The sequence below is a fragment of the Trinickia sp. genome (assembly GCF_051953405.1).
Classification (GTDB): Bacteria; Pseudomonadota; Gammaproteobacteria; order Burkholderiales; family Burkholderiaceae; genus Trinickia.
This window is the reverse complement of the sequence record NZ_JBQCIV010000119.1, coordinates 1-98,192: the sequence shown is the minus strand read 5'-3', so window position 1 is coordinate 98,192 and position 98,192 is coordinate 1. Positions and strand designations below refer to the sequence as shown.

Genomic DNA, 98,192 nt, shown 5'->3' with positions numbered 1-98,192 from the left:
GGGGTAGGTTGTTGTGATCTAAACGGGGTGACCCGATGGGGGAACGCGCGGACGGGTTGCGCCCGCGTTTGCCGCCTCGCTTTTGGGCGACGAGCGGATCCGCGGCTCGGCCATCCCCCGAACTAAACCGCGCGCGGCCGGTAAGCGTCGGCTAGCATGCGCGCCTCGTCGGCGAACTCCGCACGCAAGTCAGCCGGCTCCATCACTTCGACGTGAGGCCCGAAAGAGCGGATCCACCAACGCAGGCGGTGGCTCGATGTGACAGTGCCCGTCACTTCGAGCCCCCCAACCAGCCGCTGCACAGTTTGATCGTCCGATATCCGGGATTCGAGCAAGTGGTCCCCCGCCCTGCCGCGAAAACGCAGTCGCAACTTGACCCGACCATCCGGAAAGAAATCGAACTGGCGTTGGCGCTTCACATAGTCATCGAGCGAGAACGTACCAGGATAGGCAAACGACTCTTCCTGCAATACGGCAGCGGTCATTCGATCAAGCCGGTATAGCGTTGGTTCTTGCTTTCCCTCCGCGCCACTGACGAGATAAACGAGGCCGCCCACTTCCACGAGACCCAGCGGCAACAACGCCCTGTCACTGTCCGACTCGTCGCCGCGCTTGCGATACCGGATATGCAGCTTGCGCTCATAAAACAATGCCTGCGAGACCGCTGCAAACACTTCGGGGTCAATCGACGGATGCTGGAGCGGAAAGGCAGCGGGCTCGACCGCCACTTTAGACAACCATCTTCCGTGATGCTGCGGACCACCCGCATGAGTCCGAGTGAGTTTATCTTCCGCGACATCGAACATGGCTGAGAGCGACTGTGCGATTAGGACAGGTAGCTGCCGCGACGAAAAACGTCGGAGCACCTGCAAGGCCAGCGCTTCGTCGAAGCGCATCATCGCACCGGCTTTCGCCGCCATTCCGCTGGCGCCGGCCCGCTTCTTCCAATAGAGCATCTTGCCGCGAGGCTCGCAGTAGATGAAGCCCTGCGCCTCGAGCGCTTGCAAACCTCTGAGCGCGGCCTTGTTGTAGCCGAACGGCAGGCCCGCCCGCGCAAGCACCTCACGAACCTCAGACGTCGTGATGCCCTCCACGCCCGGGCCTTCGGTCGGTATCACCGCAATGATTTCCGTGTCGTACTTCCCCAATTCCCTCACCCCGTTTGCCGTAATTTCGGCGAGTCTGGCATGAGAAGGACCTTGTTTCAAGCGACGAGCATTCGGACGCAAGTTGTCTCGGTCATCGGCGACGATCTCCCGTGCACTAGGCGCATGGGCTGCAAATAGCAAAGCCCATCCAAAAACTCACTCGTGTCGAGGCAAACTTGAAGAACGTAGGCAATGCGGGGATTTTTAAGCTGACGCTCTGCGCGTCGGCAGCAATATGGCTGGCCGCCTGTGGTGGCGGTGGATCGAGCTCGAGCAGTTCCACCGGCTCGTCCGCAACGACCGCCGCCGCAGGTTCGATGACGGGTACCGTTGCCGTGGGCACGGCGCTCGCTAAAGCGACCGTCACAGTCGTTGACGCTAACGGCAATACAGCGACAGCGACATCGGGCAGCAACGGCACATACAGTGTGTCGCTGTCGGGGCTCACCGCGCCGTTCCTGATTACCGCAACCGACCCGTCGGGCGCGTCGATTACCCTTTATTCGGTAGTTGGCAGTGCGAACACCCCGAGCGGCGCACCGCTGAATGCGAACGTGACGCCTTTGACCACGGCGGTCGCGGCCCTCATAACGGCGTCGGGCAACCCAGCCGACCTTTCCGGAAATCAAAGTTCCATTACGCCGTCCGCCATTTCGGCGGCAGAGGCGACGCTCGATACCGCTATCGCGCCCATCCTGACGGCGAACGGTATGCCGGCGAACTTCGATCCAATCGGCACGACCTTCACGCCCGATCAGACGGGCGCCGACGCAGTCATCGATTCAATCGCCGTCACACCCTCCGCCAGTGGCGCTGGATTACAAATTACCAGCCTCGCGAATGGGAACACGCCGATTGCACTCAACAGTACGACGACCGTTTCAAAGCCGCTCGCGGCACCTAGCGAAGCTGCCAACTACCTAGCAAAGTTGCAAGCGTCGTTGGGCGCCTGCGTGGCGGGTACGGCCTCGGCTTGTTCCATCGCTATCGACGCGAGTTATTTGAACAATGGCGACACCACGGTTCAAACCAGCCATGCTAACTTGTTTGCGCCAGGCACGACGCTCGCCGGCATTAAGACGCTTGCCTTCCTGCCTGCAGGAACCCTGCCCGCCATAGCGAACCCCGCAGCGTTAGTGAATCTCATCTACACCGATGCCAGTGGGAATCAAAACTTCGCGACCGATGTTGTACAGAAAACCGCAGCCGGCTGGGATCTGATCGGCGACCAAGTTCAGTACAACATGTCGATCGCATCTTTCGTCGGGCGTTTGCAATATACGGATTCCGTCGAGGCCGCGAACAGTCGCTACGAATCCGGATTGAACATCCAGATCCCGCGCGGTATCGCGATCGATGGCGACGATGTGATTTCGGCGGTTGTGACGGGGCCGGGGCTACCCGCCTCGGGCGTTATTCTGATGAGCGGGCTGACCGGCACCGTTGGCAACAATCTGTTGTTCACATCGGGCGAGGCCTCTGAGCCCATCTATAACTGCTCGAACAATCCATGTTCCGCTACAGGGCAGACTGTTGCGCCGAACGGCGGGATTACATCGCAGTACAAGTGGGATTGGATCGGTCTATCCGGCAACAGTGTCACGTCGCCCGGCACGCCAGACTATGCCGCTCAACCGGAAAAACTTTCGTCGATTCCCGAATACGCCGCCTATACGGTCACGTTCTACGACGGCAAGGGAACGCAAATCGGTACGCCTCAAGTTATCGTGAACACCGCGCCAATCGCCGCTGCCGCATCGGGCAAGTACGCGCCATGGCAGACGCTCGGCAGCGACATCATCTCAGATTTCCTCACGGCAAGCGGCACGGACACTGCCGTGACCAGTCTCGTGACGGCGACAATCGATTGGACGGTTCCGCAGGGAGCGAGCTACCCCAATCCCTCACTAGTATTTCGTACGTTGTCCACCGAGCAGTTCATTAACGGCGTCGAGAGCTATCGCGCGCAACCCAACACGGCGATCAGCGCGGCCCAGCCGACTGTGAACGGGACAAGCTACGCCCAAAAGCTGTCGAGCATGGTCGACGAAATTTCTAGGCCCATCCATCCGGACTCGACGGCTTACCTGCAACTGGGATGGCAAACGGCAAGCGGCTTTTACAGCAACGCCTGGCAGTATGGGCACCCGTGAGCAAGCTTTTTCAGGATCGTAGCGACTAACTTATCGATTGGAAAGAAAAAGGGATTCGTGACCGATTACGAATCCCTTTTTCTGTGATTAGCTACATTTTGGTTCGACAGCAGTTCCGTTAAGCGTCGCCAAAGACGTATTGGGCGATGAAGGGCTCCAAGCCCGCGCCGACGACCTTGACTACGCCACCGTTCGGCGTCGCCCACTGGACGACGTGCGCGGCGCTGTTGTCGTACAGGTAGTACTGTCCATCGCCTATCTCCATCAGCGGGACGTTGCGAGCTGGGTAAGCCGGATCGCGGCTCAGATCGGCGTACGCTTTGAAGACATTCAGGTAATAGTCGTCGGGCACGCCGAGCCCATACAACTCATGGGCGCCGTGGATGATTACGCCGAACGTAGACAGGTACTCGCGATACTCATCCGACACGGAAAAACCGAGTCTCTTTTCCAACAGGGCGATGCTGGCCGCGTCAGCCGGACGCGTCTTTGCATGCGCGCCCGCCACCAGTCGTTCGATATCTTTCATGGGATTCTCGCAGTCAAGCCTGATTATGGATCTGTCCGGCTCTCGCCTTCCAGTACTCTTGCCGTTCCTTGCCGAAATCGCTGCGATCGATCTCCGATTCCTTCAGCTTGTTGTGCAGCACGTTGTCGTTGCCACCCTCCCGGTGCTCGGTGCGCGTGAGTTCGGCGAGCGGCGAATCCGGCTTTTGGCCGACATGGTGCAACTCGATCGGGTTGCCCTGCGCGTCGAGCGGAGCGCGCCCCTGCTCCATCCGTTCGAGATTCGTATCGCCGAATAAATCCTTCTGATCGAGGTCGATGTCCGTACGAACCAGCGCGTCCTTGCCGTTCACCTGCTGCGGTTCGAGTTCAGCCTCGAGGTAAATGTTCGCTTCCGCATCGGAGCCGATTGCCTCGATGACGGAGTCGGGAAACCCGGCCTCTTCCATTTTCTCTTTCGTTTCGGCGCTCACCGGCGCAAGCTCATGGCGATTTTCTTGCGTAAGAAAAAACGGCTTGTCGAGATCCTCCGGCGCCAACCATTGGCTCTCCGTGTTCTCGGCCAGCTCGCTCAACTTGCACGGTAAATCCGTTCCCTCCAGGGGAAAGCTTTCGATATTCAACTTGCGGCTCCCTTGTCAGCGTCCGTGCGCCATGCGGCGTAAATGGGGTAATGACTTTCCTTCTGAAGACGGAAATCTTGCATCATGCAGTGCTGCACGGCCCACGACACCGCGGGCGTCAAACCCTGCACATGGTCTGCAATCCATGCTTCGAACCGGCCACGCAGCGCCGCGAAATGGTCCGCTTCGCGAATCGCTTCCGTCACCTCGCCACGGCATCCGAGAACGTCGACGACAAGCCGGGCAAGCACGCTGAACGATTCCTGCCGCCACAACGTCAGCGGCATCCCCTTCCGCGCTTCGTTCAATGCAGCGTGAAACGCGAGTTTCGTTCGTGTCGGTAGCGTCAGGCGGCGCAATCCTCTTTCGATCTCGCTCAGGTCCGACGCAGCCGGCGTCCGTACGCGGCTCGCCAACAATAGGTTCAGCAAATGGCCGTTAAACGCCATGGCGCTCGATGCGTCTTCGCCGGACGGCCGATAAACGTAACGTGAAGCTCGCCCCTCGAATCGATCGATCTGGCACAGCACGGGCTCGAGCCAGTCGTTCTGATAGACAATTGCTACACCGCTCGGCAGACGCGCGATCTCATCGAGCTGATCGTCGCGCAGTCCGGCCGATTTGCCAAGAAGCCGCCTATCCGCCTCCTCAGGCAGACGCATGATGATCTTCGTGTTCGTGTTGCGAATAGCGGCGATATCGACTGCGTTCGGCGACTGATCGACGATGATGAAGCCTTCGCCATAGGTTCGCATCTCGGCAATACCATTGACCAGCATCTCGACTGCTTTACCAACGACGTTACCGCCTTCTACGCCCCCCTCCGACGACGAGCGCTTGAGAATGTTGTGTGCCTCCTCGAGCACGGTCACATGACGCAGCGGCCTGTTCATGCCGTCGCCCGTCATTCGGTGTTCGTTCAGGCGCATAACGAGCAGGCCCATGATCAGCGCTTTCGTTTCGGCCGAGCCAATACGGCTCAGATCCACAATCACGTTACTGTCGAACAGCAATTCGCTGTCGATTTCGTCGGTGCAAAAAATCTGGCCGTTCAGCCCGTTCGTCAGCGAGCGGATCCGCGTCGACAAAGATCCGGCGTAGTTGCCTTTCAACTCCTGAGACCAGGCGGAATTGGCGATCACTTGATCGAGTGCGTCGAGCAAATCGGCGAAGGTCGGGAACAGCATGTCATCGTACCGGTTCATGGATGACGACAAATCCCACCCGCACTGCTCGTATGCACGCAGCACTGCGTCCTTCAGTACCGCCGGCATGGCGGCGTACATGGGCCAGCAAACGTTGAATATCTCGACCAGCCGATCCACATGCTCGAGCACATGGATTGCGGGGGGAAACCGGAACGGGTTGATCCGCAACAACCTACTATGGGCTGGATGCGTACCGAGCACCGTTACGTCGTCGCGATGGCCGAACACGTGTCGATACTCGCCCTTGACAGGCTCGATCACGAGGAACGGCACACCGGCTGCATTGATTTGTTCGAGCATGCCGTACAGCGTATTGCTCTTGCCGGCCCCGGTCGATCCGCTAACGAATACGTGGCTCGAAAGCTGGTCGAGATCCAGCGCGATCGCTTGCGGCAGCGTTTCCCAGAGATGCCGAACCTTGCCGAGCGTCACCGCACGTCGGCTACCGCTCTCCCCTAAAGAGCCATTGATACGCTGCACGCGTCGCCCGAACGCCTGTGTTTCGACGATAGCGACCGTCGACGTCGAGCGGCGCGGCAAGCTCAGTTGAATCGCCATTTCCTTCCCCGACACGAGCGTCGCAGGTGTCAGGCTGTCCACTGGAATGCGTTGAGCGAAGTCGGGGCGCAGTTGTGGATGGCTCAACGCTCCCAGCCAGTCGATCACCGCTTTCTTACGTTCCGATTGCCAGGTCGTTACGGCAAAGTCTTCCTGACTGGACTTGCTGCCGCGAATCAGCCCCAAGAAAAGACTGGCGAGCGATTCGGAAGTCGCAGCGCCATCGCCGATGAAATAGGCAGCAGAATGCCAACCGCCGTAGGTTTTTGCCTCGTCGATGCGGTCTAGATGAGAATCGATCTTCGCCAACAGTTGAGCGATACCCTTGTCGGTTGTCTCGATCGATATCTGATGGCTCGAACCGGTCACTCGACTCAGTGTGCTGTTGTCGGTCACGCTCGATGCGTCGGTGACGGATCGCGTCTGCGATACGGCTTCGCTCGCCGAATGGGTGTAACTCTCGTTCTGGCTCTGGGCGACCGAATAGCTGGTGCTCTCACTGCGTTGTTCGCTGAACTGAGCAGCTGCCAGCGATCCGATCTGCATCCCGACCATCGCCCCAGCGGGGCCGCCTAAAAGGGCGCCAAGCGCTGCGCCACCGCCAACCGCCCCAAGCGCGATGGCTTTCGACGTCGCGCTCTGCGAGGTCGATGTCTCAGACGTTCCGTGCGTTTCCGTCTTCGACGTGCCGACGGTGTCCGACGTGCCGCGCGTCTCGGTCATGCCGAGGCTTTCGCCCAGCGATCGGCTGATCGACCGGCTAATGCCGATGGCGACGCTGTCGCTCTCCTGCGAACCGAACGCAATCTGCTGCTTGTGCAGCGGCGACAACTGCGTGGCAGCAAGCTCGTAGCCGGTACGAATTCGGTCCAGCGTTCCTGGGCTGACAGGCTCCGCCAGAATGATGGCTTGGTAGACCCGATTTTCCGCAGCATCGATAAACCGTTCGAGTCCCTGCATGAAATGCTCGCGGTTCTCCGTCGAGAGTGCCGGCACACCCGTCACCGCAGTCACGCTGGTTCCGCTGCGGCCCCCTTCGACATGCATGGCGTCGAGTATTGCATCGACTTGCTTTCCATCGAGCGGCACCAGCGAACTGCCTGCGAAGTGGCCGCGGAATGTCTCGCGCAACAATGCACCCGCGTTGCGTCCAAGTGCGCGGCCCGGTTCGCTGCGTGTGCCGATGAAAAGTTCGGTTTCGACACCGTTCGAGCGCAGGAACAGAAATACCGCGTGCCCAGCGGCACCCAACGCCGCATAAGCAGCCGTGGCGCTTTCCAACACGGATTGCACGTTGCTGTGAACAAGACGCTCGATCCGGAAAATCCGGACGTCGGTTGCAGGATTGAGTGCGATTCCGCTCTGCTCGAAAACATGCACCGGATAGCGCCCGAGTTCCGATAGATAGCTGCGATTGATCAGTGCGCTGGCCGCGGCCAGCGTCTGCACGGCAGTCGCGGCAGCTTGCGAATCCGACTCGAGATGAGGTTGCGAGGTAGTCGACATACGCATTACCTCGTCCACGTCAGCAGGATGAGCGCGGCCGCCAGCGCCCCCCCGACTATCAGTGCAATCTTCAGCAGCGACCGGGATACTCGATGCGGTGGCTGCTGTTGCTGCGTCCGAGACCCCGATGTCTGTGACTCACGCTGTCGTTGCGTGAGCGGCGGCACATTGGAGCTTGCCACGGAGACAACCGGTGCGGCCGTGAGCGTCGTGTCATCGATGACGTCGTCCGTCGGCACAAAACCGGGGGTATTGCGCTCGCGCAAAAACATGCGCACCTGGACCAGATGCCGGTAGCGGTCGGCTGCGAAATTCGTCTTCAGATAGACCGTTTGCCTGTCGTAATAGTCTGGTGTCCAGTGACTGCTGTCTGCGTCCAGCGGGCCTGCGAAGGCTTTTTCCCCGTATGGCTCGCACAGGCCCGGAAGACGCTCCATCGCCCATGCCAGCGCATCCAGCATGTGCTGGCCGCTCAGCCGGTTGTCGTTTAGTTCGAAACCGAGGGCGCTGCGGGCCGTCGACAGTTCGCCACCATCAACGAATTTGCGGAGATTGGCGGACGGTTGGTAGGGAGCGCTGCTTTCAGACAATTCGCTCTGAACGTTCATGCTGATATCGCTCGCTCGATGGACGGGCTCGCATGGCGTGAATCCGCGGTACTGCCGCGCTCGAAAATACTCCCTTACTTCGATCAAGTGGTCAAGACGCCGCCGAGAGAAATTGAATTCCGCAAACCGCTTCTGAGTACTGTAGTAACGGGGGTTCCAATGCAGCGTATTGCTGTCGATTTCCGGGCACACCTCGTCTGCACGATGCGCGATCAACAAATCGGGCCGCTCCAGCTGCGCATGCGCGATAAACTGCCGCAGCTTCTGCCCGTCGATGTGCATGTCATCGAAAGCCGCAAGTATTTCCCGGCGCGCCCGGTCCATGAGATCGGCGCTCATACAGCCAACGTCTCGTCAAGCTGCATCTTGAAACGAGCAATCGTCGCCTGCAGCCTCTTCGCCCGCGCGATGGACTGCTCGCGCTCCTCGCGCTCGGCCACCTTCTTAGACAGCGACGACAGCATTTCGTCAAGGCGCGGATCCAGTTCTTCGCTCATGAGCGCAACGAAACGATCGATCAAACTTTCCTGTTTCGAACGAATCTGGCCGCGCGCGTCTCCGATCAGCTTCACGAATTCCGCTTCGATTAAGGTGTGACGCTCCCCCCACACCTTGTTCAATTCGATGTAGCTCTCGTTGCCATGCACGGCCACGCTCTTTTTCCGGAACCAAGAGAGCGGGTTGTACCAGATGCTGTCGCTTTCTTCGCGCATGCCTACCACGACGCTACGACTGCCGACCTCGGCGTCGCGGATCGACAGGTCGACGGAAATGCCGCCAGCGCTTTGCAAGACCATCTCAAATATCGGTAGATCGAGCGCGCCGCAGTCCTTGAACAACGCTGCCATCCTCGCCTGGTATTCACGGTTAAGTTCTTCGCTAGCCCATGCTTGGCATTTCGCGAACGCCGCCTCGTAGTCGTTAACAAGCGCCTTGAATTCGAACCGAATCCGCGCTTCCGCCTCCTCGATCAATTTCCGCCCACGGTCGACGGGAACGTCGCCGTTGCGGAACTGTTCGGCCAGTTGTCGAAGGATCCTGGTCGGACGCATCTCCAATTCCGTCAGGTGCTCCAGCACGTCATCCGGGAGGATCAAGCCACTTCGCTTGATCTCCTCGCGAAATGTGTTGGCGTCCAGCGCCCTTTCCTTGTGCTCCTGCAACCGGCGAATGTGCTCGTTGATGCTCTGCAACGCTTGCTCGTCGAGATCCAGCGTCTCGTCCAACCGCGCCTGCATCGATCCTATCTCGATCGCTTTCGTCAGCGCGTCGTACGCTCGTTTTACTCGGTGAGGAAAAAAGTACTTGTCGATATATTCATCGATCATCGACTCGACGGCTGGTAGCCCGCTGCTTTGCATCAGCGGCGACAAGCCTCTGTCAGCGAGATTGCGGCGAACACGGGAAGTGATCGGCATGTACTGCAGCATGTTCATCGCCGGTTCTTCGCGGAACAAATCGGTTTTCTCGCGCAGAAAGGCGCCCTCGGCACGCGTGTGCTTGTCCGCGGCTTTGCGAAGCAAGCGGGTGAGATTCGCCGATATCGGGTAGACAAGCGGATTATGGATCCCGTTCTCGCTCAGATATGAGCGAACCCGATTCAGCACCGACGGGATGTCTTCCTTCTCTGGATCGAAATCGTCCATCTTGTTGACGACGAAGACAAACCGGTCCTTGCTCTGCTTACCCCCTCTTGCCATGACGTCCGCGACGAGTCCCAGCAGATGCCGGTCGTCATTGGTCCCAAGCTGAGTTCCGTTCAGCACATACAAGATCAGCGGGTTGCGCACCGAATCCTGGATGAAGCTCATTGTCCGGATCTGGTGCCTATCGTCTTGGCTGTTGTTCGGCCCAGGCGTGTCGGTAAGGACGAGACGAACGTGATCGCGCTCGCGCACGCCCTTGATGTTTCCCGCGATCTCGATCTGATGCGTGTCCTTTTCCTTGTTCCATCGCTCGATGTCGTCGTACGTCGCGTTTTCGAGCCGTTCCAGGATCTGTGCCCCGTCTCCCCTGCGGACAGCCTCGAAACGTTCGCCGATCGACTCGTCGTCCGCGATCCTGACGATCGTCGCGGTCGTAGCCTCATTGGCGGCAGGCAACAGGTCGCGGCCGAGCATCGCGTTGATCAGCGTCGACTTGCCCGATGACATCGTCGCCACGACATAAACGTCGAAATCGCGATCGAATGACTCATCGAGGGCGAGCTTGATCGCGTCGTTTCTACCTATGTAATGCGCGAATTCCTCGTGCGCGCGCACTTCCTGGATCAGCGCGAGAATCGCAGCCTGGCGTGCTTCGCTCGATGCGGCTTGGCGCCAATCCAACTTAACTCTCGCGCCGCGTGCCTCGGCTGCTTGCACCGCTTCAGCGATATCGAGAAAGTCAGACTCGACACCGGTGAAGACAATTTCGTAATCCTCGTCGCCGTTGAACAATTCAGCCAGCTCGTCGAACAGCATTTCGACCCACGCCTGCAAGCGTCGCTCTTTGTAACTGGACAGCTCGCATCCGGGGGCGGGAAGCTGACCATTGATCAAGAATTGCGTATCGACCGTAAAGGGATTGTGGATGATTTCAATTCGATTCATGTCTGGCAAGCAAGCTTCGTTTGTGTTGCACGAGCGTTTCCACCGTGCGGATCCCGCTGAGCGTGACCAGCCGCTTCAGCGCGCTGCGTTCAGCCGATTGGGGGCGATGCCGATGCGCAGCGATGGATTCATCGAGGCGATCCACTTCGCGAAACAGTCGTGCGCGGACGATGTCAGGCACCATCGCCGCCTCGATCACCCGCCGATCTTGGGCGTCTGTCGCCTCCAGCGCGCGTCGCAGCCTTAAACGCTGCACGCGGGTCAATTCATCGCCGTTCAATGTTTTTCTCGCATACAGCGCCACGTCGGCAACGGTCGGAATCACGACTGCGTTGTCAAAACCCGCATCGACCGCATAGCGATGCGCGCTGCGCACATAAGCATCGACTGTCTCTCCTTTGTCCGAATCGAGCAGATCGACCTTGTTCAGCAGAAAATAAATCGGCACTTCGGGCCGGCTCTCTCGACGCAACATATCGAGGTACGCACGGTCATCAGTCGTGCCGATTTGGCCCGCGTTCAATATGTAAAACAAGGCGTCGAACGACGCTTGTCTCAGTGCGGTTTGCGCGATCAGTCCATGCCGTTTATCACGGCTGTTGTTTGGCCCAGGGGTATCGTAGAGAAACAGTCCGGACGCCACTCGCGTGGCGCTAGGAAAGCACCCTGTCACAGCAATGCTTGCGATACGCGGATCCGCGTTCCACTCGCGCATGAGTTCCGTCGACGCTTTTCGTCGCCCGTGAAGAAGATCGCCCGACTCCGCATAACAAGCGGCCGAAAACGACCTACTCTCCTTGCGATGCTCGACGCGGGTCACGGTCGCTGTCGTTGCCTCATTAGCCGCGTGCAACAGTTCGCGCCCGATCATCGCATTGATCACCGACGACTTGCCGGCGCTCACCGTCGCCATCACCATGATTCCGAATGGGGACACACGTGAGCGACAGCGCCCGCCGCCTCGTCGCGCACACTTTATGGCTGGCATGACGGCCGGCTCGATTGCGGCCGAAAAAGCTTGCCGTTGCATATGCTCGGAATGCCCTTTCGTGGTGAATGCGCGGATTGCGCCGTGTGGCACCGAACGAACTCCCGTAACGTCGGCCCAGCTAAGGACGGCTCCCGGTTGGGAACGGCCAGGCCGCCGCGGGGTTCAACGCGGTCTTGACCGTCGATGCCAGCGCCGTTGATGCCGCCGCCGCTTGCGGCGCCAATGGCACTTTGTGCGCACCCTCATCGTTCGCTTGATTGCTTTGCGCGGCTAACTCGGCACCAAAGACCTGCTCCGGCGTCAACTCGTACTCACGAACCAGTTTCTGAACCTGGGCAATCACCTCGTCCAGTTCTGCAAGCCGGGCTTGTTCGGCCTGGGCGGCCATTGCTTCGGCCTGTGCCTTCAACTCCTGATATGTCGCCACGCTTCCTCCATCGGTATGCAACGTTAAGCAATCACTTGCTCACTGCTTGTTCACGAATTCTGTCGATATATTTGCCGACCACCGCCGTGCCCACCACTGCGGTGACAAACACGATCGCAAACGCGGCAAGATGCTCGAGAGGCGATGCATTGTTATTGACGATCATCTGGGTACCTTTCAGGAAGTCGGTCGGCGTAAGCTGAGGAACGTGCCTACCACGATAGCCCGCGTTCGGGACAAATGCTGTCCAGATCATCGCGGCCGCTCGATATGCTTTCGACTCGCACCTTTCAAATGCGCGCAACACTGCCTGACCGGAAGATCATGGGACGCAGCACTCCCGGCACCAGTTCTGCCCGGTCGCCTTCAAAATGAATCGCCCCGTTCTTCTTACTGGTCGCGGCAACTGCATGAGGTAACGGCACCGACCCGATTTTCTTTAGGGTAGCGCTAAGAGGATGTCGAAGTGTCCGCCTCGCGGCGCGACGGTAGCCTTCCAAGTGCTGCGGCACCGATTTGGAGATGTCGCCCCCAGCATCCTTGACGACAATTAGGAATAGCCGTGGCGGCGATTTGTTCGAGCTTGGCGCATTCTCGATGCGCTTATCGACGCTCGTTGCCCGGTGGAGTACCATACTTCGCCGTTGCGGACCAAAGGGTACCGGCACGGCGGTGGTTCAATGAACTCGGGGGTCGAGACTGTGTGCTCGGCGCCGCAGCTAAGCACGGATAAGTCGGAATGGGACAAGCAAAACAGCGGGGCACGAAGGAGCAACGCGTCGCACAAGCACAGGCCAAGGTAGACGCGCTGCGTCCCGAAAAGCTGACCTGTGGTTCGTGTAAAACGGGGTTCACGGATTTTCAGGCGCTGGATACGAGACGAATGAGCGGAATTCACGCCGCGTTCGGCGGCATATGTCCGTCGTGCGGGGAAACCGTGCTCGCGTTTAGCGGGGAACAAGAGGCCGTGGCGAATGCCATGATCGCTTGGCAAGATGCCATGGAAAGCGAAGGCAAGCTCGGCAGGCAATCTCGAGACGGCGGGCACGTACCGTTCGAAGAATAGAATTCCGAGGATGACAGCTCGCTTTCGGCACTGAAAAAGTCGCGTGAGTTAGGGAAGGATTGATCGAATGGTAAAACGCATTATCCCAGCCGTCCGTCTGTGCTTGACGCTTGCTATTAGCGCCGCGCTGCCCACCTTGGCGTCCGCCGCGAGCTTCGACTGCGCTGCGGCGCGAACGCCGATCGAACACGCGATTTGCGACGACGCACAACTGTCGGCGCTCGACAGCGAGTTGGCGGCCGCTTATCAGAGCGCAATGAAAGGACAAGGCGATGCCGCCGAGCAACTGCGCGCCCAGCAACGGGCCTGGCTCCGTTCGCGCTCCCCCTCCGGAACGGTCGATCTTGCGGCGTTGAAGGCGGCCTACCGTGCCCGCATCGATGAATTGAAGGCGTTGCCGGTCTTTCCGGGCCCCGACGCACGCGTTGCCGGCCCCACGTTTCGTTTGACGAAAGCCGCGAAGCAGCACGATTTCATCCTGCGCATGCTCCAAGCCTGTCCGGCGCCGGATCATTCCGGCGACTCGACGTGCGAGGGTCCCGCGCAATTGCTGATCTACGCGAAAGGGCAGTCGAAGTTGGCGCAGACGATCAACCTGGCCAACGTTTTTGTCACGCTGCCGCGCAACGGCGACGGGCCGCTCGTCAACTCGGCACAGCTCTACGATTATCAAGGCGTGCTGAACGTCGGCGACTTCAACTTCGACGGCAACGAGGATTTCGGCATCCAAACGGGCAACGAAGGCAGCTACGGTGGCCCGAGCTATGACGTCTATGTGTTCGATCCGAAAACCGCTCGTTTCGTCTACAACGATGCGATGAGCGAACTGATCCTCGAGACGCTTGGTTTTTTCGACGTCGATCCCGTGCATAAGCGGATCCATACCTGGGCCAAAAGCGGGTGCTGCTATCACGAAGCCACAACCTACCGTGTCGAGCGCGACGCGCCGGTCGCCGTTGCGCGGCATATCGAGGACGCGCAAGGCAGTGGCGACAAAATGAAAGTGACCGACGAAGCACTCGTGAACGGCAAATGGCGTAGCAAGGTTCACTACGAACCGATGCCAAATTGACGACTGGATCGGCGAACCGACTGCTCGATGGTCTTGGGCTTACCGCCCAACATAACCCGGCCTAGCCGCGCGCATAGATGCTGTCGAACACGCCGCCGTCGGCAAAGTGCCGCTCTTGCGCCGCGCGCCAACCGCCGAACTCGCCATCGATCGTATAAAGCTTCAGGCTCGGGAAATTGCGTGTGAGTTCGGTCGGCACGGTTTTCGAGCGTGGGCGATAGAAGTGCTGCGCGGCGATCCGCTGCCCCTCGTCGCCGTATAAAGACTCGAGATAGGCCTTGGCCAGCTTCTGCGTCCCGTGCCGCTCGACGATTTTGTCGACCCATGCCACGGGTGGCTCGCACAGAATGCTGGATGACGGCACGACGATCTCGAATTGATCGGCGCCGAATTCCTTGATCGATAAGAACGCTTCGTTTTCCCACGCGATGAGAACGTCGCCCTGGCCGCGCTGCACGAACGTCAGCGTCGCGCCGCGCGAGCCCGAGTTCAGGATCGAGACGTTCTTGAACAGCGCTTCGACGAACGCCTTTGCCTTCGCGTCGCCGCCCCCCGGCTGGTGCACCGCGTGACTCCATGCGGCGAGATAGTTCCAGCGCGCCCCGCCCGAACTCTTCGGATTCGGTGTAATCACGTTGATTCCAGAGCGAGTGAGATCGTCCCAATCGCGAATTCGCTTCGGGTTCCCCTTGCGCACGAGAAACACGATGGTCGACGTATAGGGGCTCGAATTATCCGGCAGCCGCTTTTGCCAGTTCGGCGCAATCAGCCCACGGTCGGCGATCGCATCGATGTCGTAGGCGAGCGCGAGCGTCACGACATCGGCTTGCAGCCCGTCGATGACCGAGCGGGCTTGACTACCCGAACCGCCATGAGACTGCTCGAAGCGCGCGACCGTGCCTGTCTGCGCTTGCCACTTTTTGCCGAATGCGGCGTTGTAGTCTTGATAGAGTTCGCGAGTCGGATCGTAGGAGACGTTCAGCAGCGAGGGGCCCGAGCTTGCATGCGCAGCGCGCGCGAAGCCCAGCGACGAAGCCGCCGCAACCGTCAATCCAGCGAGAAATGTACGCCGGGACGGCGAGGGAAGCCGAGTATCGAATGGCATTGGCACTCCGTAGTGTGGTTGTTTCGTGAATGAGTTTTTAATGAGCGATCGGCATGAGCCGAGTACATCGCTAGCACGCACGCTCAGCGCGTCGGATGCCATACGGCCGATTCGACGTCGATTTGCTTTGGAACGAGTTTTAGATTGAAGAAGGTATCGGCGATGCGCTGTTGACTGCGTACCGCTTCGGTATCGAGCGCCTTGACGCCGTACGACGTATGGCTCAGCGAACGCTGCGCCACCGCAACTGGCAGGCCGATTTGCGGCGCGACGATCTCTGCCGCTTCTCGTTGGTGCCCGCCGATCCAAAGGCTTTCCTCGTTGATGCGCGCGAGCGCGAACTGCAATGCATCGGCGTGCGCATCAGCGTAATCGCGCGCTGCGATATAGAACTGGTGATTGTCGGCCACGCCGCCCTGTCCATCCGCCAACACGCGAGCGCCCGACTGAGCGATGGCCGCTGCCGCATAGGGGTCCCAGATCACCCATGCATCGACATCGCCCTTCTCGAATGCCGCATAGGCGTCCGACGGTTTGAGGTAAGAAACCTTCACGTCGTCATAGCTCAGATGCGCCTTTTGCAGCAGGCGCACGAGCAGATAGTGCACGTTCGAGCCGCGATTCAATACGATGAGCTTGCCCTTGAGCTGCGCCAGCGTTTCGATCGGCGAGGACTTCGGCACCAAGAGCGCCTCGCCCTCCGGTGCAGCGGGCTCGACGCCCACATAGGCCAGCTTGGCGTTCGCCGCCTGTGCGAACACCGGCGGTGTTTCGCCGACGGCCCCCAGGTCGATGCTGCCGACGTTCAGCGCCTCCAGCATTTGCGGTCCGGCGGGAAACTCGAGCCAGCGAACGGCAATGCCGTGTCGATTGAGCGCGTGTTCGAACACGCCCCGGGCCTTGACGATGGAAAGCACACTGCCCTTTTGCCAGCCGATCCGTATGTCGGTGTCGGCTGCATGAGCGGGCGTTCGTATGAAGGCGAAAAGTAAGGCGGCAAGGGCCGCGAGCGCGCGTACCGCGCGATTGCGTTTGAATGAATGCATCATCGAAAGGACTCGGGAAACGATATGAAACGCTTCATGCGCCGGATAGCCGGCGCATGAAGCGGAAGCGGACCGCTCTTGTTCAGGCGGTGAGCAAACGCGACAACACCGAGCCCTCGAGTTCGGCGAAGCGCGTCGACGTGCGCACACGCGGTCGAGTTAGATCGATCTCTTGGTCCATCGCGACCCGTCCCGCTTCGAGCAGCACGACACGGTCGCCCAAGGCAACCGCTTCCTGTACGTCGTGCGTGACCAGTACCGCGGTAAACCGATACTCGTGCCAGAGCCGGCCAATCAGCGCGTGCATGTCCATCCGAGTCAGCGCGTCGAGAGCCCCGAGCGGCTCGTCGAGCAATAAAAGTTGCGGCCGGTGCACGAGTGCGCGAGCCAAGGCGACGCGCTGCCGTTGGCCGCCGGACAGTTGCGCGGGCCAATCGTGCTCGCGCGCTAGCAAGCCGACGTCGTTCAGGACCGCACGCGCATCGTCGCGGCCGTGCCGGCCCAAACCGAGCATGACGTTCTGCAAGACGCTCTTCCACGGCAACAAGCGCGCATCCTGGTACATGATCCGCGTATCGAGCGCGCCGCCCGTTGCGCTGGCTTTGATGAGCGCGCCGTCGCTGGGTTGCTCCAGCCCCGCGACGAGGCGCAGCAGCGTAGACTTGCCGCAGCCGCTGCGCCCCACGATCGACACGAAGCTGCCCTGCGCGATGGCGAGGTCGATGCGATCGAGCACGATACGCTTGCCATAGCGCTTGCTCACGCCGCGTAGCAAGACGACAGACGATGCGTCGGCACGGCTCGACGGTGCACGCGCCGGTTCGCCCGATACGCGGTCCGCAGCCGCGGCGCCATGGCGGCGATACGTGGACGTCAGTTCCGTTTCCAGATCGGCGCCCGCGATCGTGCCGAACGAAGAAGCACTTAGGATCGTCCCGGTCATGCTTGCTCTCCTGATCGATAAGCGGGATGCCAAGGCAACAAGGCACGCTCGAGCGCCTTTGCGAACAAATCCGCCAGCTTGCCGAGCAATGCATAGAGCAAGATGCCAACCACTACGACATCGGTCTGTAGGAATTCGCGGGCATTCATCGTCATATAGCCGATGCCCGCTTGGGCGGAGACCGTCTCCGCCACGATCAGCATGACCCACGTGAGCCCAAGCGCGAAGCGCACGCCTACCAGAATCGACGGCAATGCGCCGGGCGCAATGACATCGCGATACAGCGCGAAGCCGGTGACGCCGTAACTACGCGCCATCTCGACGAGTCCCGCATCGACCGAGCGGATGCCGTGGTACGTGTTGGTGTAGACGGGGAAGAACACGCCCAGCGCGACGAGAAAGAGCTTCGCGCTTTCATCGATACCGAACCAGAGAATGACGAGCGGAATCAAGGCAAGCGCCGGGATATTGCGGATCATCTGGATCGTCGAATCGAGCGCGACATCGGCGCGCCTCGACAGTCCGGTCGTCAAGCCAAGCGCAAGCCCAATTGCGCCGCCGACGGCAAAGCCGCTCAGTGCGCGCCAGGCACTGATTTTCACATCCGCCCACATTTCACCGGATTGCATGAGGCCCCAGGCTGCGCGCACTACAGCCAGCGGCTCGGGCAGCACGCGAGCCGACAGCTCGCCGGTGCGTCCCGCGATTTCCCATACGAGGACGAGGGCGATGGGCACGAGCCACGGGGCCAACGCACGAAGCACGGTGCGGCCGTCGAACCATCCAAGATGCCCAAGAGGCGATCGGGTCGAAGTCATGAACGCGGCCTCCTTCAGCTCTGACTGGCTTGCGGAAGATAGTGGTTGGCGACGACCTCGCCGAAGGGGCCCGAGATCGGTCCGATCCGAGCGGACGGGTTGCGCCCTCGATCGATAAGCGGAAACACGAGTTCGGCGAAGCGATAGGACTCTTCCAGATGCGGATAGCCCGACAGGATGAACGTCTCGATCCCGAGTTCTGCGTACTCGCGCATCCGATCGGCCACCTGCTGTGCGCTCCCTACGAGCGCGGTGCCCGCCCCTCCGCGCACGAGACCGACGCCGGCCCACAGATTCGGATAGACCTCGAGCGTTGCGCGCGTCCCGCGCCGGCCGCCGTGCAGCGCGGCCATGCGGCGCTGTCCTTCCGAATCCATGGCCCCAAGCGCCTGTTGCGCACGCGCGATAGTCTCGTCGTCAAGGCGGCTGATGAGGCGCTCCGCATCGCGCCAGGCTTCGTCTTCGGTTTCGCGCACGATGACGTGCAAGCGAATGCCGAACTTCACCCGTCGGCCTCGAGCAGCGGCTCTTGCTTTCACATCGGCGATCTTTTTCGCGACATCGGCCGGCGGCTCGCCCCACGTGAGGTACGTTTCAATGTGCTCGGCCGCGATCTGGTGAGCGGCCGGCGACGAACCACCGAACCAAAGCGGCGGATGCGGACGCTGTACGCTCGGATAGAGCAGCTTGCCGCCCTTCGTACTGAGGTGTTGCCCGTCGCGGTCGATACTGCCGCCTTCATGCGCCGCGGTGAGCAACTCGCGCCAGATGTGCAGGAATTCGTCGGTGATTTCATAGCGCGTATCGTGATCGGCGAATACGCCGTCGCCCGCGAATTCGGCCGCGTCGCCGCCCGTGACGACGTTGATCAGCAAGCGGCCGCCGGAGAGCCGGTCGAACGTCGCGGCCATGCGCGCCGACAAGGCAGGAGACGAAAGCCCAGGGCGAATCGCGACGAGAAACTTCAGGCGCTCCGTCACCGGAATGAGGCTCGAAGCGACAACCCACGCGTCCTCGCAGGAACGGCCGGTCGGGAGTAACACGCCCTCGTATCCGAGGGTATCCGCGGCCACGGCAATCTGCCGAAAATAGTCGTAAGTGGCAGCGCGCGCGCCTTCGGCCGTGCCGAGATAGCGGCTATCGCCATGCGTGGGAATAAACCAAAACACTTGCATCGCTGCTCCTACGAGTCGGGCTTGGGACGTCGGGCCAGTCTAAGTTCCGCATGACGGATTTCGAACCAACGCTTTCTGCTTTGATTTCCACAATTTTCGAAAAGCGGCCTCGGTTGATCGCGCAGGGGCATGCAGTCGCTCGTCGCGATGCAGACAGGGGCGCTTATCGAAATTGCATATATAGGAATGAGCAACCGTTGGTTTTGCATATCACGCGTTCTCGATAGACTCGGCCCGGTGTTGATAAAACGGGGTTGAGTGACGAGCATGGCCACGTATCTGTTTCGCAAGCCAAGCGCGCTGCCCGGCTTCCGGCTGACGCTCTCGATCGCATTGGGTTATCTGAGCCTTGTGGTGCTGATTCCTCTGGCCTTTGCGTTCTTCAAGGTCTCGACGCTCTCTTTGCCGCAGTTCGTCGCGGCCGTCGCATCGCCTCGCGTGGTGGCGTCGTACCGGCTAACATTCACTGCAGCGCTGCTCGGCGCACTGATCAATGCGGTTTTCGGTTTCATCATCGCCTGGGTGCTCGTGCGCTACGCGTTTCCGTTCAAACGTCTTGTCGACGCGGCCGTCGATCTGCCATTCGCACTGCCTACCGCAGTAGCCGGCATCGCGCTGGCAGCGTTGTATTCGCCCAATGGGTGGATCGGTGCACTGCTGGCGCCGCTCGGCGTGCGTGTCGCCTATACCCCGCTCGGCGTATTCGTCGCATTGACGTTCATCGGCTTGCCGTTCGTGGTGCGTACGGTGCAGCCGGTGCTCGCGGAATTCGAACGCGAGCAAGAAGAGGCCGCCGCGTGTCTTGGTGCGTCGCGTTGGCGAACGTTTTCGCGAGTCGTTCTGCCGGCCATCGTGCCTGCCTTGATGACGGGCTTTGCGCTTGCGTTTGCGCGCGCACTCGGCGAATACGGCTCCGTGATCTTCATAGCCGGTAACGTACCGATGGCATCGGAAATCACCTCGCTCGTCATCGTGACCAAGCTCGAACAATACGACTATGCAGGCGCGACCGCTGTGGCCGCCGTGATGCTCGCTGCTTCCTTTGCCGTCCTCTTGCTCGTCAATACGTTGCAATGGTGGCTGCAACGACGCATCAGTCGGGCGTCTCGTGCCGTGCAAGCGCGCTTCCCGTCCGCGATGGCCGTGGAGGCAAGCGCCCAATGAACGAGCGTACCTATACCGTCCCCTTCGTCGAAGATCGGCGCCGCGCGACTGGCCGAGTGGACCCGGTCGGCGAGCCGCTCGCCGCACGCATACTGCTCATCGGCGTGGCGCTAACGTTTCTTGCACTGTTCCTTGGATTGCCGCTCGTGGCCGTGTTTGCCCAGGCGTTGAGCAAGGGGCTGGGCGTCTACTTCGCAGCGTTGGCCGACCCCGATGCCCGGGCCGCGATTCGGCTGACGTTAACCGTCGCCGCGATCGCCGTTCCGCTCAATCTAGCGTTCGGCATCTGCGCATCCTGGGCCATCGCGAAGTTCGAGTTTCGCGGCAAGGCGCTGCTCACGACGTTGATCGATTTGCCGTTCTCGGTGTCGCCCGTCATTTCGGGGATGCTCTACGTACTCTTGTTCGGCGCTCAGGGGCGATTCGGTCCATGGCTCGACGCACACGGCGTCCAAATCGTGTTCGCGGTGCCGGGCATCGTGCTGGCCACGATATTCGTGACGTTTCCGCTCGTCGCCCGAGAATTGGTTCCCCTCATGCAAGCGCAAGGCAACGAAGAAGAGGAGGCCGCGCGCGTGCTTGGCGCGACCGGCTGGCAGATTTTTCGCAGAGTCACGCTGCCGAACGTCAAGTGGGGCGTGCTGTATGGCGTGATTCTCTGCAACGCGCGAGCGATGGGCGAGTTCGGGGCCGTGTCGGTCGTCTCGGGCCACATTCGCGGGCGAACCGACACGATGCCGCTACACGTCGAGGCGCTCTATAACGACTACAACATTGCGGCGGCGTTCGCAGTCGCGTCGCTGCTCGCGATGCTCGCACTGGTCACGCTTGCCGTGAAATTGATCGCCGAGCGGCGTGTCGCCGCCGAGGTGGCAGCCGCGCACGACACGCGCGCGCTACCGGGCACGCAACCTTGACGAGGCACCGCACTCATGAGCATTACCGTACGTCATCTGCAAAAGCGTTTCGGGCACTTCAGCGCGCTCGACGATGTGTCGCTCGATTTTCCGGCGGGGGAACTCGTTGCGCTCGTCGGTCCCTCCGGTTGCGGCAAGACGACCTTGCTGCGCGTGATCGCCGGTCTCGAACAGGCGGACGCGGGGCATGTCCTGTTGCATGGAGAGGACGTTGCGGCCGTCGGGGCGCGCGAACGCGAGGTGGGTTTCGTGTTTCAGCACTACGCGCTCTTTCGCCATATGACGGTGTTCGAGAACGTCGCGTTCGGGCTGCGGGCTCGCGCGCGACGAGTACGTCCCAGCGAGGCCGCGATTAGGGAGAAGGTGCACGCATTGCTCGGCCTCGTTCAGCTCGACTGGCTAGCGCAATCGTATCCGACGGCGCTATCGGGCGGGCAACGGCAACGGATCGCCCTCGCGCGTGCGCTGGCGGTCGAACCGAAAGTCCTGCTCCTCGACGAGCCGTTCGGCGCGCTCGATGCGAAAGTGCGCAAAGAGTTGCGCGCTTGGCTGCGCCGGCTCCACGACGAATTACGCATTTCGACGATTTTTGTCACGCACGACCAAGAGGAAGCGCTCGATGTGGCCGATCGGATCGTCGTGATGAATCGCGGCCGAGTCGAGCAGGCCGGCAGCCCGCAGGCGGTCTACGATCACCCCGCCAATGCGTTCGTGTGCTCGTTTCTCGGGGCTGCGAATCGGTTGGGCGGTGCGGTGCTCGCCGATGGCTTCGTCGCCGAGGGCGCCACGCTACCCGTTCGGGTGGCGGCCGATTTCACGGGGCCGGCGCACGCGTATGTGCGCCCGCACGATCTGTTACTCACGGCGGCGATCGACGAGCGGCATGCGGGCATTGCCGTCGATGTGAAGCGAGTCGTTTCGCTCGGTGCGGTCGTGCGCGTGGAACTGGCCACGCGCGGTGGGCAGCCGCTCGAAGCGCAGGTCGAGCGAGACGCGTGGGGCGCGCTGGCATTGAAAGCCGGCGACCGCGCGGTGGCCGTGCCGCGGGCTGCGCGGGTCTTTCCGATACGTTAGGGGATGCCTTAAACGAAACCCCTATGCCGTTTTCCGTACCCTGCCGACGAAATAAAGCGAAATGTGTCCGCGCAGGCTGGTGGCATCGAATCCCCATGGAGTAGGATGCTATCGGATGCTCAAGGATCGGGGGACGCGATGGGGACGACTTCTGGCCATCAGGTCGCATTATGTGTCGAAGCCATGGCAACATTGTCCGAGTACATGGAGCTTGCGCTGGACAAAGGCGGTCACTTGGTCATGGTGAAAAGCCGGGATACCGGCACCTGCACGCTATATGTCGGCGACGAAACGATGCCGGACGAGAACTTGCCTAAGTGCGGCGTGATACGTAACGACCTCGCCGACGCCATTCTCGAATTCACGGAGTCGGGCCTGAACGAACTGAGCATGAACGGCGAAGCGTATCGATTCATGCGATTCTTCACCGACGTAGACCGACAAGGCGCGGTCGTGTTTGCGGCCGTCTAGTGAGATTGGCGGGACTGGACCTCTGCGTTCTAATCCACCTCGATCTGTGCCCCGATCTCACGCATTTTCGCGAGCACTCTCTCGAATTCATCATTCGACAACACGAGCCGCGCCGCACCGAAGAACAGCATTTGCGGGCTCATTTCTCGGGGGGTGATTCCACCAGTGTACTTGCGCCACTGCTGGCCGCTAGCGACCGCAAAAAGCTCGGCCATCTGTTCGCCGGTGCGGCCGAGTTCGTTCTTGAGACGCTGGAAGTCTTCGGCTGTGGGGGCCGTGTATTTCATATGAGAAAGCCGCCTAGTGGCGGCCCCTGGAACTACTCGAAGAGGAATTTCGTTATCGTCATAACCGCAAGAATCAAGCCGCTGGCCCACACGAAGGGCATCCATCGCGACTCCAAATTCAGCTTCGCAGTCTCAGCCATCAACTTGGCGATTTCCGCTTCCGTTTTGACGATGTCCAAGGTTCTGTCCATTTCGATCTTCCTTGCGGGTGCGGGCTGCGCAGCGTGCGCTACCTCTGGGAAGCAGATTAGCACCAAAGGGGCTAATATCAAAGAACTTTCAGTGTGACGGCAGAAGCTTCTTTCGGCTAGATGGAGCGCTACGACCCTTGGTGGCGCCGGTGGGATTCACATGGCGACTGGCTTCGAGGAGTGCCCCCGCGAGAGCGACGATCGATTCGTCCAATGCTCCTCCGTTAGTCCGATTTTTTCCGCTGTGGCACGGTTCAACCGTGCGACGCAGTCAAAATGCAAGCCCCGGGCTTCCATCGCAAGCCGGCAATTCGAAACTGGCTAAGTGAGCCTGGCGCCGCTCCCGACGATCGCTTTGCGGATTTAATCGATGTGGAAATTCGAGAATATCGAATTCGATGGTTTTCGCGCACCGGAATGCCGCCTGCAGGAAGCGAAGGCCCGCTACGATCAGTTTTTCGACAAACAAACCGGCCGACCCAAACGCTTTTTCGAAATCTTCGGCGTGGAACGTATGCTCAATCAAGCTCGAACACAAAATCGCGTAGTAATAGATAATCCGCCATCAAGATTGACCTGGTATTTCATGCAACCCATTTCTCATCGATATTTCTCGCGAATCTTCATCGACGAAAAACTTGCAATTGAATCATTACTCCATCCGTGACATGGTCATCTTCCTAACCTTCCAGCATCAACAAGCTACCCTACCTTCGCGAGAGGAACATCTCCGCACTCTATGGAGAATCGCCAAACTGTTCGAACCGTACGGCCTGCCAGTTGAAAATTGGTACCCGCCTGCGGCTACACGGAAGAAGTCCCTTGCGCATGCAGCATTTGATCAAAACGGTCCAACGCCAGCGGCGCTGGAGTTGCTTCGCTTACACGACGATAAGGACGCGACAACCACATACCGGAGAACCGGTGTCTGGAGCGGAAAAGAGAAAGGCAGAGGCGGCTCGTTCTCTGTCTCGTTCTCATGTGATCCCTGCAACCGTACCGGTCTACTCTACGTGCAATTCGACGAAGTCGAAGCACTCAATGACTGTAGGGCGATGCAGAGATTCGTGCTCGGCTTGCTCGCCATCTGGCCCGTCGCCTCCAGCATTCGAGTTGGGCCACTGATGTACTACACCACGCATCAAGTCTTTCCGAAACGACCGGGCGCCGGCTGGATGCTCTATCTTCCGACGGCAATTACGCGCGAGGAGTTACCCGAGGCGGCGGAGCTGGCGCCAGTCCTGGACGGCAGTACGCATAAGGGCACCATCATCGTCAGTGTCGCCGAAGGTCCCTTTTCCATCGACGATCCAGAGCACCTGCGGACCGCAAACGCGATAGAAGTGAGATTGGCTGATCTGGACCTGTTGCCTCGATAGCAAAACCGACGTCATCGCCCGTCTAGTCATTGATTCCGCATCGTCTGCAAGGTACTATGTGTATAAACCCATCTAATTATACACATCATGCGGACCAACATCGACATCGACGATCGCCTCATGTCGGACGCCCTAGCCGCATCCGGCTTGAAAACTAAACGGGAAGTGGTGGAACTCGGCTTGCAGAAGATCATCCAGCTGAAGCGGCAGGAAGAGCTTCGCCGGCTCCGCGGCAAGATCGACTGGCAAGGGGACCTTGACGAAATGAGAAGGGATTAATGATATTGGTCGATTCGAGCGTTTGGATTGACTACTTCAAGGACGTGCGCTCCGCAGAGACAACGAAGCTTGACGCTTTGCTCGGTGCCGAGGAGATCGTCTCGGGAGATCTCATCGTTGCGGAGGTCTTACAGGGAGTGCGCTCCGAGCGGGAATTCAATCTCGTCCGGCAAACGATGACGGGCACTATGCGCGTGCTCACGCTGGCTGGTGAAAATGTCGCTATTCAAGCCGCCAGAAATTATCGATACCTTAGGACACAAGGCGTGACGATCCGTAAAACGATTGACTCGATCATTGCGACCTATTGCATCGAAAATCGCGTTCCGTTGCTGTTTAGCGATCGGGACTTCGAGCCGTTCGTGGAACATCTTGGTCTGTGGTCAGCACTGCACGACGCCTGAGTACGCCGCCCGGCCGCCTCGCTCCGATGCCCTTCTACCGAATGCAACCCTGCTTGAAAAGCGCCGAGAAGCCCATCGATATGCGCCTTGCGCTCGTCAGGATGCCTTAAACGAAACTCTCTGGACTCCCCTGCAATACGTCGAATGGTGGGCCGGGTGGGAGTCGAACCCACGGTGTCCTTTCGGAGGCGGATTATGAGTCCTGGGAAAAATACAATAAAATCAGCGCATTAGCTCGTTTTTTATTCCGCAAACCAGTAAAAATAGCGCCCATCTGCGCCACACCCAGCCAACCTCCGCAACGAATTGCGGAAGGGAATTTCAACGCGTCGGACCGACCTTATCACCCCTGCGCTTTCGCACGTAGTGCTCTGTCATCGTAACGGACCCGTGCCCGAGTTGCTGCTGTGCCTGACGAATGTCAGTCGCATCCGTCTTGTCCGTGCCGGCCTTAGCGCGAAGATCCCTGAACTGGAAATCCTTGGCGGGTATCCCGGCCTCCGTGCGCGCGGTGCGAAACCGATACTGCAACGTGCGAAGCGTCATACGTTGCCCGGTCTCCGTTACCACGAGTGCGGTGCTGACGACCTTGTATGCCACCTTGCGCGCCCGGATCCGATCGATCACCGACTTCAACTCCCCCACCACTTCCATGCGGAGCTTTTTACCGGTCTTTCCCTGATCGATAAATAGGTAACCTTCTCGGATATCGCGCTCGTCGTAGTTGAGCGTGTCCTGTGGCCGCTGACCGGCTAGATAGGCAAGATCCATTGCGTCGCGCGTGGGATCGTCGGCATGCGCATACACGCGCGAGTACAGATCGTCCTCCACGTAGACATCGCGGCCGTCCTCGCTGTTCTTCTTCACGCCGAGACACGGATTCGCCGCCTTCGTGAGGCCGATCTCGCGCGCGTTGTTGAAGATATGGCTGAACAGCGCGATCTCGCGATTGGCCCGCACGTGCCCCGCGTCAGCCGGTACGGTGCGCTTCTTTTCTTCGTACCAGCAGACGGCCCTCTGGTGGCGCCAGCGGAGGTACTGTTTGATGTGCACCGGCTCGATTTCGTCGAGCGGCCCCTCGCCAAAAAACTCGCGTAGGAATGCAAGTTCCTTGAGGTTGTCGCTCTGCGTGCGCGGTGCCTTCGTCGGAATGATTTCCCGCAGGTAGATGTCGGCCGCATCCTTGAACGTTGGTACAGCCGTTCGCGGCACTTGCGCTTGCTCGATCTCCGCCCAGCGCTGCACCGCCAGCACGAAATCCGTGCCGAGCGGTTCCTCACGGCGTGGCTTGCCGCCCCAGTCGTAGTAGTAGTAGGTCACCTTCCCGCGCGGCCGCGGGCGCATGCGCGGCGGGCAGTTCAGGTTGACCGTCGGCTTCCGGCCCATGCTTTCACCTCAACGCAAGAACCTTCGGTTGCCACTTCGGGCGTGGCGCATCTTCGGAGCGCGAGCGCCCGTCAATCGCCGAACGAGCGATGACGGGCCGCCCGCGCGCATTCGTCCAGAACGGAAGCCCCGAGGTGCGAAGCCATTCTATCTGCAACTGCTCCCTGGTCTTTCCGCCTCGGCCGCAGAGAATGCCGGTCAGCTCTCCAACTTCTTCCGGGGTTAGAAACGTGTCGCTCATGCGCTACTCCAGCGTGAAAGGCTTCGGCCGCGTGCTCGCGGCGATATAAAGCGGATGCTTCGGACTTCCGTCCTTGTTGAGTCCAAGGTGGTAAAGCCGATTGCGCCAGCCGACCATGGCGAAGATGCTCATCAGATCGGATGCGCGCGCCGCGGCGGCCGAATGAGTACCCCATGCGCAGATGACCATCGATGCCCCATCGAGCGCATCCATCACGGCGCCGTCGGCTGTGTTCCGCGGGCCGAGCGGATCGGCGTGCGTCAATAATTCGTCCGGGTTCGTCGCACGCAGCGGGAACAGGTTAGCAACCTCAAGGCGGCCGTAGCCGTCCTTCATTGCACGCGACATGCACCGGGTGATCGTTTGGTCGTCGGCCGTATGATCAGCAGTACTCGGATTGAGCATCAGGAATCCGAGCGTGGGCCGGCAGCGGTCCCATTCGCGCCAAAGGCGATATCGATACGCGCCGCAGTCGCTGATCTGCGCGCCGCGTTGCATCACCAAATCGCTCGCATCAGTCAGGTATTGCATCAGAAGAGCGCTCCTTGCGCGATTTTGTCGTTGGCGTCGCTTTGCTTGAGCGCGGCGGCCGGCACGGTTGGGGTGGTCGTATCTTCATTGGCGGCCGATGGCCGATATACGGTACCGCCCGCTTGCAAGCTCGCAACGAGCCCCCTGATCGCGTCATATGCGCTCGCGCAAGCCATAGGCTTGCCCGGCACAAACCAGCCCGCGTTATGGGGGATCGAAACGTCGTAGACGCAACCGAGTTCGTGCGCGAGCACGCCGAGCGCTGCCTCCGTGCTTTCGAGCAGGCGCGCCGAGGGCGGCGCCGTGAGAGCGGGTCGCGCGGGTGTCTGAGGTGCTGCCGCTGGCGGTGCGACCGAGATCGGCGCCGGCGATTCGTCGAGCGGCCATCCTTCGTGCGGAACGCCAGGGCCATCGGGATATTTCTTCCAGCCCATCATGTTCTGGAACTCGTCTTCGTTCGGGAACCATCGCACCTCTGCGCCGACCACGATCGCCCGCTTTGCAAGGAAATGGTGTTGCATGACATAGCCCACCACTACATGGCTACAGCGCTCTTCGACGCGCGCGGCACGCGCGTTTGTGGTTGCGGTCACGGTGTCGAGGCGTGGTTTCGGTTCGGATGCCGGGAAGATCGGACAACCAGGGGCGCTGCACGCAGCCACTAGACTGTCGGGTGCTGCACCACAGGTAGAGCAACTATCGGGCTTCATCGGGCACCTCTTCGGCTTCCTTGAATATTTCGAGCGCCTCATCGCAATGCTTCAGGAGCCGCTCGACTTGAACGCGCAGATCCTTTACTCCGCCGTACGTTTGGCAGACGCCCATCTGCATGACTGCCCGCACGGCGCGGCCGATATGCTCGTCGTTCCACGAGTTGATCTTCACGCCCGAGATGCGCTCGATCTCCTCGACGGATTTTTTCAACTCAGCGTAATGGCGCGTACGGTGCTCGATCTCGCGTGCGATACGAGATTCATCGCCCTCGCGCTGTCGTGCTACTTCCGCCGCGACTGCGGCGCCCACCTCACCGGCGTCGAGTTCACTAGCTCGCCGGAGCATGGCCGCGACGAATTCACGCGTTACGGGCTTCGAAGGCAGTTTCGGCGCAGCAACGACCTGCCGGATCTTCCCGCCCGACTGCGCTTCGAAGTGCCCCCAGGTTGGTGGCAGTTCGCCAGGCGCGATCGTGGCGGCCGGCGCGACAATCCACCATCGATCGCAGTACTGCTGCACAGGCGCGGACTTCTCGGGGTTCTTTAGCTCGCGGAGCCAGTCGGAGCGGCTAACCTTGATCTCGAAGCCATGGATCTCGAGCCCGCGCGATGGGAAGAGATTGATAGCGACGGCATCCGCCCAGCGTCGATGGCGCGCGCCGGTGGCGTCGGCCACCTCGAAAAAGAGCGCCCATTCGGGCCCACAGAACCTCGCACGAAGCGCGGCTTTTACGTCGCTTGTCTTCACGTAATTCTCCGAAATTCGACGACCCAAACCCAAGGATTCGTGTCCCAGCCGTGGCCGCGCGCGGCATTGAGACCGTCCCAAAGCTCGCGATATTTCGCAACGCACCCCTCGACTGGATCGACGCGCCAAGCGGCGCGGCGAGGGTCACGAATACCCTCGGCGATCGCATCCTCCCAATCGATCGCCCGCAACCGCTCGACGCGGACGCCCATCACCTCGAGCTTCATACGCGAAGCTCGGCGCGGCATATGGATTGCAGGCCGCTTCCACCATCCGGGCGTCACGCCGCCCCGATTCTTCGTCAACGGAATGTCCGGATCATCGACCGCGTACTGATATGCACGATCGCACTCGACCGTCATGTCGATGAAGTGCCACTCGTCGCGTCCTTTCTTGGCGCTATAGCGCGTTTCCCAACGGCCGTAGGCGAAGAACGTCTCGCGCACGGCCAGCGTGTCGCCCGATTGCCCATAGGGGCAATGGACCGCGATGTCCTGAACCTTGGGTAGAAGAAGACCCCCAAGCGGGCGGCTGAGCCATTCTCCGATTAGATTTCCCTGATCGCTGGCTTGAGGCTGCGGCAGCACGACGCGGCGCGTCTGCGTCTTTCGGTCGTCTTGGATGGCGCGGATCATGGCGCCGCTGAAAAGGATAGGGAGTTCCCTCACGATTGACGTTCCTTTTCAGCGCTGACTGCAGCGGCCAACTTCGGCTGAAGTGCTTCGATGTCATCTCGAAGACCGTCCCACCAATCCTCTGTAGTTGGATAGATGTAATAGACGTTTTTATCGCAGTCTCGATGACGCTCTTTCGGCGCAGTGAACGGGGCAGCGGCATAGCACGTCAACTCGTATGATTCTCGGAGCAAACTCTCCCTCGCCGCGATCTGCGATTCGAGGACGGCGACCTTATCTTCTGCCTCGCATCGCGCTGTCGATTCCTTCGTCAGCCCGTCGAGCATGGAGGCATTGTCGGCCTTCAGCGTCTCCACCTCCCCATGCAACTCGTCGCACGTTGCCGAGCAGCATAGATACTTCTTGCGCATCTCATCCCAATCGTCGACGCGCTGCGAGCACTGATCGCGCCATGAGTCGCGATCGGCTTCGAGGGCGGCTAGCTGCGATTCGAGGGCGGCGATGCGGGCGTCAGCGTCAATCTTCTGCTGCACCCACGCCGCATTTTTAGCCTCTAGTTCGGCAATCCGCGCCACATTCTCATCGCACTGCGCCGACAGAGAGACGTATTCGAGCGCCTGCCGTTGGACTCGTTGCGATAGGTGCGTTAGGGCGTCAGCCGCTTTTTCGATCTCGTCTCCAATTGGAGAACTGAACTCGCAGCCAACTAGGGGCGCATTTTTGTATAACTGTGCGATCAGGTCGGAGTAGTCGTCAGTCATGGTTGCTCCGTGCGCGCTTTGCGCTCTGCGGCGCATTTCCGCGCGTGCTCGTTGCATTTCCTACGCGATTCCTTCTCGGCCTCGGCAGCCGCAAACAATTCCCGCCATGCTTTCTTGCCCACAAAGGCGTAATGCAGTTCGCAAAGCTGGAAAACCTCGTCATCGCCGCGGAACCAGTTGACCTGGATCTCGACCTTGCGAATAGCGGTCTGCCGGCAACAGTGACATTGCTTGTTTCCCTTGATTACTCGATCCACGCCGATGTACGGATATTCTCGTCGACTCACGTTCCCTCCTTCTTAGCAAGAAAGCGTCGTAGTGCATCGGCTACGCCATCTAGGCCGAGTTCACTGCGCACGACGGTGATGCACCGCTCTATCGTCGCGGCTTCGATGGCGGCCGCGAAGCGTTCGTACTGCGCAAGTCCGAAGTGAAATTTGTTTTCGCGCGAGAACGCCATGTCTATCAGGGGTATCAGTTCTTCCGGCGCCATTTCCCTTCTCCCTCTTCGTTGGCTCTAAGAAGCATCTTTATCCTGCGACGTGTGCGCTTCGCTTCGACGTAAAGCCACACACTTCCGACCAGAAGCGCCCCGCAAAGAGCGTCGAAAACACCTGATACCATATCAATCCTTTTTCTCTGCGTTGGCGCGGTCGATTTCGGCGATCTCTTCGAGGCACTCATTCCAGCCGTTCGCATAGCCGCATTCGTAGTTACCGCCTTCGTCATACCCCCACGGGTCCGTTACTTCTTTGCGATCCGGTAACGTCCGCACCGCCTCGCTCATCGTCGGGGCGGTGGCTAGCCTCGTCTCTAATTCCGCAATACGCTTAGCCTGTTGTCGATTGATCTCGGTGGGATAAGCGCACGGCATATCGGGGCCTGACGAATTGCAAAGCTTGCATTGCGTAGTGGGCGCAGTAGCGAGTGCGGTGCGGGAGTCGAGCCAATCCTCAATGACTTTCGCGCGTCGCTGGTAATCCGACGACCGCCAATTGCCCTCGTAATCATCGTGTGTGGTGCATGCCGCTCCCCGCCATCTTCCGGCCGCGTGAGTCAGCGCATCTTTAACCTCATCGGGCAGCGCCGCCCGCTCGCCCACCGCCTCCCGCCCCTCAGCAGGCGCAGCGCTGGCGAGCATGTTTCGCACATGACGTTGGATCGCCTTCGCTTCTTCGACTCCGGCTTCGTCAAACGCGCAGAGCGATTGGATTGCCGATTCCCACACGTCCTCGTGAAGTCGCGCGAGCAATACATCGAGTTCAAGCAACGGGCCGTCTGTCGCCTTCAGATTGTCATCGACATTGGTCGGCGCAGGCGCAGCGCTTGCGGCTCGGCGGTTCCATGCGGCGATGGTTTCCTCCTGTAGGTTGCCTGCATAATGGGCGCTCTTGACACCACAGCCTTTGCAGACAATTAGATGCAGCACGCCGGCTGTTTGCACTTCTGCCTCACCGCCGCACATTGGGCACCGCTTCAATTCAACGCTCATTTCGATTCCCCCGTCTGTGCCGCGCTGGATTCTCGGCACTTCCCATAATTCGCGAACTCTCCGAAGTGCTCCTTGGCTGCAGCCTTGTAGGCTTCGTGAGCTTCTTCCGGCGACTTAAATGTTCCGAGATATATGCGCTCCCGCTTAACGCTTATGAAGGCGCACCACCGGTCACAATGGGTCGATTTTTTTACGCCCTTATATCCAGTTCTGTTATTTGTGAAGAACTTATTCCTGTTGTTGCCAAGAACATCAGTAATTCTAAGATTGCTTTTGCAGTTGTTCAGCGTGTTCCCGTCGATGTGGTCAACGATTCTCTTGTCGCCCTTCTTCAGCCCAACGATCAGTCGGTGCATGCGCTCGCTTTTGTCTCCGGCCGCGTATCCGGGCTGATTGGATCGGGCGACCGCGTAATGCCACTTACGCTTTGATAGCCATTCGAAGTCTTCATCATCAACCAACGCCGTCATGCCTTTTGTCAGCGGTATCTGTTTCATTTGATCGCCTCGGCGAGAATGGCGCGGGCGAATGTATCAGCCACAGAGCCTTTATAGAGGGGTCGACCAGAAACCTGCGTCCATAAATTCGCGATCTGCTCATCGCTCAACTCCACGCGCGCCGAGGGCTGCTCGATGACGAGAGGAATGCGCAGCCAGTCGGCCGAGAATTTAGGATCGTCCGACTTCCACGCAAAAGCTATATCGGCGCCTGTTTTGTGCTTCATCATGAAACCAACAGGCTTCGTGCCGCCGTCGCGTTGCTGCTCGATTTTTCCGAACGGCTCGTACCGCATCATCGATTCGTCGAACTTGGGGCAATCGCGCGTATGACCAAGCGGCCCTTTACATACGCACTCCCCTTGCTGCTCGGCCCGTTTGAACTTGTGCGCGTAGTCGTATTCGGTCGGCGGCTCGGACTTCAAGTCGCCTTGCTCTGCGTTCGTCTTGGCTGCGTCGCGCTCGGGGAACGTTGATCCTTGCTGCTCGGATTGTGCGGCCGCGGCGTTATAGATCGACGCGCGCAGCTTCTTGGCTTGGTCCATGCGCAGCGTGACGATGCGCAAGTCGCCCCCGGCCGTCTCGGTCTCATAGGCTTCTGAAACGCCAATTGCATGATCGATGATGCGGAACGCCTCGGGCAAATCGCCCATTGCGCGGCCATATTGCAGGTAGGCGAGGATATTGGACGCTTGCTCGTCAGTGATCGGGAGCCCGTCGCATTCACCCTCTACCGCAGCAATCAGGCGTTCGCATAGGGACGACTTCGCGTCACTCTTTGGCGCTACAGCCGGTGCAGCGGGGGCACTCCGATGGTGCTCGCAATGACTAAATCCATGATTTCCTGGCCCAAATTCACCGCCGCATTGAGAGCAGAACGTATTTTGAAATCTCGGTGTTGCCTCAAGGGCTCTTCGCCAGGTTGTCAGGCTGTCGACTTTCAAGACATCGCGACAGAGAGCAATCGCATCAAGAATCTCCGGCGTCGGATCGACCGGCGCGAGCCTCCACCCCTCCGGCGCTCGCGCAACGTCCTGCGCGCGGCTGTTCCAAGCTTCGGTAGGGCTTTCTAAATCGCAGAACGGCCCATGCGCGCAACAGTTCGCGCAATACATGCGCTGGTGATCGTATGCGCCAATCTCACGACTACCACAAAACGGGCAATGGATCGGCTTCAATTCTTCTCGGCTCATCTCTATCCTCATTTGAAAAAGTCGCGCTGCCGCTCGCCGCCCGTTTCTGCGAGGTGCGTAGGGCAAAAATGCATGTCGTCGCCGACTTGATGCGCATGCGCCGCGCACAGGTGCCGGTCGCATGTCTTGCCGCTCTTCACGCGGTGATCGCACTGAAAGCCACTCGGCGCGTTGCAGCCGGGTACCGAGCAGCGCGGCCGGCGGCGGCTTGTGCAAACTATTCCGGTGGTACCGTCTGGCGTGCGAAACGGCGTGCATGGCATAGCGTCGACTCTTAGATGACTGTGCGTCGGTACGTTTTGGTGAATGCCGCTTCTACGATGTGCCCGCGATCACGCACAACATTCGCGAGCCGCGCGCGGTCGTGATGACTAGCTGGTGCTTGACGGAGCAAGCCGAAATAGCTGTTGGCCAGCACATGGACGTCAGCGGCCGGCGCTTGCGCGACGCGGCGCAGTGCTTCGTGATAGGTTCGGCGTCGCGTCGTGCGATGCCATGGCTTGATCACGTGTCCGACGAAGTCGATGCCGCGCTCGATGGGTTGCAGGATGGTCTTGCGATCGTTCAGCTTCGCGCCGAGGCGTGCCGGCAGGAATTCCGCGATGTCGTCGCGCGCCGCGTTGAGCCATTTCGCCGATTCATGCAACAGGATGAAATCGTCCACATATCGAACGTAGTGCCGGCAGCGCAAACGATGCTTCACATGCTGGTCGAGCACGTTGAGATAGACGTTGGCGAAAAACTGGCTGGACAGATTGCCGATCGGCAGACCCAGGTGCGCGGGTTGCTCCATGAGCCGCTTGTGCGGCGGCACCCGATCCATGAGCTTCGGATCGCCGCGGAATTCAAAATCGGAACGCGGATCGTGAAAAAGGATCAACGCCGCCAACTCGCGCCAGAACGGCTCTGGAATCTTGGCCGCAAGCTGCTCGAAGAGCACCCTTTTGTCGATGCTCACGAAGAAGTTCGCCAGATCCAGTTTCAGGTAGTACGCCGGACGGCTCCAGTTTTGCGTAATACTGCGCACTTTCGCTTCGAGCCGCTCGGCGCCACGCATCGTGCCGCGGTCTTTGATGCATGCGAACGTATCCGCAATGAATGCGTTTTCGAATCGCGCTGCGATGCGGTTGTAGAGCAGGTGGTGGACCACGCGATCGCGAAAGTCCGCCGCCCATACCTCCCTCGGCTTCGGCCGAGTCACCACAAAGCAGATTGAGCGGCCCGGACGATACGAGCCGTCGATCAGTTCGCCGTAAAGGCGATCGAGATTGCGCTCGAGCCGTTGTTCGAACTTGAGCGCGTTTTTGCTGTTTCGCTTCGTGCGCCGGCAATCGAAATAGGCGGCGACGAGTTCTTCGAAAGACACGGCATCGCTTCTTTCTGCGGACGGCCCGAGCGCGACCGGTGTTGTTCTTGTTCGCGTTGTTCTGGTTGCCATCATCGAAGTTCTGGTTCCAGGCGTTGTTGGCCGAGTACTGCGTCGTATCGTGCTATCTACGTCGCTTTGATGAAGGCCCTCACCGATCATCAAAGAAACTGCGCTGGACCTGCACAGCATCCGCTGCCGGTATCCTCATTGCGCATGTCGGTGCCCTCTTGAGGCAGCGGCACGACCAGATAGAAAATCGCACAGGCATCACCACCGTGACGGTGATGCATCGGGCGACGATGCCGATTTCTTTCGCCACCCACCGGCCTGCCGACCTACCGACGCCGTGAGTTCGATCGCGCTCGCGTAATGCGGTGTCGCGATGAACTTCATGTCGTGCGCGAGGCGCAACAAGAGATTGATCACATCGACGCGCTCGAGCAGATCGCTCAAATACGGCACCTTGTCGATCGCAGCATTCGCCCGAAAAATTAACGTCACGATTTCGAGCGCTTCATCGCGGATCCGGCCGCCGAGGGACAACTTGAAATCCCTCGGCATATGCCGTGTCGATTCGGTGACCTCTTTGAAAAGGTCATACGCGACCTTGTAAATCGGCAGTTCTTTGGCGGCGGCCATAGCTAAATTTCAAAGTTCAAAATTGCAATCTGCGGACGGCCCGAGCGCGACCGGTGATGCCCTTGCCCGCGCGGTCCTGGCCGCCATCAGCGAAGGTCTGGTACCAGGCGCTGTCGGCCGAGTACTGCATAGATGACCAGTACCAGCCCTTCACGAAGTGATCTGCGAGATTGACCTCGGCGAGCGCGAGTTCACGGCGCGCAGGAAGATAGAAATCGCGATGGCCCTCGATCTCCAACTTCGTCGCCCACATCGCCGCTTGATGCTCGTCGCCAAGCAACGCCAGCGCCTTCGTATTAGCCATCCCGTCGGTGTGACTCTTCGCCCCCGTATCTACGTTGTAAGGCCCCCACTTGATGCCGTCGTTCGTCGCGCTGGGATGCGTCGGCACGATGAGGTGCCAGCCAAGCGCGCCGCCCTCGCCACGGACGAATCCCGCGTAGACACCACCCTGACCTTCCCAGTACTCGCCGACGGCCGGAACGTCCGATGCAGCCCTCTCGGTTGCGCGCCCAAGCGCCGAATCGAGCCAAGCCTTGACGGCGGCTTCTTTGGGCACACTCAAGCGAGCGCCGTGGAACGGAATTTCGATTTCTGCTGTGCTGCTCATTCGCAATACCTCCATTGGTTTAACGCGATACGCACTTAATGCGCAGTCGAAATTGCTGAATTACGAAATTTTGATTCTGCGGACGGCCCGAGCGCGACCGGTGCGGTTCTTGCTCGCGCTGTCCTGGCCGCCATCACCGAAGAGCTGGACCCAGGCGTAGCTGGCCGAGTACTGCGTTGAGGTCCAATACCATGTTGGTTCCAGGGCCTCCGCGCCGTCGCCTCGGAACAATTCGACTGGCGTCTGCCCAGGCAAATGGATCGTGTAGGGATACCCAGGCGGCAAAGAACTCGGGTTCTCGCCATGGCGATAGACGTAGTTCTCGTCGTCCGTCGGCTTCAAGTGCCGATACAGCAGTTCGAGTTCGTCTCGAGCCGGCAAATACCAGTCGCTCTCGCCATTGATGTTCAGAGCTAGCGCCCACCGCGCGACTTCGCTGCCAGCCTCGGCCATCGCTTTCGTGTTCCCGAATCCGTCGAAGAAACTATCGGCACCGACGATCTCGGTGTAGGTCGGAAGCCAGATCGCGCGATCCTTTTCGCCCGTTGCTTTGGGTGCGACGACCGATGCGTACACGTCGCCGTTCACTACAAGCCGGCCGACGTAATACCCGCCGCCGAACGGGACCCCGGCTTCGGTGGGGACATCGAGATTCGTTACGATTGCATTCATACTGATCCTTTGAAAAAGTAGGCTCCTGCGCAAGCGAGCCATCTAAATTCGTCGCGTCCGAGGCAGTCAGCGCGACGTACTTCTAAAGCCTTCCGCTGAAACTATCTGGGCTGCCATTCTGTTCCGCGAACGACGCGGCCGATGGGCTCCAGCACGAGCACTTCCGATTCCTTCTCGCCACGCACGAGTCGTTGGCCGCGCTTTTGGGCCTTCTCGAGCGAATCGTGGCGCTGAGGCTTTGCGTATCGCCCGACCGTGACAAACAATGGTGACTTTGATCCGACCGGGCCGAGAGTGAGTTCATCGATACGCGCTTCCAGCTCAGCGCAGTTCTGGCGCCACTTGGCAAGCGATCGCTTATTGGATTCGTTCTCGACGTCCAACTCGTCGCACCGCAAGCGCAGAGCATCTCGGTCCGATGCAGTCGCCTTCGCGATTTCGACCATCGCTCGGGCTGTGTCGAGTGCTTCCGTCATCGTGGGCGGCAAGCCGAAGATTTCGATTAGTTCACGTGTCTGAGCGGCCAACTTCGAAAAGGCCTTTTCCACCTCGGTTAGCATCGGCTCGGGTTCCCGCTTCGATGCCGCCGACGAGGCGCCCGCGCCCGGAGGAATCGTTGGCGCAGCGATAGCCGCCTGAGCCGGTTCGGGTTTCTCCACAGCAGGACGGTTTCGACGCGCGAGCCAGTACACGTACTCATTTCCGCCGCCCTTGCGCTTCTCGCGCTCGATCACGCCATCGGCGTGCATCCGATTCAACTCTTTGGCTACGTCGAGGTGCGGCAACCCGATACGCTCGGATATGCGCTTAGCGCTGGCCTCTGAAACTCCGCCTAGGTACTTCTCGATTTCGTCTCTCACGACAACTCCATGAGGGGCCCCGGCCGCCGGCCAGGTCGGAGATCAACGCCAATGGGCTTCATCCTGTCGGCCGGCGGCGATGCCCGTTCGGTTATGCTGCGTGTTCGAGTTCGAATGGCAGCGCGCCGCCGTCCTGCTTTTGCATCACCTCGGTGATGTGCCGAATCAGCGCTTCGCAGATCTGCGGGAACTGCGATTCGTGATAAAGCTTCGACGACTTTTCCGTTTCCGCAGTGAAGCCGAGCGATGCGAGCCCGTCTGCGGTCAGCGTGACCGGTGCGAGCCGTTCGTTGATCTGGCCGAGGCGCAATGTCGGGCCGCCGGTGGGCGCCGGGCGCGACGAAGACGAGATGGGCGCCTGTGCAACCCACGGTGCAGGTTGCGTCTGCGCAGCCTGTGCGCCGACAGGCGTTACAGACGCGACTGCGGGTACTTCTACCATCTTCGCCTTCTCCTTCGCATCCTCGGCGCGCTTATGCTCGTCAATGCGAGCCATCACGGCCAACTGGAAGTCGTCGGCCGGCTTCTGGATGATTTGCTGGAGATCGCGGAACAGAAACCCATATGCCTCGGCATGCGGCTTGTACCAATCCAACTTCGCGCGCAAATCCTTCGCGGCAGCGTCGGCGACAATCTTGCCGTTCGCCAGCGCCGTATCGAGCGCGTTGTGCAGGCTCGCGATCGTTTTGATCCCCTTAACCGCGCCGGCGAAGTCCGGCGACGGTACCGCGATGCTCACGCCGCCTAGTTCCGCGTTCAGGGCGGCCACATGCGCGGTGTATTTCTGACGGCGTTCGCTGACGGCCAATTCCTTGATCTGCTCCTTGCGGTTCTTGACAAGAGCGCTCAGCGCGAGTCGTTTCGTGCGTAACTGCTCGCGGATGTGGTCGACCGTCCGCATCAGTTCGTCGATGCTAGATGTCTGCGCGATAGCGGCGTTCTTAGCCACCTCGAGATTATCTTCGGCCTCCTTGCAGAACTTCACCGTCGCATCAGCCTGGACGAAATCCTCGTCGGTCTTGAGATCGGTCTTGATGCCGGCGATGAACTTCTCGGCCGCCGACTTGAACGCAGGCAGGTTGCTGGTTATCACCTCGCCGCGGATCTGGACGGCAAGCATCGGCAATGCCATGATGGCCTCGGCCTTCGGCGTCTCAGGGATTTCGCGCGGCTGGTATTCGGCGAGGTCGCGCTCGAATTGAGCCCAGCCGTCTTGTAGGTGACGGAACCACAAATCGCTCGGTTCGATTTCGATAGATTCAAAGTTGTCCCGTGTGCCATCAGAGACGACGAAGATGACCTTGCTCGCGCCGGTGACCAGCATGACCTGTTGGCATTGCGGCCAGTATTCTTCCGGCAACTCGCCGCCCCGGACCGCCTCGGCAAGCGCTGTATTCCATTGCTTGTGCTCGAAGGCGATCGCTCCGTCCATCGTCAAGCCGTCGCACGACGCCGAGATTTTTCCAAGGGAGTAAGTCACGGGATAGAGATCGTCGCCGATCATTTCTTCGACGATCGGGCGGCCGAGCGCTTCGACCTCATGGCCGTAATCCAGGATGTTTTTCTGGACCCACTCGCTGAACTCCTGCGGCAAGCACGTATGCTTCATGTGCAGCAGTTCGTTTCGCTTCACATTCGAGGACAACCCGAGCATTGCGGCCGCCTCGCTGGCGCCGAACTTATCAAGCCGGAATTGCAACCACTCCGGCGAGCCCTGCTGCAACTTGTGGAGTTTGCGTTCCATTTTCAATCCTGTTCGTGCGACCAGCTATCGATGGTCAACTTTTGATCGTCGGTCAGGCGCATCTTTGTCTCGATCGTTGCGACGAGTTCGTCTACCGTCTTATTCTTCTCGATGATCTGCTTGCGCCAACCAGTCTTCTTCTTCTCGAACTCTTCGTCGGTGCAGACGGGGATCGTCTTTCCGGAGCCCGCGCCGGTATCGCCTGCCGGCTTTCCTGCCCCGTTCTGGTCGACACCACCCTGCTGCTCTGCCTTGTTCTCCATGACCGATTTCCACGTTGCTTCGCCGTCCTTGATTGCACCGTAGATGCCACGCAGATCGACGAGTTCGTGCGGCGAACAGGTGTCGAGCGTGTGACCGAGGTATTCGGTCAGGTCGGCCGCTTTGACGCCGATCTCGCCGAATGCATCGGCGATGCGCTTGCGCTCGGCTGCCGGATCGCGCGCGGCTTCGTCCATACGGACCGCCTTGATGATCGCCTCGGCTTCGTCCTGCAGGTCGCCGGGTATGATCCGCAGGCCAAGCGTCCGGATTGCCTTCGAGATCTGCGCGGCGCGCTTGTTGAGAAGATCATCATCGTTGGCCGGGACCGTGTAAGTTATCTTGCCGTAGCTGTTCTTTCGGACCGAGATATAGGAACCATCGTCCATCGGCTTCGATCGCTCAACCGTTTTCGATACGCGCACGTCAAGCGGATACGTTAGGTTCGATTCGAGATCCGTCACACTGACGCGATGCACTTCTTTGGCCTCGTCCTCGAAGATCATGGTCGTCTCGACCAGGACGTTCGTCATACAGCGCAGCGCGACTTCGACGAAGCGAATGCCGAGGCCCTCCACGCCGTTACCAATCGGCTTGCGGTAGTACGCGCTCTTGTTGTGAGCAAACGACGGCCGCCTGCATTCGGCGATGAGATCCTGCCGCACCTGATCCCACATGCGCGGCCGCCGCATCGCCATGATGTAACGTGCTTCGACCATCGCTTTCGATTGCGCTGCCACTGCGGCCGACGCCGTCTCGACAACGCCGGTTGTCTGTTGTTGCGCGCCGAACTCGTTCCGCGTGCTCAATGCCGTGCTCATGCTTGCTCCGATTTCGACACCGATTCCACCTTCACGTACGGATACTTCTCGGCGAACGGTTTGATGCCCTTGTAGAAATGCGAGCCGATCGATTCGGCGCCCTTGAACGCCGCATAGTCTTCTGCGGACACATTCGCGTAGTGATACAGCGACGACGGCTCGCCGGCCTTGTTCTTGAAGCGGATCGCGAGGGTATTGGAGGCTGCATCGTGGCCGATGCTATGGATCTGAGAGGACTCGACCGACTCCATGGTGATTTGAGGCATTACGTCATGCTCCTTTGGTTAGTCACCAACATCTGCATGCGCAGCGCGGTGTCATTGTTTGAATCGAAGTCGTGCGCGATGTAGAGCACGACGGCACAGATCACCAACATCACAGCAAAGGCGATGTTCGGGTGCTCCCGGTAGTACCTGTCGAAACGGCGGATCAGCTTCATGCGAGTCTCGCACCGGTAATCGGGTTGTACGTTCCGCGCTGCGGGGCGTGCCGGGGATGAAGTAGGTAACGCTCTCCAAGCTTTTCCTTTTGACGAGCGCGCGCAACATCTTGCGCAACCTGCTTCTTTTCGGCTTCGGTCAAGCCGCTATCGACATGACGCAAATCGGTGTTTCGCTTCGGTGTTTGGAACATTTCAGCCTCCGATCAGAACGAGGAGCCAGTGACCGCCTTTGAGGAAGGCGACGCCGAACAGAAAAAGAAACGCCGAAGCGGAGACGATGGCGGACGTTGCGTACGCTTGATCGATTCGCTCGATTTCTTCGGGTGTGAGAGTGGGCATCTGGACCCCCAGGTTGAATCTTCAACGGATCGCGCTATGGCACAGCCCTATCGGTGCAGCCGACGCGAGCTTGGGCATTGCCCGCGCCGCTCGCCAACCACTCGCTAACGCGATCCGCTCAAGATGCCCGGATAAGGCCCCGGGCCAGCCCTCTTAGAACACGCGTGATTCGCGCGTGGCGAACTGCAAAATTTCGAAAGTTTTAAATTTCGATTCTGCGGACGGCCCGAGCGCGACCGGGGAAGTCCTTGCCCGCGTAGTACTGGAAGCCATCATCGAAGTACTGGCCCCAGGCGCTGCCGGCCGAGCACTGCGTAGATGACCAGTACCAATCGTCCGTTTCGAACTGGTCGGGGATCGTCGCGAAGCAGAGATTCTGTTCGCGCTGCGCCGGCAAATAGAAATCGGAGTGACCGTCCCTCGTATATTTGACGGCCCATTCGGCGGCAGGATGTTCGCCGTCGGCGGCGAGGATGGCCTTCGTGTTGGCCATGCCGTCGATGCGGCTATCGGCGCCGTCGACCCGATGTCCATAGCCCCCCCATTCGAGGCCGTCGCCGCTCTCTTCCGAGACGATCAGGTGGTACGGACGCTGATCGTTTTCACCGGGCATGATGCCGGCGTAGATGCCGCCCTGACCTTCCCAATACTGGCCGAGTTGCGGCACTTTCAGCGTCGAGCTTGCGATCACTTCCGACATTGCGAACTCCTTTAGTTGTCCTAAACGGTTTTGCCGGTAGCCCGGCGATGGGATAGCTTCAATTCAGCAGTAGATGACGCCGTTGTATTCCTCGCGGATCGCCTCGGCGCAAGGCGCACAGCACGTCTCTTCGATCTTCGTTCCGAAACCGGTGTAGACCGTGCGTTTCGAAACGCCCTCGACCAACTTGTTACAGCGCGGGCAAAGCTCCTGCACGATCACATTCACCGGCCGCTTATTCCAGGCCTCGCGCTGCTTTTCCGACATCACAACGTTCCACCTCGGTATCGTCGACATCGCCATCCTCCCCGTCGTTCTGTTCGCGCTCGTGATACCGAGCCAGATCTCGATCGATGATCCAGTCGCCCATCGACTCGACTTGCTGCGGGGTGGCCATTACAACCCCGCATGCATACTGGCTACGCCCGGCGCAATGATGTTCAGGGCCAGCGTGCGCAGCAGATGTTCGGTGAGTGCGCCGCGCGGCATTGCGCGCAACTCCAACAGGTCTTTTGCGAAGATGCTCATGTTCATCTCCAACCGATTGAATCAGTCAGCCGCCTAACGGGCGGCATTCCCAGCAACGCGTGCTACAGAAAATGCCCCTTCTATCCTCAGGGGCGACGGAATTCGTTGTGGGTTACTCGCGTCCCGCAGCCGAGTGTGTTCACCATCTTCGGCAGGTGGCCGACGACCCGTCCGTCGGCTAGACGCCCACGTCTGCAACGTCTACGTGGGTGCTACGGCGCATCGCCTATGGGTTCGTGCCGGCCCTTCCCCGGCTCGCCGCAGTGCCTTCGGATCTCGGCATGCGCTCAGCGTTTCGGATACCTAGAGGTTTCGCGCTACCGGGCCTACTCTTGCGAGAGCCTTCGCACTACTTTGTCGTCACCGTACTTTGCGTCGGCATTCTTGGATGCGTCCGGCATCTCACCGGAGCGGCGTTATAGCGGCCGTCGCTCTCTTACTCTGGCTTTCCGCTTACGGCTGAGGGGCGCCAACTTGCCCACCTCTTACAGCAGGTACTCGTCCGTCCGTGGACATTTAATGGGACCGTCTTGGACGAAGAGGTCATCCAGTCCCGGTAAATGCACTCGTCGAATGCGCTTACCGCGATGGATGTTGCTTGCATGCGGCGCTGGCTACACCCGGCCGAGCCGGCTCCAGCTACCGCATGTTTTTGCCGATTACCTCGCGATCGACTTACGCGCCTTTCGGAACCCAATCATCTGTCGGGCATTTCGCGACTTTTACTTCTGCCGTCGCGGCCAGGGGCAGGGCTTTCGCCTATTCATCCGCCATTGCATCGATCGAATGCTCCATCAGCGCTAGCGCTTCGCCTCGACCGTCTTTGAGCGTGCGACGCAGACAGGTTTAAGGGAACAGCAGGCCAAGGAAGCGCCAGCGCTGATGCGACTCGATCGATACGTTGTTAAAGAACCCGTTCCGCTGTCACCGGATCGGCGCGCCGTTGCGCAAAGTGCTTCGTGCTATTCGCACTGCTCAACCCTCAAGCTGAGCGCTACGAACAGAGTTATGCGGCAATCGCTTTCAGGCGTGCGCAAACAGATGCATTCGCCGACACTCGAGCAACCTGCGCTTGGGCGCGCGCCGCACGCGCAGCCGAGATGCGCTTCGATTCTTCGCACATCTCGACGGCCTGTTCGTCGGTGATCTTGCTCACGCCGTTGTGCGGCACGAACGAATAGAGCTGCGTGCCGCTCGTCAGGATGTAAGCGCCCGGGTTGCCGTCCCCGGTCGCTTCGAGCCCCGCCACCACAACCAAGCTCATGAAGCCGACACGGACGGTTTGGCCTACGGTCCAGTCTTGTTTGCTGTTGCGGTTCATGGTGGTCTCCGGGGGGGGTGTTCGGTGCTGCGATGGAGGCAATTAAACACCATGTTTATGCGAATGTCAAACACCGTGTTTATATTTTTGTTGAGCGCGTCGCTGGATGTTCGCGGACGCAAAAAAGCCCGCTCGAGGCGGGCACATTGGTCGGCTATTGGGGAATGATCGCTAATGCGAGAACGATCGAGCTGAAGTCCACATCAACCCGCCGCTCGGAGAACTATCTAGCTGGAACTGGACAATAGTGGAGTCGGCAGTGGCGATGCGTACTTTGATGCCAGGTGGCATCATGAAGCACGAACCTCCGTTCGATACGAGCGCTGCGGCGCCGTCACTGGCTGCGTGATCTAGAAGATCGCGGGTGGGACACGCGTATCCGGCGGTTGTCGTTACCTGCAAAGAGCCAACCGGAAGATCGGCGGATCGCTGACGACTACTGTCGTGGAGTTGGAGATAGAGCAATATTGGCGTGCCGATAATGGCTATCGCGAGCGCTTTGGTAAAGATCGTCGATTTGGTTGCCTCTGCCATCTCTGCCCCTCTAGTTGCCGCCCGCCAGCCCAGACCCGGAGCGATAGATCACCTCGCCGGCAACGTGAAGCGCTTCGAGTTGCTCACCCATTAATATGCGGTCTGGGAACTCAGGATTGTATGAGTGCAGGCGCAACCCCCCATTCGGTTCTTTGAATATTTGCTTGACGAGTTGCTCATCCTCAAAGTAGACCGCGTAGATCAAGCCATCGCGGATCTGCGCCTTGGTCGTGCAGATCATCATCATGTCGCGGTGAAACAGGTACGGCTCCATGCTACGGCCGTGCACTTGCGCGAGGCGGCAGTCCTGCGGGCGGACGCCGAGTGCCTTGAAGAAGCCCGCGTCGAAGGGGAGCGCCTTCTTTTGCCTTACTTCCCACTGCATCAAACCGGACCCCGCCGAAAAACGATAGTCGTAGCGGTCGATCCAGACTCTGTCCTCGTCCTCCTCCAGGTCTTCTGGCCGCTCCCACGTCAGGACGTTACCTTGTCCATCTGGAAGCAAACGCTTAATAAGAGACTCGTCAGGGCCTGTAATTGATGCATCACTTGCGCGTGTTTTGTGCTCAGCGGTAAGCATCTCGCCAATGCCGTCCTCTATCCATGTGGCACTGATCCCTAATTCCTTCTGAGCAAGCAGGCGCCCCTGCTTCGAAACGCCATTTCCGCGGTATGCCCAGTTGTTGATGGTCTGTTCGCTCTGATTGAGCGCGCGCGCTAGGTCTGCGGGCGTCTTGATGTCCGACCGCACTTTTTTGGCGCCATCGAAAAGTCGCCGGGCTGTTTCGTGCATCACTTTTTCCATGCCGCGATTCTCTCGCGAGTAAACGCCTTGTTGATACACGTCGTGTTTGCATTCCATCTAAACATGGTGTTTAATTACGCCATGGACACGAACGACACCACCCCACACCAGGACTGGCAACTGATCGAACGCCTTGGCGGCGCATCCGAAGTTGCACGACTCCTCGGCTACCCAGAAAAGGGCGGCGCACAACGCGTCCACAACTGGAAATTTCGCGGCATCCCGGCAGACGTGAAGCTCCTGCGCCCTGATCTCTTCCTTGCGGATCTTATAGATCGAGTGAGGGCATCGGACGATGCACAAGCCCCTGTTGGTTCGGTTGAAGACGAATCGAAGCGAAAAGGTGGAGGTGGTCCCGCACGGAAGACGAAGGAAGCTCGGGCTCGATGAGCGTCCAGCGGTGAAGTAGGCAGGCATAGCGGTTCTCGTAGTTGTTCGATCGGCGTCCTTCTGGACGCTTTATTTGGCCCCCTTTTCAACTGGGGATTCTAGGTGGGACTCATACGGGGTTCGATCATTTTTCACTATCGCGACAGCCATGAAACAACAAGAAATCAGGATCTTCGCGCCTTACGTCGAGGCGGCGCGCTTACCCAAGGCCGACATTGAGGCCATGACCTTTGAGCAGTGTTTGGGGAAGGCGCTCGAGTTCGGCCTTCGTCGCTTCGATCGCAAGACGCTCGCGCGCAACTGCGGCATCCATTACCCGCACTTCGCCGAGTACATGGCCGGCAATCGTCGACTCGATCACCACCGCCTCTTTCTCTTTTGCATGTTCGCTGGTTGCGACTACCCGCGGCAGTGGCTGGAGCTTGCAGAAGAGAAGGCGCGCGCCGAATACAAGCGCGCTAGCGCGCAGGTCATCGGCGAGTACGTGCAGCAGGCGTTCGCACAGCAAATGGCGGTGGCATGAGTTTGAGCGCGCGCGACGCAGGCAAACGATTTGTCGCGCCGTCCGGCCGCGAAGTGCAGTTCGTCGGCAAGCAGGACGAGCAGTTCCTATTCGTCTATGTCGACGACCCGTGCGATGGGCTCGCGCTGTCGGACAAAAACCTTTTCCTTCTTGAGCGGTTGAAGAAGCAGAAATCGAAAAGCGAGGTGACGGGATGAAGCTCTCTGGTATCGAAAAACTCGCGATTTGCGGGCAAGCGCTGAGACAGCGCACCTTCCGCAATCGGTATCGCTTCTGGCGCTATGTCGAGGAACGTGGGCCGATTAGCGCCGCATTCATGGCGGCGCTCCGTTCTATCCGTCGTGGGGATTGATCATGTCGGCGCAATTGGATTTCCTGGCGGCCGGCGCGCAACGCCTGCAGATGACCGAGTCGATCGAACTGACGATCCAGTCGATGCAGGCCTATGGACCATCACATGATCACTGGGGCATCGCATGGTCCGGCGGCAAGGACAGTTCGGCCACGCTCACGATGATCTGCTGGCTGATCGATAGCGGAAAAATCGCCGCGCCGCGCTCGCTAACCGTCTTTTACGCCGACACGCGCCAAGAGCTTCCGCCACTGGCCATCTCGGCACAGATGATCATCGACGAGATTCGCGAACGCGGTATCGCCGTCGAGATCGTCCGCGCGCCGCTCGACAAGCGCTTTATGGTCTACATCCTAGGCCGCGGCGTGCCGCCGCCGAACAACAACACGCTTCGTTGGTGCACGCGCCAGATCAAGATCGATCCGATGGAGGAGGCGCTCCGTCAGCGCCTCGATGGCATCGACGGAAACATTCTCATGATCACCGGCGTGCGCCAGGGCGAGAGTGCGATCCGTGATCGCCGCATCGAAATGAGCTGCGGGAAGGACGGCGCCGAATGCGGCCAGGGATGGTATCAGCAGATTTTGCCCAACGCCCGCGGCTTGCGTGGCCGCATCGCGACACTAGCTCCGTTGCTGCACTGGCGCGTCTGTCACGTGTGGGAATGGCTTCGCCATTGGGCCCCTCAAGGGGAGTTCGGCGACTGGTCGACCGCTGCGATCGCCGACGCCTACGGTGGCGATGAGGCGGAAGAAATCAATGCGCGCACTGGGTGCATCGGATGTCCGCTCGCGCAAGAAGAGAAAGCGCTCGAGACGGTACTCGCAACCCCGCAATGGGCCTACCTTGCGCCGCTGCGCGGCATCAAACCCCTATGGCGAGAACTACGCGAGCCCCAGCATCGTTTGCGCAAGCCCGGCCGTGAATTGCTGAAAGACGGCAGCTACGCCAAGAACCCACAACGCCTCGGGCCGCTGACCTTCGAAGCGCGCCTCATGGCACTCGATCGAATCCTGTCAGTCCAGGCCGAATGCAATCGTATCGGTGCCGCGCTCGGACGGGCGCCGATCGATCTGATCAACGCCGAGGAAGAGGATCGCATCCGCGAACTAATTGCGTTCGAAACCTGGCCGCAAGGCTGGGAAGGCGACGAACCGACGGGCGACGTAGTGCTCGACGTCGTTTATGCAAATGGCGCCGTTCAGCCGCGCCTTTTTTCCGAGGAAGACGCGGCATGAGCGCGCCCGACTACGCCGACTTCCTGCGCCAGAAGATCCGGATGGCGAGCTACCACGGCTTCGACGTTACGCCGGAGGAGATCAACCCACACCTGAAGCCCCATACGCGCGACATCGTCCGCTGGGCGACGCAAGGTGGGCGGCGCGCGGTCTTCGCCTCGTTCGGTCTGCACAAAACCGCGACGCAGATAGAGTTGCATCGGCTGATCGGCATTCACCGTCCGGGCCTTCGCCTGCAGGTCATGCCGCTCGGCGTCCGGCAAGAATTCTTTCAAGAGATCGAAGAGCGCTTCGCCGGCGAGTTTTGCGTCCGGGCCCGGTTCATTCGTTCGGACACCGAGATCGGCGATGAGCGTGAGATCTACTTTACGAACTACGAGTCGGTGCGCGAGGGAAAGCTCACGCCTTCACTATTCCGCGCTGCAAGCCTCGATGAAGCAGATGTGCTGCGTAGTTTCGGTTCGAAGACCTACCAGGAATTCTTGCCGTTGTTCGATGGCGTCGAGTTCAAATTCGTTTGCTCGGCCACTCCTAGCCCAAACCGCTTCAAGGAACTGATCCACTATGCCGGGTTCCTGGGCGTGATGGACACCGGCCAAGCGCTTACGCGGTTCTTTCAGCGCGATAGCGAGAAGGCCGGGAACCTCACGCTCTATCCGCACAAGGAGAAGGAATTCTGGCTGTGGGTGTCGAGCTGGGCCGTCTTCCTGCAACGCCCCAGTGACCTCGGATATTCCGACGACGGGTACGAGCTTCCCGAACTCGACATCCGCTACCACGAGATCCCGAGCGACTATGAGGCGGCCGGCGTAGAGCGCGATGGGCAAGGACTGCTGATCCCCGATCTGGCTATGGGCCTGTCCGGCGCGGCCGGCGAAAAGCGACGCAGCCTCGATGCGCGCGTCGCTAAGGTCGCCGAACTCGTCTCGGAGCGGCCGGACGATCACGTCATCGTCTGGCACGACCTCGAAGATGAGCGGCATGCAATCCAACGCGCAATTCCGGACGCCATAAGCGTGTGGGGCACGCAAGATCTCGAAATACGCGAGCAACGCATCGTCGATTTCAGTCACGGGCGCTCCCAACGTCTTTCGACCAAGCCGATTCTGGCCGGTGCCGGCTGTAACTTCCAGCGGTATTGCCACTGGGAAATCTTCGCCGGCATCGGATTCAAATTCCGCGACTTCATCCAGGCGATCCACCGCGTGCAACGTTTTCTGCAAAAGCACCGCGTGCGGATCGACATCGTCTACACCGAGGCCGAGCAGGAAACGTTGCGCACGCTGCTCGCCAAGTGGCAACAGCACAACCAGATGACCGAAAAGATGAGCCAGATCATTCGAGAGTACGGCCTCAACCAGCTCGCTATGCAGCAGACGCTCGCGCGCTCGATCGGTGTCGAACGCATCGAGGTGTCGAGCGATCGCTTCAGTGTGGCGAACAACGATTGCGTCGAAGAGGCTCGTCGGCTGCCAGACAACCACGTCGACTTGATCGTCACGTCGATACCGTTCGCGAACCATTACGAATACTCGCCGAGCTACAACGACTTCGGGCATACGGAAAACAACGATCACTTCTGGCAGCAGATGGATTTCCTGACGCCGCAACTGCTGCGAATCCTGAAGCCAGGTCGCATCTACGCATGCCACGTCAAGGATCGGATCCTGTTCGGCAACGTCACCGGTGCCGGCATCCCGACTGTTAGCCCGTTTCACGCCGAAGCACTCTTTCACGGCATGAAACACGGCTTCGACTACTGCGGAATGATCACGATCAACACAGACGTCGTCCGCGAGAACAACCAGACCTACCGCCTTTCGTACAGCGAGATGTGCAAGGACGGTTCGAAGATGGGGGTCGGGTCGCCGGAATACGTCCTTCTCTTCCACAAGCCGCAGTCCGATCGATCCAAGGGCTACGCCGATGTCCCAGTGCGGAAATCGAAGGATGAATACAGTCTTGCGAAGTGGCAAATCGATGCGCATGCGTTCTGGCGCTCGAGCGGGAATCGGCTCGTGACGGCAGAGGAACTCGCCGCCCTCGGCCCGGACAACCTGGCCAGCCTCTTCACGAAGTTTAGTCTCGAAAACGTCTACGACTACGAGTTCCACGTTCGCATTGGCGAGGAACTTCAGGCGTCCGGCCGGCTGCCTACGAAGTTCATGAGCCTTTCGCCTGGCTCGCATGACGCGAACATCTGGCACGACATCACGCGCATGCTGACGCTCAACGGCGATCAAGCGAAACGTGCCGTCGAGAAGCACGTATGCCCGCTCCAATTCGACATCGTTGACCGGCTGATTGAGCGCTACAGCAACCCCGACGAGCTTGTCTATGACCCGTTCTGTGGCATCGGCACGGTCCCATACCGCGCGATCTTGAAGAAGCGCTGCGGCGCCGGATCCGAACTCAACCCCGGCTACTTCATGGACTCCGTGCATTACCTGCGCTCGGCCGAGCGCGAGTACAGCATGCCGTCGCTCTTTGACACACTGGAGGCGGCTTGAGCGAACTGCCGTCACCGCTGACTCCCGCAGATTGCGATCTGCGGGATTTTCCATTCATGCCACTCGACGTCCAGCGTCTGCGTCGCAGTAAGGCGTGGCTGAAGGCAAAGCGAACCCCTGCGCTCGCCTTCTACATGATCAATCTATGGACGGCCTCGTGGCATGACGTTCCCACCGGCTCGCTCGAGGACGACGATGACGTTCTCGCCGATCTCGCCATGTGCGATCCGGTCAAGTGGGACAAACTCCGCAAGGACGTGCTGCATGGCTGGATCAAATGCTCCGATGGCCGGCTTTATAACCCCACTGTGGCCGAGAAAGCCATGCAAGCGTGGGATTCAAAGCTCGATCAAAAGTGGCGCACGGAATGCGCGCGCATCAAAAAGCACAACGACCGGAACGGGACAACCATCCCACGTCCCACCTTCGAAGAATGGATGTCCCAAGGTTGTCCCTCGGGACAAAGGCTACCTGTCCCTAGGGACAACTCAGGGACTGGAAATGGACAAGGCGGGGAAACGGGCTCCAATAGAGAGGGAGAGGGAGAGGGACATAGAGAGGGAGAGGGAGATTCTATAAACCATTCCGTACCTGACGGTACGGACGCTGGCGCGTCTGGCAATTCGTCGGCTGAGAAGAGCGCCGAGCAACTCACCAAGGACGAGCTATGGGCTGCCGGCAAGTCCCTGCTCATGCAGGCAGGCATGCCCAAAGCGCAATGCGGAAGCTACGTGGGCAAGCTCGTGAAGGACTACGGCGACCAGATCGTCATCGATGCCGTGCGCACCGCCGTCGTTGAACGCCCGGCTGATGCCGCCTCATTTCTCAAAGCCACGTGCCAGACCCTAGCCGGCCAGCGCACGCGCCCGAACAAGCAGGAGCAACTCGAGGCTAAGAACCGCCAAATCGCCGAACGACTCGCCCGGGAGGGATCGTGATTGCATCCGACAGACCTGAGTTTTTCGCGCTGATCGCCGACGTGTACGCGTTCTACAAAAGCGATTTTTCGGAATTCGCCGGGCGTGTTTGGTGGGAGGCCATGCTGCCCTACGACTTCGCCGCGGTCGCCGACGCACTCAACCGGCACTGCGTCAACCCGGACAGCGGGCAATACCTGCCCAAGCCGGCCGACGTCGTGCGGATGCTCGCCGGCTCAACGCAGGACGCGGCACTCGTCGCATGGTCGAAGGTCGATCGCGCGGTGCGCGAGGTGGGCACCTATCGCAGTGTGGTCTTCGACGATCCGGTCATCCATCGGGTCGTAACGGACATGGGCGGATGGGTTCCCCTCGGCGCGAAGGACGAGAACGAATGGCCTTTTGTCCGCAATGAGTTCGTCAACCGGTACCGTGGCTATCGGATGCGCAGCGAGACGCCGGATTACTTGCCGGTGTTGATCGGCATCGCCGAGGCGGCAAACAGCAAAGAGGGATTCGGCTGTGCGGCACCGATGCTGATCGGCGACGCTACCACGGCGCGGGCGGTCCTCGCCGGTGGCTCAAACAAACCTCTTCTCGGTGTCACGTCGATGCGCGCGGATCCGGCGCGTCTTCTCGGAGGTGCCGCATGACCTGGATCGCGGACCAAAGCCCCGAAGAGTTGCGCGCCTTCATGTGCAAGCGCGAGGCTCAATGGATCGCGAGCATGACCGACGCGCTCGCGCTGCGCCTATGGACCGAAGTTAAAGCGCAGGACGAGCGGATCGCTCAGCTCGAAAAGGAACTTGCTACAGCGCGCGGCGCGCGCTCGGAGGCAGCGTAATGCAGATCGTATTCACGGTACCGGGAGATCCAGTTGCAAAGGGACGAGCCAAGTTCGCGCGCCAGGGCGGCTTCGTGCGCGCCTACACGCTAAAGGAGACGGTCCGCTACGAGAATCTCGTGCGGCTCGCCGCGCAGGAGGCAATGGCCGGCGCTGGGCTGCTCGACGGGCCCGTATCGCTGGTGGTGGCCATCTACCTGCCGATCCCGCAAAGCTGGTCGAAGAAGAAGCAGGATAAGGCTCGAACCGGCCTCGTCGGCGCAACGAAGAAGCCGGACGCCGACAACATTCTCAAGGCACTGAAGGACGGCATGAACGGCGTGGTGTACGTCGACGACGCGCGCATCACGGACATCACCCTGCAAAAGCGCTATGCGACGACGCCGCGTGTAGATGTGATCGTGCGCGCGCTCGATATGGAGGCAGCATGAACAAGAACGGTCGAACTGGACCTGCTTGGGCGCCGGCGGAGAACGAAGTTCTGCGCGCTATGTACGCGAGCGGTTCGTGGGATGAACTGCTCGCCTCATTGCCGCGACGCACCCGGCCAGCGATCCGCGCGCAAGCCAACAGCCTCGGCTTGAAGCGTGACGGCCGCCAACAGTGGGAAACCACTGAAATCCGATTGCTCTACGAGCTATACCCAACGACAACGCCAATTCGCGAGATCGTCGCTCGTCTCGCCCCTCATACGAAGGAATCCATTCACAAGCAGGCCGCCTGTCAAGGACTCAAGCGGCCGAGATGCGGCGTGGAACATCACCATCCTGGTTGGGAGAGGCTTCGATTGTTGCTTGAGAGCCGCGGCGCACTTACGCAAGCGCAGATCGCCGGCGCGCTCGGAATCAGCCAATCGGCCGTCCACAAGCTGAGACAGGCATACGGAAACAATCTGAGGACTGCCGGGTATGTGCCTCCAGTGCATCAGGGAAAGTGGACGCCGATGATTGGATTGGCCGATGGACGCCCGGATGCGCCCAAGCCGTTCCGACCGCAAGGCGCACGCTCGGGGCGGAAGATGGCAAATCGTTTCGCGACGGCCGCGGGGCTCGTGACCCCGTCTCTCACCGCTCCAACAGGTCGCGTTTTCCGCCAGCCTATGGAAATCGAAGATTGGCGTCAGACCTGCGAGGAAGCGGCATGAGCAAAGTCATCCTCCGCATCGACGAGCGCGGCAAGCTCGCGGGCCTCGACGAAAAGAACGAGCGCGCCTACGCGCGGTTCCGCAGCAAGCTCGGCAAGCTCCAGCCTGGGCAGACGTTGTCGTTCGAGTTCCGGATCCCGCGCAGCGAGCGCTTCCACCGCCTGCACTTCGTCATGCTGACGGCGTTCTTCAAGTGCCAGGAAGTCTTCACCGATCCCGAGCGCATGCGCAAATGGCTTGAAGTCGGTGCCGGCCATGTGGACTTCGTGCCGGGGCCGGGCGGCGAACTCGTTGCGCTGCCGCGCTCGATCTCCTACGAAGCGCTCGACGACGCCGAATTCCACGAGGTGCACGAAAGCGTGAAGGCGTTCTTGCGCACTCCCCAGGCATACAGGTTCCTTTGGCCGCATCTGGGCGGGGAGCGCGGCGAGCAGATGGTCGAGTCGATCCTTTGCGAGTTCGAGCAATGAAAACCCCACGTGAATTCATCATTGAAGGAATCGCCGGAGGTCTCTTGCTTGCCGTCGGCGCCTTTCTTCTGGAGCCGAAATTTAGCGTTGGTGAGGTCTTCGGCTTGTACCTAATCGTGAGGGCGGCATTGCTATGACTGCGCGCGTCGTGTTCCCGAAATCGCTCACCTATCGATCCGAAACCCTGCGGCGCGCCGTCGTCATGTTGCCCTGCATGCAGTGCGGTATCGAGGGGCACACGCAGGCGGCCCACATGAACTTCGGCAAGGGCGGTGCCCTAAAGGCGTCGGACGCGGCCTTGGCGGCCCTGTGCGCCGATCGTCCCGGCGTGCGCGGCTGCCACGCGCTGCTCGATCAGGGCGGCAAGATGCCGAAGGCCGATCGGCGCGCCTTCGAGTTCGAGATGGTCGCCAAGACCTATATCGCTCTCGCCGAACGGGGGTTGTTGGAGGTGCTCCGATGATTCGCTGGCTCAAACAACTGCTCGCGCGTTGGCGCGCGCCAATCTTTGTCCACGCCGCTGCGCCCATACAGAACGTGCCATGGGCACCCGATCCTGACTGGGCTCGGCCAAGAACCTATGCCGAAATTCGAGAGGACATGGTTCTAGGGACAACGATCGGCGGGGTATCGCGTGATCGGGCCGAGCGCTTCTGCGCGCATTTGCTGGGAGAGAAGCCGCTAACCGAAAAAGAGATGGTCAGGCTCATCATCTCGCGCGACCCGCCGCCCGTCACCGATTGGGACGTGGCGCAGGGCTTCGAGCAGCCGGAGCCCGGCTGCGTCGAATACCGGTTCCTCGGCGTCACCGGTGAGGAGGACGCTTGAGGCGCCACGTCGAACGCTACGGCGACCCGCGGCATGAGCGCAATAAAGACCCGCTCGAAATCCTGATCCAACGCGAGCGCGGCACCTGCAAGGGGTGCACGCTCCTTCTCAAATCACCGTTCGGCGGCCCGGAGGTCGCCTGCAAGAAAAGGATGCGCCCTGCTGCGCTGCGCATCGAAGAAACAAAGCGCTGCAAGCTATACACCCTCGAGGAGCCCAAGTGAACGAGATCGGATTTAAATCAGCATTTGACGCGGTTCGGTTTGCCCTGGCCTACTCGTCTCAGCAATATGGGGAAAGCCTCATGGCCAAGCGTCTACGGGGTGAATCGACAGGGAATGGAATGGGACTTATCGGAAACGACGGCGCCGGCCAGGCTGGAATCATCCGGCGGGAGCTGTGGGAACTGAAGGACCTGCAACTAGCGGTTATCGTCGCGCGCGCAGCGCTGCGTGACACAGCATGCTCATGCGGTGCGCCGTGCTGCTCCCATCGTCGGCCGAATGTCGAATGGCAGTCAGCGATTGCTTATATGACGGAGATCTCGCGCTCCTATTGCTCCGGCTTCTCTCACTACCGGGTGCGGCGCTCGATCGTCGAGAAGGTGTTCGGCGTGAAGTGCGACCTCAAGCAGATCGCGCAAGAATGCGATGCCCACATCAACACGGTTAGTGCCCATCACGTTGCGGTGCGCCGGTGGATCGAAGGAAACAAGAAGGTTGGGGAAAGCGGAATCGAGGCCCCGATCTGGTCGGTGCTCGAACAGCGTTTCGATGAGATCGGTTTGTTGAAATCCTAAGAAACCACTTGACACTGTGTGTTTCGCACCCAATAATCAGCATTATTCGATACACGTCGAAATTGTATTTAAAGCCCGCCTGGTTATGCCGCGCGGGCTTTTTGCATTCGGAGCGTCGAGATGCTGGCCGAAGACCTATCGCCGGCGGAACTCGCCAAGATCGAAGAGTGGACACGCGTAGCATTCGACTACGCCGTCGCCGACGGCTTCGTGACGCCGCCATATCGCCCGAGCGACCGGATGTACGGCTACCTACTCGACCTCTACCTATTCGGCCTGACGCCGGAAGAAGCGGCACAAGCGGCCTTCGCGACGCGTCATTGACCTAGAACCATCAGCAAACCCGCAGACTGCCGGCATGGCTGGCCAAGCGCGCCCATGCGGCGAACGGGTTGGCGGGCTCGCTGATGGTTTTCCAATAGGCGCTTCAATGCACGGAATGATCCTCAAGCCGGCCGATCTCGACTATTCGGATCTGGAGAAGTTCGGCCGCGTCACGATCGAATACACGTCGCGCGGCGTCGAAATTACCGTCGACGGATTCGAATTCAGCGAGACCGGTACCTGTCGTCAGCATGGCGCTAAGGCCATGGCGTGGGCGCGCGACGTGCTCGCCTGCGAGATCGAGGCAAATCGGCTGATTCCGGGTGGCCACATGGTTTCGTGCAGCGGACTCGATCAGGAGATGCTCGAAAACGAGAGCACCGGAAAATGATCCCAGTCAAACAGACCAAGCTTTACGCGCCGGACGGCATCCACAACGGCAACTGCCTCGCGGCCGCCTACGCGTCGCTGCTCGAACTGCCGCTCTGGATGGTGCCGCCGTTCGAGGACATGTTCGGTCGTAGCGAATGGTACGAGCGCATAGATGAGTGGCTCGCCAAGGCGCACGGGTTAGAGCGCGTCCGAATTCACGGCCACCCGGTCGAAGATCTACCCGAGTTCTACGTCGCCACGGGGCTATCACCGCGCGGCGTGCATCACGCGGTGATCTACAGCAAAGGCGCGATGGTCCATGATCCGCACTTCTCGGACGCTGGCATTGCGGCGGTCGAGCGCGTCGAATATCTGCGGCCGATCGGCTGAACAGTGTCTCCTTCACGTTTCCGATGACGTGGATTCGCCCGCCTGGCCTCAAGTCAGCGCGGGCTTTTGTTTTTCTGGCTTGGCTAGGGGGCACCCGAAGCCCGGATCGCTCGTCCGGTCGCCAAGTCCCCTACCCGAGCGGCCTTTGAGCGAGGCTTGCATGAAGCAAATTCCTGTAGGGCGGCGCGGTCAATTCGCCACTGTCGACGACATGGACTTTGAAGTGCTATCGCGCTATAGCTGGTATCTCGATAATGGGTACCCGGCTGCTTTGATCCATGGTCAAGCCAGGCGCATGCATCAATTGCTAATTGAGTGCTCGCCAGGAATGCTTCCCGACCACCGCAATCGGAACAAGTTGGACAATCGGCGTGGAAATCTTCGGCAAGCCACACCATTGCAGAATGCTGTGAATCAGTCGCTCCGCAAGGACAACGCATCTGGATTTAAGGGCGTCACATGGAACAAGCAGGTCGGCAAGTGGAAGGCGCAGATCCGCGATACCGGAAGGCGTCTATTTCTTGGCTACTTCCATGATGCTACCGACGCCGCACGCGCCTATGACGCTAAGGCTAGAGATCTATTTGGAGAGTTTGCGTTCCTGAATTTCGGGAACTGAGCGATTTTCGATTCGCCCGGCCGCGCGCCGGGCGCTTTGTATTCGCATGGGTAGGCCGTGAGAGCCCTGAAATCCACGGCAGCCGCCGACAGTCACGTGGCCACTCACGCCTTTGCCCGTGCAACGCGGGATTTTGAGCGGCGCTGGGCGGCGGCAACCTCGACCTCGAATCACCATGGCAAGACCATCGAAACTGACCGACGCTCAGTGGGAGGCGATCGGAAAGCGGTTGCTTGCCGGTGAATCAGCAGCCTCGCTCGCACGTGAGTATGGCGTCAGCAAGGCGGCGATTTCCGCCCGCTTTTCTAAACGCACAGAAACGATAAAAAGCGTTGCGAAACAAATAGTTGATACAGAACGCGCCCTTTCGTTTCTGAACGTTTCTGAACAGTTGGCGGCGCGTTCACTTGCGGATGACCTGAAAGCGATCTCCGATCATCTGGCTGGGGCTGCTCGGTTCGGCGCGGCGACGGCGCATCGACTGTCCGGTATCGCGCACAACAAGGTGGCTGAGATCGACGACGCGACGCCGCTCAATGACGAGAAGAGCGTCGCGGCCCTCAAGGGAGTCGCAGTCCTCACGCGGATGGCTAACGAATCGAGCGAAATCGCGATCAACTTGTTGCGCGCCAATAAGGACACCGTCGACGACATGAACAAGCGAGCGCGCGACGCAGCGCCGGCCTTGGGCGCGCCCTCCGACCTTTCGAACCTGAGCGACGATGAACTCTCGAACCTCGAGGCTCTCGCCGCAAAGCTTGGCTCGCCTGCCGGGGCTGGAGGCGATCCGCGCTGAGAAGGCGCGACGCAGCCTGAGTGAATTCATCCGGCAAGCGTGGCCGGTGCTAGAACCTGAGACGACCTATCGGCACGGTTGGCACGTCGACGCGATCGCCGAGCACCTGGAGGCCGTGTCGAGCGGCCAAATCAGGAAGTTGCTGATCAACGTCCCGCCGGGCCACATGAAGTCGCTGTCGGTCTGCGTGTTTTGGCCGACTTGGCACTGGATCAGGCAACCGCACTATCGCTGGCTATTCGGTAGCTACTCATCGCATCTGTCCGTGCGCGACGGCAACCGGATGCGCGCGCTGATCGACAGCCCATGGTTTCAGAGGCATTTCGGCCGCGTCTTCTCATTGATGAAGGCGACCGATCCCTACGTGGCCAACGATCGCCAGGGCTTTCGCGTCAACACGTCAGTCGGCGGCGTCGGTACGGGCGAGCGCGTGCACTGTGTCGTGAATGACGACTTGATACGTGCGAATGACGCGGAATCCCCCGCGATGCGAGCGCAGGCCCTATCGCACATGCGGGCGATGTCCACTCGCGGCGTCGATCCTGCGACGTTCGCACAAGTGCTCATCATGCAGCGCGTCCATGAGGATGACCCTGCGGGGTGGGCGATCGAACAAGGCGGGTGGGAAAAACTGATTCTCCCGGCCGAGTATGAATCGAAGCGTCGATGTGTCACCTGTATCGGCTTCGAAGACCCACGTACGCAAGAAGGCGACCTGCTGTGGCCTGAGATGTTTGGCGCGCAGGAAATCGCCGATCTCAAGACCACCCTCGGCAGCTACGACGCGGCAGCGCAGCTTCAGCAGAGCCCCGCGCCGCCCGGCGGCGGAACATTCAAGACCGAAAAGCTCGGAATTATCGAGGCACTTCCGGTTGGTGTGCGATGGGCGCGCGGATGGGACTTTGCGGCGACCGTCCCGGAGCCAGGAAAGCGACCCGACTGGACTGTTGGCGCACTGCTCGGACGCACTGAGGATGGGCGCTTCGTCATCGCAGACGTCAATCGCTTCCGAGGTTCGCCGCTCGATGTCGAACTCGCGCTGAGCAATACCGCGGCGCAGGACGGTCACGAAGTCGCCATCAGCGGCCCGAAAGATCCGGGGCAGGCTGGTGTCTCGCAAGCGCTGCGCCTTACACAGTTGCTTGCCGGCTACGACGTCGAGTTCACTCCAGAGACAGGCAGCAAAGTCGTACGTGCGAAACCATTTGCCGCGCAGGTCGAAGCTGGGAACGTTGTGATGCTACGCGCGCCATGGAACAAGGATCTGAAGGATGAAATGGCGATGTTCCCGTTCGGCATGCATGACGACCAGGTCGACGCGTTGAGCCGCGCTTTCAACAAGCTTCTCGCCGAGAAGCGAACCTATTTCGCTTAACGCATGGGACTTCTGACAGACATTCGGCTATGGGCCGCGCGGCGGCGGTATCAGCCGGAGCGCGAGTCCCTTGCGTATCCGAAGCTCATCAGTTTGATGGGCCAGAATCGGACACTGGGCACGCCGAAGCCTACGCCGACGAACCTACGGTACTTCAGCCGCACCGTCTACGCGCGCCGAGCGATCAACCGGATCAAGGATGCGATCTCGACGCTGCCATGGCAGATCGTTACCGAAAACGGCGCGCGCGCGTCGAAACAACAGGCCGAGGTCGTCGCCAAGTGCCTCGACAGCCCCAATGAATCGGACAGCTTCACCACGTTGCTTGAGCAGTGGATCGAAGATGCGCTCGTAACTGGCGCTGGCACGCTCGAGCAGGCAGTCTCTCCAGATTCCGCGCGACCGATCTGGCTATGGCCGGTCGACGCGACGACGATTCGCCCTGTAGTGAAATGGGACGGCAACCCGAAGTCAATCCGCTTCCTGCAAGCGCTCGGCTATACGGGCGGCTCGATCCTATCCGAAGTGAACGCAAAGCAACTGCGCGCCGAGGAGATCATCTACATGCGGCTGAATCCGTCGACGGAGACGCCGTACGGATACGGTCCGCTCGAAATCGCGTACGACTCGATCTCGTGGAAACTCGGCGTCGGCCGTTATGCCTCGAATGCCGCAAGTAATGCCCAACCGCAAAACCTGATCTACCCTGGCCAGGTTGCGAATCAGGACGAGATCCTGACCTTTCGCGCCTACTGGCGCAACGAAATCGAAGGCCAAGGGCAGACACCGATCATAGGCGGCCCAGTTAAGCCAGAAGTGATTCGGCTGCACGCCGGCACCGACGACGCGCTCTACTTGAAATGGCAAGAATTCCTGATCCGAGAGATCGCAACAGGCTTTCAGTTGTCGCCGCAGGGCATGGGCATCGAGCGGGACGTGAACCGCAACACCGCGGAGACGGCCGAGGACCGCGACTGGAATTCAGCCATCAAGCCGATGGCGCTGCGCGTGCAGTCGCACATCAATCGCGATGTGCTATGGGCACGGCACGGCCTCACGAACCTGCGCTTCCAGTTCGACGGGCTTGATCGCGAAGACGAACAGATGATCGCGACGATCTTCAAGACGGAATACCAGAACAATGCCTGCACGCCGAATGAGTACCGAGCACAAAAGGGCCTTGAGCCGCTGAAGTCGCGCTGGGCCGACCTGACCTACGCCGACATGCAGATTGCGATGAAGGCCGCGCAGGGCGCGAAGGAAGTCGACGATCCCGACATCAAATCCTCCACCGGAGAAACCGAATGAGCATCCTTCAGCACACCATCGAATCGCCGGATGGCGCGACGCCCGCGCATCAGGATCGCGCAATTCTCGGCTCGATTCCAGGCATCGCAAACGTAGCCGGCGGCGGCGCTGGCGCGGCCGTCACGACGACGGTTCAATTGCCGACCTCGGCGAACCTGCCGGCGAATTACGGCGTCTTGATCAACCCGGGCCAGGATGCCACGTGGTTCGTCTCGAACAAGACGTTCGACAGCTTCCAAGTCACGCTGACTCCGCGGCTCGCCGCGAATACGCTGGCGGCCGGCTCATTCGACGCGGTCATCGTCGCCTGATCATGGCGCGCTCCGCAAAAGAAGCGCGTGATTCGGCCGCGCAGGAAGAAGTTGCCGAAACGAACCTCGAGCCCTCGTTGAGCGCTGCGCTAGCGCAGATCCTCGTCGATGTACCGCCGGGCCCCGCTCACGGCGCGCTGATCGCGATCGAGACATCGCTGGTCGAACTCAAACGCCGCGCCATGTCGGTCAGCGAGCACCTGAGCGACGACGAATACGCATCCATCCTCGAGCGCATCAACGCGCTCTAATCGGAGATCCCCATGAGCGGACAAGCCACCTTGACGACTGAGCGGATCGCGCAAGAGAAGGTGCAGACAGCCGCCGCCCTTCGCATTGCTGGCGCGCTCGCGGAAGTCGAACAAAAGGCAGCCGAGATGAAGAATGCGATCGCCCGGCTGCAAGCAACCCTCGGTAGCACCACGACGAACGCGGATGCGGTTCTCAACGCCCTGAAGGCTCAACTCTGATCATGGCGCTCACCAAAGAACAGCGCGACGCGCTCGGCGCTGACGATTTCGCGGTCCCGGGAAAGCGCGCGTTGCCCATTCGCAATACGCCGAACGACGTCGACCATACCCGCATGGCATGGTCGATGGTCGATCACACGAAAGGGCTGAGCGACACAGAGCGCGCCGAGGCGCGGCGCAAGATCCTTCACCGCGCGAAGGAACTGGGACTTGACACGTCGAAGTGGGAGGCTCACCAGTCCGCTCGCATGGACATGCAGCCGGCCGGCGCCAACGACGGCGGCTTGCGCGCGATGCGCTTTGAAGCAATGGCGCTCGACGTTCCCGAAACGCCGGGCCACCCGAACAAGGTCCCCTTCTCCGGGATCATGACGCGCATCGATCAGCCGAGTGATCAGCCGGTTGGCGGCGCGAACGGCAAGTGCGTACTGATCCCGCGCGCAGTCGCCGAAGAAGCATTGGGATCGCTGCTGGGCATGGGTGTCGATTACCAGCCGAATCTAAGCGGCCACGACCCGACGAAAAAGATCGGCGTGATCACCGCTGCGACCATCGAAGGCGACGGCATCCAAATCGCAGGCTTTCTGTACGGCGCGGACTTTCCGGCCGTGGTGGCTGAGATTCAGTCGAAGAAACGGCTCCTGGGCTTCTCCTACGAAGCGCAGACCGGCATCAAGGACTGGAACGGCGACCCGATCGAGGTGACGAGCTGTGTTTTCACTGGCGCCGCCATTCTGTTCAAGGACAAGGCAGCCTACACCACAACTTCACTGGAGGCGTCCGCCTCTACGGAGATTCCAGACATGGACATCAATGAACTGTTGGCCGCGGTCAAGACCGCTGTCAAGGAAGAGACCGCGTCGCTCGTCAAGGACGTCGCGGAGTTGAAGGCGAGCGCCGGCAAGCTCGAAGCGGCCAACGTGCTGCACAAAGTCAAAGAGCATTCGGACCGCCTGCGCGCGGCAGCCGATTGCATGGAAGCGGCCGGCATGGGTGGCCACGAGCGCCACGGCCACGTCGCCGTGCTGCGCCGCATGGCCGACAAGATGGAAGCCGAGGCGGTGCTCGGCAAGCTGCCTCATATTTGGAATGACCATTCCTGGATGGACGCGGCTGCTGCGACCGGCGAAAGCGAAGCGCTGAAGACGGCGAACGCGCAGATCACCGACTTGACGGCGAAGGTCAAGGAACTCGAGGGCAAAGCGTTCAGCGCATCGGCTGCGCCGGCTCGCCCGACGGAAGCGGCTCCGGCCGCCAAGCCGGGGTTGCATGCCGCGCATACCGAGATCGGCGCGAAAGACGCTGAATTGAAGGCTGCCGGCGCAACCCCGACGCAACGTCTGGCCGCGATCACCATGGCCCGCATGCAGCCGAGCGCCTAAGCGCCGACTCTCCACCACATCAGCACAAGCCGCCTTCGGGCGGCTTTTTTATTGCCCAGAGGATTACGACCATGTCGCAAGCCAAAATGATGACCCTTCAGGCCGCAGCCGATTACCTCGGCACTGGCGCGATCGAGGTCAATGAATACGAGCCGGTCATCACCGATCTCGTGCGCCGCCGCTCGGTGGCGCTCCAACGCTTCAAGCAGGTCCCGGCCACCGGGCAGCCGCACCGCTACTTCGAGCAAACTGCGATCTCGACCGCCGGCTTCCAGAGCACCGGTGGCCAAGGCGGCACGGCCATCAGCCCGTCGCCCTCGAGCCCGACTCGTGTCGAGCGCTCGGCCTTCATCAAGGCGTGCGTGAACCAATCGAACATCGCACTGTTCGACAAGATGGTCACGCAGCAGCAAAAGAAGTTCGCCGAGGTGATCGCGCGCGACATCGAGGACATCATCAGCGGGATCAACGTCGCCCGCGCCGCCGGCGTGTGGGCTGGTAACGATACGAGTCTTTCCGCCCCGACGACGGTCCAGTACATGGGCTTGTTGTCGCAGATCACCACGCAGGCGACGATCGCCCCCGGCGCCTCGATCATCGATGGTCTGAAGGCGGAAGTTGCCGCGCTGTTCGCGAACGAGACGTACATCGTCAAGCCGACCGCGATCTATCTCAACCCGATCCTGGGCGATTACATCGATCGTGAAGCGCGCGCCGGCCAAATCACACTGACCGAAGTCGAAGTGACGTCGGGCGTCGTGGTGAAGGCTCTCGCTACGCAAGCCGGCAACTTGCCGCTCATCGGCGATCAGTTCTTGCAGGCAGCCACCGGCTCCGCATACGGCTTCTCTGCGCCCCCTGCAGGCAACAAGAACTACTTCGCCGTGATCCTCACCGAGGACATGGTCGAAATGCCGTACGTCAGCGGCGAAACGGACAACCCGAATCCGCTGCTGTTCCAACTCGGGCTGACGGGCAACCTGTCGGGACAGTTCGTCGGCGTGATGTTCGACGCGATCATCGGCAAGGCGGCGAGCTACGCGCACGCAGTCGTGGCCGTGCAACGTCCGTAATGCGCGTCTACCGACCGCAAGACCGGGAGGTGCCACAGCATGCCGTCCTCGTTCAACCCGGCCGAGAATATCCGGTGTCGGAATGGATGGGCGAGGACGGCATGCCGCAGCTCTTCCGCGTCGTGTTTCAGGCAGGGTGTGCCGAGGTGCCCGATAACCTCGGCAAATACATGATCGACCACGAGATAGCGCAGCGCTCGCCGCTGATTCTGCCTCGTGGCGCCGGATTGAGAGACAGCCATGCTGGAAACGTCGCAAGTACTGACGCACACGCCGGTTGACGCCGGCCCCCTGGTCCAGGCGTTCCTGACAGGTGCGCAGATGGGCCTGTCCGCGCCTGGAACTTCGCCACTGATTCTGGCTGGTGGCTACCCGAAGATCGCGATCGGCGCGCAAAGCTCGGCCACTGGCTCGATCACCGTGCAGCGCTATCTCGATCAGGGCGGCGCCATTCCGCAAGGCGCCGCGTTGACGCAGGCGCTCACCGCGGCGACGCCCGGTGTGCTCAACATCACCGATGGGCTGCCCTTCCAGTCGTTCACCGTTGCGATCGCCGGCGGCACGCTGTCGAACGTGGGCGCCCTCTTCTCGAGCCGCTGATGCCGTCTGCATACCTCCAGAGCGCCGATTACACCTCGTATGGGGTGCCTAATGCCACGCCTGCTCAGGTTCAGCAAGCCAGCGCACAGATCGACGCATATCTCGCGCGCCGAGAGGGACTGATCTGGGCGCCGGACGGCACCGGCAACCCCTGCTACATGGCCGGAATGAGCCCGAGTCTCACGCTCGCGCTAGCGAGTACCATCTCGCCCGGCCAGTCGGTCGTGGTGAATTTGACCGGGCCGACTGGCATGCTGAAGGTCGGCTCCGTTTTGATCGCCGACATCGGGACGCCCGCAATCACGGAGGCGCTTGTAGTGCAGGCCGTCGTTGGCCAGCAGGTGACGTTCACCAACGTGCAGTTTGCGCACGCACAGGGCGCCGCCCTGGCAGCAGGGCTGACAATCGTCGAGCAGCGCACGATGCCGGAAGATCGGCCGATCACGATGGTCGCGCAAACGCCGGTCATGTCGATTCTGTCTGGCGTTGGACGGTACGGCTACATGCGCCGCGGCATGGATGCGGTGGGATCGATCGACACCTACAACCTGCTTGCGGTTATGTCGAAGTTCGGCGGTCCGCCGGCGTGGGAGGTATGGACACCGCAGGCGAATAGCTGCGAGCCTGAGACAGGAACGGTGTGGGTGCCGGCGGGCGTGTTGCTCGCCTACTACACCGAGGTCCGCATGCATTACGTTGCGGGCTGGACTTACGCGACGCTCCCCGCTCAGGTTAAGCAGGCCTGCGCCAACATCGTGAACAACATCGCGGTCGTGGCCGGGATGCCGGGGACCATGCAGCGGTTACAAGCGGGCGATACTGCAATGCAGCGCTTCGCGAATCAGCCGGGCATCTTGAACAGCTTCGTGATGGATGACGATACGAAGGCACTTCTCGCGCCCTATCGCGCACGGTTGCTGGCATGAGTTTTCTGTACCCGCGAAAGATCGCCATCACGCGCCCGAACTCCGACGTCACGCCTGGATTCTCACCGAACTATAGCGGCGTCGAGCCTTCGGCAGAAACGCCCGTCGCCAGCGGGGTGCCGGCGTCGATCCAGCTCAAAAAGGAGCGCGGCAAGCAGGATGCAGGATTGCCAGCCGACGCCGCGGCGAAGTCGTTTTGGACGGTGATGATTCCGCTGGGCGCCGCGGCCAATGGCCTGATCGCGACGAACGATATCGTCACAGATGACGGGAACGTGCGCTATCAAGTGCTCGCACCGTACTGGAATTCGCTAGGATATGCGCTCTTGGTCGAACGTCTGGAGCCGTAATGGCCGATATTTCGGATGTACTTAACACGTTGGGGAGCCTCGTCGGCGCGGCGATGTATCCCAACGGGACCGGCCAGCCGAGCGTCGCGAATGCGACTATCGTCGTGCGCTCCGGGTGGCCGGTGCCGCAGCAACTGAAGGCGCTGATGGCCGCCGGCAACGTGATGGTCAGCATCTACGGCATGCCGGGCATGGGCAAGAACACGACGCGCTTCCTTGGCGACGACGATGCGCAGGCGTCGATTCCGGCACCGAATATCACCATCGCGATCTCGGGTAACCAGGTTACGATCGGTGGCACGATCAAGGCTGGCGAGGCCGCGACGGTCAAGGTCAACTACCAGCCGTATAGCTACGCCATTCAGGCGACGGACACGGTCAATACGATCGCGGCGGCGCTGGCGGCGCTAATTCCGAATTCGTCGGTGAATGGCACTGCGATCACCATCTCCGAAGTCTTTGACATCGAAGCATCGATCTCTGTGCCCGTGACCGTGCAGCAGGAGATCGGCCGCCAGGCGCAGGTCTTCATGATCGTCATCTGGGCGCCGACGGAGCTATTGCGCGATGCCGCTGGCAGGGCGCTCGAGTTGGCGTTCAAGCAACAGCCCCGTATCACGATGCCGGACAACACGTGGGCGCGCATGCTGTATCGCGGCGTCACGCAGACCGATGGCGCCGAAAAGCAGCAGATCTACCGGCGCAACCTGCTATACGAGGTGGAATATGCGCTCACCGCGCCGGTCACCGAGAACACCGTGACGAATCTGGGCGTCAACATCACGCCGGCGAACGGCTCGTCCTTCAACGTCAATATCTGAGGCCACCATGGCAAAGACGCAATCCGATGCGGTCGAGCAGGCCGCACAGCCCGAAGCTGCGCTCGATTACTACCTTGTGGTCCGGCACGCCTTCGAGGACTACCGTAAGGGCGATGCTATCCGCGGGCCCGGCGAAGTCGCGCGCGTCCTCGCTGGCAACCCGCACAACGTGCATAAGGTGGCCGCGTGAACCCGGCCCGTCATCGCGCCGCAGGCGCTGCGATCAAACTCGCCGTCGATCGATTCGTCGGCCAAGAGGCAACGCCGCAAGTGTGCGTGCGCATCAAAAAGGCGTTCGTCCAGATCATGCGTGATCGGTTCGGCGTCGATTGGACTCGGGATGCGTGGCAGATCCAAGTCTGGTTCGCCGACGGCAAAACGCCGAACGTGAAGATCCCGCCGCGCTTGCTGAACGGCTGATCCACCCTCCCCGTCGCAACTAAGCCGCTTTCGAGCGGCTTTTTTTATTTCTAGGCCCGCCGAGAGCGGGCTTTTTGCTTTCTGGAGCAAACATGCCCGTCTATCAAGCTGGCAGCGTCAACGTTACCGCATTGCAGGCCCCTGACCTGTACGTGATCATTCAGCCGCCCAGCGTCGCGTACATCAACGGCGTTGCGACCGACGGCCTCGGCGTGGTCGGCGTCGGCTCTTGGGGGCCTGTCAACGCGCCCATGATGGGCATCGGCGATAGTGCCCAAGCCCAGCAGATGGTCGGCCCCGTCACGTTCCGGCCGCACGATATTGCGACGGCCGTCGCGATCGGCGATCAGAACAGCGTCCAGAACTACATTCTCGTGCGCGTCACCGACGGCACCGATACGGCGGCGAGCGCAAACCTCGTCGATACGCAGGGTTCGCCCGTCACGGGAATGACGCTCACCGGCCTGTACACCGGCGTCGTCGGCAATGGCATCACGGCGTCGATCGTGGCAGGCACCGCGGCGAGCACCTACAAGCTGTCGATTCAGCGCGCCGGCCTCACGCCGGAAGTGTTCGATAACGTCGGCATGGGCGTAAGTGGTGGAACGGTCACCCCAGGTACCGCATTCACGTCCGTGCCGAGCTTGAGCATTTCTGCTCCGCAGGCGACCAACGGCGTGCAGGCGACGGGTGCGATCAGCCTAAAGGTGCTGTCGGGCACTATCGCCGCGGGCGGCACGGGCTACGTGACTGGCGACACGATCACACTGCCCAATGGCGTCATCCTGACGGTCACGGCGAGTGCGGGCGTCATCACGGCGCTTGCCGTCACGAATGCAGGTTCGCTCACTGCCGGCGCGGTCCCGACCAACCCCGTCGCCCCTTCCTCGACGTCGGGAGTGGGCACTGGCGCGACCGTCACCCTCACGTGGGGTTTGGGTACTTTCAAGGTCATCAATCCGGGCGTGGGCTACACGTCCGCGACAGCGACCCTCACGGGCGGCGCAGGTACCGGCGGCTCGATCGCGCTGTCGGTCAGCGTATGGCTGAATCTCGTCAATGCTGTGAATAACGGACAGACGGGTTTGCGGGGACCGTCGCAGAACTGCATTGCCACGCTTGGCACTTCGGTCAACGCGCCGAACCTGACTCAGACCTACACGCTTTCGGGTGGTACCGACGGCGCCGGCGGCGTGTCGGATACGACGCTGGTGGGCGCCGATGGCCTCACCCGAACCGGTATGTATGCCCTTCGCAAGTCCGGAGCGCAGGTCGGCAACCTGGTCGATTGCCAGACGTCGACGACGTGGGCTGCGCAGCTCGCTTTTGGCTTGCAGGAAGGTATCTACTTCCATAGCGCTAATCCGCCCGGCACGAGCGTCACCGCTAGTGCCGCGGCCCTCGCCAGCGCAGGAGTGGATGGCTACGGTTTCGCGTGCCTCGTCGGCGACTGGTGCTATTGGCAGGACAATGTGAACGGCGTCAACCGCATGGTCTCGCCGGCCACGTTCAGCTCGGCCAAGCAGGCTGCGACGAGCCCCGAGCAATCGATTCTGAACGCCCCGCTCGGCGGCATCATCGCCACGCAGCGCAGCATGCAGAACTTGCCGTATAGCGACCCGGAGATCGCGCTCGCGGCAACGTCGCGACTCGAAGTCATCACCAATCCGGCGCCAGTTGGTGCGGCCTTTGCTGCTCGCACAGGGCGTAACGCGAGCAGCGATTCGAGCCGCAACGGCGACAACTACACGCGCATGACGAATTACATCGCGTTCACGATCGCGAGCGCGTATGGGTATGTGCCGGGCAAGGTGCAAACGATCAACCTTCGTCGCAATACGAAGGGTTCGATGGATGCGTTCTTCTCGAACCTCCAGAAGAACAACATGATCGGCGACGTCAACAACCCGACGAAGCCTGGGTGGTCGGTGCAGATCGACGCCAACAATAACCCCGCCAGTCAGATCGCGCTCGGCTACATGGTCGCAACCGTCAAAGTGATTTATCTGAGCATCGTCCGGTATTTCCTCGTGAATATCGAGGGCGGCCAGACCGTCACCGTCACGCCGCTGTAAGTGATTTCCTCGTCCGTCCAAGCCACCCGCGCGGTGGCTTTCCATTTGGAGTAAGCCATGCCGCAGAACGGTCTATCGCTCGGGCGCGACTATAAGTTCGACATCTATACCGCGACCGGCCTGCTCGTGCTGCCGACGCTGTTGAACTTCAAGCGCCGGAAGATCAATCACAAGCTCACCGTCAAGCCGCTGAACGGCCTGCCGATCCACCTGAATTTCCAAGAGGGCGGCTGGGAAGGATCGTTCGATGTCTCGCGCGCGGACGGCACGCTGGATACGTACTTCGCTAACAACGAAGCGTTTTACTACGCCGGCGCCAACCTGCCAACTGGCGTGATTCAGGAGACGATCGAAGAAGTAGCCGGAGTCCCGACGACATTTCAGTTTCAAGGCGTCATTCTTTACTACGAGGATCCGGGCGAAGCCGAAGCCGAGAAGAACGTCATCCAGCGCGTTTCCTTCGCTGCCTCCACTCGAATCAAGCTCTAAACCATGACCGACCTGAACGTTACCGAAACCAGCGGCGACACGCCGTCCGACGAACTCGTCGTCAACGGCGATACGCTGCTCGTACCTGTCGGCGATGGCCGAACGCTGACGCTGAACTACCCGGGCCCACTGGCTCAGTACGACATGGTGCAGGCAATGGGCGGCGACGCGGCAAACAATACGCGCCTCGTGCATATGTACCTGCCGTTGATCTATCTGATCGCAATCAACGAGGAAAAGATTTCTCCCTGCACTTCCCTGCTTCAGATGCGCGCGCTCATCAGCAGACTCGGCCACAAGGGCTTGAACGCGCTGCAGCGCGGAGTCAAGGCATTCGACGAGCGTGACGAGAAAGAACTGGCTGACCAGGCAAAAAAATAAGCCGGGACCCCGGCGTCAAGAAGGTTTTGACGTTGCTCGCCGCAGGGGTCCCGTGGGACGTCATCATGTCCTTTTCGCCTACCGAGATATTCGGCTGGTGCGTGGCGGCCGGCGAAATCCGCGGCCGCAAATGGTCGTGGTCAGCCAATGATTGGGAGGAGCCGGCTAAGCCATGAAGACCTACCAATCATTCGGTGCGTTCGCTCGAGCGATGGAGCGCGCGGCGGCCGAACTCGAAGTCGCCTATGCAACCGCGATGGAGGCAGGCGCCATCCTCGTGGAAGCGACGGCTAAGGCCGAATTCGGCCACTACCAGCGCGAAGATATGGGTCCGTTCGAAGAATGGTCCGAACTGCAAGACGCGACGAAGCAGCAGCACATCCAAGCGATCGTCGACGGAGAAGCGGCGCCGGACGCCGGTCCAAATACGCCTTTGCTCGTCAAAGGTGGGCTGCGCGAGAGCATCGAGCATGAGGCTGGCGCGCGGCACTTCACCGTGGGCAGCAAGTCCGAGATCATGGTCTACCAGGAACTCGGCACACCGGAGGGCATTCCTCCGCGCCCAGTGCTAGGCCCCGCACTTTACCGCGACACCGAAGAAGTCGTGAACCTTGTCGGACAAGCAGTCGAAGACACCATTGCAGGCAAGAAATGACGATCAACGCCTATTCGATCGCTGTCACGGCGGAGCTGACGGACAACGTCAGCAATCGCCTTATGGCCATCGCCGAGTGGGCGGACAAGGCAAACACCGCGATTTCTGCGTTCGCCGAGACCGCACGCAAAGCGTCCTCGGCCGGCCTGAACATGGCCCGCAACTTCGAAAAGGCTGCTGCCGCGGCGACAGCACTCGGCGATAGCGCCGGCAGCCTGACGCGCGCCAGCTATGTGCTCGACACGATGGCGGCGAGCAGCGCAGATTTCGCGCGCAATATGGCGGCGGCTCGCGCCGAGGCTAACTCGATGCACCCTCCGCGATGGAGCGCTACCGGCGGTGGATTTGGCGGTGGTGGAGGCGGAAGCGGTCGCAGCGGTGGTGGCGGAGGCGGAAGCCGTGGCGGCCCTCTTGCTGTGCGAGAAATGCCCGGCGGTGCGCTCGTTGTCCAAAATGGCGGCCGATACGCGTCGGACGTCATCGATGGCGATGGACTGATCACTGAAGTGCCGTCCGGCTCTGGTGGGGGCGCCGTGGCGGCCAACTCTCGCCGCTCGAATGGCAATGTCGGTGCCGCAACTGGCGTAGCGACAGCCGGGATGCTCTTCGGCGCCTATGAAAACGCTCGCCTAAACGATCAGAACGTCAAGGCTGTGGCGACGGCGCAGATCCCGTTCAGCCAATGGCAAGGAAGCCTCGACGATTTGCGCTCGCGTGAGTTGGCATACGCGAGCCAGTACGCCTGGGCGACCGGCGGACATATCGAGCCGTTCGGCGAGTCGATGCTCGAAGGCTCACGGCTGATGCGTACGCTGTCCGCCACGCAGCAAAAGCAAATGCTGGACTTCGCAATGCCCTACATTGCGTTGGAGTCCAAGCTCAAGGGCGTTTCGATGCCCGAGGCGACGCAGGCGTTCATTGGTCTGTCGCACATGGCCGGCGCGTACGCGCCGCAAGCGGCCCAGCCGCTCTACGAGTCGATGCTTCAAGCGTCGCTCACGTCGCACGCGTCGCTCGGCCAGATCGCACGCGCAGCGAGTTATGCCCTTCCCGCTCTTCATGCGGCCGGCGCGAATTCGAGCGACGTCATGCTGCTCGTCGCGACGATGATGCAGGGCGGCATCATGAATACGAAGTCGGGCACGTGGCTCAATGCCATGGCAATGAACTCGCTGCCCAACACGCTCGGGAGCGGGTTGTTTTCGAACAAGAAGCAAAACGAAGCGCTGCACGCGCTCGGGCTGTATCACGGCAACAAGTCGGCGTTCTATGCGAATGGCAGCATGGACCTGATGAAGATCGTGTCGATCTTGGCTGCCGACCGCGAGAAGATGGAGCCACTGAAATTCAATGCGCTCCTGAAAATGGCGTTCGGCACACAAGGCCAGCGCGGCGCATCGTTCTTTAGCGAAGAATCCACGGTCAGCAATCTGCACGCGCTCGCCGACCTGAAGAATTTCTCGCAAGCGCCGATGGATGTCGGCCAGATGATCTCCCAGGTCAGCACCGTTGGCCTGGCGGATCAGACGATCGCCAACGCCAATATCACGCTGATGAACGGCACCCAGGCGATGATGGGCCCGATCAATTCGCTCTTGAAGGGTGCGAGTTCCTTCTTCGATTGGACCGCCAATACGAGCAAGGATCATCCGATTCTCGGCGGTGCAATGAGCTATGGCGGGTTGTTTGGGATGGCCGTCGCTGGCATGGGCGCGTGGAAAGGCACAGGAAAATTCGTCGATAAAGTCATCCCCAAGGTAGCCAAATACCTCGCCAGCGGCGCAGGGAGCCTGCTCGCTCGAGCGGCAACGGCGATCACCGGAGAGGAGATCGGCGCGGCCACGCTTGCGGCGATCGGCGGCGAAATCGCCATTGGCACGCTCATCGCGGGCGGCATCGCCTACTTGATCCAGCGCGGCTACAACTCAGTGACATCGAAGATGTCGCCTGACCAGCAACTCACGTTCTACCAGGGCATCGCCGGTGGCGGGCCGGCCTTCGGTGGCGACAACGTAACGAAGGCCGCGCCAGCACAGCAGCACGACACGCACGTCACCGTAAAGGTCGATAGCCATGACGTCGCGGCGCACGTCGAGAAGAAGATGATCCCGGCCAAGACAACGGGGCCGACCGGTTTCAACGGTGATTCGACCGTCTACACGCCAGGAATGGGGATGTACCCGTGAACCCTTTCGCAACTCTGACGCTGGACACGCCGAACGGCACGTTCACATTCAGCGGCGCGGAAGTTCCCGAGAGCATTCCGTTCGGCGGCCAACATCTGCTCGACGTTAAGAAGATGATCGGCGGCCGGCGCCGGATCAACGCGATGGGCGCCGACGACGCGCCGCTGGCATGGTCAGGGCTGTTGCTCTACTCGTCCGCCCTAGACCGAGCGCGATTCCTCGACAGCGTCCGGCGCGAAGGTTTGCAATGCACGCTGTCTTGGGATGCGCTCCGCTACACCGTCGTGGTCGCCGAGTTCCGTGCGACGTACAAGTACCCGTTCAGGATTCCCTACTGGATCCGGTTCGAGGTCATCGAGGATCAGACGGCGACCGTCGATTCGGTACCGGCCGTCACGCCCGCGCAAGTGCTCGCGACCGACATGTCGCGGATGGGCACGCTCTCGAACTGCATCGGCGATTCGACGTTAAACGGCCTGATCGGAAACTTGAACGCGGCGATGAGCGCGGTGCAATCGGCGGTGCAGCCGATCGCGAACGGCCTGAAGGCGGTCACCTCGTTCATCTCTGGCGTCGCCAATTGTGCCGACCAGATCGTCAACACGGTGGAGAGCGCCGTCGCATCCGTTGCGGCCCCGCTACTCGCCGTGACCTCGCGGGTGCAGAGCATGATTGCGACGGCCGAGAACACCGTCGCCAACACGGCGGCCATCGTCGCTGGCGCGCCGGCCGCGACGAACGTCTTTAACGCGCTGTCGAAGATGAATTCGGCGGTTCAGTTGCCGGAGCTCTACGAGTTGCGCAGCATCTGCGCACGCATGCAGTCGAATTTGCCGCTCGTCTCGACGCCAACCAGTGCAAAGACGGTGACCGTCGGCGGGGGCGACCTTTATACCCTCGCGGCCTTTCATTACGGCGACGCGTCGCAATGGACGAAGATCGCGGCAGCGAATGGCATCACCGATCCGATGCTGACTGGCATCAATACGCTCATCATTCCCTGATCCATGCTGAATACGCTTCCGACCGCAGGCACGCTCGCCGCGCCGCGGTCGATTCTCATGGTCGGATCGAAGGTAATCGACTGGTCGGATTGGTTTGCGGGGCACAACGGAGTCTACGAAGCCGGGACGCTTCGCGTCGAGATCCCGGCCAAGTTCGTCGATTGGGCGTGGTGGACGCAGCAAACGGAGATCCTGATAGACGTCTACGTGGGTTTCCCCAAAGACCCGCGGAACTATTCGGCGAGCGATCTCACGCTGCTCCAAACCTATCGCGTCGATTCGATCCGGCTCAACGCAATGACGCAAGGCATTACGCTATCCGGCCGCGATCTGACGGGGCTTTTGACCGATCGCAAGGTTGATCTCAAGTTCCAGAACCAAACGGCGAGTCAAGTGGCAACGTACCTTGCCGGGCTCGTTGGCTTGACAGCCAACGTGCAAGCCACCAAGGATCTAGTCGGCCACTTCTTCACACTCGATCACGTCAGCTTGCACCGGCAGCAAAGCATCTGGACGATCCTGACATATCTGGCACAGCACGAGGGGCTTCAATGCTTCGTGCTCGGCCGCACGTTGTATTTCGGGGCATTCAATAGCGCCCTATCGAGCAATCCGTACCTGATCCAATACGAACCGCCATCGTCGGATCGCTCCTATCCGCGATCGAACGCAATCGAGTTGGAATTCGAGCATGACCTAACTCTCGCAAACGACGTATCGGTGCGCGTGCGCAGCTATCACGGCATGAAAAACGCCGTCTACACGTCGATCGCGACGGCGAGCAAGACGGCGAAGCGGATCGAGCGCAACGCAACGCTCGCACAAAGCACTCAGCAGTACGACTACACGTTCGCTGGTCTGACACAGGCGCAATGCGATGCGAAAGCGCAGCAACTGCTCGAGCAGATCAGCAAGCACGAATTCAAGATGGAAGCGCGGTTGCCTGGCGACGCGATCATCTACCCGTGGACGCCTATCGAAGTGCGCGGCACCGGAACGCCGTACGACACGACCTACCAAGCGGCGCGCGTCATGCGGCGGTGCTCGGTCGAACCGTCGCGCTTTGAGACGACAGTGCATGGCAAGACTGCGACGCAGGCCCAAACGGTGGTGCTCGCATGATCGAACACATCAAGCGCGTCGTCTCCGAATTCCTGGCGCAGTTCACAACGACCAAGTACGGCCAGATCAGTGCATACAACCCGGACGACTACACGGTCAAGGTCATTTTGCTGCCGACGATGGATGAAACCGGGTTCGTGCCGCTTTCGGCGCCGTGGGTCGGAAACGACTTCGGTGCTGTGTTCGGGCCGGCGATCGGCGACTCGGTGCGCCTCGATTTCGTAGACGGCCGCGTCGAAGCGTGTCTTGTTGGAGGAAGGTTCTTCAACGACAGCGCGCGACCGCCCGTCGTGCAGTCGGGACAGGCGGCAATCGTCGACAGCAAGGGCTCGTATGTGAAGCTGAACAATGATGGGACGCTGACCATCGGCGCGCCGGTCGGCATCACGAGCACCACGCCATTGCTCAAACAGGTCGGCAATTTTGAGGTCGACGGCAACACAACACTGAACGGCGATATTACGCAGACCATCGGTAGTGGGACCGGGACGGCAACCCTGGCCGGCAATCTGACTGCGCCCGGAACGATCACCGGTCAAACCGATGTGATTGCCGCTGGCAAGTCTGGCAAAGGCCACGTCCATGCCGACCCGCAAGGCGGCAATGTTGGTCCTCCGATCTAAGGGCAATCCATGGACAGTTTTCACTGGTGGGGCCAGGACATTCAGTTCTCGGCCTCGGGGGACGATTTGACCGCAACTGGCGTGCAAGAACTGAATCAGCGCATCGTCCGCGCGTTGCTTACACCACCAGGCACCTACATCTGGCATCCGGAGTATGGCGCTGGTCTCGGCCGATTCGTCGGCCGCGCGCTTTCGAATGAGCAGTTCACCGAAATCAAGTCGCTCATCCAAAGCGTCCTGAAGGGCGAGCCCGACGTTCAAAAGCAGCCGGCTCCAACCTATACGTACCAGGCCGATGCAACCGGCCTGCTAAGCGTCACGATCAACTACGTCTACACGCCGACCGGCGCTCCCCAGACCCTTTCCTTCAACGTGCCCGCGTATGGCTCTTAATACCCAAAGCTTCACGCGGCTCGTCGAGCAGCAAGTTGCGGCGATTCAATCCGCAGTGACGGCTGTCGGCGGTTTCCTGACGTTCGTCGTGGGCTCGATCGAGCTTGCGCGCGTCGAGGCTGTTGCCGCGGTGTCGATGTGGCTGCAATCGCTCATCATGCAGTTGCTGAGCGTTACGCGCCTGTCGACATCGACGGGCAACGACATCGATACGTTCATCGCCGACTTCGGATGCCCGCCGCGCGAGGCGGCTGTTTCGGCGACGGGACAAGTCACTTTCTCGCGCTTCACACCCACAAACGCCGCGACGATTCCCGCTGGCACCTACACGCCGAATCCCAGCGGCTCCGGCGGTTCATACGCTGGCGGCGCGACAGTGCTCACCGCCGATGGCACACAGCCATTCCAGGTCATTCCGGACACGACGCAGACCTACTGGAACGCCGCACAAAACGCCTACGTCATTCCGGCTGGCGTGACGAGCGCCCAGGTCACGGTGCAAGCGCAGAACGCCGGCATCCAGGGCAACGTCGCCGCCAACACGATCACGACCATCTCGACGGCGATCTCCGGCGTCGATACCGTCACGAACCCGACGGCGTTCGCGAACGGCGTCAATGAGGAAACCGACGCTGCAGTGATGGCCCGCTTCCAGCTCTACATCCAAGGGCTACGCGCCGCCATCAAAACAGCGATCGAATCGGCGATCGACGGTCTACAACAGGGTATCCAATACGAAATCGTCGAGAATCAAACTCTTGCCGGCGCGACGCAGTACGGGTTCTTCTACGTCGTCATTTCGCCTTACACGAGTGCGCTGCATGATGCCGTGTACGCGGCCATCGATGCGATCCGCGGGCTGTCGATTACGTTTGCGGTGTATCCGGCTACCGACCTGATCGCAAACATCGCAGTCAGCGTGACAGCGGCGCCGGGCTATACGCAATCGGCGGTCCAAACCGCGGTGCAGGCTGCCATCCAGAATTTCATCGGCGCGCTGCCTCTGGGTGCGACTCTTTCGTGGTCGCAACTCTACTCGGTGGTATGGGGTGTTGCGGGCGTCGCACAGCCGGTGACGGGCCTCACGATCAATGGCGGCACATCTGATCTCGTTGCGACAACGCAGCAGCAGATCGTTGCCGGGACCATCTCGGTGACGTAATGGCAAAAGGCGATCAGCAAGATATTTTCACGCGGCTGCGCGCGCAGATCCCAACGTCGTGGTTCAAGTTATCTCAAAAATTCGATGCGACGCTGCAAGGCCCAGCGTGGGCGCTCTCGACGATCTATAACCAGATCACATATGCGGCACTCCAGACGCGCATTGCGACGGCGACCGACGGTTATCTCGATCTGATCGCGAACGACTTCTTCGGCGCTGCATTGCCGCGGCTGACAAACGAGCAGGATGGTCCTTACCGCGCGCGCATCCTCGCGAATCTGTTCGTGAAAGGGCCAACGCGGGCAAATATGTCCGCCGTGCTGAAGCTCATTACCGGGCGAGCACCGGACATCTTCGAGCCGAGCAATACGACCGATTCGGGCGGCTGGGATGGAGGGTTCTATTGGGACACTGGCGTCGGCAAGTGGGGCGCGCCGATGCCATACCAGAGCTTTGTCACAGCCTATAGGCCGATCACGAACGCCCAATCGCTCGGAGAATTGGATTCGTGGCGCTGGTCGTGGGACTCATATGGCGCCTGGTCGGATGCTCCAGTAACCGCCGTGACCGACGCGGCCATCATCGCCGCGGTCGAATCGACGCGCATGACCGGGACGGTCGTATGGATGCGCATTGCTGATAGTCCGATCACGCCCTAATCCAGTCTCTCAAATCACTCTTCTCAAGCCGCCTTCGGGCGGCTTTTTCGTTTCCGGAGTCTGAATGGACCGCCCTATCGTTTACACACAGGAGCAGGGCCGCAGCGTCGATTTCCTGTTCGCGCAACGCGCTACGATGATTGGCCTCGCGAAGCTTTCGCAAGCCACCTTCGGCAGCAATTCCGTCGTGCGCGGCCTCGCCGTCACGCCGAATTCACCTGCCGCGCTGAATGTTTTGGTGGGCATCGGCGAGATCTACACCATGGCGGCCGTCGATGCGACGACGTGGGGCTCGCTGCCGGCGGATACGACCGATACGATCCTGAAGCAAGGTCTAAATATGGCCGCGCAGACCATCTCGACGCCTGCGCCTTCGACGAGTGGCTACAGCATCAACTATCTCATCGAAGCGCAGTACCAGGACCAAGACACGAATCCGGCCGTCCTGCCGTTCTATAACAGCAGCAATCCGCAGATCCCGCTAAACGGACAAGGTGGAAGCGGCGCTCCGTTACCGACGGAGCGCCAAGGTACCTGTGTGATCCAGGCGAAAGCCGGCATTGCCGCGACAACCGGCACGCAGACGACTCCGGCCGTGGACTCCGGATGGACGGCGTTGGCTGTCGTGACAGTCGCCAACGGGCAATCCACGGTTACGTCCGGCAACATCTCTGTACCGGCTGGGGTGCCGCAGATCACGAGCCTGCTGCAGATGATGCAAACCGGTTCGACTGGCTATGCCGTTGACACCAGCACGACTGTGAACACGATTACGCTCGCGCTCACGCCGCCGATCACCGCGTACACCGATGGACAGGAAATCACGTTCAAGGCCGCAAACAGCAATACGGGCCCGTGCACGATCAACGCCGGGCCTGGCTCGGTGAATTTCGTCGGAGCCGCCGGCGCATTTCAGGGTGGCGAGATTATCGCCGGACGCCAATACACTGGCATCTATAGCGCGTCGCTCAATGAAGTCGTGCTAAGCAACCAAACCGCCGGCGCGCTACAGATCAATCCCGCCACAGCTAGCGAGCATGCGGCGCAGGCCTCGCAAATCCTGATCTCCCCGCAGGGGCAGCTCTATTACAACAGCGGAAATCTCGCGTTTGTCCCGTGCCGCGGAAACTACGTTTTCATCCCGGGCCAGGGAATTGCAAAGATTCCCGCGGGCGGAATCGGCTATTCGCCATCCGGCCTCACGTCAAACACGCTCTTTTACGTGTATGTCACGCTGATCGGTGGTTCGCTAGGCTTCAATTTATCGACGACCGGGCATACGACGGATCCGACCGGCGTGGAGGTAATGATCGGCGATAACACGAAGGTGCTCGTTGGGATGGCATACGCGCTGAGCGCGACGTCGCTGGAATCGACGGTTCGATCGTGGGCGAATGATCCGGGTGTGGGGATCGTGAAGTCAAATCCGAGTGCTGCATCGACCACTCAATCCATTGTGGGTAACGTAACGACAGCTTTTCAAATCCCGTTCCTCGCGTGGGCGAATGAAATTGCCACGGTCGGCGGAAATGTGAATGTGTCGACCAGCGCTACAAACACGAATATCGTTAGCGCACCGGTGGTCGACTCGACGATATTGAGTGCTGGCGCGTCAACAACTCCAAGCGCCGCGAACAATTCGAACGCGCAATCGATGTCGGTCCCATTTCCCGTCGCCGCCGACGGGCGGCATGTTGCCTCGATATGGGGTGCGTCAGGATCCGGCTCAGCAACTGCGACGTGGGGAGCCGGCTCGATCTCAACCCTCAGTATCCCGCCACGCAAATAGGAGATCGATATGGCGACATATAACCTGGACGAAGGATTCGGCGCCGCAATCGTTGCGGCTGGCCTTGGCGGACTTCAGTTCTCGTGGGACAACAATGGAAACCTGTATTTTGGCGACTCAATCACGGCCGCACAGAAAGCATCCATTGAGGCCGCTGCTGCGGCCTACAAACCAGCCTGACGACATGAGCTAATTCGCCATTGCGACCTTTACGATGGGTCCGATAATGGTCAATTCCTGCTGCGCAATGATGCTATATCCGACCGCGGTCGGATGGATACCGTCGCTCAACATCGAATCCCAGTTCGACAGCGCAATAAGGTAGCCGTAGAGGTCAACTGAGGGAATGCCCCACGTTTTTGCAACGGTGAGCGTTGCTTGTGCGTACTGAGGTAATGCTGCGTAGGGCGCGGGCATCACTGGCGACGAATTCTCGAGCACCACCGTCTTGCCGGCAGCTTTCGCAATCGACACTAGTTGATCCTCGTACATCGAGAACATCGGCACGAAGCCTGGTCCATTGGCAGAGTCGTTTATGCCAAAGCGGATTGTGACGATATTCGCTTTCGATTGCGCCATCTGATCTTGCCATTTCGGATGGACGCCGTCGCCGTTCAGAAGTTGCTCCGCCGAAGTTCCCGGCACGCCTTGGTTCAATATCGTCACCGACGCACCATACTTAGTCCGAAGGAGACCTTGCAAAACGACTGGGGCGGCCTGTGGAGATTGCACGGGATTCCCTCTTGCATCGTTCGTCTGGCCATACACAGTGCTATCACCGTATTGCTCAATCAAGATCGTTTTTGGCGTAGGCAGCGTTGGCTGGGCGTTCGCTGGGACAGGATCGGAAGCAGGCGCAGCAGGACTTGATGCGGGGCTCCCACCTCCGCCACCGCCGCAAGCAGATAGACCCAAGGCGATGAATAAGGCAAAGGCAGCGCTTACCAAATGGCGATGTCGTATTTCGTCCGGGCTTTGAAGCCTCGATCCCATGCTTGATGTAAGGCGGAACATGGGGGGTATGGGTTTTCCGATTTCGAGATGGCCCGGTAGCCATTTTCGAAAGCGATTTCCTCCAACGTCGGAGGTCGTTTGGCGGTTGTATTCTGTCGATTGCGGAATACCTCGGCCAATATTTTTAGCAACTTCATGATTGCCCCGCACCCATTGTTCGGGCGAGATTATCGCTCGAATCTCGGCCGAAGTGGAAGTTTTTGGCGCGGGCACGCCAATCCGGTTTAGTGTCGACCGGAGGGCTTGAATTTTCGTTCTCGTGATTGCGCCCCGATGATTTGCTTGATGAGCGGCGCGCGCCTGAGCCGCTGCTGCGCACCCGAGCGCCATCGCTACGGATGCGGCTCTCCATCGGGTACCTGCGGCGGTAACGCTTCTTTGATTTCGATCGTCGCTCCGACCTCCCTGCACCAATCGAAGACTTGGTCGACGGTCGCGGTGCGATGGAGCAGCGCCCCCGCAAGGAAAAGCATGGGAAGGCTCATTGACCGCGGCGCTCCATCGCCACTGTACTTGCGCCACTGTTCTTTGCTGGCGAGCCCGAACAGATCCGCCATTTGCTGACCGGAATAGTTGAGCCGCTCCTTTAGCGCGCGCAGGTCGCGCGGTGAAGGTGGCTCGTATCGAATTGGCATGGGCAAGGAGGCGCAGTACGCGCGAGCGAAATGTGGTCTTCATGATCGTCCTTTCGGAGTAGCGGGCAGTCGCGGGGAGCGCGCCCAACGCATCCAATATGTTCCCAAAGGGAACAAAAGTCAAGCAGCAAAAAACGCAATCAGCCGCCTCGCGCGGCTTTTTTCTTTTTCCGGGGCCTCATTGCATGAATCAGATCGACCCGATCGAATTCGGCCGCGTGCTCGCGCGCCTAGACGAACAGGACACCCAAATCGCTGCCTTGCGCACAGACGTGCAGGCGCTATTGGCCCTCGCGAACCGCGGCAAGGGTGCCCTCTTCACTCTGACTTCACTGGGGGCCGCCATCGGAGCAGTACTCGGAGTGCTGGGCCATCACATTTTTGGAAAGTAGGTCATGAATCTCACGCCCCACATCATCGCCGCCGGCTGCGGCGCGGCGCCGGCGCGCGCGACGCTCTTCGTACCATTTATCCAGACCGCGTGCGACCACTACGGCATCGCCGAGCCGCTGGACGTCGCCGCGTTCCTCGCGCAGATCGGGCACGAATCGGAGCACCTCATCTTCACGAAGGAACTGTGGGGGCCGACGGTCGCGCAGCGCGCCTACGAACCTCCATCGGAAAAGGCGAAGGAACTCGGCAACACGCAGCCCGGCGATGGGCGGCTCTTCTGCGGCCGTGGCCTTATCCAACTAAGCGGCCGAGCCAACTATGCGATCGCGGCCGTCGCGCTCGATCTCGACCTCCTGAATCATCCCGATCTGCTCGAACAGCCTGAGCACGCCGCGATGTCGGCCGCGTGGTTTTGGTGGAACAAGAAATTGACGCCGCTGGCGTTGGCCGGCGACTTCACCGAAGTCACGAAGGGCGTCAACGGTGGTACGAACGGCCTCGCCGATCGACAGGTGCTGTACGACGCGGCGAAGGCCGCATTGGGGATCGCGTAATGGCAAAAGCAAAGATCGTCCGCGATGATGCGGGCCGCTTCTATGGGATCAAGATCATATGTCCTGGGTGCCTGTATTCGAACGGGACGCCCATGTCTCATGTCTTGCCGACGACATGGTTGCCGCCCGGCGAAACCGAGCACTCGCCGCACATTTCGTGGAAGGACCGCTGGACGTTCAATGGCGATTTCGATCGGCCCGTGTTCGGACCGAGCCTCAACACGTGGTGGGGCGGCGAAAAGTACAAGCGAGACAACGGCGAGGAATGGGAAATCCCCCTGCATCGTTGCCACTCGTTCATCGGCTGCAATGGCGCGGCGCCGGGCCAAATCATCTTCCTCGGCGATTGCACGCACGCCCTAAAAGGCCAGACCATCGACCTCCCTGACGTCGATTGACGCCTTTCTTCCTCCCATCACCAGCCCGGCCGCGCGCCGGGCTTTTTCGTTTACGGCCATGACACAACAACACGAACTGCGCGAGACGCTGACGGTGGACGTCATCACCCCCGAGCATGCCGATCGCGTGACGACGCCCCTCTTCCGGCACACAAAGAAGGCCCTCTTCGACAAGGTCGAGCCGGCCATCACCATCCTGCGCGACGAGCCGGGCCGCTGCTGGATCTGCGGCCAGACCGAGGAGGAACTCGGGCAGCCGCTCGAGGCGCATCACTTCGGCGTCGAGCGCAGCTTCGCCGAAGGCAGGCTCCGTTGGGATCGGATCAAGGCCGACTACCCGCATTGGGACTGGTCGAAATTCGATCCCGCGAATCCGTACACCTTCATCGACGACATGGAGGCGCAGGGCGTCCTGCTCTGCAAAGAGCACCACACAGGCAAGGATTCGGGCATTCACAGCATGCCCTTCAGTCTGTGGATCATGCAGCGGTACCTCGAGGACGGTGAGCAGTTCTCGCCGACCGAAGTCATTCACCACGATCCGGAGCACCTATGAACCAAACGACCCCCGCAAATACCGCGATTGCCGCCGGCGCTGGCGCCGTCGTCGCCCCCGTCGTCTCGTACGTCGCGAGCCTGTTTCACGTGACGTTGCCCGCCGACGTGCAGGGCGCAATCGTCGTGCTGCTCGTGGCGGGCGCGCACCTGTTTGCACAGAAGCGAGCGACGAAGGCGGCCGCGGCAGCGCAATGATCCGCGCTCCGCTCGCCTGCGCCGGCGTGATCGCGCTCGCTGGATGCGCCGGCACCGCGCACTACTCGGTCTCGCCGTTCTACGAGCCCGCGCTCGGTCGGATGGTCTGCTGCCGCGCGGATGCGACTAACAGCAAGGACATCTCGTCCCTGCAATTCGATCTCGCCGAGCAACCGGGTGGCACGGTCACGGTTCACTTCACTGAAACGGGCGTTGGCGCCACCGCCCCGATCAAAGCCGAAGGCGCCACAACTGCGGCCGTTGCCGGCGCCGTATCGAACGCCGCGACGGCCGTCATCAAACTCACCAAGTAGGGAATCCCAAATGAAGAAGCTCATGCTGCTTGCGGCAGGCATTGTCGCGCTCGCTCTCACCGCGTGCGGCGGCACTGCGCCGCCGCTGACCTTCCAGCAACAAGTCGCTATCGCCTGCGGCGCCACGAATGGTGAAATCACGATCCTCCAGGCAGACGGCGTCTTCACGGGCGGCGCGGCCGACACGCTCACGAAGACGGTCAAGCCAGCCGTGACAAAGGTATGCGCGGCCGGTGCGGCGGTGGCGAAACCCGACCTGCAGGCGATCGTCAACGCGACCCTGCCGCTCGTCAAATCGCTAGTGGATTCGTCGTCGCTCTCGCCCGATAAGATTCGGGCGGCGGACGCGGCGATCGATACCGGCGTGCTCGCGTTCAACGTGGCGATCAGCCTGGAACCCGCCATTGCCGCGACGGCCGCATCGGCGCCGGCCGCCGCGTCGACGCCACTTTCCGGCGCATCACTGCAATGACGCCGCGCGACTTCGCCCTCCTAGCGCAGGAGGCATACAACGCGGCGCCCGACATCGGCCAAGTCGACAGCGCCTCGCGCGCGATCGTGCGGACGACGCCGAGCGGCCTCGTTGTCGCCTTCCGCGGCTCCGATAACCGGGCATGCTGGGAAGCGGACTTCGATGCCTTTCCGATGGACGTCGATGGCGTCGGAAAGCTCCATAGGGGCATTTGGCGAGCCTGGGAAGATATGTCGGGCGCCGTGCTAGCTGCGATCGACGGGAAGCCCGTCACGCTCGTCGGGCATTCCCTTGGCGGCGCACTCGCGCTCATGTGCGCGATCCAGATGACGGTCTCCGGCAATCCGCCGGCGGCCGTGTGGGGATTCGAGCCACCACGCATTAGTCCGGGCCCCGAGTTCGGCGCGCTGCTCGCGCACGTGCCGATCACGCTCTACCGGAACGGAAACGATATTGTGCCGATGCTGCCGGAGAACTGGTACTTGCCGGTGCCGCTGACGCCGATCGGCACGCCGGAAGTCCCCTTCGACAACCCTTTCGATCACAAGATGGAGCGCGTGATCGCGGCGTTGGGCGCGCTAGAAGCGTCGCCAGTCTAGGCTGGATCCGGCAACCGCATCCAATGCGTTGCCGGGCACTCATCGCGAGCTAGCGGCATAACAAACCGGCACTCCGCCATAGACCAATAGCCGACCGTCACCGGTTCGACAATTTCACCTCTGCACAGCAGAATGCGTCTTCCATCCCTTGGTGCTGTCTCGATCGGCTGCCATCCGTCGTTGACCTGATGCAGCCACAAACCGGCTATATGCAACCATGGCCCATCTGCCGCGCCGCGCTCGACCGCCTCTGCGACGAGATCGCGCCAAGATTGCGGCCACACTTCATCTTTACCCATCATTCACTCCCGCGCCCCGAGCGCTGCTCGCCGGCCACATCATCACTTCCGATTGCCCTGGCCCAAAAAACACACCCCTGGTGCTTGTTCGCTTGTACCTGACGGCCATTATCGCGCAGGCAGAAAGAAGCATCCTTGGTCCTAGATACGTCGCCACCCCAATGCTCGCATGCGCGGCACGGCCGTGGCGTTCCGTAAGGATTGTTGAGGTTTTGGGACATGGGCGCGATACTGTATGGGAAAACAGTATCACATAGCCGCCTTCTCGATGATTGCGGAAATGATCCGCAATTGCGGAAATTTTCTACGATTTCTAATCGACCGCAAAGCCTTGGTGGGCCGGGTGGGAGTCGAACCCACGGTGTCCTTTCGGAGGCGGATTATGAGTCCGCTGCCTGCAACCAGCACGGCGTCCGGCCCGTCTCGCGCCACCGTTTGGAATTCTGATACGGGTGGCGGCTATGACGATTCGTCCCCCGAGTCGATCGATGAACTATCGACCGCGTCGCGGAAAGACTGCGAGTCTATCGGCTATTGTCGCCGCTTGCAAATCGCAAAAGCTCAATAAACGCGAATCGAGCGGCGATCCTACGAAAAGGCCCGGCTCATCGAGCCGGGCCTCATGATCCCACTCAAGCGATCGAGCCGATCAATTCCCTTCGAGGAACGATTTCAGCTTGTCCGAACGGCTCGGGTGACGCAGCTTGCGCAGCGCCTTCGCTTCGATCTGGCGGATCCGCTCACGCGTCACGTCGAACTGCTTACCCACTTCTTCCAACGTGTGATCGGTGCTCATCTCGATACCGAAACGCATGCGCAGCACCTTCGCTTCACGCGGCGTCAGCGAATCGAGCACATCCTTCACGACGTCGCGCATGCTCGCGTGCAACGCGGCATCCGACGGCGCCACCGTGTTCGAATCCTCGATGAAATCGCCCAAGTGCGAATCGTCGTCGTCGCCGATCGGCGTTTCCATGGAGATCGGCTCCTTCGCGATCTTCATGATCTTGCGGATCTTGTCCTCGGGCATCTCCATCTTTTCCGCGAGCGTGGCCGGATCGGGCTCGAGACCCGTCTCCTGCAAAATCTGCCGCGAAATACGGTTCATCTTGTTGATCGTTTCGATCATGTGAACCGGAATACGGATCGTACGAGCCTGGTCGGCGATCGAGCGCGTGATGGCCTGACGGATCCACCACGTCGCGTACGTCGAGAACTTGTAGCCGCGCCGATATTCGAATTTATCCACGGCCTTCATCAAACCGATGTTGCCTTCCTGAATCAGATCCAGGAACTGCAAGCCGCGGTTCGTGTACTTCTTCGCGATCGAAATCACAAGGCGCAAGTTCGCCTCGGTCATTTCGCGCTTGGCTTGCCGCGCCTTCAGTTCGCCCGCCGCCATCTGACGGTTGGTTTCCTTCAAGTCCTTCAGCGGCAGTACCACGCGCGCCTGCAAATCGAGCAAACGCTGCTGCTGCTCGCGGATCGCCGGGATGTTACGCGACAAGATCGCGCTGTACGAATGGCTTTCCGCCACGACCTTATCGGCCCAATCGAGATCGGTTTCGCTGCCCGGGAAACGGGTGATGAATTCCGAGCGCGGCATGCCGCATTTGTCGACGACGATATGCAGAATCTGGCGCTCGACTTGACGCACTTCGTCCACTTGCGCACGCAACGTGTCGCACAGACGCTCGACCGTACGCGCCGTGAAGCGAATCGACATCAACTCGTTCTGAATCGTCTCTTGCGCCTTCAGGTACGACTTCGACTTGTAGCCTTCCTTCTCGAACGCGCGACGCATCTTGTCGAACCATTCGCTGATCAGCGCGAATTTCTCGAGCGAGGTACGCTTGAGCGCTTCGAGCTGAGCGGCGTTGGCCGTGGCTTGCGCCGTGCCGTCGTCCTCTTCTTCCTCGCTCTCGTTTTCGATCGCTTCGGCCTCTTGTTCCGAGAAGCCGTCGGTGTCCGCCGCGTTCGGGTCGATCAAGCCGTCGACGAGTTCGTCGATCCGAATCTCGTCGTTTGCAACGCGCTCAGCCATCGCGAGAATATCGGCAATGGTCGTCGGGCACGCCGAAATCGCCATGACCATGTGCTTCAGGCCGTCTTCGATCCGCTTGGCGATCTCGATTTCGCCTTCGCGCGTCAACAGCTCGACCGTACCCATTTCCCGCATGTACATACGAACCGGGTCCGTCGTGCGGCCGAACTCCGAATCGACCGTCGAGAGCGCAACTTCCGCTTCCTCTTCCACTTCGTCGTCGGACGAGACAGCCGGGGCATTGTCGTTCAGCAGCAGCGTCTCGGCATCGGGCGCCTGCTCGTAGACAGCCACACCCATGTCGTTGAACGTGCTGATGATGCCTTCGATCGCCTCGGTCTCGGCGAAGTTGTCGGGCAGGTGGTCGTTGATTTCCGCGTACGTCAGAAAGCCACGCTCTTTGCCGAGCTTGATCAGCGCGCGCAGCTTCGAACGGCGCTCTTCGAGCTCTTCCGCCGTGCCGGGCTGAGTGGACGCGAACGCATCCTTCAGCAGCGCCTTTTCCTTCGCGCGGCGATCGCGCGCCTTGGCCTTCTCGCCCTTACCCGGAGCAGCTTGCTGCTCTTCGGCTTGGGTTGCTTCGTCATCGACGGATACTTCGTTCAGCTTTTTCGTCATGGAGTTCGCCGTACCGGCTATAGTCTCGACTCGCGGCTGCTGGACTTCAGCCGGTTGCACCGTGGATACTTGGGTATCGCGCACTGCCGAATCGTCCGGCGTGGCAGTCGCGCCCTCTGCGCTTTTCGAACCGGCCCGCCTCGCGGCGGCGGCCCTCGTCTCCGGCTTGGCGGACGTCTTTGCCGCCTTGGTCATATCGGCGGCTGCCGCCGAAGTCCGCACAGCCCCCGAGCCGGCCGATCGCTTGCCGGCCCGTTCCGCTGCACCTGCAGCCGATCTTTTTTCGACAGAAACGACAGCCGATTCCGCAACCGCTACTTTGCGCGTCGGCCCCGTCGCACGCCTTTCGGAGCTTCGGGCATCGCCCTTGCTCCTTCCCGTCGTACGCCTTGCAGCCGCCCGTTCGCTCGTAGTCTTTGCCATCGCTATCTCGCCTCTGCCGCAGCGCCTCTGCTTAGAAAAGACAAACTAAACCGCTGAAAACCTTTTATTATAGCACACACGGCGCAGTCCCTCCGCCGAAGTCAAAGCCCCAGTTGCCGCTTCATGTCGGCCCGCTGCCTGTTCAATTCCGCGAATTGTTCGATCTCATCCGGCGTGAGTTTGGACTGTCGCGACAAACGCTCTAGCCGCTCGCAGCACGCGTCATAGCGGATTTTCAAGATAGCCGCCTGGAATTCCTCGGCGGCGATGCGTTCGCGCTCTTGCTGCTGCTCCGCCGCCGCGGCGTCTTGCGCGTCGTGCAGCAGCAAATCGCGGACGTTTTCATCATAGACCAGAATTTCGCGGAAGATTTCTTCGAAAGTCGCCGCGTTGGCCCCATTTCTCAGCAGGTCCGATACCAGGCGAAACTCGGCCGCCGGCCCGAGCGCACGGGCATGCGTGGCCGCCTCGGCGAACAACTCGCCATGGTGGCTCTGGTTGAACAAGCTCTCCTCGCTCTCGTCGTCGAGCACCGACACGATGCGCGGATACATCACCAAGTTGCGCAACGCGCGCTCTTCGATACCCGTCACGCGGCGTCGATCCTTGCGCGGCGGCGCCGGCCGCGCTGCCGCCACGATGCGTGTATCGACCTCGCATAGTGCCGCAACCTCTTCGAACGGCACATCTAGCCGATCGGCGAACATGTGCATGATCTGCGCGCGCAACGCATTGGCCGGCAGCGCCTGCAACAGCGGTTTCGCGTCGAACAGCGCCCGCGCCCGCCCTTCCGGCGTGTCGAGTTCCTTGCCCGCCAGCACTTCGTTCAGCATGAACTGGGACAGCGGCATCGCGCGCTCGATCTGCTCCGAAAATGCGTCCTGGCCGAACTCCCGGACGTAGCTATCCGGGTCGTGCTCCGACGGCAGAAACAGGAAACGGATCGTGCGGTTGTCCGCGGCATGCGGCAAACAGGCATCCAACGCCCGACGCGCCGCGCGCCGGCCCGCCGCATCGCCGTCGAAGCTGAAAATGACCGTATCGGTCTGCCGCAGCAGCTTCTGCACGTGGATCGGCGTGCACGCCGTGCCGAGGGTCGCGACGGCATTCGGAAATCCGAGCTGCGCGAGTGCCACGACGTCCATATACCCTTCCACCACGAGCACCGAATGCGCCTCGCGAATCGCCAAGCGTGCCTCGAACAGCCCGTATAGTTCGCTGCCCTTGCTAAATAGAGGCGTTTCCGGCGAATTCAAATACTTCGGCTCGCCGCCGTCGAGCACGCGGCCGCCGAAGCCGATCACCTGGCCTTTCACATTGCGAATCGGAAACATGATTCGCTCGCGAAAGCGGTCGTAACGGCGCGGCTGGCCCTGTGCGTCGAGCTTCTCGCTCACGATCACGAGCCCGGCTTCGACTAGCCCGTCGTTGCGGTAATCGTCGAACACGGCCTCGAGATTCTGCCACCCGTCGGGCGCGTAACCGAGGCCGAATCGCGCGGCGATTTCGCCCGTCAGCCCGCGCTTTTTCAGGTACTGGATCGCCTGGGGCGCCCCACGCAACGTTTTGCGATAGTAGTCGCAGGCCGTCTGCATGAGATCGGACAATGCCGCCACGACCTTGCCGTCGACGGGCACGCTTCGCTCCCCACCCGCGCCGCTCCTTTCCCCACCGTAGCCGCCGCGCGTGGGCGAAGGCTCTCTCGGTACCGTGAGCCCGACCGATTGCGCCAGCTCGCCGACCGCTTCGGGGAACGACAGCCCGGTGTGCTCCATCAAGAAGCTGATGGCCGTGCCGTGGGCGCCGCAACCGAAGCAGTGATAGAACTGCTTGGTGGGACTCACGGTGAACGAGGGGCTTTTCTCGTTGTGAAACGGGCACAAGCCCATGAAATTCGCCCCACCCTTCTTCAGTTGGACGAACTTGCCCACCACGTCGACGATGTCGACGCGGTTCAACAAGTCTTGAAGAAAGGCGTGCGGAATCACGAGCGATGGAATAAGGCGAAATGCGCGACGAAGCGGATGCCGGGCAAAGCCCCGAGCCGCCCCCGAGCATCGAGTGCCCCGTTACTTGGCCAGCGCAGCCTTCACGAGCGCGGACACCGCCGTCATATCGGCACGGCCCGCCAGCTTGGGCTTCAGCACAGCCATGACCTTGCCCATGTCCTGCGGCCCCGCGGCACCGGTCTCGGCCACCGCGGCCTGAACCTGCTCGGCAACTTCCGCCTCGGATAGCTGCGCCGGCATATAGTCGGCCAACACGGCCAGCTCGCCGCGCTCTTGCTCGACGAGATCGGTACGGCCGGCTGCTTCGAATTGGCTGATCGAATCCTTGCGTTGCTTGATCATTTTGTCGATGACGGCGGTGATGCCGGCATCGTCGAGCGTCACACGTTCGTCGACTTCACGTTGCTTGATGGCTGCCAGCAGCAAGCGAATCGTGGCCAAACGGCCCGTTTCGCGCGCGCGCATCGCGGCCTTCATGTCGTCGTTGATGCGATCTTTCAGACTCATCTGTCACCCGGATGCAAGAAGAAAAGGGAATGGGAGAAACATCCCGACACGCGTAGCACGGAGCGCAAAAACCCGCTTGGGACACTTCCTCAAGCGGGTCTTGCGCTTAAGCATGTGCTTCGGGCGGAGGATAGCGCTGAAACCCCTCCCGCCGCGAGAGCGAGCGCCACTTCGGTCCGGCATGCACACTGCGCGTCGCGACCGATGCCGGCGCCGGGACGATCAATAGAATTTTTTCGGCAGCATCTGGCTGCGCAGGCGCTTGAAATGGCGCTTCACGGCGGCGGACTTCTTCCGTTTGCGCTCCGCCGTCGGCTTCTCGTAGAACTCTCGCGCCCGAAGCTCGGTCAGCAGACCGTTCTTCTCGATCGTGCGCTTGAAGCGGCGCATGGCGACTTCGAAGGGCTCGTTTTCTTTTACGCGGATGATCGTCATGTTTCCAAAAGGAAATATCCCGAAGGTCCGGGAGTATAGCAGACGTTCTGCACAATTACACGAAAGTTGTCAAGCGCTTCGTGCGAATTCGAATGCCGCCTCGCCCGCCGCCACGCCGGACGCCCAGGCCCATTGAAAGTTGTACCCGCCGAGCCAGCCGGTGACGTCCACCGCTTCACCGATGAAGTAAAGCCCCGGCACGCGCGCGCTCATCATCGTCGTGGAAGACAGCTCTCTCGTATCGACGCCGCCTTTCGTCACTTCCGCCTTGCGGTACCCCTCGGTGCCGGACGGGGTGAGCACCCATCGCGCAAAGGCCTCTCCCAAGCGACGCAAGGTTTTGTCCGGCAAATCGGCAAGTCGCGCCTCGGCCGACACGTCGTGCGCCTCGAGCCATGCGTCCGCCAAGCGGGCGGGCAGCCACTGCGCGAGCAAGTTGCCGATCTGCCGCTTGGTGCCGTTCGATTTGGCCTCGATGAGTTCGGCAGCGACATCGCGGCCGGGAAGCAAATCGACAACGATCGGATCGCCGCTCGGCCAATAGCTCGAAATCTGCAAGATAGCGGGCCCCGACAACCCCCGATGCGTGAACAGCAGATCTTCGACGAAGGACCCTTGCGCTCGCGTCGAGCCTGTCGTCACCTCGACTTCGAGCGACACGCCGGCCAGCGTCGCGAAAGGCGACCATTCGTCGGATGAAAACGTCAACGGCACCAACGCCGGCCGCATATCGACGAGCTTGTGCCCGAACTGCTTCGCAATGCGATAAGCGAAATCGGTCGCCCCGATTTTCGGGATCGACAGCCCGCCCGTCGCGATCACGAGCGAACGGGCCGCGATTTCGCCGGCGTTCGTATCGAGCGAAAAGCGGCCGTCCTCGCCGCGGCGCACGGCCTCGACGGCAACGGGGCGCCGCCACGCGATGCGACCGGTCTCGCATTCGGCCTTGAGCATGTCGATGATCGATTCGCTCGAATGATCGCAAAACAGCTGCCCGCGATGCTTCTCGTGCCAACTGACTCGGTGCGTCTTCAGCAGCGCGAGAAAGTCGCTCGGCGTATAGCGTGCAAGGGCCGAACGACAAAAATGCGGATTGGCCGACAGGTAGTTGCCCGGCCCCGCTTGCAGGTTCGTGAAGTTGCAGCGCCCGCCGCCCGAGATGCGGATCTTCTCCGCCAGACGCGGCGCATGATCGATGAGCACGACACGCGAGCCGCGTTGTCCGGCGACGGCCGCGCACATCATGCCGGCCGCACCTGCGCCGATGACGGCGATATCGAAAGATTCCATGGCGCGCATTTTACCCGGACAGGTGCCGTCGTACGGCGCGCTGCTATACTTTTGGGTTTCCCCCTCTCCTTGCGGTGACGTTCCTACGCTGGCAATCTCTGCTGACAACGTACGCCGGCAACGCTCACCTCAATCTATCGACCATGCTCGTTCTCGGCATCGAAAGCTCGTGCGACGAAACGGGGCTTGCGCTCTACGACACGCAGCGCGGCCTGCTCGCCCACGCGCTGCATTCGCAAATCGCGATGCATCGCGAATACGGCGGCGTCGTACCCGAACTTGCCTCGCGCGATCACATCCGCCGCGCCTTGCCGTTGCTCGAGGACGTCCTTGCGCGTTCGAACGCCTCGCGCGCCGACATCGATGCGATAGCGTTCACGCAGGGTCCGGGCCTCGCGGGCGCGCTGCTCGTCGGCGCCAGTATCGCGAATGCGCTCGCGATGGCGTGGGATAAGCCGACGGTCGGCATTCACCATCTCGAGGGCCATCTGCTCTCGCCGCTGCTCGTCGATGCACCGCCGCCGTTTCCGTTCGTCGCTCTGCTCGTCTCCGGCGGCCATACGCAGCTTATGCGAGTGACCGACGTCGGCGTATACGAAACGCTCGGCGAAACGCTCGACGACGCCGCCGGCGAAGCGTTCGACAAGACAGCCAAGCTGTTGGGGCTAGGCTACCCCGGCGGCCCCGAAGTCTCGCGGCTCGCGCAATACGGTACGCCCGGCGCTGTGACGCTGCCACGCCCGATGCTGCATTCGGGCGATCTCGATTTCAGTTTCAGCGGGTTGAAAACCGCCGTACTGACGCAAACGAAGCAGCTCGGCGCCAATGTTTGCGAACAGGCGAAAGCCGATTTGGCGCGAGGGTTCGTCGATGCCGCCGTGGAAGTGCTCGTCGCGAAATCGCTGGCCGCGCTCAAGAAGACGCGTCTGAAGCGGCTGGTGGTGGCGGGCGGCGTGGGCGCGAATCGGCAGTTGCGCGAAGCGTTGTCGGCCGCCGCGAAAAAGCGCGGGTATGACGTGCACTACCCCGATCTTTCGCTGTGCACGGACAACGGCGCAATGATCGCGCTGGCGGGGGCGCTGCGGCTCCAACGCTGGCCCGAGCAGGCGAGCAAGGATTACGCGTTCACCGTCAAGCCGCGCTGGGATTTGACCTCCCTCGCGCGATAGTCGATCGTTCGCGACGCAATCGGCGCCGACCGATATTGACCGATATCGACCGAGGCAGATTGCGACGGTGGTAGCCGATCGATGTCGACTACAACCGTATGCCACCCATCGGGCGGCAATGAGAAAGCGCTAACGGGCTGGCTTGCCGCGCACCGAGGTCAAAGCGCCTAAGCCGCCAAGCGCTTATCGTGCTCGATGACGGCATACGCGCTGTGGTTGTGGATCGATTCGAAGTTTTCCGCCTCGAGCACGTACGAGACAACGCGCTCGTCGGCGTTGAGCCGCTGCGCCACATCGCGCACGAGATCCTCGACGAACTTCGGGTTCTCGTATGCGCGCTCCGTCACGAACTTCTCGTCGGGGCGCTTGAGCAGCCCCCACAATTCGCACGACGCCTCTTCCTCAGCCATGCGGATCAATTCTTCGACGGGCAGCTCGGCCACCAGCTCCACTTCGATCGTCACATGCGAGCGCTGATTGTGCGCGCCGTATTGGGAGATCTCTTTCGAGCACGGGCATAGGCTCGTAACCGGCACGAGCACGCGCACGAAGATGCGGATCTCGCCGTCGCGCGCTTGCCCCGTCAGCGTCACCTCGTAATCGAGCAGGCTCGACACGCCTGAAACCGGGGCTGTCTTCGGCACGAAGTACGGAAACGTCACTTCGATGCGGCCGCCCGTCGCTTCCAGCTTATCGAGCATCTCGGCCAGCATGTTGCGAAACGCCGCGGGCTCGAGCGGTGCCTTGTTTCCTTCCAGCAGCGCCACGAAACGCGACATATGGGTGCCTTTCTGGTCGGCCGGCAAATGGACGTCCAGGTTCCACGTTCCCACCGTAGGCTGCACCTCGCCGCTCGCCGTGCGCACCGTCAACGGATGGCGCACGCCCTTCACCCCGACTCGCTGAATCGGAATCTGCCGCGTATCGACGCTGCTTTGCACGTCCGGCATCACGAAGGCGGGATTCATTTGGTTCATCGTTGTTTTGTCCTAGTGAGCGCCGCCGAAGAGCCAGCGCAGGGGCCGGCGCAAAGTCGCGCTGCAATAACGAAACATGGGCCCGAAGGCCCATGCATACATCCAAACCGTATGAGGCGGCCATTCGCGTGGACCGCCTAAGTTCAAGCGACGCGCTGCGCCGCCAGCTTGGCCGCCGGCTCGAGAAAGCGCGCACGAATCGATTTCTCGATACCCGCGCCGTCGAGGCCGCATTCCGCCAATAGCTTCGCGGGATCGCCATGGTCGATGAAGCTATCGGGGAGGCCCAATTGTAGTACGGGGCGAACAACCCCATTGCCAAGGAGGGATTCGACGCATGCCGAGCCCGCGCCGCCCATGATGCAGCCTTCCTCGACCGTCACGATGGCATCGTGCGTTTGAGCCAGCTCGCGCACGAGGTCCGCATCGATCGGCTTGACGAACCGCATATTGGCCACCGTGGCGTCGAGCGCTTCGGCCGCCGCCAACGCCGGCGCCACCATCGTGCCGAATGCCAGGATGGCGATCCGGCTACCCTTGGGCGCCGTCGATTGACGACGGATCTCGCCCTTGCCGACCGGCAGCGCCGTCATCTGCTTGACCGTCGCCACGCCCGTACCCGCGCCGCGCGGGTAACGCACGGCCGTCGGGTTCGACTGCTGCAACGCCGTGTAGAGCATTTGACGGCATTCGTTTTCATCGGCCGGCGCCATCACCGTCATATTCGGGATGCAGCGCAGGAAGGCAAGGTCGTAAGCGCCGGCGTGCGTCGCGCCATCGGCACCGACGAGCCCCGCGCGATCGATCGCGAACACGACGGGCAGGTTCTGCAACGCTACGTCGTGAATCAGCTGGTCATAGCCGCGCTGCAGGAACGTCGAATAGATCGCAACGACCGGCTTCAGGCCTTCGGCCGCCAGACCGCCCGCGAACGTGACCGCATGCTGCTCGGCGATGCCCACGTCGTAGTAGCGATCCGGGAAACGCTTTTCGAACTCGACCATGCCCGAGCCCTCGCGCATGGCCGGCGTGATGCCGACGACGGTCGAATCGAGTTCGGCCGCGTCGCACAGCCATTCGCCGAACACTTGCGTGTAGGTTTTCTTCGACGGTGCCGTACTGGGCTTGATGCCCTCGGCCGGATTGAACTTGCCCGGGCCGTGGTAAAGCACGGGATCGGCTTCGGCCAGCTTGTAGCCCTGCCCCTTCTTCGTCACGACGTGCAGGAACTGCGGACCGCGCAGCTCGCGGATGTTTTGCAGCGTCGGGATCAGCGAGTCGAGATCGTGACCATCGATGGGGCCGATGTAGTTGAATCCGAACTCTTCGAACAGCGTGGCCGGTACGACCATGCCCTTCGCGTGCTCTTCGAGCTTGCGGGCCAACTCGAGCATCGGCGGCGCGACGCGCAACACGCGCTCGACACCCGCGCGGGCAGCGGCGTAGAAACGCCCTGACATCAACCGAGCCAAGTGCCGATTGAGCGCGCCGACGGGCGGCGAAATCGACATGTCGTTGTCGTTCAGGATCACGAGCAGCGGCACATCGTCGCACACGCCCGCGTTATTCATGGCTTCGAACGCCATGCCGGCCGTCATCGCACCGTCGCCGATCACGGCGATGGAGAACCGATCGATGCCTTCGAGCTTGCTGGCGATCGCCATGCCGAGCGCGGCCGAGATCGACGTGCTCGAATGGGCCGTGCCGAACGTGTCGTACTGCGATTCGGTGCGGCGCGGAAAGCCCGAAATCCCGCCGCGTTGACGCAGCGAGGACATCCGGTCGCGGCGCCCCGTCAGAATCTTATGAGGATAAGTTTGGTGGCCGACGTCCCACACGATACGATCGTGCGGCGTATCGAACACGTAATGCAAGGCGATCGTCAGCTCGACCGTGCCGAGATTCGACGACAAATGCCCGCCCGTTTGCGAGACGCTGTCGAGCACGTACGCACGCAGCTCGTCCGCAAGCGGCTTCAATTGACGGCGGTCGAGGCGGCGCAAATCCGCCGGGTCGTCGATGGTTTTCAACAAGTCGTACATCGTCGTTCCATTGTAGGAAAAGTTACGCGCCCGCTTTCTTCTTACGCTTCTCGAGGCCAATGGCGCGCGCTAGCGGGCTTCGCGTTCAACTCACCCGGTTCACCACCAGGTCGGCAAGCTCGGCCAAACGCCGCGCACGCTCGCCGAACGGCGCAAGCGCCTCGTGCGCGTCGTGGCGCAATTGCGCCGCCAACGCCCGCGAGGCATCGAGCCCGATAATCGACACGTAGGTCGGCTTGCCGTCCTTCGCGTCCTTGCCTGCCGTCTTGCCGAGCGTGGCGGAATCGGTCGTCACGTCCAGAATGTCGTCGACGACCTGGAAGGCCAGCCCCACGGCACCCGCGTACACATCCAACGCCTTCAGAACGTCGGCACCGGGGACCGTGCCCGCCAGCGCCCCCATCCGCACCGAAGCACGCAGCAAGGCGCCCGTCTTCATCCGGTGCATCGTTTCGAGTTGCGGCCGTGTTAGCGTCAGCCCCACGCTCGCCAAATCGATCGCCTGCCCGCCCGCCATCCCGAGCGAACCGCTTGCGAAGGCCAGTTCGCGCACGAGCGCGGCTTGCGCGCGCGTGTCGAGGGCCGTTTCGTCGGTCAGCACGACGAATGCCTGCGATTGCAAGGCGTCGCCTACAAGCAGGGCCGTAGCTTCGTCATATTGAACATGCACCGTGGGCTTGCCGCGACGCAAGGCGTCGTCGTCCATGCACGGCATGTCGTCGTGCACGAGCGAGTAGACGTGAATCATCTCGAGCGCGGCGGACGCCGCTTCGAGCGCTTCGGGCCGCGCGCCGGTCAACTCGCCGGCGGCATGCACGAGCAGCGGCCGCACGCGCTTGCCGCCGCCCAGCACCGCGTAGCGCATCGCTTCGTGCAGACGCGCCGGCTCTGTTGCCGTCGCCGGCAAATAACGTTCGAGTGCCGTTTCGACGCGCGCGAGCACCGCGCGCATCCATTCTTCAAAAGTCATAGATCGTCTCCGCTGTCCGCGGGGGCCGTACCGGCAGGCAGCGGTTTGAGCGTCTCGCCGTCGAGGACGCGCACCTGCTGCTCCACCTTTTCCAGCTGCTGCTGACAAAACGCCACAAGGGCCGCACCGCGGCGATACGCGGCCAGCGATTCCTCGAGGCTGAGGGCGCCGCTCTCCATTCGGGAAACCAGCTCTTCCAACTCGGCCACCGCTGCTTCATAGTTCTGGGGCAGCGCCGAGTCCCCTGGTTCGCCGCCGGGCACGGGCGCGGCCGCGCTTTCGGGTGCTGTCTTCGCCATCGGGATCGGGGTGAAATTAAAAACAAGTCGAACATTCTACGGCAAAAGCGCCCAACCCGACCCATAGGTCACCCTGCGCGGGCACCTAGACCGAGGGCAAAAAAACAACACTCGAGCTTCGCGCCAGGTAAGAGGGATCGCTTCTTGCTCGCGTTTTTTGACACAAATCATGCACTTAAGCGCCCCAAGCGAGGGGGAAAGGGTATAATCGCCGGTTCCCTAAATCGAATCTTCGATGGTTGGGTTGTTCGCTGCTTTCACGTTTTCATCGGGAGTGGGAATGTCCAATCTGAGCACTGCATTGCAGCTCAAGGCCATTTCGAGCCAGCTGCCGG

121 protein-coding genes, 1 tRNA gene and 1 pseudogene are annotated in these 98,192 nt (G+C 60.8%); 67 read left to right on the top strand and 56 right to left on the bottom strand.

The genetic code is table 11. From position 1 onward, the window contains the following. Nucleotides 1-122: 122 nt before the first annotated feature. On the bottom strand, nt 123-1,208 hold the full coding sequence (locus ACTHN9_RS20755; protein ID WP_440538657.1) for a helix-turn-helix transcriptional regulator: 1,086 nt from the start codon (nt 1,206-1,208) through the stop codon (nt 123-125). Between the two features lie 116 nt (nt 1,209-1,324). Between ACTHN9_RS20755 and ACTHN9_RS20750 the strand changes: the two genes are divergently transcribed. Further along, on the top strand, nt 1,325-3,301 hold the full coding sequence (locus tag ACTHN9_RS20750) for a cell wall anchor protein (RefSeq protein WP_440538656.1): 1,977 nt from the start codon (nt 1,325-1,327) through the stop codon (nt 3,299-3,301). 118 nt (nt 3,302-3,419) lie between these two features. On the opposite strand, the gene ACTHN9_RS20745 is transcribed toward ACTHN9_RS20750, so the two are convergent. From ACTHN9_RS20745 to ACTHN9_RS20710, 8 genes are all read right to left on the bottom strand, one after another. Continuing rightward, entirely contained in the window at nt 3,420-3,830 is a 411-nt protein-coding gene (locus ACTHN9_RS20745; protein ID WP_440538655.1) for an SMI1/KNR4 family protein, read from the bottom strand. Nucleotides 3,831-3,843: 13 nt separating this feature from the next. Beyond that, nucleotides 3,844-4,431 carry an HNH/ENDO VII family nuclease gene (locus tag ACTHN9_RS20740; protein WP_440538654.1) on the bottom strand — a complete coding sequence of 196 codons (588 nt, stop codon included), beginning with the start codon at nt 4,429-4,431 and terminating at the stop codon, nt 3,844-3,846. Further along, a complete protein-coding gene (locus ACTHN9_RS20735; protein ID WP_440538653.1) occupies nt 4,428-7,703 on the bottom strand; it encodes a helicase HerA domain-containing protein in 3,276 nt (1,091 codons plus the stop codon). The genes ACTHN9_RS20740 and ACTHN9_RS20735 overlap by 4 nt, the downstream gene beginning before the upstream one ends. A 5-nt stretch (nt 7,704-7,708) precedes the next feature. Continuing rightward, a complete protein-coding gene (locus ACTHN9_RS20730; protein ID WP_440538652.1) occupies nt 7,709-8,650 on the bottom strand; it encodes a hypothetical protein in 942 nt (313 codons plus the stop codon). Next, entirely contained in the window at nt 8,647-10,773 is a 2,127-nt protein-coding gene (locus ACTHN9_RS20725; RefSeq protein ID WP_440538651.1) for a dynamin family protein, read from the bottom strand. Before ACTHN9_RS20725 ends, ACTHN9_RS20730 begins: the two co-directional genes overlap by 4 nt. A gap of 115 nt (nt 10,774-10,888) precedes the next feature. Further along, complete coding sequence (locus tag ACTHN9_RS20720) at nt 10,889-11,815, bottom strand: dynamin family protein (RefSeq protein ID WP_440538659.1); 927 nt, start codon at nt 11,813-11,815, stop codon at nt 10,889-10,891. Nucleotides 11,816-12,011: 196 nt separating this feature from the next. After that, the gene (locus ACTHN9_RS20715; RefSeq protein ID WP_440538650.1) at nt 12,012-12,320 is read right to left on the bottom strand and encodes a hypothetical protein; all 309 of its coding nucleotides are present in this window, start codon (nt 12,318-12,320) and stop codon (nt 12,012-12,014) included. A 31-nt stretch (nt 12,321-12,351) separates the two neighbouring features. Beyond that, nucleotides 12,352-12,576, bottom strand: a complete 225-nt coding sequence (locus ACTHN9_RS20710) for a hypothetical protein (RefSeq protein WP_440538649.1) — start codon at nt 12,574-12,576, stop codon at nt 12,352-12,354. A gap of 483 nt (nt 12,577-13,059) precedes the next feature. On the opposite strand from ACTHN9_RS20710, the gene ACTHN9_RS20705 reads away from it, so the two are divergent. Then, the gene (locus tag ACTHN9_RS20705; protein WP_440538648.1) at nt 13,060-13,386 is read left to right on the top strand and encodes a hypothetical protein; all 327 of its coding nucleotides are present in this window, start codon (nt 13,060-13,062) and stop codon (nt 13,384-13,386) included. Nucleotides 13,387-13,453: 67 nt separating this feature from the next. Then, nucleotides 13,454-14,458, top strand: coding sequence for a lysozyme inhibitor LprI family protein (locus ACTHN9_RS20700; protein WP_440538647.1), 1,005 nt, complete (start codon nt 13,454-13,456; stop codon nt 14,456-14,458). A gap of 61 nt (nt 14,459-14,519) precedes the next feature. Here ACTHN9_RS20700 and ACTHN9_RS20695 read toward each other — a convergent pair whose 3' ends face one another. From ACTHN9_RS20695 to ssuD, 5 genes and pseudogenes are all read right to left on the bottom strand, one after another. After that, nucleotides 14,520-15,563, bottom strand: a complete 1,044-nt coding sequence (locus tag ACTHN9_RS20695; RefSeq protein WP_440538646.1) for a sulfate ABC transporter substrate-binding protein — start codon at nt 15,561-15,563, stop codon at nt 14,520-14,522. A gap of 83 nt (nt 15,564-15,646) precedes the next feature. Further along, nucleotides 15,647-16,612: a sulfonate ABC transporter substrate-binding protein gene (locus ACTHN9_RS20690; protein ID WP_440538645.1), complete on the bottom strand. Its 966-nt coding sequence runs from the start codon at nt 16,610-16,612 to the stop codon at nt 15,647-15,649. An 85-nt stretch (nt 16,613-16,697) separates the two neighbouring features. Further along, nucleotides 16,698-17,552: pseudogene (locus ACTHN9_RS20685) on the bottom strand (ATP-binding cassette domain-containing protein); the annotation flags it as partial. Next, nucleotides 17,549-18,370 (bottom strand): aliphatic sulfonate ABC transporter permease SsuC, encoded by an 822-nt coding sequence (ssuC, locus tag ACTHN9_RS20680; RefSeq protein WP_440538644.1) that lies wholly within the window; start codon nt 18,368-18,370, stop codon nt 17,549-17,551. The pseudogene ACTHN9_RS20685 and the gene ssuC, both read right to left, overlap by 4 nt. 14 nt (nt 18,371-18,384) lie before the next feature. Continuing rightward, a complete protein-coding gene (gene ssuD / locus ACTHN9_RS20675; RefSeq protein ID WP_440538643.1) occupies nt 18,385-19,545 on the bottom strand; it encodes an FMNH2-dependent alkanesulfonate monooxygenase in 1,161 nt (386 codons plus the stop codon). Nucleotides 19,546-19,812: 267 nt separating this feature from the next. Here ssuD and cysT point away from each other — a divergent pair, with 267 nt between their 5' ends. The 4 genes from cysT to ACTHN9_RS20655 all read left to right on the top strand — a co-directional run bounded on the left by cysT (nt 19,813) and on the right by ACTHN9_RS20655 (nt 23,171). Then, nucleotides 19,813-20,709, top strand: coding sequence for a sulfate ABC transporter permease subunit CysT (gene cysT / locus ACTHN9_RS20670; protein ID WP_440538642.1), 897 nt, complete (start codon nt 19,813-19,815; stop codon nt 20,707-20,709). Next, nucleotides 20,706-21,626, top strand: a complete 921-nt coding sequence (gene cysW / locus ACTHN9_RS20665; RefSeq protein ID WP_440538641.1) for a sulfate ABC transporter permease subunit CysW — start codon at nt 20,706-20,708, stop codon at nt 21,624-21,626. The genes cysT and cysW overlap by 4 nt, the downstream gene beginning before the upstream one ends. 15 nt (nt 21,627-21,641) lie before the next feature. Further along, a complete protein-coding gene (locus tag ACTHN9_RS20660) occupies nt 21,642-22,700 on the top strand; it encodes a sulfate/molybdate ABC transporter ATP-binding protein (protein ID WP_440538640.1) in 1,059 nt (352 codons plus the stop codon). Nucleotides 22,701-22,883: 183 nt separating this feature from the next. After that, nucleotides 22,884-23,171, top strand: a complete 288-nt coding sequence (locus ACTHN9_RS20655) for a hypothetical protein (protein ID WP_440538639.1) — start codon at nt 22,884-22,886, stop codon at nt 23,169-23,171. 29 nt (nt 23,172-23,200) lie between these two features. Here the strand turns inward: ACTHN9_RS20655 and ACTHN9_RS20650 are convergent, their stop codons facing one another. Continuing rightward, nucleotides 23,201-23,458 (bottom strand): hypothetical protein, encoded by a 258-nt coding sequence (locus ACTHN9_RS20650; RefSeq protein ID WP_440538638.1) that lies wholly within the window; start codon nt 23,456-23,458, stop codon nt 23,201-23,203. Between the two features lie 32 nt (nt 23,459-23,490). Continuing rightward, on the bottom strand, nt 23,491-23,649 hold the full coding sequence (locus ACTHN9_RS20645) for a hypothetical protein (protein ID WP_440538637.1): 159 nt from the start codon (nt 23,647-23,649) through the stop codon (nt 23,491-23,493). A gap of 370 nt (nt 23,650-24,019) precedes the next feature. On the opposite strand from ACTHN9_RS20645, the gene ACTHN9_RS20640 reads away from it, so the two are divergent. The 4 genes from ACTHN9_RS20640 (at nt 24,020) to vapC (ending at nt 25,711) form a co-directional block, all read left to right on the top strand. After that, nucleotides 24,020-24,316: a Tox-REase-5 domain-containing protein gene (locus ACTHN9_RS20640; protein WP_440538636.1), complete on the top strand. Its 297-nt coding sequence runs from the start codon at nt 24,020-24,022 to the stop codon at nt 24,314-24,316. Continuing rightward, nucleotides 24,288-25,028 (top strand): Imm52 family immunity protein, encoded by a 741-nt coding sequence (locus ACTHN9_RS20635; RefSeq protein ID WP_440538635.1) that lies wholly within the window; start codon nt 24,288-24,290, stop codon nt 25,026-25,028. Before ACTHN9_RS20640 ends, ACTHN9_RS20635 begins: the two co-directional genes overlap by 29 nt. Nucleotides 25,029-25,115: 87 nt before the next feature. Further along, a complete protein-coding gene (locus tag ACTHN9_RS20630) occupies nt 25,116-25,307 on the top strand; it encodes a type II toxin-antitoxin system VapB family antitoxin (protein WP_440538634.1) in 192 nt (63 codons plus the stop codon). After that, nucleotides 25,307-25,711 carry a type II toxin-antitoxin system VapC family toxin gene (gene vapC / locus ACTHN9_RS20625; protein WP_440538633.1) on the top strand — a complete coding sequence of 135 codons (405 nt, stop codon included), beginning with the start codon at nt 25,307-25,309 and terminating at the stop codon, nt 25,709-25,711. Before ACTHN9_RS20630 ends, vapC begins: the two co-directional genes overlap by 1 nt. 321 nt (nt 25,712-26,032) lie before the next feature. On the opposite strand, the gene ACTHN9_RS20620 is transcribed toward vapC, so the two are convergent. The 28 genes from ACTHN9_RS20620 to ACTHN9_RS20485 all read right to left on the bottom strand — a co-directional run bounded on the left by ACTHN9_RS20620 (nt 26,033) and on the right by ACTHN9_RS20485 (nt 45,553). Continuing rightward, nucleotides 26,033-27,097 carry a tyrosine-type recombinase/integrase gene (locus tag ACTHN9_RS20620; RefSeq protein WP_440538632.1) on the bottom strand — a complete coding sequence of 355 codons (1,065 nt, stop codon included), beginning with the start codon at nt 27,095-27,097 and terminating at the stop codon, nt 26,033-26,035. Nucleotides 27,098-27,101: 4 nt separating this feature from the next. Next, on the bottom strand, nt 27,102-27,338 hold the full coding sequence (locus ACTHN9_RS20615; RefSeq protein WP_440538631.1) for a DUF4224 domain-containing protein: 237 nt from the start codon (nt 27,336-27,338) through the stop codon (nt 27,102-27,104). 3 nt (nt 27,339-27,341) lie between these two features. Continuing rightward, nucleotides 27,342-27,869, bottom strand: coding sequence for a DUF1643 domain-containing protein (locus ACTHN9_RS20610; protein ID WP_440538630.1), 528 nt, complete (start codon nt 27,867-27,869; stop codon nt 27,342-27,344). Continuing rightward, nucleotides 27,869-28,462 (bottom strand): hypothetical protein, encoded by a 594-nt coding sequence (locus ACTHN9_RS20605; protein ID WP_440538629.1) that lies wholly within the window; start codon nt 28,460-28,462, stop codon nt 27,869-27,871. The genes ACTHN9_RS20610 and ACTHN9_RS20605 overlap by 1 nt, the downstream gene beginning before the upstream one ends. A 103-nt stretch (nt 28,463-28,565) precedes the next feature. Beyond that, complete coding sequence (locus tag ACTHN9_RS20600; protein ID WP_440538628.1) at nt 28,566-29,330, bottom strand: hypothetical protein; 765 nt, start codon at nt 29,328-29,330, stop codon at nt 28,566-28,568. Next, nucleotides 29,327-29,998 (bottom strand): hypothetical protein, encoded by a 672-nt coding sequence (locus tag ACTHN9_RS20595; RefSeq protein ID WP_440538627.1) that lies wholly within the window; start codon nt 29,996-29,998, stop codon nt 29,327-29,329. Before ACTHN9_RS20595 ends, ACTHN9_RS20600 begins: the two co-directional genes overlap by 4 nt. Next, nucleotides 29,995-30,726 carry a hypothetical protein gene (locus ACTHN9_RS20590; protein WP_440538626.1) on the bottom strand — a complete coding sequence of 244 codons (732 nt, stop codon included), beginning with the start codon at nt 30,724-30,726 and terminating at the stop codon, nt 29,995-29,997. The genes ACTHN9_RS20595 and ACTHN9_RS20590 overlap by 4 nt, the downstream gene beginning before the upstream one ends. Next, entirely contained in the window at nt 30,723-31,013 is a 291-nt protein-coding gene (locus tag ACTHN9_RS20585) for a hypothetical protein (RefSeq protein WP_440538625.1), read from the bottom strand. The genes ACTHN9_RS20590 and ACTHN9_RS20585 overlap by 4 nt, the downstream gene beginning before the upstream one ends. Continuing rightward, complete coding sequence (locus tag ACTHN9_RS20580; protein WP_440538624.1) at nt 31,010-31,219, bottom strand: hypothetical protein; 210 nt, start codon at nt 31,217-31,219, stop codon at nt 31,010-31,012. Before ACTHN9_RS20580 ends, ACTHN9_RS20585 begins: the two co-directional genes overlap by 4 nt. Before the next feature lie 132 nt (nt 31,220-31,351). Further along, a complete protein-coding gene (locus ACTHN9_RS20575) occupies nt 31,352-32,218 on the bottom strand; it encodes a Lar family restriction alleviation protein (protein WP_440538623.1) in 867 nt (288 codons plus the stop codon). After that, the gene (locus tag ACTHN9_RS20570; protein WP_440538622.1) at nt 32,215-32,715 is read right to left on the bottom strand and encodes an AP2 domain-containing protein; all 501 of its coding nucleotides are present in this window, start codon (nt 32,713-32,715) and stop codon (nt 32,215-32,217) included. Before ACTHN9_RS20570 ends, ACTHN9_RS20575 begins: the two co-directional genes overlap by 4 nt. Beyond that, complete coding sequence (locus ACTHN9_RS20565) at nt 32,712-33,908, bottom strand: Lar family restriction alleviation protein (protein ID WP_440538621.1); 1,197 nt, start codon at nt 33,906-33,908, stop codon at nt 32,712-32,714. The genes ACTHN9_RS20570 and ACTHN9_RS20565 overlap by 4 nt, the downstream gene beginning before the upstream one ends. Before the next feature lie 274 nt (nt 33,909-34,182). Further along, complete coding sequence (locus ACTHN9_RS20560) at nt 34,183-35,346, bottom strand: RNA-directed DNA polymerase (RefSeq protein ID WP_440538658.1); 1,164 nt, start codon at nt 35,344-35,346, stop codon at nt 34,183-34,185. A gap of 198 nt (nt 35,347-35,544) precedes the next feature. Beyond that, nucleotides 35,545-35,916 (bottom strand): four helix bundle protein, encoded by a 372-nt coding sequence (locus ACTHN9_RS20555; RefSeq protein WP_440538620.1) that lies wholly within the window; start codon nt 35,914-35,916, stop codon nt 35,545-35,547. A gap of 16 nt (nt 35,917-35,932) precedes the next feature. Further along, nucleotides 35,933-36,526, bottom strand: coding sequence for a hypothetical protein (locus tag ACTHN9_RS20550; RefSeq protein WP_440538619.1), 594 nt, complete (start codon nt 36,524-36,526; stop codon nt 35,933-35,935). Nucleotides 36,527-36,586: 60 nt separating this feature from the next. Then, a complete protein-coding gene (locus ACTHN9_RS20545; RefSeq protein WP_440538618.1) occupies nt 36,587-37,198 on the bottom strand; it encodes an Lcl domain-containing protein in 612 nt (203 codons plus the stop codon). 101 nt (nt 37,199-37,299) lie between these two features. Beyond that, the gene (locus tag ACTHN9_RS20540; protein WP_440538617.1) at nt 37,300-38,058 is read right to left on the bottom strand and encodes a 1-pyrroline-5-carboxylate dehydrogenase; all 759 of its coding nucleotides are present in this window, start codon (nt 38,056-38,058) and stop codon (nt 37,300-37,302) included. 91 nt (nt 38,059-38,149) lie between these two features. Then, nucleotides 38,150-39,802: a YqaJ viral recombinase family protein gene (locus tag ACTHN9_RS20535; protein ID WP_440538616.1), complete on the bottom strand. Its 1,653-nt coding sequence runs from the start codon at nt 39,800-39,802 to the stop codon at nt 38,150-38,152. A 2-nt stretch (nt 39,803-39,804) separates the two neighbouring features. Next, a complete protein-coding gene (locus ACTHN9_RS20530; RefSeq protein ID WP_440538615.1) occupies nt 39,805-40,884 on the bottom strand; it encodes a hypothetical protein in 1,080 nt (359 codons plus the stop codon). Beyond that, nucleotides 40,881-41,150 carry a KTSC domain-containing protein gene (locus tag ACTHN9_RS20525; protein ID WP_440538614.1) on the bottom strand — a complete coding sequence of 90 codons (270 nt, stop codon included), beginning with the start codon at nt 41,148-41,150 and terminating at the stop codon, nt 40,881-40,883. The genes ACTHN9_RS20530 and ACTHN9_RS20525 overlap by 4 nt, the downstream gene beginning before the upstream one ends. Beyond that, nucleotides 41,150-41,323, bottom strand: a complete 174-nt coding sequence (locus ACTHN9_RS20520) for a hypothetical protein (protein WP_440538613.1) — start codon at nt 41,321-41,323, stop codon at nt 41,150-41,152. Before ACTHN9_RS20520 ends, ACTHN9_RS20525 begins: the two co-directional genes overlap by 1 nt. Next, nucleotides 41,320-41,517, bottom strand: coding sequence for a hypothetical protein (locus ACTHN9_RS20515; RefSeq protein WP_440538612.1), 198 nt, complete (start codon nt 41,515-41,517; stop codon nt 41,320-41,322). The genes ACTHN9_RS20520 and ACTHN9_RS20515 overlap by 4 nt, the downstream gene beginning before the upstream one ends. A gap of 1 nt (nt 41,518) precedes the next feature. Further along, nucleotides 41,519-41,665: a hypothetical protein gene (locus tag ACTHN9_RS20510; protein ID WP_440538611.1), complete on the bottom strand. Its 147-nt coding sequence runs from the start codon at nt 41,663-41,665 to the stop codon at nt 41,519-41,521. A gap of 202 nt (nt 41,666-41,867) precedes the next feature. Beyond that, nucleotides 41,868-42,365: a DUF1566 domain-containing protein gene (locus ACTHN9_RS20505; protein WP_440538610.1), complete on the bottom strand. Its 498-nt coding sequence runs from the start codon at nt 42,363-42,365 to the stop codon at nt 41,868-41,870. Nucleotides 42,366-42,428: 63 nt separating this feature from the next. After that, nucleotides 42,429-42,662 (bottom strand): hypothetical protein, encoded by a 234-nt coding sequence (locus tag ACTHN9_RS20500; RefSeq protein ID WP_440538609.1) that lies wholly within the window; start codon nt 42,660-42,662, stop codon nt 42,429-42,431. Between the two features lie 99 nt (nt 42,663-42,761). Continuing rightward, nucleotides 42,762-42,893: a hypothetical protein gene (locus ACTHN9_RS20495; protein ID WP_440538608.1), complete on the bottom strand. Its 132-nt coding sequence runs from the start codon at nt 42,891-42,893 to the stop codon at nt 42,762-42,764. Nucleotides 42,894-43,899: 1,006 nt separating this feature from the next. After that, nucleotides 43,900-44,214, bottom strand: a complete 315-nt coding sequence (locus ACTHN9_RS20490) for a hypothetical protein (RefSeq protein WP_440538607.1) — start codon at nt 44,212-44,214, stop codon at nt 43,900-43,902. A gap of 544 nt (nt 44,215-44,758) precedes the next feature. After that, nucleotides 44,759-45,553, bottom strand: a complete 795-nt coding sequence (locus tag ACTHN9_RS20485; protein WP_440538606.1) for a S24 family peptidase — start codon at nt 45,551-45,553, stop codon at nt 44,759-44,761. A 27-nt stretch (nt 45,554-45,580) separates the two neighbouring features. On the opposite strand from ACTHN9_RS20485, the gene ACTHN9_RS20480 reads away from it, so the two are divergent. The 47 genes from ACTHN9_RS20480 (at nt 45,581) to ACTHN9_RS20250 (ending at nt 79,823) form a co-directional block, all read left to right on the top strand. After that, nucleotides 45,581-45,943, top strand: coding sequence for a hypothetical protein (locus tag ACTHN9_RS20480; RefSeq protein WP_440538605.1), 363 nt, complete (start codon nt 45,581-45,583; stop codon nt 45,941-45,943). A 148-nt stretch (nt 45,944-46,091) separates the two neighbouring features. Then, nucleotides 46,092-46,466, top strand: coding sequence for a hypothetical protein (locus tag ACTHN9_RS20475; protein WP_440538604.1), 375 nt, complete (start codon nt 46,092-46,094; stop codon nt 46,464-46,466). Continuing rightward, a complete protein-coding gene (locus ACTHN9_RS20470) occupies nt 46,463-46,663 on the top strand; it encodes a hypothetical protein (RefSeq protein ID WP_440538603.1) in 201 nt (66 codons plus the stop codon). The genes ACTHN9_RS20475 and ACTHN9_RS20470 overlap by 4 nt, the downstream gene beginning before the upstream one ends. Nucleotides 46,664-46,820: 157 nt before the next feature. Continuing rightward, nucleotides 46,821-48,056 (top strand): phosphoadenosine phosphosulfate reductase domain-containing protein, encoded by a 1,236-nt coding sequence (locus tag ACTHN9_RS20465; RefSeq protein WP_440538602.1) that lies wholly within the window; start codon nt 46,821-46,823, stop codon nt 48,054-48,056. Then, nucleotides 48,053-50,566 carry a DNA methyltransferase gene (locus ACTHN9_RS20460; protein WP_440538601.1) on the top strand — a complete coding sequence of 838 codons (2,514 nt, stop codon included), beginning with the start codon at nt 48,053-48,055 and terminating at the stop codon, nt 50,564-50,566. Before ACTHN9_RS20465 ends, ACTHN9_RS20460 begins: the two co-directional genes overlap by 4 nt. Next, nucleotides 50,563-51,504, top strand: a complete 942-nt coding sequence (locus tag ACTHN9_RS20455; RefSeq protein ID WP_440538600.1) for a DUF1376 domain-containing protein — start codon at nt 50,563-50,565, stop codon at nt 51,502-51,504. The genes ACTHN9_RS20460 and ACTHN9_RS20455 overlap by 4 nt, the downstream gene beginning before the upstream one ends. Continuing rightward, nucleotides 51,501-52,136 carry a DUF6475 domain-containing protein gene (locus ACTHN9_RS20450; protein ID WP_440538599.1) on the top strand — a complete coding sequence of 212 codons (636 nt, stop codon included), beginning with the start codon at nt 51,501-51,503 and terminating at the stop codon, nt 52,134-52,136. The genes ACTHN9_RS20455 and ACTHN9_RS20450 overlap by 4 nt, the downstream gene beginning before the upstream one ends. Then, nucleotides 52,133-52,327, top strand: a complete 195-nt coding sequence (locus tag ACTHN9_RS20445) for a hypothetical protein (RefSeq protein ID WP_440538598.1) — start codon at nt 52,133-52,135, stop codon at nt 52,325-52,327. Before ACTHN9_RS20450 ends, ACTHN9_RS20445 begins: the two co-directional genes overlap by 4 nt. Then, nucleotides 52,327-52,758: a RusA family crossover junction endodeoxyribonuclease gene (locus ACTHN9_RS20440; protein WP_440538597.1), complete on the top strand. Its 432-nt coding sequence runs from the start codon at nt 52,327-52,329 to the stop codon at nt 52,756-52,758. Before ACTHN9_RS20445 ends, ACTHN9_RS20440 begins: the two co-directional genes overlap by 1 nt. Beyond that, nucleotides 52,755-53,471, top strand: a complete 717-nt coding sequence (locus ACTHN9_RS20435; RefSeq protein ID WP_440538596.1) for a helix-turn-helix domain-containing protein — start codon at nt 52,755-52,757, stop codon at nt 53,469-53,471. The genes ACTHN9_RS20440 and ACTHN9_RS20435 overlap by 4 nt, the downstream gene beginning before the upstream one ends. Continuing rightward, nucleotides 53,468-53,941, top strand: coding sequence for a DUF1367 family protein (locus tag ACTHN9_RS20430; protein ID WP_440538595.1), 474 nt, complete (start codon nt 53,468-53,470; stop codon nt 53,939-53,941). Before ACTHN9_RS20435 ends, ACTHN9_RS20430 begins: the two co-directional genes overlap by 4 nt. Next, complete coding sequence (locus ACTHN9_RS20425; protein ID WP_440538594.1) at nt 53,938-54,078, top strand: hypothetical protein; 141 nt, start codon at nt 53,938-53,940, stop codon at nt 54,076-54,078. The genes ACTHN9_RS20430 and ACTHN9_RS20425 overlap by 4 nt, the downstream gene beginning before the upstream one ends. Next, nucleotides 54,075-54,404: a hypothetical protein gene (locus tag ACTHN9_RS20420; protein ID WP_440538593.1), complete on the top strand. Its 330-nt coding sequence runs from the start codon at nt 54,075-54,077 to the stop codon at nt 54,402-54,404. The genes ACTHN9_RS20425 and ACTHN9_RS20420 overlap by 4 nt, the downstream gene beginning before the upstream one ends. Next, entirely contained in the window at nt 54,401-54,769 is a 369-nt protein-coding gene (locus tag ACTHN9_RS20415) for a hypothetical protein (RefSeq protein WP_440538592.1), read from the top strand. Before ACTHN9_RS20420 ends, ACTHN9_RS20415 begins: the two co-directional genes overlap by 4 nt. Then, on the top strand, nt 54,766-54,993 hold the full coding sequence (locus tag ACTHN9_RS20410) for a hypothetical protein (RefSeq protein ID WP_440538591.1): 228 nt from the start codon (nt 54,766-54,768) through the stop codon (nt 54,991-54,993). Before ACTHN9_RS20415 ends, ACTHN9_RS20410 begins: the two co-directional genes overlap by 4 nt. Continuing rightward, nucleotides 54,990-55,568, top strand: coding sequence for a DNA-binding protein (locus ACTHN9_RS20405; protein ID WP_440538590.1), 579 nt, complete (start codon nt 54,990-54,992; stop codon nt 55,566-55,568). The genes ACTHN9_RS20410 and ACTHN9_RS20405 overlap by 4 nt, the downstream gene beginning before the upstream one ends. A gap of 120 nt (nt 55,569-55,688) precedes the next feature. Beyond that, entirely contained in the window at nt 55,689-55,892 is a 204-nt protein-coding gene (locus ACTHN9_RS20400; protein ID WP_440538589.1) for a hypothetical protein, read from the top strand. Between the two features lie 106 nt (nt 55,893-55,998). Next, entirely contained in the window at nt 55,999-56,283 is a 285-nt protein-coding gene (locus ACTHN9_RS20395) for a phage capsid protein (protein ID WP_440538588.1), read from the top strand. Further along, on the top strand, nt 56,280-56,654 hold the full coding sequence (locus ACTHN9_RS20390; protein ID WP_440538587.1) for a hypothetical protein: 375 nt from the start codon (nt 56,280-56,282) through the stop codon (nt 56,652-56,654). The genes ACTHN9_RS20395 and ACTHN9_RS20390 overlap by 4 nt, the downstream gene beginning before the upstream one ends. Before the next feature lie 160 nt (nt 56,655-56,814). Further along, the gene (locus tag ACTHN9_RS20385) at nt 56,815-57,273 is read left to right on the top strand and encodes an HNH endonuclease (protein ID WP_440538586.1); all 459 of its coding nucleotides are present in this window, start codon (nt 56,815-56,817) and stop codon (nt 57,271-57,273) included. 175 nt (nt 57,274-57,448) lie between these two features. After that, on the top strand, nt 57,449-58,069 hold the full coding sequence (locus tag ACTHN9_RS20380) for a helix-turn-helix domain-containing protein (RefSeq protein WP_440538585.1): 621 nt from the start codon (nt 57,449-57,451) through the stop codon (nt 58,067-58,069). Between the two features lie 265 nt (nt 58,070-58,334). Next, on the top strand, nt 58,335-59,444 hold the full coding sequence (gene terL, locus ACTHN9_RS20375; protein ID WP_440538584.1) for a phage terminase large subunit: 1,110 nt from the start codon (nt 58,335-58,337) through the stop codon (nt 59,442-59,444). A 3-nt stretch (nt 59,445-59,447) separates the two neighbouring features. After that, nucleotides 59,448-60,752, top strand: a complete 1,305-nt coding sequence (locus ACTHN9_RS20370) for a phage portal protein (RefSeq protein ID WP_440538583.1) — start codon at nt 59,448-59,450, stop codon at nt 60,750-60,752. Further along, complete coding sequence (locus ACTHN9_RS20365) at nt 60,749-61,063, top strand: hypothetical protein (RefSeq protein WP_440538582.1); 315 nt, start codon at nt 60,749-60,751, stop codon at nt 61,061-61,063. The genes ACTHN9_RS20370 and ACTHN9_RS20365 overlap by 4 nt, the downstream gene beginning before the upstream one ends. Before the next feature lie 2 nt (nt 61,064-61,065). Next, nucleotides 61,066-61,314 carry a hypothetical protein gene (locus ACTHN9_RS20360; protein WP_440538581.1) on the top strand — a complete coding sequence of 83 codons (249 nt, stop codon included), beginning with the start codon at nt 61,066-61,068 and terminating at the stop codon, nt 61,312-61,314. Nucleotides 61,315-61,326: 12 nt separating this feature from the next. Beyond that, nucleotides 61,327-61,533 carry a hypothetical protein gene (locus tag ACTHN9_RS20355; RefSeq protein WP_440538580.1) on the top strand — a complete coding sequence of 69 codons (207 nt, stop codon included), beginning with the start codon at nt 61,327-61,329 and terminating at the stop codon, nt 61,531-61,533. Between the two features lie 284 nt (nt 61,534-61,817). Further along, entirely contained in the window at nt 61,818-62,915 is a 1,098-nt protein-coding gene (locus ACTHN9_RS20350) for a DUF6582 domain-containing protein (protein ID WP_440538579.1), read from the top strand. Between the two features lie 71 nt (nt 62,916-62,986). Continuing rightward, entirely contained in the window at nt 62,987-63,988 is a 1,002-nt protein-coding gene (locus ACTHN9_RS20345) for a hypothetical protein (protein WP_440538578.1), read from the top strand. 240 nt (nt 63,989-64,228) lie between these two features. Next, nucleotides 64,229-64,588: a hypothetical protein gene (locus tag ACTHN9_RS20340; RefSeq protein WP_440538577.1), complete on the top strand. Its 360-nt coding sequence runs from the start codon at nt 64,229-64,231 to the stop codon at nt 64,586-64,588. Next, nucleotides 64,588-65,514 (top strand): hypothetical protein, encoded by a 927-nt coding sequence (locus ACTHN9_RS20335; RefSeq protein WP_440538576.1) that lies wholly within the window; start codon nt 64,588-64,590, stop codon nt 65,512-65,514. Before ACTHN9_RS20340 ends, ACTHN9_RS20335 begins: the two co-directional genes overlap by 1 nt. Further along, nucleotides 65,511-65,864 (top strand): hypothetical protein, encoded by a 354-nt coding sequence (locus ACTHN9_RS20330; protein ID WP_440538575.1) that lies wholly within the window; start codon nt 65,511-65,513, stop codon nt 65,862-65,864. The genes ACTHN9_RS20335 and ACTHN9_RS20330 overlap by 4 nt, the downstream gene beginning before the upstream one ends. A gap of 122 nt (nt 65,865-65,986) precedes the next feature. Further along, nucleotides 65,987-66,685, top strand: a complete 699-nt coding sequence (locus ACTHN9_RS20325; RefSeq protein ID WP_440538574.1) for a hypothetical protein — start codon at nt 65,987-65,989, stop codon at nt 66,683-66,685. Nucleotides 66,686-66,692: 7 nt separating this feature from the next. After that, nucleotides 66,693-66,875 (top strand): hypothetical protein, encoded by a 183-nt coding sequence (locus ACTHN9_RS20320; protein ID WP_440538573.1) that lies wholly within the window; start codon nt 66,693-66,695, stop codon nt 66,873-66,875. Continuing rightward, entirely contained in the window at nt 66,872-67,105 is a 234-nt protein-coding gene (locus ACTHN9_RS20315) for a hypothetical protein (protein ID WP_440538572.1), read from the top strand. Before ACTHN9_RS20320 ends, ACTHN9_RS20315 begins: the two co-directional genes overlap by 4 nt. 92 nt (nt 67,106-67,197) lie before the next feature. Then, the gene (locus ACTHN9_RS20310; protein ID WP_440538571.1) at nt 67,198-69,180 is read left to right on the top strand and encodes a hypothetical protein; all 1,983 of its coding nucleotides are present in this window, start codon (nt 67,198-67,200) and stop codon (nt 69,178-69,180) included. A 57-nt stretch (nt 69,181-69,237) separates the two neighbouring features. After that, nucleotides 69,238-69,669 (top strand): hypothetical protein, encoded by a 432-nt coding sequence (locus ACTHN9_RS20305; protein ID WP_440538570.1) that lies wholly within the window; start codon nt 69,238-69,240, stop codon nt 69,667-69,669. Nucleotides 69,670-69,672: 3 nt separating this feature from the next. Next, the gene (locus ACTHN9_RS20300; RefSeq protein ID WP_440538569.1) at nt 69,673-70,050 is read left to right on the top strand and encodes a hypothetical protein; all 378 of its coding nucleotides are present in this window, start codon (nt 69,673-69,675) and stop codon (nt 70,048-70,050) included. A 172-nt stretch (nt 70,051-70,222) separates the two neighbouring features. Then, complete coding sequence (locus ACTHN9_RS20295; protein ID WP_440538568.1) at nt 70,223-70,705, top strand: hypothetical protein; 483 nt, start codon at nt 70,223-70,225, stop codon at nt 70,703-70,705. Next, nucleotides 70,702-72,891, top strand: a complete 2,190-nt coding sequence (locus tag ACTHN9_RS20290; RefSeq protein WP_440538567.1) for a phage tail tape measure protein — start codon at nt 70,702-70,704, stop codon at nt 72,889-72,891. Before ACTHN9_RS20295 ends, ACTHN9_RS20290 begins: the two co-directional genes overlap by 4 nt. Beyond that, nucleotides 72,888-73,895, top strand: a complete 1,008-nt coding sequence (locus ACTHN9_RS20285; protein ID WP_440538566.1) for a hypothetical protein — start codon at nt 72,888-72,890, stop codon at nt 73,893-73,895. The genes ACTHN9_RS20290 and ACTHN9_RS20285 overlap by 4 nt, the downstream gene beginning before the upstream one ends. A 3-nt stretch (nt 73,896-73,898) precedes the next feature. Beyond that, nucleotides 73,899-75,017 carry a hypothetical protein gene (locus tag ACTHN9_RS20280; RefSeq protein ID WP_440538565.1) on the top strand — a complete coding sequence of 373 codons (1,119 nt, stop codon included), beginning with the start codon at nt 73,899-73,901 and terminating at the stop codon, nt 75,015-75,017. Then, complete coding sequence (locus ACTHN9_RS20275) at nt 75,014-75,640, top strand: hypothetical protein (RefSeq protein WP_440538564.1); 627 nt, start codon at nt 75,014-75,016, stop codon at nt 75,638-75,640. The genes ACTHN9_RS20280 and ACTHN9_RS20275 overlap by 4 nt, the downstream gene beginning before the upstream one ends. Before the next feature lie 9 nt (nt 75,641-75,649). Continuing rightward, nucleotides 75,650-76,033 (top strand): phage tail protein, encoded by a 384-nt coding sequence (locus ACTHN9_RS20270; protein WP_440538563.1) that lies wholly within the window; start codon nt 75,650-75,652, stop codon nt 76,031-76,033. Next, complete coding sequence (locus tag ACTHN9_RS20265) at nt 76,023-77,195, top strand: baseplate J/gp47 family protein (protein ID WP_440538562.1); 1,173 nt, start codon at nt 76,023-76,025, stop codon at nt 77,193-77,195. The genes ACTHN9_RS20270 and ACTHN9_RS20265 overlap by 11 nt, the downstream gene beginning before the upstream one ends. Then, nucleotides 77,195-77,854, top strand: coding sequence for a hypothetical protein (locus ACTHN9_RS20260; protein ID WP_440538561.1), 660 nt, complete (start codon nt 77,195-77,197; stop codon nt 77,852-77,854). Before ACTHN9_RS20265 ends, ACTHN9_RS20260 begins: the two co-directional genes overlap by 1 nt. A gap of 64 nt (nt 77,855-77,918) precedes the next feature. Next, entirely contained in the window at nt 77,919-79,643 is a 1,725-nt protein-coding gene (locus tag ACTHN9_RS20255; protein WP_440538560.1) for a hypothetical protein, read from the top strand. A gap of 9 nt (nt 79,644-79,652) precedes the next feature. After that, complete coding sequence (locus ACTHN9_RS20250) at nt 79,653-79,823, top strand: hypothetical protein (RefSeq protein ID WP_440538559.1); 171 nt, start codon at nt 79,653-79,655, stop codon at nt 79,821-79,823. Between the two features lie 9 nt (nt 79,824-79,832). Here the strand turns inward: ACTHN9_RS20250 and ACTHN9_RS20245 are convergent, their stop codons facing one another. Together ACTHN9_RS20245 and ACTHN9_RS20240 are read right to left on the bottom strand one after the other, a co-directional pair. Continuing rightward, a complete protein-coding gene (locus ACTHN9_RS20245; RefSeq protein WP_440538558.1) occupies nt 79,833-80,870 on the bottom strand; it encodes an SGNH/GDSL hydrolase family protein in 1,038 nt (345 codons plus the stop codon). 119 nt (nt 80,871-80,989) lie between these two features. Further along, the gene (locus tag ACTHN9_RS20240) at nt 80,990-81,292 is read right to left on the bottom strand and encodes an XRE family transcriptional regulator (RefSeq protein ID WP_440538557.1); all 303 of its coding nucleotides are present in this window, start codon (nt 81,290-81,292) and stop codon (nt 80,990-80,992) included. Between the two features lie 98 nt (nt 81,293-81,390). Here ACTHN9_RS20240 and ACTHN9_RS20235 point away from each other — a divergent pair, with 98 nt between their 5' ends. From ACTHN9_RS20235 to ACTHN9_RS20200, 8 genes are read left to right on the top strand one after another with little or no spacing between them, the layout of a single operon-like run. Continuing rightward, a complete protein-coding gene (locus tag ACTHN9_RS20235) occupies nt 81,391-81,684 on the top strand; it encodes a hypothetical protein (RefSeq protein ID WP_440538556.1) in 294 nt (97 codons plus the stop codon). Between the two features lie 3 nt (nt 81,685-81,687). Further along, nucleotides 81,688-82,239, top strand: a complete 552-nt coding sequence (locus ACTHN9_RS20230) for a glycoside hydrolase family 19 protein (RefSeq protein WP_440538555.1) — start codon at nt 81,688-81,690, stop codon at nt 82,237-82,239. Continuing rightward, entirely contained in the window at nt 82,239-82,637 is a 399-nt protein-coding gene (locus tag ACTHN9_RS20225) for a hypothetical protein (RefSeq protein WP_440538554.1), read from the top strand. The genes ACTHN9_RS20230 and ACTHN9_RS20225 overlap by 1 nt, the downstream gene beginning before the upstream one ends. Before the next feature lie 58 nt (nt 82,638-82,695). Continuing rightward, entirely contained in the window at nt 82,696-83,193 is a 498-nt protein-coding gene (locus ACTHN9_RS20220) for a hypothetical protein (RefSeq protein WP_440538553.1), read from the top strand. Further along, nucleotides 83,190-83,390 (top strand): hypothetical protein, encoded by a 201-nt coding sequence (locus ACTHN9_RS20215; RefSeq protein WP_440538552.1) that lies wholly within the window; start codon nt 83,190-83,192, stop codon nt 83,388-83,390. Before ACTHN9_RS20220 ends, ACTHN9_RS20215 begins: the two co-directional genes overlap by 4 nt. After that, complete coding sequence (locus tag ACTHN9_RS20210; protein WP_440538551.1) at nt 83,387-83,704, top strand: hypothetical protein; 318 nt, start codon at nt 83,387-83,389, stop codon at nt 83,702-83,704. Before ACTHN9_RS20215 ends, ACTHN9_RS20210 begins: the two co-directional genes overlap by 4 nt. A gap of 10 nt (nt 83,705-83,714) precedes the next feature. After that, nucleotides 83,715-84,176 (top strand): hypothetical protein, encoded by a 462-nt coding sequence (locus tag ACTHN9_RS20205; protein ID WP_440538550.1) that lies wholly within the window; start codon nt 83,715-83,717, stop codon nt 84,174-84,176. Next, complete coding sequence (locus ACTHN9_RS20200) at nt 84,173-84,775, top strand: lipase family protein (protein WP_440538549.1); 603 nt, start codon at nt 84,173-84,175, stop codon at nt 84,773-84,775. The genes ACTHN9_RS20205 and ACTHN9_RS20200 overlap by 4 nt, the downstream gene beginning before the upstream one ends. A 631-nt stretch (nt 84,776-85,406) precedes the next feature. On the opposite strand, the gene ACTHN9_RS20195 is transcribed toward ACTHN9_RS20200, so the two are convergent. The 6 genes from ACTHN9_RS20195 to ACTHN9_RS20170 all read right to left on the bottom strand — a co-directional run bounded on the left by ACTHN9_RS20195 (nt 85,407) and on the right by ACTHN9_RS20170 (nt 92,400). After that, a tRNA-Ile gene (locus ACTHN9_RS20195) sits at nt 85,407-85,494 on the bottom strand. A gap of 229 nt (nt 85,495-85,723) precedes the next feature. After that, on the bottom strand, nt 85,724-87,931 hold the full coding sequence (gene rpoD, locus ACTHN9_RS20190; RefSeq protein ID WP_440538548.1) for an RNA polymerase sigma factor RpoD: 2,208 nt from the start codon (nt 87,929-87,931) through the stop codon (nt 85,724-85,726). Between the two features lie 329 nt (nt 87,932-88,260). Then, complete coding sequence (gene dnaG, locus ACTHN9_RS20185; RefSeq protein WP_440538547.1) at nt 88,261-90,147, bottom strand: DNA primase; 1,887 nt, start codon at nt 90,145-90,147, stop codon at nt 88,261-88,263. A gap of 81 nt (nt 90,148-90,228) precedes the next feature. Next, on the bottom strand, nt 90,229-90,675 hold the full coding sequence (locus tag ACTHN9_RS20180) for a GatB/YqeY domain-containing protein (protein WP_440538546.1): 447 nt from the start codon (nt 90,673-90,675) through the stop codon (nt 90,229-90,231). A gap of 222 nt (nt 90,676-90,897) precedes the next feature. After that, entirely contained in the window at nt 90,898-91,110 is a 213-nt protein-coding gene (rpsU, locus tag ACTHN9_RS20175) for a 30S ribosomal protein S21 (RefSeq protein WP_440538545.1), read from the bottom strand. 69 nt (nt 91,111-91,179) lie between these two features. After that, nucleotides 91,180-92,400, bottom strand: a complete 1,221-nt coding sequence (locus ACTHN9_RS20170; protein WP_440538544.1) for an NAD(P)/FAD-dependent oxidoreductase — start codon at nt 92,398-92,400, stop codon at nt 91,180-91,182. Between the two features lie 143 nt (nt 92,401-92,543). Between ACTHN9_RS20170 and tsaD the strand changes: the two genes are divergently transcribed. Beyond that, nucleotides 92,544-93,569, top strand: a complete 1,026-nt coding sequence (tsaD, locus tag ACTHN9_RS20165) for a tRNA (adenosine(37)-N6)-threonylcarbamoyltransferase complex transferase subunit TsaD (RefSeq protein WP_440538543.1) — start codon at nt 92,544-92,546, stop codon at nt 93,567-93,569. A 167-nt stretch (nt 93,570-93,736) separates the two neighbouring features. Here the strand turns inward: tsaD and folE2 are convergent, their stop codons facing one another. The 4 genes from folE2 to ACTHN9_RS20145 all read right to left on the bottom strand — a co-directional run bounded on the left by folE2 (nt 93,737) and on the right by ACTHN9_RS20145 (nt 97,857). Next, nucleotides 93,737-94,546, bottom strand: a complete 810-nt coding sequence (gene folE2, locus ACTHN9_RS20160; RefSeq protein WP_440538542.1) for a GTP cyclohydrolase FolE2 — start codon at nt 94,544-94,546, stop codon at nt 93,737-93,739. Between the two features lie 143 nt (nt 94,547-94,689). Beyond that, entirely contained in the window at nt 94,690-96,588 is a 1,899-nt protein-coding gene (gene dxs, locus ACTHN9_RS20155; RefSeq protein ID WP_440538541.1) for a 1-deoxy-D-xylulose-5-phosphate synthase, read from the bottom strand. Between the two features lie 85 nt (nt 96,589-96,673). Then, nucleotides 96,674-97,558 (bottom strand): polyprenyl synthetase family protein, encoded by an 885-nt coding sequence (locus ACTHN9_RS20150; protein WP_440538540.1) that lies wholly within the window; start codon nt 97,556-97,558, stop codon nt 96,674-96,676. Further along, nucleotides 97,555-97,857: an exodeoxyribonuclease VII small subunit gene (locus ACTHN9_RS20145; RefSeq protein WP_440538539.1), complete on the bottom strand. Its 303-nt coding sequence runs from the start codon at nt 97,855-97,857 to the stop codon at nt 97,555-97,557. Before ACTHN9_RS20145 ends, ACTHN9_RS20150 begins: the two co-directional genes overlap by 4 nt. Nucleotides 97,858-98,192 lie beyond the last annotated feature (335 nt).

Coding starts and splice junctions, on each gene's coding strand:
- ACTHN9_RS20745 (WP_440538655.1), bottom strand. CDS start 3,830: ATGAAAGATATCGAACGACTGGTGGCGGGCGCGCATGCAAAGACGCGT.
- ACTHN9_RS20735 (WP_440538653.1), bottom strand. CDS start 7,703: ATGTCGACTACCTCGCAACCTCATCTCGAGTCGGATTCGCAAGCTGCC.
- ACTHN9_RS20730 (WP_440538652.1), bottom strand. CDS start 8,650: ATGAGCGCCGATCTCATGGACCGGGCGCGCCGGGAAATACTTGCGGCT.
- ACTHN9_RS20725 (WP_440538651.1), bottom strand. CDS start 10,773: ATGCTGTTCGACGAGCTGGCTGAATTGTTCAACGGCGACGAGGATTAC.
- ACTHN9_RS20720 (WP_440538659.1), bottom strand. CDS start 11,815: ATGGCGACGGTGAGCGCCGGCAAGTCGTCGGTGATCAATGCGATGATC.
- ACTHN9_RS20710 (WP_440538649.1), bottom strand. CDS start 12,576: ATGATCTGGACAGCATTTGTCCCGAACGCGGGCTATCGTGGTAGGCAC.
- ACTHN9_RS20705 (WP_440538648.1), top strand. CDS start 13,060: ATGGGACAAGCAAAACAGCGGGGCACGAAGGAGCAACGCGTCGCACAA.
- ACTHN9_RS20700 (WP_440538647.1), top strand. CDS start 13,454: ATGGTAAAACGCATTATCCCAGCCGTCCGTCTGTGCTTGACGCTTGCT.
- ACTHN9_RS20695 (WP_440538646.1), bottom strand. CDS start 15,563: ATGCCATTCGATACTCGGCTTCCCTCGCCGTCCCGGCGTACATTTCTC.
- ACTHN9_RS20690 (WP_440538645.1), bottom strand. CDS start 16,612: ATGATGCATTCATTCAAACGCAATCGCGCGGTACGCGCGCTCGCGGCC.
- ssuC (WP_440538644.1), bottom strand. CDS start 18,370: ATGACTTCGACCCGATCGCCTCTTGGGCATCTTGGATGGTTCGACGGC.
- ssuD (WP_440538643.1), bottom strand. CDS start 19,545: ATGCAAGTGTTTTGGTTTATTCCCACGCATGGCGATAGCCGCTATCTC.
- cysT (WP_440538642.1), top strand. CDS start 19,813: ATGGCCACGTATCTGTTTCGCAAGCCAAGCGCGCTGCCCGGCTTCCGG.
- cysW (WP_440538641.1), top strand. CDS start 20,706: ATGAACGAGCGTACCTATACCGTCCCCTTCGTCGAAGATCGGCGCCGC.
- ACTHN9_RS20660 (WP_440538640.1), top strand. CDS start 21,642: ATGAGCATTACCGTACGTCATCTGCAAAAGCGTTTCGGGCACTTCAGC.
- ACTHN9_RS20655 (WP_440538639.1), top strand. CDS start 22,884: ATGGCAACATTGTCCGAGTACATGGAGCTTGCGCTGGACAAAGGCGGT.
- ACTHN9_RS20650 (WP_440538638.1), bottom strand. CDS start 23,458: ATGAAATACACGGCCCCCACAGCCGAAGACTTCCAGCGTCTCAAGAAC.
- ACTHN9_RS20645 (WP_440538637.1), bottom strand. CDS start 23,649: ATGGACAGAACCTTGGACATCGTCAAAACGGAAGCGGAAATCGCCAAG.
- ACTHN9_RS20640 (WP_440538636.1), top strand. CDS start 24,020: ATGTGGAAATTCGAGAATATCGAATTCGATGGTTTTCGCGCACCGGAA.
- ACTHN9_RS20630 (WP_440538634.1), top strand. CDS start 25,116: ATGCGGACCAACATCGACATCGACGATCGCCTCATGTCGGACGCCCTA.
- vapC (WP_440538633.1), top strand. CDS start 25,307: ATGATATTGGTCGATTCGAGCGTTTGGATTGACTACTTCAAGGACGTG.
- ACTHN9_RS20620 (WP_440538632.1), bottom strand. CDS start 27,097: ATGGGCCGGAAGCCGACGGTCAACCTGAACTGCCCGCCGCGCATGCGC.
- ACTHN9_RS20615 (WP_440538631.1), bottom strand. CDS start 27,338: ATGAGCGACACGTTTCTAACCCCGGAAGAAGTTGGAGAGCTGACCGGC.
- ACTHN9_RS20610 (WP_440538630.1), bottom strand. CDS start 27,869: ATGCAATACCTGACTGATGCGAGCGATTTGGTGATGCAACGCGGCGCG.
- ACTHN9_RS20590 (WP_440538626.1), bottom strand. CDS start 30,726: ATGACTGACGACTACTCCGACCTGATCGCACAGTTATACAAAAATGCG.
- ACTHN9_RS20580 (WP_440538624.1), bottom strand. CDS start 31,219: ATGGCGCCGGAAGAACTGATACCCCTGATAGACATGGCGTTCTCGCGC.
- ACTHN9_RS20575 (WP_440538623.1), bottom strand. CDS start 32,218: ATGAGCGTTGAATTGAAGCGGTGCCCAATGTGCGGCGGTGAGGCAGAA.
- ACTHN9_RS20570 (WP_440538622.1), bottom strand. CDS start 32,715: ATGAAACAGATACCGCTGACAAAAGGCATGACGGCGTTGGTTGATGAT.
- ACTHN9_RS20565 (WP_440538621.1), bottom strand. CDS start 33,908: ATGAGCCGAGAAGAATTGAAGCCGATCCATTGCCCGTTTTGTGGTAGT.
- ACTHN9_RS20560 (WP_440538658.1), bottom strand. CDS start 35,346: ATGGCAACCAGAACAACGCGAACAAGAACAACACCGGTCGCGCTCGGG.
- ACTHN9_RS20555 (WP_440538620.1), bottom strand. CDS start 35,916: ATGGCCGCCGCCAAAGAACTGCCGATTTACAAGGTCGCGTATGACCTT.
- ACTHN9_RS20550 (WP_440538619.1), bottom strand. CDS start 36,526: ATGAGCAGCACAGCAGAAATCGAAATTCCGTTCCACGGCGCTCGCTTG.
- ACTHN9_RS20545 (WP_440538618.1), bottom strand. CDS start 37,198: ATGAATGCAATCGTAACGAATCTCGATGTCCCCACCGAAGCCGGGGTC.
- ACTHN9_RS20535 (WP_440538616.1), bottom strand. CDS start 39,802: ATGGAACGCAAACTCCACAAGTTGCAGCAGGGCTCGCCGGAGTGGTTG.
- ACTHN9_RS20530 (WP_440538615.1), bottom strand. CDS start 40,884: ATGAGCACGGCATTGAGCACGCGGAACGAGTTCGGCGCGCAACAACAG.
- ACTHN9_RS20525 (WP_440538614.1), bottom strand. CDS start 41,150: ATGCCTCAAATCACCATGGAGTCGGTCGAGTCCTCTCAGATCCATAGC.
- ACTHN9_RS20520 (WP_440538613.1), bottom strand. CDS start 41,323: ATGAAGCTGATCCGCCGTTTCGACAGGTACTACCGGGAGCACCCGAAC.
- ACTHN9_RS20515 (WP_440538612.1), bottom strand. CDS start 41,517: ATGTTCCAAACACCGAAGCGAAACACCGATTTGCGTCATGTCGATAGC.
- ACTHN9_RS20510 (WP_440538611.1), bottom strand. CDS start 41,665: ATGCCCACTCTCACACCCGAAGAAATCGAGCGAATCGATCAAGCGTAC.
- ACTHN9_RS20505 (WP_440538610.1), bottom strand. CDS start 42,365: ATGTCGGAAGTGATCGCAAGCTCGACGCTGAAAGTGCCGCAACTCGGC.
- ACTHN9_RS20500 (WP_440538609.1), bottom strand. CDS start 42,662: ATGTCGACGATACCGAGGTGGAACGTTGTGATGTCGGAAAAGCAGCGC.
- ACTHN9_RS20495 (WP_440538608.1), bottom strand. CDS start 42,893: ATGAGCATCTTCGCAAAAGACCTGTTGGAGTTGCGCGCAATGCCGCGC.
- ACTHN9_RS20490 (WP_440538607.1), bottom strand. CDS start 44,214: ATGAACCGCAACAGCAAACAAGACTGGACCGTAGGCCAAACCGTCCGT.
- ACTHN9_RS20485 (WP_440538606.1), bottom strand. CDS start 45,553: ATGGAAAAAGTGATGCACGAAACAGCCCGGCGACTTTTCGATGGCGCC.
- ACTHN9_RS20475 (WP_440538604.1), top strand. CDS start 46,092: ATGAAACAACAAGAAATCAGGATCTTCGCGCCTTACGTCGAGGCGGCG.
- ACTHN9_RS20470 (WP_440538603.1), top strand. CDS start 46,463: ATGAGTTTGAGCGCGCGCGACGCAGGCAAACGATTTGTCGCGCCGTCC.
- ACTHN9_RS20465 (WP_440538602.1), top strand. CDS start 46,821: ATGTCGGCGCAATTGGATTTCCTGGCGGCCGGCGCGCAACGCCTGCAG.
- ACTHN9_RS20460 (WP_440538601.1), top strand. CDS start 48,053: ATGAGCGCGCCCGACTACGCCGACTTCCTGCGCCAGAAGATCCGGATG.
- ACTHN9_RS20445 (WP_440538598.1), top strand. CDS start 52,133: ATGACCTGGATCGCGGACCAAAGCCCCGAAGAGTTGCGCGCCTTCATG.
- ACTHN9_RS20440 (WP_440538597.1), top strand. CDS start 52,327: ATGCAGATCGTATTCACGGTACCGGGAGATCCAGTTGCAAAGGGACGA.
- ACTHN9_RS20435 (WP_440538596.1), top strand. CDS start 52,755: ATGAACAAGAACGGTCGAACTGGACCTGCTTGGGCGCCGGCGGAGAAC.
- ACTHN9_RS20430 (WP_440538595.1), top strand. CDS start 53,468: ATGAGCAAAGTCATCCTCCGCATCGACGAGCGCGGCAAGCTCGCGGGC.
- ACTHN9_RS20425 (WP_440538594.1), top strand. CDS start 53,938: ATGAAAACCCCACGTGAATTCATCATTGAAGGAATCGCCGGAGGTCTC.
- ACTHN9_RS20420 (WP_440538593.1), top strand. CDS start 54,075: ATGACTGCGCGCGTCGTGTTCCCGAAATCGCTCACCTATCGATCCGAA.
- ACTHN9_RS20415 (WP_440538592.1), top strand. CDS start 54,401: ATGATTCGCTGGCTCAAACAACTGCTCGCGCGTTGGCGCGCGCCAATC.
- ACTHN9_RS20400 (WP_440538589.1), top strand. CDS start 55,689: ATGCTGGCCGAAGACCTATCGCCGGCGGAACTCGCCAAGATCGAAGAG.
- ACTHN9_RS20395 (WP_440538588.1), top strand. CDS start 55,999: ATGCACGGAATGATCCTCAAGCCGGCCGATCTCGACTATTCGGATCTG.
- ACTHN9_RS20390 (WP_440538587.1), top strand. CDS start 56,280: ATGATCCCAGTCAAACAGACCAAGCTTTACGCGCCGGACGGCATCCAC.
- ACTHN9_RS20385 (WP_440538586.1), top strand. CDS start 56,815: ATGAAGCAAATTCCTGTAGGGCGGCGCGGTCAATTCGCCACTGTCGAC.
- ACTHN9_RS20380 (WP_440538585.1), top strand. CDS start 57,449: ATGGCAAGACCATCGAAACTGACCGACGCTCAGTGGGAGGCGATCGGA.
- ACTHN9_RS20370 (WP_440538583.1), top strand. CDS start 59,448: ATGGGACTTCTGACAGACATTCGGCTATGGGCCGCGCGGCGGCGGTAT.
- ACTHN9_RS20365 (WP_440538582.1), top strand. CDS start 60,749: ATGAGCATCCTTCAGCACACCATCGAATCGCCGGATGGCGCGACGCCC.
- ACTHN9_RS20360 (WP_440538581.1), top strand. CDS start 61,066: ATGGCGCGCTCCGCAAAAGAAGCGCGTGATTCGGCCGCGCAGGAAGAA.
- ACTHN9_RS20355 (WP_440538580.1), top strand. CDS start 61,327: ATGAGCGGACAAGCCACCTTGACGACTGAGCGGATCGCGCAAGAGAAG.
- ACTHN9_RS20345 (WP_440538578.1), top strand. CDS start 62,987: ATGTCGCAAGCCAAAATGATGACCCTTCAGGCCGCAGCCGATTACCTC.
- ACTHN9_RS20340 (WP_440538577.1), top strand. CDS start 64,229: ATGCTGGAAACGTCGCAAGTACTGACGCACACGCCGGTTGACGCCGGC.
- ACTHN9_RS20335 (WP_440538576.1), top strand. CDS start 64,588: ATGCCGTCTGCATACCTCCAGAGCGCCGATTACACCTCGTATGGGGTG.
- ACTHN9_RS20330 (WP_440538575.1), top strand. CDS start 65,511: ATGAGTTTTCTGTACCCGCGAAAGATCGCCATCACGCGCCCGAACTCC.
- ACTHN9_RS20320 (WP_440538573.1), top strand. CDS start 66,693: ATGGCAAAGACGCAATCCGATGCGGTCGAGCAGGCCGCACAGCCCGAA.
- ACTHN9_RS20310 (WP_440538571.1), top strand. CDS start 67,198: ATGCCCGTCTATCAAGCTGGCAGCGTCAACGTTACCGCATTGCAGGCC.
- ACTHN9_RS20305 (WP_440538570.1), top strand. CDS start 69,238: ATGCCGCAGAACGGTCTATCGCTCGGGCGCGACTATAAGTTCGACATC.
- ACTHN9_RS20300 (WP_440538569.1), top strand. CDS start 69,673: ATGACCGACCTGAACGTTACCGAAACCAGCGGCGACACGCCGTCCGAC.
- ACTHN9_RS20295 (WP_440538568.1), top strand. CDS start 70,223: ATGAAGACCTACCAATCATTCGGTGCGTTCGCTCGAGCGATGGAGCGC.
- ACTHN9_RS20290 (WP_440538567.1), top strand. CDS start 70,702: ATGACGATCAACGCCTATTCGATCGCTGTCACGGCGGAGCTGACGGAC.
- ACTHN9_RS20280 (WP_440538565.1), top strand. CDS start 73,899: ATGCTGAATACGCTTCCGACCGCAGGCACGCTCGCCGCGCCGCGGTCG.
- ACTHN9_RS20275 (WP_440538564.1), top strand. CDS start 75,014: ATGATCGAACACATCAAGCGCGTCGTCTCCGAATTCCTGGCGCAGTTC.
- ACTHN9_RS20270 (WP_440538563.1), top strand. CDS start 75,650: ATGGACAGTTTTCACTGGTGGGGCCAGGACATTCAGTTCTCGGCCTCG.
- ACTHN9_RS20265 (WP_440538562.1), top strand. CDS start 76,023: ATGGCTCTTAATACCCAAAGCTTCACGCGGCTCGTCGAGCAGCAAGTT.
- ACTHN9_RS20260 (WP_440538561.1), top strand. CDS start 77,195: ATGGCAAAAGGCGATCAGCAAGATATTTTCACGCGGCTGCGCGCGCAG.
- ACTHN9_RS20255 (WP_440538560.1), top strand. CDS start 77,919: ATGGACCGCCCTATCGTTTACACACAGGAGCAGGGCCGCAGCGTCGAT.
- ACTHN9_RS20250 (WP_440538559.1), top strand. CDS start 79,653: ATGGCGACATATAACCTGGACGAAGGATTCGGCGCCGCAATCGTTGCG.
- ACTHN9_RS20240 (WP_440538557.1), bottom strand. CDS start 81,292: ATGCCAATTCGATACGAGCCACCTTCACCGCGCGACCTGCGCGCGCTA.
- ACTHN9_RS20235 (WP_440538556.1), top strand. CDS start 81,391: ATGTTCCCAAAGGGAACAAAAGTCAAGCAGCAAAAAACGCAATCAGCC.
- ACTHN9_RS20230 (WP_440538555.1), top strand. CDS start 81,688: ATGAATCTCACGCCCCACATCATCGCCGCCGGCTGCGGCGCGGCGCCG.
- ACTHN9_RS20225 (WP_440538554.1), top strand. CDS start 82,239: ATGGCAAAAGCAAAGATCGTCCGCGATGATGCGGGCCGCTTCTATGGG.
- ACTHN9_RS20220 (WP_440538553.1), top strand. CDS start 82,696: ATGACACAACAACACGAACTGCGCGAGACGCTGACGGTGGACGTCATC.
- ACTHN9_RS20215 (WP_440538552.1), top strand. CDS start 83,190: ATGAACCAAACGACCCCCGCAAATACCGCGATTGCCGCCGGCGCTGGC.
- ACTHN9_RS20210 (WP_440538551.1), top strand. CDS start 83,387: ATGATCCGCGCTCCGCTCGCCTGCGCCGGCGTGATCGCGCTCGCTGGA.
- ACTHN9_RS20205 (WP_440538550.1), top strand. CDS start 83,715: ATGAAGAAGCTCATGCTGCTTGCGGCAGGCATTGTCGCGCTCGCTCTC.
- ACTHN9_RS20200 (WP_440538549.1), top strand. CDS start 84,173: ATGACGCCGCGCGACTTCGCCCTCCTAGCGCAGGAGGCATACAACGCG.
- rpoD (WP_440538548.1), bottom strand. CDS start 87,931: ATGACCAAGGCGGCAAAGACGTCCGCCAAGCCGGAGACGAGGGCCGCC.
- ACTHN9_RS20180 (WP_440538546.1), bottom strand. CDS start 90,675: ATGAGTCTGAAAGATCGCATCAACGACGACATGAAGGCCGCGATGCGC.
- rpsU (WP_440538545.1), bottom strand. CDS start 91,110: ATGACGATCATCCGCGTAAAAGAAAACGAGCCCTTCGAAGTCGCCATG.
- ACTHN9_RS20170 (WP_440538544.1), bottom strand. CDS start 92,400: ATGGAATCTTTCGATATCGCCGTCATCGGCGCAGGTGCGGCCGGCATG.
- tsaD (WP_440538543.1), top strand. CDS start 92,544: ATGCTCGTTCTCGGCATCGAAAGCTCGTGCGACGAAACGGGGCTTGCG.
- folE2 (WP_440538542.1), bottom strand. CDS start 94,546: ATGAACCAAATGAATCCCGCCTTCGTGATGCCGGACGTGCAAAGCAGC.
- dxs (WP_440538541.1), bottom strand. CDS start 96,588: ATGTACGACTTGTTGAAAACCATCGACGACCCGGCGGATTTGCGCCGC.
- ACTHN9_RS20150 (WP_440538540.1), bottom strand. CDS start 97,558: ATGACTTTTGAAGAATGGATGCGCGCGGTGCTCGCGCGCGTCGAAACG.
- ACTHN9_RS20145 (WP_440538539.1), bottom strand. CDS start 97,857: ATGGCGAAGACAGCACCCGAAAGCGCGGCCGCGCCCGTGCCCGGCGGC.